This window comes from Streptomyces sp. NBC_01551 (genome assembly GCF_026339935.1).
GTDB lineage: Bacteria > Actinomycetota > Actinomycetes > Streptomycetales > Streptomycetaceae > Streptomyces.
Genome location: NZ_JAPEPX010000001.1, coordinates 6471427 through 6584631 on the forward strand (window position 1 = coordinate 6471427; position 113205 = coordinate 6584631).

The 113205-nt window shown below is 74.3% G+C and carries 97 protein-coding genes, 1 tRNA gene and 2 pseudogenes (2 of these 100 cut by a window edge); 55 read left to right on the plus strand and 45 right to left on the minus strand.

Annotated features, from left to right (window positions below):
* Positions 1 to 696, minus strand: partial view of a sigma-70 family RNA polymerase sigma factor gene (locus tag OG982_RS29135; protein ID WP_266781703.1) — the 5' portion only. Its footprint begins 996 nt before the window's first position; the window shows 696 of its 1692 coding nt (coding positions 1–696); its start codon is at positions 694 to 696; its stop codon lies off the left edge, out of view.
* 332 nt (positions 697 to 1028) lie between these two features.
* Here OG982_RS29135 and OG982_RS29140 point away from each other — a divergent pair, with 332 nt between their 5' ends.
* Positions 1029 to 3149: a tetratricopeptide repeat protein gene (locus OG982_RS29140; protein WP_266949767.1), complete on the plus strand. Its 2121-nt coding sequence runs from the start codon at positions 1029 to 1031 to the stop codon at positions 3147 to 3149.
* Here OG982_RS29140 and OG982_RS29145 read toward each other — a convergent pair.
* The gene (locus OG982_RS29145) at positions 3121 to 3903 is read right to left on the minus strand and encodes an IclR family transcriptional regulator (RefSeq protein ID WP_266949768.1); all 783 of its coding nucleotides are present in this window, start codon (positions 3901 to 3903) and stop codon (positions 3121 to 3123) included. The genes OG982_RS29140 and OG982_RS29145 overlap by 29 nt on opposite strands.
* Positions 3904 to 3993: 90 nt before the next feature.
* On the opposite strand from OG982_RS29145, the gene OG982_RS29150 reads away from it, so the two are divergent.
* A complete protein-coding gene (locus tag OG982_RS29150) occupies positions 3994 to 4638 on the plus strand; it encodes a bifunctional 4-hydroxy-2-oxoglutarate aldolase/2-dehydro-3-deoxy-phosphogluconate aldolase (RefSeq protein ID WP_266949769.1) in 645 nt (214 codons plus the stop codon).
* A gap of 122 nt (positions 4639 to 4760) precedes the next feature.
* On the plus strand, positions 4761 to 5963 hold the full coding sequence (locus OG982_RS29155) for a PfkB family carbohydrate kinase (RefSeq protein ID WP_266949770.1): 1203 nt from the start codon (positions 4761 to 4763) through the stop codon (positions 5961 to 5963).
* A 37-nt stretch (positions 5964 to 6000) separates the two neighbouring features.
* Here the strand turns inward: OG982_RS29155 and OG982_RS29160 are convergent, their stop codons facing one another.
* The 4 genes from OG982_RS29160 to OG982_RS29170 form a co-directional block, all read right to left on the minus strand.
* A complete protein-coding gene (locus OG982_RS29160; protein WP_266949772.1) occupies positions 6001 to 6885 on the minus strand; it encodes an aldo/keto reductase in 885 nt (294 codons plus the stop codon).
* The gene (locus OG982_RS31015; RefSeq protein WP_323139286.1) at positions 6882 to 7496 is read right to left on the minus strand and encodes a hypothetical protein; all 615 of its coding nucleotides are present in this window, start codon (positions 7494 to 7496) and stop codon (positions 6882 to 6884) included. Before OG982_RS31015 ends, OG982_RS29160 begins: the two co-directional genes overlap by 4 nt.
* Before the next feature lie 84 nt (positions 7497 to 7580).
* Positions 7581 to 8078 carry a serpin family protein gene (locus OG982_RS31020; RefSeq protein ID WP_323139287.1) on the minus strand — a complete coding sequence of 166 codons (498 nt, stop codon included), beginning with the start codon at positions 8076 to 8078 and terminating at the stop codon, positions 7581 to 7583.
* A gap of 88 nt (positions 8079 to 8166) precedes the next feature.
* A complete protein-coding gene (locus OG982_RS29170; protein WP_266781689.1) occupies positions 8167 to 9495 on the minus strand; it encodes a glycoside hydrolase family 18 protein in 1329 nt (442 codons plus the stop codon).
* A gap of 190 nt (positions 9496 to 9685) precedes the next feature.
* Here OG982_RS29170 and OG982_RS29175 point away from each other — a divergent pair, with 190 nt between their 5' ends.
* Entirely contained in the window at positions 9686 to 10765 is a 1080-nt protein-coding gene (locus tag OG982_RS29175; RefSeq protein ID WP_266781687.1) for a dihydrodipicolinate reductase, read from the plus strand.
* Entirely contained in the window at positions 10762 to 11241 is a 480-nt protein-coding gene (locus OG982_RS29180; RefSeq protein ID WP_266949774.1) for a carboxymuconolactone decarboxylase family protein, read from the plus strand. The genes OG982_RS29175 and OG982_RS29180 overlap by 4 nt, the downstream gene beginning before the upstream one ends.
* A gap of 92 nt (positions 11242 to 11333) precedes the next feature.
* Here the strand turns inward: OG982_RS29180 and OG982_RS29185 are convergent, their stop codons facing one another.
* Both OG982_RS29185 and OG982_RS29190 read right to left on the minus strand, forming a co-directional pair.
* On the minus strand, positions 11334 to 12977 hold the full coding sequence (locus OG982_RS29185; protein WP_266949775.1) for a GMC oxidoreductase: 1644 nt from the start codon (positions 12975 to 12977) through the stop codon (positions 11334 to 11336).
* Positions 12978 to 13160: 183 nt separating this feature from the next.
* The gene (locus tag OG982_RS29190) at positions 13161 to 13625 is read right to left on the minus strand and encodes a hypothetical protein (protein ID WP_266949777.1); all 465 of its coding nucleotides are present in this window, start codon (positions 13623 to 13625) and stop codon (positions 13161 to 13163) included.
* Positions 13626 to 13799: 174 nt separating this feature from the next.
* Between OG982_RS29190 and OG982_RS29195 the strand changes: the two genes are divergently transcribed.
* Positions 13800 to 13873: transfer RNA gene (locus tag OG982_RS29195), tRNA-Trp, on the plus strand.
* A 65-nt stretch (positions 13874 to 13938) separates the two neighbouring features.
* The gene (locus OG982_RS29200; protein ID WP_266949779.1) at positions 13939 to 14157 is read left to right on the plus strand and encodes a hypothetical protein; all 219 of its coding nucleotides are present in this window, start codon (positions 13939 to 13941) and stop codon (positions 14155 to 14157) included.
* Between the two features lie 64 nt (positions 14158 to 14221).
* Here OG982_RS29200 and OG982_RS29205 read toward each other — a convergent pair whose 3' ends face one another.
* Positions 14222 to 14620 carry a VOC family protein gene (locus OG982_RS29205; protein WP_266781677.1) on the minus strand — a complete coding sequence of 133 codons (399 nt, stop codon included), beginning with the start codon at positions 14618 to 14620 and terminating at the stop codon, positions 14222 to 14224.
* Between the two features lie 172 nt (positions 14621 to 14792).
* Positions 14793 to 16424, minus strand: coding sequence for a N,N-dimethylformamidase beta subunit family domain-containing protein (locus tag OG982_RS29210; protein WP_266949781.1), 1632 nt, complete (start codon positions 16422 to 16424; stop codon positions 14793 to 14795).
* A gap of 149 nt (positions 16425 to 16573) precedes the next feature.
* On the opposite strand from OG982_RS29210, the gene OG982_RS29215 reads away from it, so the two are divergent.
* On the plus strand, positions 16574 to 17482 hold the full coding sequence (locus OG982_RS29215) for a hypothetical protein (RefSeq protein WP_266949782.1): 909 nt from the start codon (positions 16574 to 16576) through the stop codon (positions 17480 to 17482).
* Positions 17483 to 17844: 362 nt separating this feature from the next.
* On the opposite strand, the gene OG982_RS29220 is transcribed toward OG982_RS29215, so the two are convergent.
* Positions 17845 to 18330, minus strand: coding sequence for a hypothetical protein (locus tag OG982_RS29220; RefSeq protein WP_266781672.1), 486 nt, complete (start codon positions 18328 to 18330; stop codon positions 17845 to 17847).
* An 85-nt stretch (positions 18331 to 18415) separates the two neighbouring features.
* On the opposite strand from OG982_RS29220, the gene OG982_RS29225 reads away from it, so the two are divergent.
* Positions 18416 to 19369 carry an aldo/keto reductase gene (locus tag OG982_RS29225; RefSeq protein ID WP_266781670.1) on the plus strand — a complete coding sequence of 318 codons (954 nt, stop codon included), beginning with the start codon at positions 18416 to 18418 and terminating at the stop codon, positions 19367 to 19369.
* Entirely contained in the window at positions 19366 to 20331 is a 966-nt protein-coding gene (locus OG982_RS29230) for a D-2-hydroxyacid dehydrogenase family protein (protein WP_266949783.1), read from the plus strand. Before OG982_RS29225 ends, OG982_RS29230 begins: the two co-directional genes overlap by 4 nt.
* Before the next feature lie 10 nt (positions 20332 to 20341).
* On the opposite strand, the gene OG982_RS29235 is transcribed toward OG982_RS29230, so the two are convergent.
* The 3 genes from OG982_RS29235 to OG982_RS29245 are packed head-to-tail and all read right to left on the minus strand — an operon-like array spanning position 20342 to position 24347.
* A complete protein-coding gene (locus OG982_RS29235) occupies positions 20342 to 20560 on the minus strand; it encodes a hypothetical protein (RefSeq protein WP_266781668.1) in 219 nt (72 codons plus the stop codon).
* A 56-nt stretch (positions 20561 to 20616) separates the two neighbouring features.
* A complete protein-coding gene (locus OG982_RS29240; protein WP_266949784.1) occupies positions 20617 to 21528 on the minus strand; it encodes an ABC transporter permease in 912 nt (303 codons plus the stop codon).
* On the minus strand, positions 21525 to 24347 hold the full coding sequence (locus OG982_RS29245; RefSeq protein ID WP_266949786.1) for an alpha/beta fold hydrolase: 2823 nt from the start codon (positions 24345 to 24347) through the stop codon (positions 21525 to 21527). Before OG982_RS29245 ends, OG982_RS29240 begins: the two co-directional genes overlap by 4 nt.
* Before the next feature lie 238 nt (positions 24348 to 24585).
* Between OG982_RS29245 and OG982_RS29250 the strand changes: the two genes are divergently transcribed.
* Positions 24586 to 26136, plus strand: coding sequence for an ATP-dependent DNA ligase (locus OG982_RS29250; protein ID WP_266949788.1), 1551 nt, complete (start codon positions 24586 to 24588; stop codon positions 26134 to 26136).
* Between the two features lie 33 nt (positions 26137 to 26169).
* On the opposite strand, the gene OG982_RS29255 is transcribed toward OG982_RS29250, so the two are convergent.
* Complete coding sequence (locus tag OG982_RS29255; protein WP_266949789.1) at positions 26170 to 27162, minus strand: CorA family divalent cation transporter; 993 nt, start codon at positions 27160 to 27162, stop codon at positions 26170 to 26172.
* A 189-nt stretch (positions 27163 to 27351) separates the two neighbouring features.
* Between OG982_RS29255 and OG982_RS29260 the strand changes: the two genes are divergently transcribed.
* Together OG982_RS29260 and OG982_RS31025 are read left to right on the plus strand one after the other, a co-directional pair.
* A complete protein-coding gene (locus tag OG982_RS29260; protein WP_266949790.1) occupies positions 27352 to 28005 on the plus strand; it encodes a helix-turn-helix domain-containing protein in 654 nt (217 codons plus the stop codon).
* 8 nt (positions 28006 to 28013) lie between these two features.
* Positions 28014 to 28253, plus strand: a complete 240-nt coding sequence (locus OG982_RS31025) for a DUF6126 family protein (protein ID WP_323139288.1) — start codon at positions 28014 to 28016, stop codon at positions 28251 to 28253.
* On the opposite strand, the gene OG982_RS29270 is transcribed toward OG982_RS31025, so the two are convergent.
* Together OG982_RS29270 and OG982_RS29275 are read right to left on the minus strand one after the other, a co-directional pair.
* Complete coding sequence (locus OG982_RS29270) at positions 28217 to 28912, minus strand: DUF6629 family protein (protein WP_266949792.1); 696 nt, start codon at positions 28910 to 28912, stop codon at positions 28217 to 28219. The two genes, OG982_RS31025 and OG982_RS29270, sit on opposite strands and share 37 nt — an antisense overlap.
* Complete coding sequence (locus OG982_RS29275) at positions 28909 to 30390, minus strand: MFS transporter (RefSeq protein ID WP_266781660.1); 1482 nt, start codon at positions 30388 to 30390, stop codon at positions 28909 to 28911. The genes OG982_RS29270 and OG982_RS29275 overlap by 4 nt, the downstream gene beginning before the upstream one ends.
* Before the next feature lie 221 nt (positions 30391 to 30611).
* On the opposite strand from OG982_RS29275, the gene OG982_RS29280 reads away from it, so the two are divergent.
* From OG982_RS29280 to OG982_RS29305, 6 genes are all read left to right on the plus strand, one after another.
* Positions 30612 to 34190: a S8 family serine peptidase gene (locus tag OG982_RS29280; RefSeq protein ID WP_266949794.1), complete on the plus strand. Its 3579-nt coding sequence runs from the start codon at positions 30612 to 30614 to the stop codon at positions 34188 to 34190.
* A gap of 159 nt (positions 34191 to 34349) precedes the next feature.
* Positions 34350 to 35180, plus strand: a complete 831-nt coding sequence (locus OG982_RS29285; protein WP_266949796.1) for a hypothetical protein — start codon at positions 34350 to 34352, stop codon at positions 35178 to 35180.
* Positions 35181 to 35185: 5 nt separating this feature from the next.
* On the plus strand, positions 35186 to 35701 hold the full coding sequence (locus OG982_RS29290) for a dual specificity protein phosphatase family protein (RefSeq protein ID WP_266949798.1): 516 nt from the start codon (positions 35186 to 35188) through the stop codon (positions 35699 to 35701).
* Positions 35702 to 35868: 167 nt separating this feature from the next.
* Complete coding sequence (locus OG982_RS29295) at positions 35869 to 37158, plus strand: cytochrome P450 (RefSeq protein ID WP_266781652.1); 1290 nt, start codon at positions 35869 to 35871, stop codon at positions 37156 to 37158.
* A gap of 17 nt (positions 37159 to 37175) precedes the next feature.
* A complete protein-coding gene (locus tag OG982_RS29300) occupies positions 37176 to 37898 on the plus strand; it encodes a hypothetical protein (RefSeq protein WP_266781650.1) in 723 nt (240 codons plus the stop codon).
* 50 nt (positions 37899 to 37948) lie between these two features.
* On the plus strand, positions 37949 to 38224 hold the full coding sequence (locus OG982_RS29305; RefSeq protein WP_266949799.1) for a hypothetical protein: 276 nt from the start codon (positions 37949 to 37951) through the stop codon (positions 38222 to 38224).
* 14 nt (positions 38225 to 38238) lie between these two features.
* Here the strand turns inward: OG982_RS29305 and OG982_RS29310 are convergent, their stop codons facing one another.
* Together OG982_RS29310 and OG982_RS29315 are read right to left on the minus strand one after the other, a co-directional pair.
* Positions 38239 to 39636 (minus strand): gluconate:H+ symporter, encoded by a 1398-nt coding sequence (locus OG982_RS29310; protein WP_266949801.1) that lies wholly within the window; start codon positions 39634 to 39636, stop codon positions 38239 to 38241.
* Between the two features lie 12 nt (positions 39637 to 39648).
* Positions 39649 to 40170, minus strand: a complete 522-nt coding sequence (locus OG982_RS29315) for a gluconokinase (protein ID WP_266791636.1) — start codon at positions 40168 to 40170, stop codon at positions 39649 to 39651.
* 148 nt (positions 40171 to 40318) lie between these two features.
* On the opposite strand from OG982_RS29315, the gene OG982_RS29320 reads away from it, so the two are divergent.
* The 8 genes and pseudogenes from OG982_RS29320 to OG982_RS29355 all read left to right on the plus strand — a co-directional run bounded on the left by OG982_RS29320 (position 40319) and on the right by OG982_RS29355 (position 51279).
* A complete protein-coding gene (locus OG982_RS29320; protein WP_266949803.1) occupies positions 40319 to 41059 on the plus strand; it encodes a FadR/GntR family transcriptional regulator in 741 nt (246 codons plus the stop codon).
* Positions 41060 to 41134: 75 nt separating this feature from the next.
* Positions 41135 to 41554 carry a helix-turn-helix domain-containing protein gene (locus OG982_RS29325; protein ID WP_266781643.1) on the plus strand — a complete coding sequence of 140 codons (420 nt, stop codon included), beginning with the start codon at positions 41135 to 41137 and terminating at the stop codon, positions 41552 to 41554.
* A 10-nt stretch (positions 41555 to 41564) separates the two neighbouring features.
* Positions 41565 to 41978 carry a VOC family protein gene (locus tag OG982_RS29330; protein ID WP_266781642.1) on the plus strand — a complete coding sequence of 138 codons (414 nt, stop codon included), beginning with the start codon at positions 41565 to 41567 and terminating at the stop codon, positions 41976 to 41978.
* 18 nt (positions 41979 to 41996) lie between these two features.
* Positions 41997 to 44369 (plus strand): annotated as a pseudogene (locus tag OG982_RS29335) (ATP-binding cassette domain-containing protein); the annotation flags it as partial.
* A gap of 339 nt (positions 44370 to 44708) precedes the next feature.
* Positions 44709 to 45854, plus strand: coding sequence for a hypothetical protein (locus OG982_RS29340; RefSeq protein WP_266949805.1), 1146 nt, complete (start codon positions 44709 to 44711; stop codon positions 45852 to 45854).
* Between the two features lie 13 nt (positions 45855 to 45867).
* On the plus strand, positions 45868 to 46560 hold the full coding sequence (locus OG982_RS29345) for a hypothetical protein (protein ID WP_266949807.1): 693 nt from the start codon (positions 45868 to 45870) through the stop codon (positions 46558 to 46560).
* 3 nt (positions 46561 to 46563) lie between these two features.
* Positions 46564 to 47217, plus strand: coding sequence for an RES family NAD+ phosphorylase (locus tag OG982_RS29350; protein WP_266949808.1), 654 nt, complete (start codon positions 46564 to 46566; stop codon positions 47215 to 47217).
* A 15-nt stretch (positions 47218 to 47232) separates the two neighbouring features.
* Complete coding sequence (locus OG982_RS29355) at positions 47233 to 51279, plus strand: CHAT domain-containing protein (RefSeq protein ID WP_266949809.1); 4047 nt, start codon at positions 47233 to 47235, stop codon at positions 51277 to 51279.
* Between the two features lie 21 nt (positions 51280 to 51300).
* On the opposite strand, the gene OG982_RS29360 is transcribed toward OG982_RS29355, so the two are convergent.
* Entirely contained in the window at positions 51301 to 53190 is a 1890-nt protein-coding gene (locus tag OG982_RS29360) for a caspase family protein (RefSeq protein WP_266949810.1), read from the minus strand.
* A gap of 158 nt (positions 53191 to 53348) precedes the next feature.
* Here OG982_RS29360 and OG982_RS29365 point away from each other — a divergent pair, with 158 nt between their 5' ends.
* The 6 genes from OG982_RS29365 to nadE all read left to right on the plus strand — a co-directional run bounded on the left by OG982_RS29365 (position 53349) and on the right by nadE (position 58906).
* On the plus strand, positions 53349 to 53843 hold the full coding sequence (locus OG982_RS29365) for a hypothetical protein (protein ID WP_266781630.1): 495 nt from the start codon (positions 53349 to 53351) through the stop codon (positions 53841 to 53843).
* Positions 53840 to 55615 carry a hypothetical protein gene (locus OG982_RS29370; protein ID WP_266949811.1) on the plus strand — a complete coding sequence of 592 codons (1776 nt, stop codon included), beginning with the start codon at positions 53840 to 53842 and terminating at the stop codon, positions 55613 to 55615. The genes OG982_RS29365 and OG982_RS29370 overlap by 4 nt, the downstream gene beginning before the upstream one ends.
* Positions 55612 to 55797, plus strand: a complete 186-nt coding sequence (locus OG982_RS29375; RefSeq protein WP_266781626.1) for a hypothetical protein — start codon at positions 55612 to 55614, stop codon at positions 55795 to 55797. Before OG982_RS29370 ends, OG982_RS29375 begins: the two co-directional genes overlap by 4 nt.
* Positions 55731 to 56387 carry a hypothetical protein gene (locus OG982_RS29380; RefSeq protein ID WP_266781624.1) on the plus strand — a complete coding sequence of 219 codons (657 nt, stop codon included), beginning with the start codon at positions 55731 to 55733 and terminating at the stop codon, positions 56385 to 56387. Before OG982_RS29375 ends, OG982_RS29380 begins: the two co-directional genes overlap by 67 nt.
* 22 nt (positions 56388 to 56409) lie before the next feature.
* A complete protein-coding gene (locus OG982_RS29385) occupies positions 56410 to 57975 on the plus strand; it encodes an AAA family ATPase (protein WP_266781622.1) in 1566 nt (521 codons plus the stop codon).
* Between the two features lie 100 nt (positions 57976 to 58075).
* Positions 58076 to 58906, plus strand: a complete 831-nt coding sequence (gene nadE, locus OG982_RS29390) for an ammonia-dependent NAD(+) synthetase (protein WP_266949813.1) — start codon at positions 58076 to 58078, stop codon at positions 58904 to 58906.
* A gap of 45 nt (positions 58907 to 58951) precedes the next feature.
* Here the strand turns inward: nadE and OG982_RS29395 are convergent, their stop codons facing one another.
* Positions 58952 to 59323 carry a VOC family protein gene (locus OG982_RS29395; RefSeq protein ID WP_266781618.1) on the minus strand — a complete coding sequence of 124 codons (372 nt, stop codon included), beginning with the start codon at positions 59321 to 59323 and terminating at the stop codon, positions 58952 to 58954.
* A gap of 49 nt (positions 59324 to 59372) precedes the next feature.
* On the minus strand, positions 59373 to 61313 hold the full coding sequence (locus tag OG982_RS29400; RefSeq protein ID WP_266949814.1) for an ABC transporter ATP-binding protein: 1941 nt from the start codon (positions 61311 to 61313) through the stop codon (positions 59373 to 59375).
* 139 nt (positions 61314 to 61452) lie between these two features.
* Between OG982_RS29400 and OG982_RS29405 the strand changes: the two genes are divergently transcribed.
* Complete coding sequence (locus OG982_RS29405; protein WP_266949816.1) at positions 61453 to 63492, plus strand: AMP-binding protein; 2040 nt, start codon at positions 61453 to 61455, stop codon at positions 63490 to 63492.
* Here OG982_RS29405 and OG982_RS29410 read toward each other — a convergent pair.
* Complete coding sequence (locus OG982_RS29410; protein WP_266949817.1) at positions 63458 to 65284, minus strand: GNAT family N-acetyltransferase; 1827 nt, start codon at positions 65282 to 65284, stop codon at positions 63458 to 63460. The two genes, OG982_RS29405 and OG982_RS29410, sit on opposite strands and share 35 nt — an antisense overlap.
* A gap of 103 nt (positions 65285 to 65387) precedes the next feature.
* Here OG982_RS29410 and OG982_RS29415 point away from each other — a divergent pair, with 103 nt between their 5' ends.
* Entirely contained in the window at positions 65388 to 65810 is a 423-nt protein-coding gene (locus OG982_RS29415; RefSeq protein ID WP_266781609.1) for a DUF350 domain-containing protein, read from the plus strand.
* Positions 65811 to 65910: 100 nt separating this feature from the next.
* Here OG982_RS29415 and OG982_RS29420 read toward each other — a convergent pair whose 3' ends face one another.
* The 4 genes from OG982_RS29420 to OG982_RS29435 form a co-directional block, all read right to left on the minus strand.
* Positions 65911 to 67131, minus strand: a complete 1221-nt coding sequence (locus OG982_RS29420; RefSeq protein ID WP_266781607.1) for an acyltransferase — start codon at positions 67129 to 67131, stop codon at positions 65911 to 65913.
* Positions 67128 to 68171 carry an alpha/beta hydrolase gene (locus OG982_RS29425; protein ID WP_266781605.1) on the minus strand — a complete coding sequence of 348 codons (1044 nt, stop codon included), beginning with the start codon at positions 68169 to 68171 and terminating at the stop codon, positions 67128 to 67130. Before OG982_RS29425 ends, OG982_RS29420 begins: the two co-directional genes overlap by 4 nt.
* A 146-nt stretch (positions 68172 to 68317) precedes the next feature.
* Positions 68318 to 68998, minus strand: coding sequence for a response regulator transcription factor (locus OG982_RS29430; RefSeq protein ID WP_266781603.1), 681 nt, complete (start codon positions 68996 to 68998; stop codon positions 68318 to 68320).
* Positions 68995 to 70314 carry a sensor histidine kinase gene (locus OG982_RS29435; protein WP_266949818.1) on the minus strand — a complete coding sequence of 440 codons (1320 nt, stop codon included), beginning with the start codon at positions 70312 to 70314 and terminating at the stop codon, positions 68995 to 68997. Before OG982_RS29435 ends, OG982_RS29430 begins: the two co-directional genes overlap by 4 nt.
* Before the next feature lie 100 nt (positions 70315 to 70414).
* Between OG982_RS29435 and OG982_RS29440 the strand changes: the two genes are divergently transcribed.
* Genes OG982_RS29440 through OG982_RS29450 form a run of 3 tightly spaced genes read left to right on the plus strand, consistent with a single transcriptional unit; the run spans position 70415 to position 72406 of the window.
* On the plus strand, positions 70415 to 71362 hold the full coding sequence (locus OG982_RS29440) for an AEC family transporter (RefSeq protein WP_266949819.1): 948 nt from the start codon (positions 70415 to 70417) through the stop codon (positions 71360 to 71362).
* Positions 71359 to 71955 (plus strand): HXXEE domain-containing protein, encoded by a 597-nt coding sequence (locus tag OG982_RS29445; RefSeq protein ID WP_266949820.1) that lies wholly within the window; start codon positions 71359 to 71361, stop codon positions 71953 to 71955. Before OG982_RS29440 ends, OG982_RS29445 begins: the two co-directional genes overlap by 4 nt.
* Before the next feature lie 58 nt (positions 71956 to 72013).
* Positions 72014 to 72406, plus strand: a complete 393-nt coding sequence (locus OG982_RS29450) for a hypothetical protein (protein ID WP_266781597.1) — start codon at positions 72014 to 72016, stop codon at positions 72404 to 72406.
* Here the strand turns inward: OG982_RS29450 and OG982_RS29455 are convergent.
* From OG982_RS29455 to OG982_RS29470, 4 genes are all read right to left on the minus strand, one after another.
* Complete coding sequence (locus OG982_RS29455; RefSeq protein ID WP_266781595.1) at positions 72360 to 73352, minus strand: hypothetical protein; 993 nt, start codon at positions 73350 to 73352, stop codon at positions 72360 to 72362. The genes OG982_RS29450 and OG982_RS29455 overlap by 47 nt on opposite strands.
* Positions 73353 to 73425: 73 nt before the next feature.
* Positions 73426 to 75030: an FAD-binding oxidoreductase gene (locus tag OG982_RS29460; protein WP_266781593.1), complete on the minus strand. Its 1605-nt coding sequence runs from the start codon at positions 75028 to 75030 to the stop codon at positions 73426 to 73428.
* A gap of 132 nt (positions 75031 to 75162) precedes the next feature.
* Positions 75163 to 75819 carry a class I SAM-dependent methyltransferase gene (locus OG982_RS29465; protein WP_266781591.1) on the minus strand — a complete coding sequence of 219 codons (657 nt, stop codon included), beginning with the start codon at positions 75817 to 75819 and terminating at the stop codon, positions 75163 to 75165.
* A complete protein-coding gene (locus OG982_RS29470; protein WP_266791632.1) occupies positions 75816 to 77360 on the minus strand; it encodes an IucA/IucC family protein in 1545 nt (514 codons plus the stop codon). Before OG982_RS29470 ends, OG982_RS29465 begins: the two co-directional genes overlap by 4 nt.
* Positions 77361 to 77418: 58 nt before the next feature.
* Between OG982_RS29470 and OG982_RS29475 the strand changes: the two genes are divergently transcribed.
* The 6 genes from OG982_RS29475 to OG982_RS29500 all read left to right on the plus strand — a co-directional run bounded on the left by OG982_RS29475 (position 77419) and on the right by OG982_RS29500 (position 84612).
* On the plus strand, positions 77419 to 78975 hold the full coding sequence (locus OG982_RS29475; RefSeq protein ID WP_266781589.1) for an IucA/IucC family siderophore biosynthesis protein: 1557 nt from the start codon (positions 77419 to 77421) through the stop codon (positions 78973 to 78975).
* A 138-nt stretch (positions 78976 to 79113) separates the two neighbouring features.
* Complete coding sequence (locus OG982_RS29480; RefSeq protein WP_266781587.1) at positions 79114 to 79890, plus strand: GntR family transcriptional regulator; 777 nt, start codon at positions 79114 to 79116, stop codon at positions 79888 to 79890.
* Positions 79891 to 79962: 72 nt separating this feature from the next.
* The gene (locus OG982_RS29485; RefSeq protein ID WP_266781585.1) at positions 79963 to 80508 is read left to right on the plus strand and encodes a hypothetical protein; all 546 of its coding nucleotides are present in this window, start codon (positions 79963 to 79965) and stop codon (positions 80506 to 80508) included.
* A gap of 100 nt (positions 80509 to 80608) precedes the next feature.
* Entirely contained in the window at positions 80609 to 81580 is a 972-nt protein-coding gene (locus OG982_RS29490; RefSeq protein ID WP_266781583.1) for a SigB/SigF/SigG family RNA polymerase sigma factor, read from the plus strand.
* 177 nt (positions 81581 to 81757) lie between these two features.
* Complete coding sequence (locus tag OG982_RS29495; protein WP_266791630.1) at positions 81758 to 82819, plus strand: glycine betaine/L-proline ABC transporter ATP-binding protein; 1062 nt, start codon at positions 81758 to 81760, stop codon at positions 82817 to 82819.
* Positions 82819 to 84612: an ABC transporter permease/substrate binding protein gene (locus OG982_RS29500; RefSeq protein ID WP_266781581.1), complete on the plus strand. Its 1794-nt coding sequence runs from the start codon at positions 82819 to 82821 to the stop codon at positions 84610 to 84612. Before OG982_RS29495 ends, OG982_RS29500 begins: the two co-directional genes overlap by 1 nt.
* 96 nt (positions 84613 to 84708) lie before the next feature.
* On the opposite strand, the gene OG982_RS29505 is transcribed toward OG982_RS29500, so the two are convergent.
* A complete protein-coding gene (locus OG982_RS29505) occupies positions 84709 to 86907 on the minus strand; it encodes an MMPL family transporter (RefSeq protein WP_266949822.1) in 2199 nt (732 codons plus the stop codon).
* A 269-nt stretch (positions 86908 to 87176) separates the two neighbouring features.
* Between OG982_RS29505 and OG982_RS29510 the strand changes: the two genes are divergently transcribed.
* From OG982_RS29510 to OG982_RS29520, 3 genes are all read left to right on the plus strand, one after another.
* Positions 87177 to 88373 carry a sensor histidine kinase gene (locus OG982_RS29510; protein WP_266781577.1) on the plus strand — a complete coding sequence of 399 codons (1197 nt, stop codon included), beginning with the start codon at positions 87177 to 87179 and terminating at the stop codon, positions 88371 to 88373.
* Positions 88370 to 89038: a response regulator transcription factor gene (locus OG982_RS29515; protein ID WP_266781575.1), complete on the plus strand. Its 669-nt coding sequence runs from the start codon at positions 88370 to 88372 to the stop codon at positions 89036 to 89038. The genes OG982_RS29510 and OG982_RS29515 overlap by 4 nt, the downstream gene beginning before the upstream one ends.
* A gap of 142 nt (positions 89039 to 89180) precedes the next feature.
* Complete coding sequence (locus OG982_RS29520) at positions 89181 to 89420, plus strand: hypothetical protein (RefSeq protein ID WP_266781573.1); 240 nt, start codon at positions 89181 to 89183, stop codon at positions 89418 to 89420.
* A gap of 6 nt (positions 89421 to 89426) precedes the next feature.
* Here OG982_RS29520 and OG982_RS29525 read toward each other — a convergent pair whose 3' ends face one another.
* The 4 genes from OG982_RS29525 to OG982_RS29540 form a co-directional block, all read right to left on the minus strand.
* The gene (locus OG982_RS29525; protein WP_266781571.1) at positions 89427 to 90167 is read right to left on the minus strand and encodes a class I SAM-dependent methyltransferase; all 741 of its coding nucleotides are present in this window, start codon (positions 90165 to 90167) and stop codon (positions 89427 to 89429) included.
* A gap of 9 nt (positions 90168 to 90176) precedes the next feature.
* Entirely contained in the window at positions 90177 to 90326 is a 150-nt protein-coding gene (locus OG982_RS29530) for a hypothetical protein (RefSeq protein WP_266781569.1), read from the minus strand.
* Positions 90327 to 90422: 96 nt separating this feature from the next.
* A complete protein-coding gene (locus tag OG982_RS29535) occupies positions 90423 to 91412 on the minus strand; it encodes a hypothetical protein (protein ID WP_266781567.1) in 990 nt (329 codons plus the stop codon).
* A complete protein-coding gene (locus tag OG982_RS29540) occupies positions 91409 to 91993 on the minus strand; it encodes an RNA polymerase sigma factor (protein WP_266781565.1) in 585 nt (194 codons plus the stop codon). Before OG982_RS29540 ends, OG982_RS29535 begins: the two co-directional genes overlap by 4 nt.
* 747 nt (positions 91994 to 92740) lie before the next feature.
* Between OG982_RS29540 and OG982_RS29545 the strand changes: the two genes are divergently transcribed.
* The 4 genes from OG982_RS29545 to OG982_RS29560 all read left to right on the plus strand — a co-directional run bounded on the left by OG982_RS29545 (position 92741) and on the right by OG982_RS29560 (position 99720).
* Positions 92741 to 94237, plus strand: a complete 1497-nt coding sequence (locus OG982_RS29545; protein WP_266781563.1) for an APC family permease — start codon at positions 92741 to 92743, stop codon at positions 94235 to 94237.
* A gap of 20 nt (positions 94238 to 94257) precedes the next feature.
* Positions 94258 to 95226, plus strand: a complete 969-nt coding sequence (locus tag OG982_RS29550) for a hypothetical protein (protein WP_266781561.1) — start codon at positions 94258 to 94260, stop codon at positions 95224 to 95226.
* A gap of 162 nt (positions 95227 to 95388) precedes the next feature.
* Positions 95389 to 98616: a TIM-barrel domain-containing protein gene (locus OG982_RS29555; protein WP_266781559.1), complete on the plus strand. Its 3228-nt coding sequence runs from the start codon at positions 95389 to 95391 to the stop codon at positions 98614 to 98616.
* A 198-nt stretch (positions 98617 to 98814) separates the two neighbouring features.
* Positions 98815 to 99720, plus strand: coding sequence for a LysR family transcriptional regulator (locus OG982_RS29560; RefSeq protein WP_266781557.1), 906 nt, complete (start codon positions 98815 to 98817; stop codon positions 99718 to 99720).
* On the opposite strand, the gene OG982_RS29565 is transcribed toward OG982_RS29560, so the two are convergent.
* From OG982_RS29565 to OG982_RS29580, 4 genes are read right to left on the minus strand one after another with little or no spacing between them, the layout of a single operon-like run.
* Entirely contained in the window at positions 99604 to 100992 is a 1389-nt protein-coding gene (locus OG982_RS29565) for an MFS transporter (RefSeq protein ID WP_266791629.1), read from the minus strand. The genes OG982_RS29560 and OG982_RS29565 overlap by 117 nt on opposite strands.
* Positions 100993 to 101030: 38 nt before the next feature.
* Positions 101031 to 101651 carry a TetR/AcrR family transcriptional regulator gene (locus tag OG982_RS29570; protein ID WP_266781555.1) on the minus strand — a complete coding sequence of 207 codons (621 nt, stop codon included), beginning with the start codon at positions 101649 to 101651 and terminating at the stop codon, positions 101031 to 101033.
* A gap of 55 nt (positions 101652 to 101706) precedes the next feature.
* Positions 101707 to 102726 carry a hypothetical protein gene (locus OG982_RS29575; protein ID WP_266781553.1) on the minus strand — a complete coding sequence of 340 codons (1020 nt, stop codon included), beginning with the start codon at positions 102724 to 102726 and terminating at the stop codon, positions 101707 to 101709.
* 23 nt (positions 102727 to 102749) lie between these two features.
* Positions 102750 to 103850: a M20 family metallopeptidase gene (locus tag OG982_RS29580; protein ID WP_266781551.1), complete on the minus strand. Its 1101-nt coding sequence runs from the start codon at positions 103848 to 103850 to the stop codon at positions 102750 to 102752.
* A gap of 148 nt (positions 103851 to 103998) precedes the next feature.
* Between OG982_RS29580 and OG982_RS29585 the strand changes: the two genes are divergently transcribed.
* Positions 103999 to 104241 (plus strand): DUF6158 family protein, encoded by a 243-nt coding sequence (locus OG982_RS29585; protein WP_266781549.1) that lies wholly within the window; start codon positions 103999 to 104001, stop codon positions 104239 to 104241.
* Between the two features lie 29 nt (positions 104242 to 104270).
* On the opposite strand, the gene OG982_RS29590 is transcribed toward OG982_RS29585, so the two are convergent.
* Together OG982_RS29590 and OG982_RS29595 are read right to left on the minus strand one after the other, a co-directional pair.
* A complete protein-coding gene (locus OG982_RS29590) occupies positions 104271 to 104435 on the minus strand; it encodes a DUF6126 family protein (RefSeq protein ID WP_266781547.1) in 165 nt (54 codons plus the stop codon).
* Between the two features lie 129 nt (positions 104436 to 104564).
* On the minus strand, positions 104565 to 106193 hold the full coding sequence (locus tag OG982_RS29595) for a carboxylesterase/lipase family protein (protein ID WP_266949824.1): 1629 nt from the start codon (positions 106191 to 106193) through the stop codon (positions 104565 to 104567).
* Between the two features lie 326 nt (positions 106194 to 106519).
* Here OG982_RS29595 and helR point away from each other — a divergent pair, with 326 nt between their 5' ends.
* Complete coding sequence (gene helR / locus OG982_RS29600; protein WP_266781543.1) at positions 106520 to 108679, plus strand: RNA polymerase recycling motor ATPase HelR; 2160 nt, start codon at positions 106520 to 106522, stop codon at positions 108677 to 108679.
* Positions 108680 to 108699: 20 nt separating this feature from the next.
* Here the strand turns inward: helR and OG982_RS29605 are convergent, their stop codons facing one another.
* Positions 108700 to 109209, minus strand: a complete 510-nt coding sequence (locus OG982_RS29605) for a DinB family protein (protein ID WP_266949825.1) — start codon at positions 109207 to 109209, stop codon at positions 108700 to 108702.
* A 77-nt stretch (positions 109210 to 109286) separates the two neighbouring features.
* Here OG982_RS29605 and OG982_RS29610 point away from each other — a divergent pair, with 77 nt between their 5' ends.
* Positions 109287 to 110552, plus strand: coding sequence for an AI-2E family transporter (locus OG982_RS29610; protein WP_266949827.1), 1266 nt, complete (start codon positions 109287 to 109289; stop codon positions 110550 to 110552).
* 853 nt (positions 110553 to 111405) lie between these two features.
* Positions 111406 to 111774, plus strand: a complete 369-nt coding sequence (locus OG982_RS29615; RefSeq protein ID WP_266949829.1) for a hypothetical protein — start codon at positions 111406 to 111408, stop codon at positions 111772 to 111774.
* A 76-nt stretch (positions 111775 to 111850) separates the two neighbouring features.
* Here the strand turns inward: OG982_RS29615 and OG982_RS29620 are convergent, their stop codons facing one another.
* Together OG982_RS29620 and OG982_RS29625 are read right to left on the minus strand one after the other, a co-directional pair.
* Complete coding sequence (locus tag OG982_RS29620) at positions 111851 to 112876, minus strand: NAD(P)/FAD-dependent oxidoreductase (RefSeq protein WP_266781535.1); 1026 nt, start codon at positions 112874 to 112876, stop codon at positions 111851 to 111853.
* Positions 112877 to 113055: 179 nt separating this feature from the next.
* Positions 113056 to 113205: pseudogene (locus tag OG982_RS29625) on the minus strand (isoprenylcysteine carboxyl methyltransferase family protein) (its annotated part continues 348 nt past the right edge of the window); the annotation flags it as partial.

Genomic DNA, 113205 nt, shown 5'->3' on the forward strand with positions numbered 1-113205 from the left:
CAGACCCGAACAACGCACGCATTCCCGGGCGTGCCGGGCTATTCGCTTGCGCCACAGCGCCGAGGGCCGCCCGTCCCAGCTCGCCGTCACCGCGCCCAGCCCCTCGCACGGCGGCTGCGAGTCCAGCGCCCGCTCGACGACCCGGGCCGACTCCAGCTGGGCCTTCATCCGCTGCACGCGGACCGCGGTGTGCTGCGGCGACAGCTCCAGCGCAGCGGACATCTCCGCGCGCGTGACCTCCCCGGCGCACTCCAGCCACCACAGCGACAGCAGCGCCCGGTCGTCCGGCTCCAGCCAGCGCGTGGCGCGGGCCGTCTCACGCCGCTGACCGGCCAGGTTGAGCCGTACGACGGTCAGGTCGACGAAGTCGGCTCCCGGGTCGGCGAGGTCGCCCGCCTCGTCCAGAGCGCTCTCGCCGGGGCCGCTCTGGCGGGCCTGCCAGTACGCCCGGACGCGGTTCATCGTGATCGCCACCAGCCAGGAGCGGAAGCTGTCGTCCGCGCGCAGGCCACCCAACCCGTCGAGCGCGCGCAGCATCGTGTCCTGCACCACGTCGTCAACGTCGTGCGACCCGTTCAGGGCCCGCCCGACGATGTTGTAGACCAGCGGCAGGAACGCGCCGACCAGCTCGTCCTGCGCGCGGGGATCGCCCGCGCGGGCCGCTGCGACCAGTGCTGCCGTGTGCTGTGTACTCATGTGATGTTCCCTGTCCGTACCGGCGGTCGATGATGCCCAATACCTGGGAGACCGTCGAGAGGGGCCTCGATAACACTTATCCGGAAGACGGATCTTCCGCCTCCGGAGATTCTCCGGAAGAGCCGTGCCGCTGGCGCCGCAAGCATCGCATTCCCGGATGTCGCAGCCGCGCCCGGGTACGGGGCTCCCGCCGGGCCGGGCGCCGACCGGGCCCCGGCCGGGTGCTCCGGTCCGGTCACGGGTGAACTCCCGTTGTCCATCGCCACCTTGGGGTACCCGTACGCCCGCGCAGGGTGACAATGGGGGTGACCACGGGACGTGTTGGGGGCGGCATGTCGGCGTTGCTCTGGAGGGGAACGGGCCGGGCGAGAGGCTGGCTCGGCTATCTCGCGGCGGTCGGGCTGGGAGCGGGCGCACTGGCGCTGGCCTCCCTGTGGACCTCCGGTGCCTGGGCCACCGGCATCGGCGCGGCCGTGACCACGCTGTCCGGACTCGTCGCCGAGCGGCTGACACCGGGGGAGGCCTCCGGCGCGGCCGCCGCCGAGCTGCTGCGGACCCCCGCCGGCCGGATCCCGCGGCTGCGCCAGGTGGACCGGCCCGAACTGGCCGGAGCCCATCCCGCCGAAGCCCCGGGCGCGGCCCCCGCCTACATCGAGCGGGACGCCGAACCCCGGCTGCGCGAGGCGCTCGCCCGGGGCGGCTTCGTCCTGGTCGTGGGGGAGTCCACGGCGGGCAAGACCCGGCTCGCCTACGAGGTGGTCCGCTCCCGCCACCCCCGGCACGCCTTCGTCCGCCCGCTGTCGCGCGCCGCGCTGCCCGAGGCGGTACGGATCGCCGCGCGCCGACGTCGCGCCGTGCTGTGGCTGGACGACCTGGAGGACTACCTCGGGGCCGGTGGCCTCACCGCCGCCCAACTGGCCGGGCTGCCCCGGACCCTGGTGGTCGCGACCATGCGCGTCCAGGAGTACCGCCGCTACGACGCCCGCGAGGAGAGCCGGCTCACCGGCTCCGACCGGGACGCCTGGCGGGCCCAGCGCGATCTGCTCCAGCGGGCCGTGGTGCTGCGGCTGGCCCGGCACTGGTCCCCGCAGGAGCGCCGCAGGGCCGCCGCCCACCGGGACGACCCCCGGATCGGGGCCGCGCTGCGCGCCGGGGAGCGCTTCGGGATCGCGGAGGTCCTGGCCGCCGGGCCGGAGCTGCGCGGCTCCTGGGAGAACGCCTGGGCCCCGGGCGCCAATCCGCGCGGCGCGGCCGTCGTCGCCGCGGCGGTGGACTGCCGCCGGGCCGGGCTGCGGCGGCCCGTCAGCCGCGAGTGGCTGCGCGCGCTGCACGCCCCCTACCTGGCGGCGCGCGGCGGCGGCGACCTCCAGCCCGAGCCCTTCGCGGCGGCGATGGACTGGGCCTGCGCCTCCGCCTACGCGACGAGCGGGCTGCTGATCGGCAACTACACCCAGGGGTACACGGCCTTCGACTACCTGCTGAACGCACCGGGGCCGGAACCGGTTCCCGACCACCTGTGGCGGGGGCTGCTCGCCCGGGTGGAGCCCGTCGACGCCTACGACATGGGCCTGGTCGCCCACCAGGAGGGGCGGCTGCCCCGGGCAGTCGAGGCCCTCACCCGGGCCCGCCGGGGCGGCATCCCCGGCGCCGAACTGCCCCTGGCCATCGCCGTCGGGGACGCGGGACAGCCGCGCCGGGCCGCCGCCGACCTCGCCGGCATCGTCCGGCGCCGCCAGGACCGGCTCGGCCCGCGCCACCGCGACACCCTCGCCGCCCGGCACCAGCTGGCCTTCTTCACCGGGGAGGCCGGGGACGTCCGCGCCGCCGCGGCCCGCTTCGCCGAGCTGGCCTCCGACACCGAGGCGGTGCTCGGCCCCGACCACCCCGACACCTTGGCCACCCGCCACCAGCTGGCGTACTTCACCGGCGAGGCGGGCGACCCGCGCGCCGCCGCCGGCCAACTGGAGCGGCTGCTCGCCGACCGGCTGCGCGTCCAGGGCCCCGGGCACCCGCAGACGCTGGCCACCCGGCGCAGCCTGATCTGGTTCCGCGCCACCGAACCGGCCGGGGCCGAGCGGGAGCTGGCCGCGCTGCTGGCGGACGCCGAGGGCCTGCTCGGCCCCGACGACCCGCACACCCTCGCGATCCGGAGCAGCCTGGCGGCCCTCGCAGCCAGGGCCGGCCGACACGCCGAGGCCGCGGCCGCCTGGGCCGCCATCGCGGCCGACCGCACGCGGGTGCTCGGCGCGGAGCACCCGCACGCCGTGTACGCCCGGCTGGAGTGGGCCCGGGCGCTGATCGCCGAGGGGCGGCGGGAGGAGGCCGGCGCGCTGCTGGCCCGGGTGCTCGACGAGGCCGGAAGGGTCCTGGAGCCCGGGCACCGGCACCTACGGATCGCCCGCGAACTCGGCGCCGCCTCCGGGGTCACAGGAGCGGAGCCAGAGCCTGCGTAGCCGCCCGCAGGGCCGGTGCGTAGGCCTCGATCTGCTCGCGGGAGACCAGGAAGGTGACGGTGGTGACGGACACGCCGCCGACCGGCCGGCCCGTCGGGCCGAGGACCGGCGCGCCGACGCAGCGGATGGTGGGCTCGTTCTCCTCGTCGTCCACGGCGAACCCCCGGGCGCGGACGGCCTCCAGCTCGGCCCGCAGCGCTTCCGGGGTGGTCAGCGAGTGCGGTGTGCGGCCCGGCAGACCGGTGGCGGAGATCAGCTCCCGTACCTCCTCGGCGGGCAGGTGGGCCAGGATGCCCTTGCCGATCGCCGTCGTGTGCAGCGGCATGCGCATGCCGACGCGGGAGGCCGTCCGGAAGGGCTGGTCGCTCTCCAGCTTCCGGATGTACGTGATGGTCTCCCCGGTGTGCAGCGCCAGGTGCACCGTCTGCCCGGTGGCCTGCCGGAGCTCGTCGAGGATCCGCTCCACGTCCGCCGGCTCCCCGGCGGAGACCAGGGCGGACAGCCCGCGGAGCCGGGGGCCGACGCCGTACCGGCTGTCCGGTTCCGGCCGGACGAAGCCCTGCTCGATGAGGGAGGCGAGGATGCGGAACGTGCTGGACTTCGCCACCGCGGCCGCCGCCGTCACGTCGGTGAGCCGGTGCGGGCCGCCGGGGGCCGCGACGGCCTCCAGGATCCGCAGGGACTTCTCCAGCGCGGAGCCGGCCGCCGAGGTCCGGCCGGCGCGGGCGGCGGGGCTGTCTGCGTCCGTTGACATGTGATCTCCGCAGATGGGTATGGTCTACACCAGAGGTTCCGGGACACGATACAGCGTTCCACTACGTGGAACACCTGAAGGAGGGCCGACTTGTCCTGTCATCCCTACGAGGTGATAGCCGCCCAGCGTCTGCTGCCGGTGCTGCGCGACCCCGACGCGGACGACTCCGTACGCCGGACCACCGCCCTGCTGGCCGCGGGGTGCCGCGCGGTCGAACTGACCACCTCCACCCCCGGCTGGGCCGAGGCCGTCGTTCGCACGGCGCCGCTCGCCGACGCCGCGGGCCGCCCGGCCCTGATCGGCGTCGGCACCGTCACCACCGCCGCGCAGGCGCGGGCCGCGCTGGACGCGGGCGCGGCGTTCCTGATCTCCCCGTACCCGGCTCCCGAGGTCCGGGCGTACGCCGCCGAGCGCGGGGCCGTCTTCATCGAGGGCGGATTCACCCCCGGCGAGATCGCCGCCGCCGCGCGGGGCGCGGGCGCCGCGAAGGTCTTCCCCGCCCACGTCGGCGGCCCGGCGTTCCTCCGCTCCCTCAAGGCCGTCCTGCCCACCGCGCTGCTCATCCCGACCGGGGGCATCACACCCGCCGAAGTCCCCGCCTGGCTCGCCGCCGGGGCGGCCGCCGTCGGCATCGGCAGCGGCCTCCCGACCGCCCCGTCCGACCTCACCGCCGTCTTCGCGGACCTGGCCCTACCGTGCTGCCCGACATGCACGGCCGACACGGAGCCCCGATGACACCGCCGCCACCCGCGCCACCCGCGCCGCCAGGGCTGTCTGATTCCGCCGCGGCAGCGGCTTCCGCCACCTCGCCCGTTTCCGGCGCCTCCGCGACCTCGTTCACGTCGGCCGGCTCTGCCGTGTCGTCGGCGTCGGCTACCTCCGCCCCGTCTGCGGCGGCGGCCTCGGCCGCGTTCGCCATCCCCGCAGAGCCCCCGCTGCGGGGCGCCGCCGAAGGGACCGTCGCGCACGGCGCCTGCTCCGGGGACACGCTCAACGCGCCGCCCGCGCCGTGCGCATCCCGCGAGTCGGCGGCCGGGGCCTCAGCCGCCCCCGCCGCCTCCGTGGGCCCGTTCGCGGTAGCCGTCTCCGCGGCCCCGGTTCGGTACGACGTGCTCGTGCTCGGGGAGGTGCTCGTCGAGGTCCATGCCGAGGCTCCGTTGAGGGGCGCCGTCGACGGGACCGCCGCGCGGGTCTCCTACTCCGGGGACGCGCTCAACGCGGCGGCCGCCGCGGCTGCCGCCGGGGCGCGGACCGCGCTCCTCGCCGTCGTCGGAGACGACGAGCTGAGCGTGCCGCTGCTGCGCCGGGCCGCCGACCTCGGCATCGACGTCTCCCACGTGCGCCACGCCCCGCGCCCCAACGGCGCCTACCTGCTCGCCTCCGACCCCGAAGGCGACCGCGCGTTCGTCTACTGGCGCACCCACAGCGCCGGATCCACCCTCTCGACCCGGCACATCGCCTCCTGGCGCGAGCTGCTGACCGGCTCCACCGCCCTGATCACCAGCGGGATCACCGGCGCCCTGTCCCCGACCAGCCGTGACGCCGTGCTGGCCGCCGCCCGGGCCGTGCACGCGGCCGGCGGGCACCTCTCGTACGACCCCAACTTCCGCCCCCGGCTCGCCGGCCGGGCCGAGGCCCGGGAGCTGCTGGCCCGCATCGCCCCGCTGACCGGGCTGCTCAAGAGCTCCTGCCCGGCCGACGCGCGGGCCCTGGTCGACACCGGCGACCCCCGCACCGCCGCCGCCCGCTACCGCGCACTCGGCGCCCGCGCGGTCGCCGTCACCGCCGGCGCCGACCGGCTGTTGCTGGACGAGGGCGCGGGGGAGCCGGCGTACCACCCCGTACCGCCGAACCCCCACCCGGTCGACGCGACCGGCGCCGGGGACTGCTTCACCGGCACCGCCACCGCCCGGATCGCCCTGGGGGACACCCTCGCGGACGCCGTGGCCTACGGGACGGCCGCCGCCTCCCTCTCCGTGTCCGGGCGCGGCGGCACCGGCCGGATTCCCGCCTTCCACGAGACGGCGGCCCTGGCGGCGGCCCACCGGGGAGCCCGCTGACCGAGCCCGCTGACCGGCCCGCTGACCGGCCCGCCGACTACGCTGCTTCGAGCAGCGCGATCTCCTCGGCGGAGAGCCGCAGCGCGCCCGCGGCGATGTTCTCGGCCAGGTGGTCCGGGTTCCCGGTGCCCGGGATGGCCAGGACGTGAGTCCCCCGGTTCAGCGTCCAGGCCAGCCGCAGCTGCGCGGCCGACACCCCGCGCTCCTTGGCGAGGGACCGCACCCGCTCGGCTTCCTCCGAGACCACCCCCGCCTCCTTGCCGGAGCCCGCGATCGCGAAGAACGGCACGAAGGCCACGCCCTGTTCCCCGCACGCGTCCAGGAACGCGTGGTCCTCGGCCGGGGACCCGATCCCGTACGCGTTCTGCACGCACACCACGGGCGCGATGGCCAGCGCCTCCGCGAACTGGGCGGGGCTGACGTTGGAGATGCCCAGGTGCCGGATCAGCCCGGCGGCGCGCAGCTCGGCGAGCGCCCCGAAGTGCTCGGCGAGCGAACCGTCCGCCTGGCTGGGCGGGATGCGCAGGTTGACCACGTCCAGGTGGTCGCGGCCCAGCTGGCGCAGGTTCTCCTCGACCTGCCCGCGCAGCTGCCCGGGCGTGGCCCACCACCAGTCGCCGCCCGGGCCGCGGCCCGGCCCTACCTTGGTGGTGATGACGAGCTCGTCGCCGTACGGGGCGAGGGCGCTGTTGATCAGCTCGTTGGCGGAGCGCAGCGGGGAGAAGTAGAAGGCGGCGGTGTCGATGTGGTTGACCCCGAGCTCGACGGCCTTGCGCAGCACGCCGGTGACGCGGTCGCGGTCGCTGGGGGAGCCGTCGGCGAGGTGCGTGAGGCGCATCGCGCCGAAGCCCATGCGGTTGACGGTGAGGTCGCCGAGTCGCCAGGTGCCCGCGGCGCTCGCGGTGAGGGGGTTCAAGGTCATCCGGAGACCCTATCCGGGTCGGCATCAGGGTCGGCGACCCAGCCTGCGGCCAGGACCAGGCGGGACGTCCGGTGCACGGCCAGGAAACCGAACGGGCTGGTGAACGCGGCCTCGGCGTGACGGGCGCGATGGCCGGCGCGGGGCATACCGCCACGGGGCTGCGCGGCGATGGCGGTCACGGCGGCGGCCTCGAACCCCGTCGCGTGGAACCGGGCCATGGCGGCCTGACGTGCCGAGCCGATCACCAGCGGCAGCCGGCTCACGCCGGGGAAGTGGTCCCCCTCGGCCCCGCTCGCGCTCTCCAGCCCGAACAGGCCGGCGTGTTCCAGCAGATCGTGCTCCACGAGCAGCGAGAAGGCGGGCGTCCGCACCCTCAACACGGGTCGCGGGCTGTACGAGTCCACCGTGCGGATCGTCAGACCCGGCCCCGGAGTTCCCTCGGGCAGGGTGGTTCCGTCCGCGGCGGGCACGGCTCCCTCGACGGCCGCGATGCCGGTCGCCAGCACCTCGCCCGGCGGGGAGGCGGCCGGGCCGAGCACCAGGTGCACGTCCACCTCGTCCGCACCGGCCACCCTCAGCAGCGTGACCGGCCCCGACGCGCCGTCCGTCACCCGGACGTCCTCCAGCGCCGCGGTGGTGCGGTGCAGCCATCGCAGGGGCTTCCCGGCCCACGGGCCGTCGTACGCGGGCCCGGCTCACTCGGTGAAGGTGTCCGCCCACGTCAGCCGCAGCGCGAGCGCCGACGCCAGCACCAGCAGCGTCTCCTCGCCGAGCTCGACCGGCATCTTCTCGATCAGTCCGCCCGTCCGCTCCGACGCCCACGCGTCAAGGGACTTGGTGTCCGCCTCGGTGTCGCCCGACAGCTCGCCCCGCGCGCCCTGCGGGAGTTCCGCCAGCCAGCGCTCCTCCAGCGCGAGCCCGGCCTTGGCCCAGAGCCCCGTCGCGGCCTGGAGGCCCCGTACGCCGGCCAGCGCGCCCAGCAGCTCCCGCGCGGCCTTCGCCGCCGAGCCCGCGGGTATGCCCAGGGCTCCGGCCAGTTCCTCGCGCGCCGGGCCGCCCGCGCCGTCCGCGAGGAGGGCCAGCAGGGGCCAGACACCGGCCGCCGTGAGCACCGAGTCCCGCTCGCCCGTCACCGTCCGGCCGGCCCAGCGGGCGGTGAGCCGGTTGACCGCCCGTACCGTCGTGTTGTCCATGGCCGGAGCGTACGTGGTGGGCGCCGCCGGGCCGGAGCGGTCTTCGCGGCCCGGCGGCGCCGGTCAGAGGGGTCAGCGGCACGAGGGGTCAGCGGCCGCCCCGCAGGCCCTGGTCCACGGCCGTCATCAGCTCGCCGTCCGCCGTGTCGGCGTCCAGCGACCAGAACATGGCGCCGCCGAGGCCGTTCTCCCGTACGTACCGGCTCTTGGTGCGGAGCACCTGCGGGTCGTCGTACGTCCACAGGGTGCTGCCGTCGAACAGCCAGGCGTGGCCGCCGCGCCGGTCGCGGTAGACCTCGTACGCGCCCGAACCGGCCAGGGCCTTCAGCGCCTTGTAGTCCTCGTACCCCGCCGCCCAGGTGGCCGGCGCCGGGCCCGCGGCCGGCTGCCCCATGCCGTCGCCGCCCCCGCTGACCCCGGTCCAGCCCTGACCGTAGAACGGCATGCCCATCACCAGCTTGTGCGCGGGCGCCCCGCGCTCCCGCCAGGCCTCGACCGTGCCGTCGACGCTGAAGTCGCCCCGGGCGTACAGCGCCGACTGCTGGGCCGTCGTCCTCTCGCCGGAGACGTGGAAGTCGTAGCCCTGGAGGGTCACGAAGTCGAGGTCGCGCATGATCCGGCGGACGTCGAAGCCCGCGTCGATCTTCGCGGGGGCGGTGGGGACGAAGGCCGTCAGCTCGTACGTCGTCTTCCGCTTCTGGCCGCGCCCGTACGCGTCGAGCTGCGTACGGAACTCCTTGACCAGCTCCGCGAAGTTGCGCTTGTCCTCCGGCCGGAACTTCGTGTCGGTGTCACCGGCCGAGCCGGGCCACTCCCAGTCGAGGTCGATGCCGTCGAAGACGCCCGCCGCCGCGCCCGCGCCGCCCCGGGCGCCGTCCTGCGGCAGGTTCCCCTTGATGTAGAGGTCGATGCAGGACGCCACGAAGGCCTTGCGGGAGGCCGGGGTGAGCGCCGCGTCCGAGAAGTGCGTGGACCAGCTCCAGCCGCCGAGCGAGATCAGCACCTTGAGCTTCGGGTGCTTGGCCTTGAGCTCGCGCAGCTGGTTGAAGTTGCCGGCGAGGGGCTGCGCCGCGTCGTCGGCGACCCCGTCGACGGAGTTCGCGGCGTCCAGCGGGCGCACGTAGTCGGCCCACGCGTCGGCCTCGCCCGGGACGTTGCCCGTGAAGCACTTGCCGTCCGCGCTGACGTTGCCGAAGGCGTAGTTGATGTGGGTGAGCTTCGCGGCGGAGCCGTTCGCGTCTAGGTCCTGGACCTGGAAGTCCCGTCCGTAGACGCCCCATTGGGTGAAGTACCCGACCTTCTTGTACGCGCGGTCGTGGCCCGCGTCGCCGTGCGCGCCGGCGGCGGGCGCGAAGGCGGTCAGCAGGGAGAGGGAACAGGCGGCGACGGCCATCCTGCCGAGCATGCTGCGGCGCATGGGCTTCCTTTGCGGATGCGGGGAGTGGTGCTCCTGAGCCGTGCTGGTGCGGGTGCATCCCGGAAACTATTGGTCTGGACCATCTCGGTCAAGAGGGCGTTCGCCCCGGGTTCCGGGCCGGAGCCCGTCCGTCCGAAAATCATCGGTCACGGCACTGGGCTCCTCGGGGCCCGGTAGCTACCCTCCGCGCATGATTTCCACGGTGGTCTGGGGTACCGGGAATGTCGGCCGTGCGGCGATCCGTGCCGTCGAGGCCCACCCGGCACTCAAACTCACGGCAGTACTCGTCCACAACCCCGACAAGACCGGCCGCGACGCCGGCGAACTCGCCGGGCTCGACTACCCCCTGGGCGTCGCGGCGACCGACGCCGTCGACGCCGTGCTCGCGGCCCGCCCCGACGCCGTCGTCTACGCGGCCTCCGGCGACACCCGCCCAGACGACGCCCTCGCCGACATCGCCCGGGCGATCCGGGCCGGCGCGGTCGTCGTCAGCCCCGCCCTGTACCCGCTCTACGACCAGCGCAACGCCCCGCCGGAGTTCCGGGATCCGGTGATCGCCGCCATCGCGGAGGGCGGCGGCTCGCTGTTCGCCTCCGGTGTCGACCCGGGCTGGGGCAACGACGTACTGCCGCTGCTGATCAGCGGACTGGCCACGACCGTCGACGTGATCCGCTGCCAGGAGATCTTCGACTACTCCACCTACGACCAACCCGACTCGGTCCGCTACCTCGTCGGCATGGGCCAGCCCATGGACTTCGAGCCGATGATGCTGATGCCCTCGATCCCGACCATGGTGTGGGGCGGGCAGATACGGCTGATGGCCCGGGCCCTCGGCGTCGAACTCGACGAGATCCGCGAGACGTCCGAGCGGCGCGCGCTCGACGCGACCGTGACCACGCGGACGATGGGTGAGTTCGAGGCCGGCACCCAGGGCGCCATCCGCTTCGAGGTGCGGGGCATCGTCGAGGGCGAACCACGCATCGTCATCGAGCACGTCACCCGCATCCACCCGTCCTGCGCGCCGGACTGGCCCACACCGCCCGACGGGGCCGGGGCGCACCGAGTGATCATCGAGGGCCGCCCCCGTATCGAGGTCACGGTCGAGGCCACCGACGAGGGCGAGAACCGCTCCGCGGGCGGGAACGCCACCGCGGTCGGCCGCCTGGTGGGCGCCATCGACTGGCTGATGGAAGCGGAACCCGGAATCTACGACGCGCTGGACGTCCCGCTGCGTCCCGCGGTCGGCAAACTCGGAAGGAAGCAGCCATGAAGATCGACATTCCCGAGGGCCAGCACCCGATCGAATACGTCTGGGGCGACATGGTCCCCGGCATCGGGATGGCCGCCGCCAACTTCTCGCTGTCCGTCTACGCCCACACCACCCTGGGGCTGCGCGAGTTCGAGGCCGCGCGGCTGCGGGTCGCCCAGATCAACGGGTGCGTCTTCTGCCTGGACTGGCGCACCGAGCGCGACGGGGAGAAGGTCGAGGAGGAGTTCGCCGACGCCGTGACCGAGTGGCGCACCACCGACGCCTTCGACGACCGCACGCGGCTCGCCGCCGAGTACGCCGAGCGCTACACCCTCGATCACCACGGGCTCGACGACGAGTTCTGGGGCCGGATGACCGCCCGCTACAACCAGCTGGAGATCGTGGAGCTGACGATGAGCATCGGTTCCTGGCTGGCCTTCGGCCGGCTCAACCACGTGCTCGGCCTCGACAGCGTGTGCGTCCTGCCCGGGCACTGACGTGGTCCGGGGCCGCTCGGCTCGATGAGCGCGGTCGGCCCCGGTGTCGGTCGGTCCCGGTGTCGGGTCCCGGTGCGGCTCGGTCCGGGTTGCTACAGGTCGGTGGCGATGATCTTCTCGATGTTGCGTTCCGCGAGCGCGGTGATGGTGACGAACGGGTTCACGCTGGTGTTTCCGGGGACCAGCGCGCCGTCGATCACGTACAGACCGCTGTAGCCGTGCAGGCGCCCGTAGTTGTCGGTGGCCTTGTTCAGCACCGCGCCGCCGAGCGGGTGGTAGGTGAGGTGGTCGCCCCAGACCCTGCCGCCGCCGAAGAGGTCGCTGCGGTAGATCGTCCCCTCCTTCGAGTTGATCTTGTCGAAGATGGACTTGGCCATGTCGATGGCGGGCTGCTTCCACGCCCTCTGCCAGCTCAGGTCCACGGTCCCCGTCGCCGCGTTCCAGGAGAACTCGGCGCGGTTCGGGTTCTTGGTGATCGACAGGTACAGCGAGGCGTACGTCTCGATGCCGGTGGGCAGTGGGGCCACCTCGGCGAAGGCGCCGCCCGCGTCCCAGTTGTCGATGCCGGCCGTGGGCATGGACGCCTGGAGCTTCCCGGTCGCGTCCCACATGTGGTTGGCGCGGCCGCACATGACGTTGCCGTTGTCGCCCCAGCCCTTGCCGACCTCGCCGTTGAGGTTGGGCAGCAGACCGGTCGCCTTCAGCCTGACCAGCAGCTTGCTGGTGCCGACGCTGCCGGCGGCGAAGAACACCCGGTCGGCGGTGACGGTCTTGGTGGCCGTCGTGTCACCGGTGGTGTTGATCTGGTCGATGACGACCGTGTAGCCGCCGCCGGCCGCCGGAGCGACCGAAGTGACCTTGTGCAGTGGGGAGATGGTGACCCTGCCGGTGGCCTTGGCCTGGGCGAGGTAGGTCTTCTGGACGGACTTCTTGCCGTAGTTGTTGCCGTACAGGACCTCGCCGTCCAGCGAGGACTTGGGGACGGTGCCGGCCGCCTCCTTCTTCATGTAGTCCCAGTCGTACACGTTGGGCACGAAGACGAAGGGGAAGCCGGAGCGCTGGGCGTGCTTGCGGCCGACCCGGGCGTACTGGTAGCAGGGCGCCGTCTCCCACCAGGCCTGGTCGACGTTGCTGACCCCGAGCCCGGCGTTGGCGCGCGGGTAGTAGACGTCGTACATCTCGGTGGGGTCGACGGAGGGCAGGACGGCGCCGAACCGCTCGCGCTGCGGGGTGACCGCCATACCGCCGTTGACCAGCGAACCGCCGCCGACGCCGCGGCCCTGGTAGACCGTGATGCCGTTGAAGTCCTCGGCGTCCAGGATCCCGGTGTAGCGCGGGACGTCCTTGTCGATCGGGAAGCCCAGGAAGTTGCTGATGGGGGCCTTGGTCCTGGTGCGGAGCCAGAAGGAGCGGTAGTCCGGCTTGGTGGTGTTGGCGAAGATCTTGCCGTCCGAACCCGGGGTGTCCCAGGCCATGCCCATCTCGATCATGTGTACGTCGACGCCGGCCTGGGCGAGGCGGAGGGCGGCGACGGAGCCGCCGTAGCCGGTGCCGATGATCAGCGCCGGTACCTGCGCCCCGGTCTCGATCGGGGCGGCGGCGGTGGCCGCGCGGGCGGTGGCGGCGGTGGTGTGCCCGGCGAGGGCCACCGCTCCGAGAATGGAACTTGTTCTAGCGATGAATCCTCGTCGGGAGAAGCCTTTGGAGTCGTTGGGGGGTATGGAAGGATCACTCATGTGACGTCCCTCACTCGTGGCGGAATGAGAACGAGTTCTACTGCTGCGGGCATGCGAAGTCACTACATACGACTAGGTAACTTTCGGCAGGTTACGCAACAGATGCACCAGATCACGGGACGTGTCGTCGGCGTGTCGTTGGCATATACACACGCCGCGCGTTCTCGGCTGTCGCGGCTGTGCCTACGAGAGGCTCCACTGGCCGACGTCGTCGGCGAGGCCGCCGTTCAGTGCGAACTGCACCGCGGCGAGTCCGGCGTCCTTCGGGAGCCGGAAGGTGACGAAGCCGGTCGCCGTGCCGCCGGGTGCGAGGGTCACGGTCTCGGGAAAGCCCAGCCCGGCGGGAATCGTGGCGTTCAGGCCGTCGAACCGCTGCCCCGCGACGTCCAGCAGGTGCGCGCAGGACGCGGGGGAGTCCTTGTACACGGCGGACCCGGTGTTCTCCAGCCGCAGTTGTACGCCGACCAGCCGGCCGGAGTCGTCAGGCGCGGGGCTCGCGGGGTCGACCACCTGCACCAGGGTCACGTCGAGGCGCTCACCCGGCCGGTTGCCCGAGAGCGGGACGGTCTCGCCGGCGTCGCCGCGGATCGCGCCGAGCAGCAGGGGACCGAGGAGCGCGAGGGCGGCGAGGGAACGTGCGGCGCGCATGGCGGAACCTCCTGCCTCCCAGGCCCCCTTGTCCACGATCCTCCGCGCACCGCGCTCCCGCCACCGAAGCCCGGCTCCGGCCCCGCGGAGCACCGCCGCCGGGGAACTTCCACCCGGTTGAACCACAATCCGTTGGATCTTCCGGCCGAGCCGTGTCATGGTTGGTCTCGCCGAAGGGGTGTAGCTCAGCTGGCCAGAGCAACGGTCTCCAAAACCGTAGGTCGCAGGTTCGACTCCTGCCGCCCCTGCAAAACCGCTGCCGTACGCATGCGGAGAACGCCCAGGTGGAGCCAGTGCTCGCCTGGGCGTTCGCATGTCCGCGCGCGCCGTCGGCCTCTCGTGCCTCGGCGTCGTCGGGGTCGTCGTGCTCATCGGCGTCGTCGGCGCCGAACTCGGGGCCGCCGAAGACCAGATCGACACGGTCGAACTCGCGCCCGGCGAGAACGTCACCGGCAAGGGAACCTTCACGCCGAAGAGGGTGACGTACACGGACGGCCTGATCGGGAAGGGCGTCCGCACGGACGTGTCGTAGGAAACGGAACGACGCCCGCCCCGGGCGGTATCGAGGGCGGGCGTCGTGCGTTGGTTCCGGCGGGCTATCCGGCCGGGCTCTCCTGGTATCCGTACGGGCGGGTGATGATCTCCATCGCGTGGCCCGCCGGGTCCAAGAAGTAGACGCCCCGGCCGCCGTCGTTGTGGTTGATCTCGTTCGGCCGCTTCTGCTGCGGGTCGGCGAAGTACGCCACCCCCGCCGACCGGATCTGCTCGAACGCCGCGTCGAACTCCGCCTCGGAGATCAGGAACGCGTAGTGCTGGGGCGTGATGGACTCGGCCGGGATGGTGGCGAAGTCCAGGGTGACGCCGTTGGCCGTCTCGACCGGGATGAAGGGGCCCCATTCCGCCCCGAGTTCGAGGCCGAGGACGCGCGCCAGGAATTCGGCGGACTCCCGGTTGTCACGGGAGTGGATGATCGTGTGGTTCAGCTGTACTGACATGAGTGAATGCCTCCGCAAGGCACATCACGGGCGCCTCCATGCCTCACCCGGACGGTGACCGACACGCGATGCCGTACCCGTGATCCTATGCAGACCGCCCGGGGCGAGTCCATCGAAAGCGGGTTCCGGTCACGGGCGCAACCACGGCCTGGACGCGCGCCGCGGGTGCTGTCTACGAGCCCGAGCCCGCGTACACCGTCTTGACGTTGTCCCGCGCCGGATGCGTGCGCCCGGCCGGACCCGCCGCGAAGACGCGCAGCAGGTTCTCCGTCACGCGGGTGGTCAGCGCCCCCGACCGCGCGTCCAGGCCGTGGTTGCGCCCGCCGGAGCCGTCGCCCGTGGCGTCCAGCGCCTCCACCCACCGCATCGTCCCCGTCGCGAAGACGCCCGCCCCGCTCGGCGCCGAATAGTAGGCCGTGTCCTGATGGCTCGGGCGGCCTTCGCACACCACCGGGGAGTGCGCCAGGATCTCGATCGGCCGGGGCGTCGGGAAACCGGTGTTGACCTTGTCGTACTCCACACCCACCAGATGCGCGAAGCGGTCGCCCGCCTGCACGCCGGTGCCCTCGAACAGCCAGTGCCCCGGGTTGGTCACCACGTACGGGGCGTCGACCGGGTACCCGTCGTAGATCACGCCGAGCAGCGAGCTCTCCGGGTCGGCCCCGGGCGCGGAGCGGAAGTCGACCGTGGCCGGATGGCCCCGTTTGAACCCCGGGTCCTGCTCGTAGGAGGACTTGTAGCAGACCAGCGTCCGGTCCGGGCCGAGGTCGGAGGGCTCCAGCCGGATCCGGCGGAAGCAGCAGTTCGCGCCCAGGATCGCGATGTTGGTGCCGGCGTCCCGGGCGGCCGTGAAGTGCGCCCGCTGCTCCGGGGACCAGTACTCGTCGTGGCCGAGCGAGAGGACCGCCGCCGCGCCCTCCAGCAGCCGCTTCTCCCGGGCCACGTCGGTGGTCGTCGCGTACGCGAGGGGTATGCCGAGCCGTTCGGCGAGCGCGATCAGCGGGGCCTCGTAGGTGAGGAAGAGGCCCGCGCCGTCGTCGTACTCGTAGGGCCGGTCGAACGTCACCGCCAGCGAGCGCGAGGCGTACCCGCCGCTGGGGCCGTCGTAACTGCCGTAGCCGCCCCACCGGTTGTACGCCTGCCAGGTGGCCACCGCGTTCACCACGACGGTGCGGCCGGACGTCGACGCCGAGCGCACGGTGAGCGGCACGAACCGTTGGCCCTCGCCGCCCTGCGCGTCGAGCCGCAGCAGGTAGCTGCCCTCCGGCCAGTCCTTGGTCTCGACCGTGGCGGTACGGGCCCAGCGGGTGCGGACCGTACGCGTCCCCGGGTCCACCGTGGGCTCCGGCTGCCGGACCCCGGGCAGTGCCTCGGAACGCCACACCAGCCGGGCGCGGGCGCCGCCGTACCAGCCCATCCGGTAGGCGGAGACGGTGAACCGGGGCGCGGTGGTGGACACGTGCAGGCCGAACGACTCTCCGGGCAGGACGCTGACCTTGTCCGCGAAGCCCTCGATGGCGCGGGCCGGGCCCGCCTTGGTCACGGTCCAGTCGGCTTTCCCCGGCCGGGCGTTCTCGGCCTTGACGTCGAGCCCCCGGGGTCCCGCCTTGCCGGCGGCCGCCCCGGGCGCCGAGCCGCTCGGCGCCGGCCCCTTGCCGGGCCCCTTGAGCGGCCCCTCTGCGTCCCCGTCCGCGCATCCGCCGACCGCCCCGAGCCCAGCTGCCGTGGCCGCGCCCGTCGCGATCGCGAGAAACCGCCGCCTGCCCGCGCCGTCGGCGTCCCCGGGTATGTGCTCTTGATCCATGGGGGCACGTTATGTGACCCTTCGCGCCCCTCTTGGACCGGGTTCCGCCGCAGGCCCGCGCGACGGGCGCCGCACCGGACGCGGCGGCGACCCGTGACCTACGCTGGCCCCGTCCGGCACACCGTCAACTTCCCCTGGGGGCCCGCGAGATGACATTGAACACCGCGCACGGCGGCGACACCCCCGCGCCGGGCACCGTCCGGCAGCTGTGGCAGCTGCTCGAACCCGTCCACGCCATCGTCTACTACGCCCCCGAGTCGTACGAGGAGGCCGGCTCCCTCGGATACGCCACGGACGAGCGCTGGCCGCTGTACTTCGCCTTCCGTGCCGCCCCGCTCGGCGCGGCCGGACCGGAGCTGGTCACCGCCCTGTTCTACAGCTTCAACCCGCTCATGGTGGAGCGGTATGTCGCCGATGCCTGGGACACGGCCCCGCCGGCCCGTGTACTCGCGGCCCGGGCGGCCGCCACCGACCGGGCCCTGCGCGTCCTGCTCGGCGAGCGCGTCGCCTCGCCGGACCTCGCCGAGGCCGCGGGCCTGGCCCGCCGCGCCGCCGAGGCCGCGGTCACCGCCGGGCGTCCGCTGGCCGCCGCCAACTCGGCCCAGCCGTGGCCCGAGACCCCGCACGCCGTGCTGTGGCAGGCGGCCACGACCTTGCGCGAGCACCGGGGCGACGGCCACCTCGCCGCCCTCCAGGCCCACCACCTCGACCCGGTCGAGTCCCTCGTCCTGCACTGCGCCGTCGGAGCCGCCCCGGCGGAGGTCTTCGAGAGCCGCCAGTGGGCCCCGGCGGACTGGAGCGCCGCCCGCATCCGCCTGGCCTCCCGCGGCCTGCTGGCCGAGGACGGCATCGCCACCGAGGCGGGCCTCGCCCTGCGCACCTCCGCCGAGAAGCTCACCGACGAACTGGCCGCCGCCCCGTGGTCCGCCCTGACCCCGCAGGAGCTCGCCCGGCTCGCCGAACTGCTCCTCCCGCCGGTGCTCGACATCGTCGCCGCCGGCCTCCTCCCGGGCCAGAGCACCCTGGGCATCGGCATGAAGTACGACTACCAGAGCTGACCGCCGCGCGACCGGGGCACTGCGCGCGGCCGGCGGCCTGGTCGTGTGGGTACTGCCGGCCCATGAGCCGCCACCCAGGAACAAGCCGATGGCCTGCCGCGGGTTCACGTGGCAGGCCATCGGTTCAGGAAGTGTCAGAGCTCGTTGTAGAGGTCACACCAGGTCCAATCCTCGTCTGAGAAGTGGCTGGATATGGCGACCTGCTGGCCATTGTTGCCCGCAGACGCCGGGCCCGCACCCGCGATCAGCCCGCCCATGGCAAGCGCCAGGCCGGCCTCCGGATTTCGCGGGCCGTGGTGATCCGTCACGGGTGACTCGCACTGCTGGGTGCCGTGACTCCGGCCGCTGCGGACGCCGTTCGGCTACACCCCGGCCGTGCAGAAGACGCACCCCTCCCAGAGCGGCAGGGCGTCCAGCACGCGGTGGCGTACGCAGGAGGCCGTGGCGGGTTCGGGCAGGGTGCCCGGAGTGCCGGCGGCGGGCGGCGGGTCGAAGAGTTCGACCATGGCCCGGTACGTGCGCAGGTAGCCCTCGGCGCGCGGCGGGTCGTAGGTGAGCTCGTTCCAGCGGTGGCGGGTGAGGGCCAGGTCCACGACGCGGAGGAGGAACGTCTTCGACGCGGCACGGGCGGCGGGGGTGTCGCCCCAGTCGAGGTCCGCGAGGGCGAAGCCGACCACGCCGCGGCCCATCACGCTCTGGTCCTGGAGCGTGAGCAGCGCGGCGAAGCGGTAGTGCCAGGGCTCCTCGGCCAGGGTGGCGACGGCGAGCGTCAGCACGTCGACGAAGACCGCCGTGCCGCCGTTGGTCATCTCCAGGCAACGGCCGCCGCTGCCGCCAAAGATGTTCATGGACGTAGGGTAAGCAGGCAGGAGCTGCTGATCACTTGGCCGGCCGTCCGCCGGTCGACACCGATGAAAGCGGAGGACGAAACACATGCGCTATCTCCCCCTGGGCAGTTCGGGCCTCCAGGTCTCCGCCGTCGGCCTCGGCTGCAACAACTTCGGCGGCCGCCTCGACGCCCAGGCCACCCGCTCCGTCGTGGACGCCGCGCTCGACGCCGGGATCACGCTCCTCGACACCGCCGACATCTACGGCGACCGCGGCGGTTCCGAGAGCCACCTCGGGCAGGCCCTCAAGGGCCGCCGTGACCAGGTCGTGCTGGCCACCAAGTTCGGCTACGACGGCGTCGACATGGGCTACGGACCCGCCGCCGGAGCACGCGGCGGCCGCGCGTACATCCGCCGCGCCGTCGAGGAGTCGCTGCGCCGCCTGGTGACCGACCACATCGACCTCTACCAGCTGCACAGCCCCGACCCCACCGTCCCCATCGCCGAGACCCTGGCCGCGCTCACCGAGCTCGTCGCCGAGGGCAAGGTCCGCTACATCGGCCACTCCAACCTCAGCGGCTGGCAGCTCGCCGAGGCCGCGCACGTCGCCCGTGAGATCGGCGCAACCCCCTTCGTCTCGGCGCAGAACGAGTGGTCGCTGCTCCAGCGCTCCGCCGAGCGCGACCTGGTCCCGGCCGCCGAGCACTACGGCGTCGGCGTGCTCCCGTACTTCCCGCTGGCCAACGGCCTGCTCACCGGCAAGATCCGCCGCGGTACGCCCGTACCCGCCGGGTCCCGGCTCGAAGGGCGCGACGCGTACCTCACCGAGCGGCGCCTCGACGGCGTCGAGGCGCTGGCCGCGCTCGCCGACAAGTACGACCGCAGCGTGCTGGAGCTGGCCATCGGCTGGCTCCGCGCCCAGCCCGGCTGCGCCTCCGTCATCGCGGGCGCCACGTCCGCCGAGCAGGTGCGCGCCAATGCGGCCGTCGCCGACCGCCCGCTGGAGCCCGAACTGCTGGCCGAGATCGAGGGCATCGAGGCGATCGCGAGGCCCGCGTGACGCGGCCACCGCGCTGCGCCGTCCTGGACGACTTCCAGCAGGCGGCCACCACCCTGGCGGACTGGTCGCCGGTCGCGGACCGGGTGGAGGTGGTGAGCTTCTCCGACCACCTCACCGGGGAGGACGAACTCGCCGCCCGGCTCGCCGGCTTCGACATCGTCGTCACCCTGCGCGAGCGCGTGCCGTTCCCGGCCGGCCTGCTCGACCGGCTGCCCCGGCTCCGGCTGCTCGTCGCCAGCGGCATGCGCAACTCGGTCATCGACTACGCCGCCGCCCGGCGCAACGGCGTGACCGTGTGCGGCACCGGCAGCTCCGCCACCCCGCCCGTCGAGCTCACCTGGGCGCTGCTGCTGGGCCTCGCCCGGGGCATCGTCCCCGAGAGCACCGCCCTGCGCGCCCGAGGCCCCTGGCAGAGCACCGTCGGCGCCGACCTGCACGGCAGCCGGCTCGGCCTCCTGGGTCTCGGCAAGATCGGCGGCCGGGTCGCCCGCATCGGCCTCGCCTTCGGCATGGACGTGGTCGCCTGGAGCCGGAACCTGACGGACGAACGGTGCGCCGAGGTGGGCGTGACCCGCGCCGCGTCCAAGGAGGAACTCCTCGCCGGCAGCGACTTCGTCTCCGTGCACCTCGCCCTCGGCGAGCGCACCCGGGGCCTGGTCGGGGCCGCGGAACTGGAGCTGATGCGCCCCGGCGCGTACCTGGTCAACACCTCGCGCGCGGCCATCGTCGACCAGGAGGCCCTGCTCGACGCCCTGCGCGCGGGGCGCATCGCGGGGGCCGGCGTCGACGTCTTCGACATCGAGCCGCTGCCCGCCGATCACCCGATGCGCACCGCCCCGAGGCTGCTCGCCACACCCCACCTCGGATATGTGACACGGGACAACTACGCGACGTACTACGGCGAGGCCGTCGAGGACATCAAGGCGTTCCTCGACGGCGAACCGGTCCGCGTCCTGCCGTGAGGGCTCCGGCTCACGCGGGCGCGCCGGTCAGGACCGTCACCTCGCCCGTGTCCAGCGAGTAGTACGCGCCGACGACGGCCAGGGCGCCCTTCTTCACGAGGGGCCCCAGGTCGGCGTTGGCCCGCAGGTCGTCCGCCGTCACCTTGCTCTGCCGGCGGAGCATGGTGTCGACCGGATCGGGCCCGGGGTTCTTCACCGTCAGCCCGTACTCGACGGAACCGGTGACCACCGGCCCGATCGCCTGCCCACGACCCGCACCCCCGCGCCGCGGGCGGCGCGCCCGGCTCAGGACACGATGTCCTTGCGGGCGAACCCCCGGAACGCCAGGGCGAACAGCACCAGCGCGTACGACACGGACACCGCCGCGCCCTTGACCATCCCGCCCCACTCCAGCTGCGGCTGGAGCGCGTCCGCCCAGGCGAACTGCCAGTGCGCGGGCAGGAACTCCCGCCACGAGCCCAGCGCGGTCACCGCGTCCAGCACGTTCCCGACGATCGTCAGCCCGACCGCCCCGCCCACCGCGCCGAGCGGCGCGTCCGTGCGGGTCGACAGCCAGAACGCCAGCCCGGCCGTGACCAGCTGCGACACGAAGATGAACGCGACGACCAGGGCGAGGCGCGGCACGGTGTCCGAGGCCGCGAGCGAACCCCCGGCCGGCAGCTTCAGCGGTCCCCACCCGTAGGCGGCCGTACCCGCCGCCAGCGCCACCACCGGCAGCAGCACCATCGCCGCCAGGCTGAAGCCCAGCGCCACCACCAGCTTGCTCCACAGCAGCCGCGCCCTCGGCACCGGCGAGGCCAGCAGGTAGCGCAGCGAGGACCAGCTCGCCTCCGACGCCACCGTGTCCCCGCAGAACAGCGCCACCGGCACCACCAGCAGGAACCCGGCCGACACGAACAGGCACGTCGCCGCGAAGTTCGCGCCCGAGGCCGTCGCCGTGTCGATGAGGGTGATCCGGCCGTCCGAGCCGTTCGGACCGCCGCCGGGTCCGCCGCCCACCGCGAACGCGATCATCAGGATGAACGGCAGGGCGGCCAGCACCCCGCCCATCACCAGCGTCCGCCGCCGACGCCATTGCCGCAGGGCCTCCACGCGCAGCGGCAACGTCCGGCTCGCCCGGTAGCCGGCGGCGACCTCCGTCACGGCATTCACGTCCGTCACGTCGTTGACGTCGCTCACATCTGTCCCGGCGCTCATGCCGAACCTCCGATCAGGGTGAGGAACGCGTCCTCCAGCCGGCGGTGCGGCCCCACCGCGGACACCGGCACCTCCAGCCGTACGAGTTCGGCGATCAGGCCGTCGGCCGTCGCGCCCTCCAGCCGTACCAGCAGCCCGTCATCGGCCGCCGCCACGGAGCCCACGCCCTCCAGCGCCGCCACCTTCTCCATCGTCGTTGCGTCCACCGGCCGGGCCAGCGCCACCAGCAGGGTGTCCCCGCCGCCCGTGATCTCCGCGACCTCGCCCGCCTGCACCAGCCGCCCCCGGTCCATGACGACCAGGTGGGTGCAGGACTGCTCGACCTCCGACAGCAGGTGGCTGGAGACGATGACCGTCCGCCCGCCCGCCGCGTACCGGATCATCACGTCCCGCATCTCCCGGATCTGCGGCGGGTCCAGCCCGTTGGTCGGCTCGTCGAGGATCAGCAGGTCCGGCATCCCGAGCATGGCCTGCGCGATCGCGAGCCGCTGCCGCATGCCCTGCGAGTACGTGCGCACCGCGCGCTCCAGCGCGTCGCCGAGTCCGGCGATCTCCAGGGCCTCCGCCATGTGGGCGTCCTCGGCCGGGCGCCCGGTGGCCTGCCAGTACAGCTCCAGGTTGGCGCGGCCCGTCAGGTGCGGCAGGAACCCGGCGCCCTCGACGAACGCCCCGACCCGCGACAGCACCGGCGCGCCGGCCCGCACCGCGTGCCCGAACACCCGGATCTCGCCGGCGTCCGGGGAGATGAGCCCCATCAGCATCCGCAGCGTGGTGGTCTTGCCCGCGCCGTTCGGCCCGAGCAGGCCCAGCACCTGCCCCTTCTCCACCCGGAACGACAGGTCCCGTACCGCGTACCGGTCCTGGGCCTTCGCGTACTTCTTCGTCAGCCCGGTGATCTCCAGCGGTACGTCGGCCAGCGCCGGGTCCGGCGCGGGTACGCCGCTGCGCGCTCCCGCGCGGCCCCGCCCGGGCCGCCGGATCCCCAGCAGCGCCGCGGCGAGCGCCGCCGCGCCCAGCGGCAGCCCCCAGGTCCAGGCGGGCAGTGCGGCGGCGGCCGTCCGTACCCCGTCGGCGACGGGCACCGCGAGGGGGCCCTCCACCGAGACGGTGTACGCGGCGGGCGCGGCCGGGGAGGCGTAGCCGAGGTCCGTGGCGGCGACGACGAGGCGCAGCCGGTGCCCGGCCTCGACGGCGTGGTCGACGGCCGGGAGCCGCAGTTCGACGCGCGCGCCGTCGCGGGCGTTGTCCACCCGGACCGGGGCGACCAGCTGACTCGGCAGCACCTGCCGGCGTCCGTCGGGGCCGACGTCGTACACCTTGCCGAAGAGGACGGCCGAACCGTCCTCGGCCGTCGACCTCACCTTGAGGGTGACGGTCGGCGTCCCGGTGATCCGCAGGTCCGCGGGGAGCGGCTCCGACTCGAACCGGGCGTTCTGCCCCGGGAAGTCCAGCGAGAGCCCGGCGCCGAAGGCGGCGAGCTGCCCGCCGATGCCGGGGAGCGCGGACAGCGAGGGCGGGGTGCCGCCGGCCGGATTGGCGAAGGTCTGTTCCCGGCCGGTCAGCGCGATCGGGTGCGGGCCGGAGGCGAGCCCCGGGTACCGGTCGCCCGTCGCGCCGCGCAGCCGCACCTCGCCGTCGGTGGAGTCGATGCCTCCGGAGCGGGAGACCCGGAACGCCGGGCCGGTGTCGGCGCTCTCGTCCCCCTTGAGGTAGCGGTCGAACCAGGCCGTCACGCGGGCCTCGGTCCGGCCGGCCTCGCGCATGCCGCCGTCGTGTCCGCCGGCCGCCCAGTCCACGGCGACGGGCGCGCCGTTCGCCGCGATCGCGCGGGCCATGGCATCGGCCTGGCCGAGCGGGAAGAGGGAGTCGTCCTGGCCCTGCACGATCAGGGTGGGCACCTTGATCCGGTCGCCGACCGCCGACGGGCTGCGCTTCTCCAGCAGCTGCCGGGCCTCGGCGTCGGGCTTGCCGGCCACCGCGACCCGCTCGTACATGGCGCACAGGTCGGGCTCGAAGCGCCCGCAGCCGGTGGCCGCGGGGCCGTCGGAGCGCCGGGGGGCGCCGGTACCGGCCGGGCCGTCCGGAACGGCGGAGTCCGGGGCGGCCCTGTCCGGAGCTGTCGCGTCCGGAGGGCTCGTGTCCGGGGCGCTCGTGTCCGGGGCGGCGGCGGACTGCTGGAGGCCGCCCGCCGCGCCGGTCGTGAAGAAGATGCCGGTCCAGAGCTTCTTGAAGACGCCGTCCGGGAAGAGCGAGTCGGCGAGGTTCCAGTACGTGATCTGGGGGGCGATCGCGTCCACCCGCCGGTCGTACCCGGCGGCGAGCAGCGACACCGCGCCGCCGTACGACGCGCCGGACACGCCGACGAGCGGATCGCCGTCCGCGTCGAGCCGGATCCCGGGCTGCCGGGCGAGCCAGTCGATGAGCCGGGAGACGTCCTTGACCTCCCGCTCCGGATCGTTCAGCCCGATCCGGCCGCCGGAGCGGCCGAAGCCGCGGGCGGACCAGGTCAGGACGGCGTACCCGTCGCGGGCCAGCTGCTCGGCCTGCGGGCGGACGTCCTCCTTGCTCCCGCCGAAACCGTGTCCGAGGAGGACGGCGGGACGTTTCGCCCCGTCCTTGCCGTCCGCGCCGGCGGCGGTGAAGTACGAGGTGTCGATCGCGGCGCCGGGCATGTCGAGCACACGGTCCTGGCGGTGCACGGCCGGCGCGTCGTCGGCCGCGGCGGTGGCCGTCAGCGTGCCGGCCCCCGCGACGACGGCGAGGGCGGCCGCACCGGCGAGCAGGCGGCCGCGGCGGCGCCGGGGCAGTCGGAGCTTCATACGGGAACCCTAATCGCCGGGCCCGCGCCGCCCGAGCCTCCGCAGGCGGAAGTCCGCGACCTTCTCAGGGAGTACACCGCCCGCGCCGCGTACTGCGCCCGCGGTATACGGCGTACGGCTGTCCGGGTCGCCGACGTGCGGAGGCCGCCGACCTGCGGGGGCCGCCGACCTGCGGGGGCCGCCGACCTGCGGGGGCCGCCGACCTGCGGGGGCCGCCGCCTGGCGGGAGGATGGCCGCATGCTGCTCGCCGAGGTCGCGCGCGTGTCGGCGGAGGTCGCCGGGACCTCCGCCCGGTCCCGCAAGACCGCGCTGCTCGCGCAGCTGTTCGCGGCCGCGCCCGCCGACGAGGCCGGGCTGGTGATCGCATACCTTGCCGGGCGGCTCCCGCAGGGCCGACCGGGCATCGGCTGGCGCGCCCTCGCCCGGGAGGTCGAACCCGCCGCCGAACCGACGCTGGGCGTCGGCGCCGTCGACGCGGCCGTCACCGAGCTGGCCACCGTCGCCGGCCCGGGCGCGCAGGCCGAGCGGCGCCGGATCCTGGACGCCCTGCTGGGCGCGGCCACCGCACCCGAGCAGCGGTTCCTGCGCAGCCTGCTCTCCGGCGAGGTGCGCCAGGGCGCGCTGGACGCGGTGGCGCTGGAGGGCGTGGCGGCCGCCGCCGGGGTGCCGGCCGCGGAGCTGCGGCGGGCCGTGATGCTGGACGGCTCGTTGCCCCGGGTGGCGGCGGCCGTGCTCGCCGAGGGGGCGGCGGCGCTGCGGGAGGTCACGCTGCGGGTGGGGCGGCCCGTACAGCCGATGCTGGCGGGGACGGCCAAGTCGGTCGCCGAGGCGCTGGCCGCGCTCGGGCCGTGTGCGCTGGAGGAGAAGCTGGACGGCATCCGGGTGCAGGTGCACCGCGAGGGCGAGGACGTACGGGTGTACACGCGCTCCCTGGACGAGATCACCGACCGGCTGCCGGAGGTGGCCGACCTGGCGCGGACGCTGCCCGGCGACCGGTTCATCCTCGACGGCGAGGTGATCGGCCAGGGTGCGGACGGCCGGCCGGTGCCCTTCCAGGAGATCGCGAGCCGGGTCGGCTCCCGGGTGGACGTGGCGGCCGCCCGGCGGACGCTCCCGGTCGCCCCGTACTTCTTCGACGTGCTCGCCTCCGACGGCCGGGTCCTGCTCGACCTCCCGGTCCGCGAGCGGTACGCGGTCCTCGCCGCCCTCGTCCCCGAGGGGTCCCGGGTCCGCCGGCTGGTGGTGGAGGACCCGCCCGCGCAGACGGCCGAGGCCGAGCGGTTCTGGGCCGACGCCCTGGGCCGGGGCCACGAGGGCGTGATGGCCAAGGGCCTCGACTCCGCCTACGCGGCCGGGAGGCGCGGCAAACACTGGCTGAAGGTGAAACCGGTGCACACGCTGGACCTGGTGGTGCTGGCCGTCGAATGGGGCCACGGCCGCCGCACCGGCCTCCTGTCGAACCTGCACCTGGGCGCCCGGGCCGCCGACGGCACCTTCGCGATGCTGGGCAAGACCTTCAAGGGGCTCACCGACGAGATGCTGCGCTGGCAGACGGAGCGCCTGCGCGAGCTGGCCGTCGAGGACGACGGCTTCACGGTCCGGGTCCGCCCCGAACTGGTCGTGGAGATCGCCTACGACGGCCTCCAGCGCTCCCCGCGCTACCCGGCCGGGGTCGCCCTCCGCTTCGCCCGCGTCCTGCGCCACCGCCCGGACAAGTCGGCGGCCGAGGCCGACACGGTGGACACCGTCCTGGCGGGCGGGACCGGCCGGGGCCAGGCGCCACCTTGACGACAGGACCTGGCGCTGTGGCTCGATCCCGCCCTACTGGTCGTCGGGATCGCCCTCGTCCTCGCGCAGCCTGCGCCAGAGGCGGGTGCGGTGCAGCACGTAGAGCGCGATGACCACGAAGACCACCTGCAGACCCACGGCGAGCAGCCAGAAGACGACCCCGCTCTCCAGCTCGTCCGTCAGGTAGGCGAAGTTCATCCCGAAGAACCCCGTCAGGAAGGTCAGCGGCAGAAAGATCGTCGACACGACCACCAGGCGGTTGATCACGCCGTTCTGGTCGCCGGAGACCAGGGAGGAGTAGCTGGCGAAGGCCCGCCGGGCGGCCTCCTGGAGGGACTCGATGTCCGCGAGCACCAGGCCCGCGGTGCGCTGGTACTCGCGCACGCGCCGCCGGCGCGCCTCCTGGAAGCCGCGGTTCATCACCCGGCGCGTGACGGTCTCCTCCGCGACCCGGTGGTAGGGGAGGAGGGTGTGGTGCAGGAGGGCCGCGGTCCGTCGCAGCCGCGCCAGGCGGTAGAGCTGCTCGGGTTGCCGTCGGCGGAACATGGCGTCCTCCAGGTCCTCCACTTCCAGGAGCGCCCGGACGGCGGCCCGGCGATAGGTCTCCAGGGCCTCGTCCAGCAGCAGGAACAGCATGGCCACGGAGTCCGAAGGGCTCTCGTGCGAGAACCGGGTGGTGACGTCCCCGATCAGCGAGGCCGGTCCCCGGTGCACCGTGACGAGGTACCGCTCGGTCACCAGGGCGTGGACGTGGACGACCCGGCCCGCCTCGACCGCGGGCACGACGAACGCGGCGCAGTCCCCGAGGATCTCGGCCCGGGTGTCCTCCCCCTCCCGGCCGAGCCAGGCCAGGTCCTCGGCCTCCAGGCCGAGCAGGTGGGCGAGCGGCGGTTCGCCGGGTGCGGTCTGCTCGGGCAGCTCCACGTTCACGAGCAGGAAGCGGGACACGGCCAGCCGCTGACGTGCCTCCGACACGTCGACACGCGTGATGGTGCCCTCCGGCATGGACATCATCGACACGATCATCGTCCCTCGCCGTGGGTCAGCCGGTGCGGTGCCTCCCAGCCTCTACCGGGGCGGACCCCGTGCAACCGCGGTGACGCATTCGCCCGGCGACCCGCCCTCGAACAGGTGAGGGCGGAGCGTCCACCGACCGGTTTTGCCTCAGAGGCAAGGGAGATTGCCAGACAGGCAAGATTCTGGCTCAATCGGGGTATGACACCCGGATCTGACACCGGCCCCGAAGGCGCGGCCGGTACCGACGAACCGGTGGGGGAGCTGCCCACCGTGGCCCCGCGGTTGCGGGACCTGCGGCGCCGGGCCGGTCTCACGCTGGAGGCCGCCGCCGCGCGGGCCAGGCTCTCGCCCGCCCACCTGTCCCGGCTGGAGACCGGCCGGCGCCAGCCCTCGCTGCCGCTGCTGCTCGGACTCGCCCGCACCTACGGCACGACGGTCTCGGAACTGCTCGGCGAGACCCCGGCCGTGGCCGATCCCATCGTACGCGCCGGGGGGCCGGGGGCCCGCGAGGCCGACGGCTGGACGTACTGGCAGGCGGGCGGGTCCGGGCGCGGGATGCAAGCGCTGCGCGTGCACGTTCCGCACGGGCGCAGCCAGGGCGAGCTGGTGCGGGTCCATCCCGGCGAGGAGTGGCTGTACGTCCTCAAGGGGCGGCTGCGGCTGCACCTGGGGGATGCCGAGCACCTGCTGGAGCCCGGGGACAGCGCGCACTTCGACTCGCTCACCCCGCACCGGATCGGCGCGGCCACTGCCGGGGGAGCCGACCTGCTGTTCGTCCACACTCTGCTGCAGAGCAGCCTCGCCGGGCTGTGCCTCGGCGGCGCGACCACTTCACAGCACCACCACCTCTAGGAGAGAACATGCCCGTGGAGTCCGCCGAGACCGCCGAGACCGCCGAGACCGTCGAGGCCGTCGAGACCGTCGAATCCGCCGAGACCGCGCCCGCGCAGGCGCAGGCGCAGGCGCCCAGCGTGCGCAAGCGCATCGAGTCCAAGTTCCCTCGCGGGCTGGTCATCCGGCTGATCGCGTACCTGTTCGTCGGCCATCTCTTCGCCTTCTTCGTCTACCTGCTGTTCGTCCTGGGCGCCGAGAACCAGTAGCCCCGGAGCCCAGGGCGCTGCGGACCGCGCCGGACCCAGCCCAGCACCAGCACCGACGCCACCGCCGCGAACGCGCACCAGGTGGAGGCGAACTCCAGCCGCCACAGCGCCGCGCAGACCAGCGCCCCGGCGGCCAGCACCGCCCCCAGCAGCCGCAGGCGCCGGTCCCCGGCGAGCAGCAGCGCGCCCAGGGTGGCGAACAGGTAGCCCGCCAGCACCAGCGGAACGTACGGCACGCTCACGCCGTACCCGAGCGTGTGGCCCCGGATCCCGGCCGTCACCGGACGGGTGGCCAGGCAGTACGCGAGACCGGCGGCGGCCGCGAGACCCGCGGCCGCCGGCCCCCACAGCACGCGGCGGGCCTCCGGCGCGGCCGCGAGCAGCACCCCGAGCGGCACCCACACCGGCAGCACCGGGAGCGCGATCACCGCCCAGGCCGTGGTGGCCGGGCCGCAGCCGCCGCCCGTGTCCCAGACGGCGGCCTCCAGCAGCTGGTGCGCGCCCAGCAGCACCGGCAGCGCCGCGACGGGCAGGTCCCGGATCCGCCGGACCCGCAGAACGCACCCGATCCCGACGGCGGTGACGACCGTGCCCGCCGCCAGATCGGCCGTCGCTCCAGCACATGCGCCCGGACCCTTCCGCGCCGTCCCGGCCGTCACGCCCGGGCGGCGGGGGGTTCGAGCGGCGGGGCGGTCACGCCGCAGTGGGTGTGGCACAGCGGGTGGCAGCCCGCGACCACGGGTTTGCGTACGGTCGCCCACGCCACGACGGAGCCGAGCACCAGCACGCCCGCGCACCACAGCATGGCCCGCCCGAAGGCCGCGTCGAACTCCGCCGGCATGCGGTACGACTCCGGCCCCATCCCGGACAGCAGCGGCAGCGCCGCGACCGCGAGCAGCCCGGCGGCGCGCGCGGCGGCGTTGTTGATCCCGCTGGCCAGCCCCGCCCGGCCGGGGTCCACCGAGGCCAGTACGGCGGCCGTCAGCGGCGCCACCAGGGTCACCATGCCCATGCCCATCACCAGCAGGGCCGGCAGCACGTCCCGGACGTACGAGGCGTCGGGCCCCACGCGCAACATCAGCAGCATTCCGGCCGCGCACAGCAGCGGCCCCACGGTGAGGGGGATGCGCGGTCCGATGCGCTCCCCGATGTCGCCGGACCGGGCGGACAGCAGCAGCATCAGAGCGGTCGTCGGCAGCAGGGCGGCGCCGGCGGCCAGCGCCGAGTACCCGGCGACCACCTGGAGCTGGAGCACGCTCAGGAAGAAGAACCCGCCGAAGGCCGCGTACACGCACAGGGTGACCAGGTTGACGGCGGTGAACTGCCGGGACGAGAAGATGTCCGGCGGCACCATCGGATCGGCCCGCCTGTGCTCCACGTACACGAACACGCCGGCCAGCAGGACGCCGACGACGGCCGAGGCGATGATCAGCGGGGATCCGGAGCGGGCCTCGATCAGCGCGTAGGTGACCAGCGCGAGGGACGTCGCCCCCAGCAGTGCCCCTGCCACGTCGAAGCGCCCGTGTGCATTCGGGTCCCGCGATTCCGGTACGTGCCGCAGCGCCACCGGTACGCACACCGCGGCCAGGGGCACGTTCAGCAGGAACACCCAGCGCCAGCCGGGCCCGTCCACCAGCCAGCCGCCGAGGAACGGCCCGACGGCCGCGCCCACACCTCCGAGCCCCGACCACAGCCCGATCGCCCGGCCCCGGTCGTCGGGGTGGATCGAGCCCTGGATCAGCGCCAGCGAACCGGGCGTGAGCAGCGCCCCGCCGACGCCCTGGAGGGCGCGGGAGGCCACCAGCACCCCGGCGTTCGGGGCGATGCCGCACAGCAGCGAGCCCAGGGCGAACCACACGACGCCGATGACGAAGACCCGCCGCCGCCCGAACCGGTCGCCGAGCGCCCCGCCGACCAGGATCAGCCCGGCGAGGGTCAACAGGTAGGCGTTGGCCGTCCACTGGAGCACCGCGAGATCCGCGTCGAGGTCCTCGCCGATGCGGGGGAGCGCGACGTTGACGACGGTGGAGTCGAGCATCGCCATGCTCGACCCGAGCACCGTGGTGAACAGGATCCAACGGCCCCGGGCGGACGTGATCCGCACGGCGGGCCGGACGTCGGGCGCCGGCGTGGTCATGCCTTCAGCCTCGCCCGCCCACCCGGGAAAGGCCACCCGGAAGGGCGCCCCGGCCGGGCCCCGGGGCGGTCCGGTGTGCCTGGACGTGGCGGATTCCAGGTCGGCTCATTTGGCCCCCTTGTAATGAGCATGACGCCTCGAACACCATGACCCGCGCACGTCACGCATGCCCGTTCCGCCCGTTCCGCACAACCTGCACACGGCGTACGAGGAGACCACACGTGGCACAAAGCACCAGACGACGATCCTTACGAGCGGCCATCGCCGCCCTCAGTTCCGTCCTGCTCTTACCCCTCGGCGCGGGCGTCGCCGCGGCCGCGCCGGCGGCGGACCATCGCGCCGGCGGCCCCACCCCCAGCGCGGCCGAGCGCAAGATCGAGCCCAAGCTGCGCGCCCAGCTCGACGACTCCGCGAAGGCCGTCTTCTGGGTCTATCTCGACAGCGCCGCCGACCTCTCCGCCGCGGGCAGGCAGAAGACCCGCGCGGCGAAGGCGGAAACGGTTCTGCGCGCCAAGAAGGACCACGCCGCGCGCAGCCAGGCCGAGGTCGTCAAGGCCCTGGACGGCGCGAAGGCCGAGTACACCTCGTACTGGATCGTCAACGCGGTCCGCGTCGTCGGCAGCGAGAAGCTCGCCGGCACGCTGGCCCAGCGTCCCGAGGTCTCCCGGATCGACGCCGACGACAAGGTCACCCTCCCCAAGCCCGCCGAGGGCAAGCGGGAGAAGGCCGCCGCCGACGCCGTCGAATGGAACATCGACCGCATCAAGGCCCCCCAGGTGTGGGACCAGCTCGGTGTGCGCGGCGAGGGCATCGTCGTCGCCAACATCGACAGCGGCGTGGACTACACCCACCCGGCGGTGAACAACCAGTACCGGGGCAAGGGCGCCGACGGCTCCTACGACCACAACTACAACTGGTTCGACCCGGGCGGCGTCTGCGCCTCGGCAGCGCCCTGTGACAACAACGACCACGGCACCCACACCATGGGCACGATGGTCGGCGACGACGGCGGCGCCAACAAGATCGGTGTCGCACCCGGCGCCAAGTGGATCGCCGCCAAGGGCTGCGAGACCGGCTCCTGCTCCGAGGCCTCCCTCCTCGCCTCCGGGCAGTGGATCGTCGCCCCGACCGACCTGAACGGGCAGAACCCGCGCCCCGACCTCGCCCCCCACGTCGTGAACAACTCCTGGGGCAGCGCGGCGCACGACGACTGGTACCAGCAGATCGTCGACACCTGGCGCGCCGCCGGCATCTTCCCGGCCTTCTCCAACGGGAACTCCGGCCCGAGCTGCGCCACCAGCGGTTCGCCCGGCGACTACGCGAGCTCCTACAGCTCCGGCGCCTTCGACATCAACAACGCCATCGCCCCGTTCTCCTCGCGCGGCGCGGGCCCCGGCGGCATCGTCAAGCCGAACATCTCGGCGCCCGGCGTGAACGTCCGCTCCTCCGTCCCCGGCGGCGGGTACGAGGCCTTCTCCGGCACCTCGATGGCCTCCCCGCACACCGCGGCCACCGTGGCCCTGCTCTGGTCCGCCGCGCCCGCCCTCGAAGGCGACGTCGCGCAGACCGAGTCGCTGCTGGACGGCACCGCGCTGGACACCGACAGCAGCCAGTGCGGCGGCAACGCCGCCGACAACAACGTCTTCGGCGAGGGCCGCCTCGACGCGCTGGCCGCAGTGGGCGCCGCCCCGCGCGGGGCGATCGGCGCCCTCGGCGGCACCGTGCGCGCCGGCGGCGAGCCGGTCGCGGGCGTGAAGATCACCGCCGACGGCCCCATCGACCGTACGGTGACCACGGCCGCCGACGGCTCGTACCGCTTCGGCTCCCTGTCCGTCGGCGAGTACACGCTGACCGCCTCGAAGTTCGGCTACGGGCAGCAGACCTCGACGGCGACGGTGACCGAGAACGCCACCGCCACCGGCGACTTCACCCTCACCCAGGCCGCCTCCGGCAAGCTGACCGGCACGGTGTCCTCGGCCGCCGGACCCGCCGCGGGCGCCGTCGTCACCATCGCGGACACCCCGGTGACCGCGACCGCCGACGCGCAGGGCCGCTTCGAGGTCACGCTGCCGCACGGCTCGTACGACGTGAACGCGACCCACTCCTCCCGCTGCCTCACCGGCGGCACGGCGAAGGTCACCGTCGCCGGGGACGCCACGGTCGCGGTCAGCCTGCCCGAGCGCACCGACTCCTACGGCTACGCCTGTGCCATCGCGAGCGGCGGCCCGTACGCGGCCGGGGACCGGCAGCTCGCGCTGACCGGCGACAACACCACCGAGCGCGTGGCCCTGCCCTTCCCGCTGCCGCTGTACGGAAAGACGTACGGCCAGGCGTGGATCGGCACCAACGGCACCGTCAGCTTCGGCGGCAACAACACCGGTGACATCAACGGCGACCTCCCGAGCACGGCCACGCCCAACGCGGCCCTGTACCCGTTCTGGGACGACCTGGTCGTCGGCGCCGCGGGCAGCGGCTCGGGCGTCTTCACGGCCGTCACCGGCACCGCCCCGCACCGGCAGTACGTGATCGAGTGGCGCGACGTCGCGCACTGGTCGGCGCAGGCCGACAAGTTCTCCTTCTCGGCGGCCATCGGCGAGGACGGCACCGTCACCTACCACTACAAGGGCACCGGCGGCACCGGCATCAAGGGCGGCTCCACGGCCACCGTCGGCGTGGAGAACGCCACCGGCACCGACGCCTTCAAGTACTCCTTCAACACCCCGGTCATCACGGACGGCCTCTCCATCGGCTTCCGGACCACCAAGAGCGGCGTGGTCACCGGCCGGGTGCTCGACGCCAACGACGGCAAGGGCGTCGAAGGCGCCACGGTGACCGTCGGCACGGGCGACTCCGCGGTCTCCGCCACCACGGCCGCGGACGGCGCCTACGTCGTCCAGAGCCCGTCCGGCTCGCGGGCGCTCTCGCTGACCGCCGCCCAGTACGAGTCCGCCTCGGCCACGGTCGACATCAAGGCGGCCGACGTCACCTCGGTGACGCGCTCCCTGCGCACCGGCAAGGTCACCGCCGCGACGCAGGCGGTGGAGGTCGTCCTCCCCGCGGACCAGAAGCGGACCCGCACCCTCGACCTCACCAACCCGGGCCTCGGCACGGACTTCACGGTGACCGAGGACGCGGCCTGGCTGACGGCCACCCCGGGCACCGGCAGCCTGCCGACCGGCGGCAAGGCCGCCCTCGCCCTGGCCGTCGACACGACGGGCCTGGCCGCCGGGACCGTCCTGACGGCCGACCTGAAGATAACCTCGGCCAGCGGCCGCGCGCCGGTGCTCACGGTGCCGGTCAAGGTCGTGGTCCCGCGCTACCAGGTCGCCGTGGACGCGGGCTCCGACTACCCGGCCACGGACGCGCTCGGGGACAGCTGGTCCCCGGACCGCAAGTACAAGGCCGGCTCGTACGGCTACCAGGGGAACGCCTCGGTGCAGTCCACCGGTCGCACCATCGCCGGCACGGACGACCAGCGGCTGTTCCGCAACGCCCGTGAGGGCATGTACGAGTACCGCTTCGACAACGTCCCGAACGGCACCTACACGGTGGAGCTGGGCTTCGCGGAGCTCTCCTCCACCAAGCCGAACAAGCGCGTCTTCGACGTGATGGCCGAGGGCACGCAGGTGCTGCCGTCCCTGGACATCTCGCTGGAGGCGGGCACGTACAAGGCCCTGAACCGTACGTACACGGTCACGGTCACGGACGGGGTCCTCAACGTCCGCTTCGTCACGCACAGCGGGTTCGGCAAGCCCCTGCTGAACACCCTGCGGGTGACGGACCGGCCCGACAAGAGCTAGCCGGCCGCCGACCGCCGGTCAGCGGCACGGGGCGGGGCGTCTTTTGGCGCCCCGCCCCTTCGCCGTTCCACCGCCGGTACCGGCATCCGGGTGGCCGGGCCCGGACTCCGCCGCGACGTGCGCGGGCGGGGCCGTCCGGCGTGGTTAGCGTCGTTGACCATGACGCCTGACAGCGACGAGGCCCTGCACGCGAAGGTGAACGCCGCCGACCCGGGGGCCGTCTGGGCGCTCGGCGGACCCGACGGGGTCCTGGCCGGGTCCGGTAACGACCCGTACGGTATCGACCCGTCCGGTAACGCCCCGTCCGGCGACGGCTCGTGTGGCGACGGCCCGTGTGGCGACGGCTCGTCCGGCAACGGCCCCTCCGGCGACGGTCCCGGTGCCGAAGTCGTCCGCGACGTCGGGGCGCTCGCGCCCGTGGTGGCCGTGTGGCCCGTGCTCGGGAGTCTCGTGGCCCGGGGCGAGCTGTCCCTGCACACCCCGATCGAGGCCCACGGGCCCACCGCCCACCAGCTGCTCACCCGCGGGGCCGGCGAGGGCGTGCCCGCGCTGACGCGGCTCGTCGAGCAGCTCTGCGGCGGCCCGCTCGGCGACTGCGCCACCGAGCTGATCTGGCGCCCCCTGGGGATGACGCGCACCGGCCACGACCTCGACGGAACCCTGCGCGCGCCCCTCGCCGACCTCGGCCGGTTCCTGGCCCACCTGCTCTCCCCGGCGGACCACCCCGTCCCCCGGGCGTGGACCGCCGAGTCCCTGCGCATCCGCACCGGCGAGCTCACCCCCGCCCGGGGCCTGCTCTGGCACCCCGGCCCGTACGGCGTCTGGTCGTACGGCGAAGGCCCGGCCCTGTGGATCTCCCCCCGGCTGAGCCGCTGGGCCGTGCTGCTCCCGGCCGGCCCCGGCCCCGCGCCCGCCTCCCTCCGTACCGCCTTCCGCGAGGCCGTGTTCGCGTCAACCGCCGCTCAGGCGGGCGCTGTTGTGCGATCGTGACGCCCATGGAGAAGATCCGGGGCAAGGGGCGTGACGTACCCGAACCGCAGAGCCCGTGGGACGAGATCTCCCCGGGCCTGTGGATGGGCGGGCACGTGTGGACCGATCCCGCCGGGGAACTGCGGCCGGTCGTGGTGGCGGACGAGTTCGACCTGGTCATCAGCCTCTTCACCCGTTCCGGCCACGGCCCCGGCCCGGACGCCGAGCACCTGGTGGCGCTGATGCCCGACGCCGCCCTGACGGCCGGCCAGCTCCACACCGTGCGGCGGCTCGCGCGGGCCGCCTCGGGCGCCCTCGACGCGGGCCGCACGATCCTGGTGCGCTGCCACTCGGGCTACAACCGCTCCGGGCTCGTCGTCGCCCAGTGCCTGATGGAACGGGGCCTCGCCGCGGCCGACGCCATCGCCCTCGTCCGCCGCCGGCGCTCCCCGTGGGCCCTGCACAACGCGACGTTCACCGCCTATCTGGCCGCCGGGCTGGACGTGGCCGCCCGGCTCACGGAGCTCGACCCGCTCCCGTAGCGGGCGAAGCGGGCGGACACCCCCAGCGCCCCCGGGGCGCGGACCTCCCAAGATCGACGTACGGTGATCCCGTTGTCACCCACCGTTGATTTCCGGCTGCGCGGAGGTACAGGGATGCGTACGGTCCAGGAGGCCGCTCCCGAGGGCGCCGACAGGGTGGTCCCGGCATGACCGGGTCCGGTCCGGGGCGGGCGGTCGTCGCCCCGTACGCGCCGCGGGCCCGCGCCGGGCGGGCCGCGTCCGTGCGGGCGCTCGCCGCCCGGGCCCTGCCCGGGTTCGCCCGCCCGCGCGCGGCCGACACGTACGCCGCCGCCCTGCGCGAGCTGCGCGCCCGCCACGGCGGCGCACCCGTCCTCGTCCGCGGGCCGTCCGGTCCGGTCCTCGTCCTCCTCGACCCGCAGGACATGCGCCGGTTCTACGCCGAGCCCGCGAGCGCCCTCGCCCCGGACCCGTGCGAGGCCGCCGGGGAGCGGCGCCGGATCAACGCCGAGGTGCTGGCCGCCGACGCGCCCGTGCACCCGTCCTGCGGGCCGTTCCTCGCCGCCGTCGCCGAGGAGGCCCGGCTGCTGACGGCCTCCGACACCCTGCGCCTGGCCCGCGCCCGCCGCGCGGTCGCCCGCGCCGGACGCCGGATCGTGCTCGGGGAGGCGGCCGCCGGGGACGAGGAACTCACAGGCTGGCTGCGCCGGCTGCGGGGCGAGGGCGACGGGATGGGGCCGCGCCCCACCCGGGCCCGGGCCGAGCGCGCCGTCCAGGAGCGGGCCACCGCCCGGATCGCGCAGTACGCCGCCTACGCCGAGCCGCACACCCTCGTCGGACGGGCCCGCCGGAGCATGGCGGAGCCGGCCGGAGCGGTGCGGGCGGCCGCCGCGGCCGGTCCGGGTGAACTCGCCGCGCAGGCGCGCCGCTGGCTGCTCGCCATGGACACCCTCCCGGCGACGCTGCTGCGCACGCTGCTGCTCCTCGGCGCCCATCCCGGCGAACAGGACGCGGCCGCCGCCGAGGCCCGCGCGGGCAGTGGCGGACGGGGCGAACTGCCCCGGCTGCGGGCCTGCGTACGGGAATCCCTGAGGCTCTACCCGGTGGTGCCCGACCTGATCCGGGTCACCCGGGCCGCGACCGAATGGCGGGGTGTGCGCTACCCCGCCGGGACCTCCGTCCTGCTGCCCGCGCTCTTCCACCAGCGCGACCCCGAACACGTACCGGCCGCGCACGCGTTCGTGCCGTGCCGGTGGACCGACCGGGGAGCCGACCGGGACATCCGGATGGCCCCGTTCGGCCACGGCGCGGGCCGCTGCCCCGGCGATCAGCTCGGGCTGCTGGTCACCGCCGCGCTCTGCGCCGAGGTGCTGCGCGGCCACCGGGTCGCCGGGACCCGGCCGGTCCTCGACCCGTTGGGGCCCCTGCCCGCGACCCTGGACCCGCAGGGCATCCGGCTCATGCTCACCCGCCGCTGACGACCCGCGAGGAACCCATGCCCGACGCCGTGACGTCCCTCCCCACCGAACCGGACGTCGACCAGCTCGACGCCCTGTGCCGGGAGCTCGCCGAGGCCGCGGACGCGGTCGGCGAGGCGGCCCGGTACGCCTCCGAACTGGCCCTCGGGAGCCGTCTGCCGGTCTCGGCGCTGGGGTGGGGCGGCCGGGGCGGCCGCGGGAGCGGGCAACGGCTCGCCTGGCGGACCCTGCTGCGCACCCTCACCGACCCGGCGGGGCTGGGCTGGGCGTTGCGCGGGCGGGGCGTGGCCGGGGCCGGGCGGCTCGCCGGGGTCCTCGCGGGCCGGGAGAGCCTGGCGATCAGCATCGCCGTCTGCGGACTGAGGGCCAGGATCCGGGCGGCGCGCGCCGGGTTCCCCGGGCCGCCGGCGGACCCGGACGCCGCCGCGATCCTGGCGGCGGTCGGGGAGGGCCGGCAGGCGGACGCGGTCCGGACGTTCCGCGCGGTCATGCGCGAGCGGGGCGCCGAGCACGCGTTCGGGATGCTGACCCCGTCCTTCGCGGACATCCTGGCCTGGAACGCGCTGACCGACGGGAACCCGTTCAACGACCACGCCGGGTGGCAGGTGGCCACCGGCCGGGCGATGGCCGCCGAGCCGCTGCTCGGCCTCGGCGCCGCCTGCCGGGCCCTGTTCGACCGGGACCGCGGCGCCCGGGACCGCGGCGACCAGGACCTCGGCCGGGAGGTCTCCGCGCCGTGAACACCCCGCCCCGGCGGTCTCCGCCCGGCCCGTGCTCCCTGGAGGGGCCCGTGACCCACCTTCCCGAAGCCCCCCGCCGCCACCCGCACCCGCCCGGTCCGGCCGAGTGGCTGCGCGGGCACGCGACCGCCCTGCGCGCGCACGCCGCGCGGCTGCGGCTGGCCGCCGCCGAACTGGACTGGGAGGGACCGGAGGCGGAGGCCTTCCGCGCGGAAGTCTCCGCCCTGGCGCTGCGGTGTGCCACCGCGGCGGACGGCCTCCGCCTGACGGCGTCGCGGCTCGGGCCGGGAACCCGGCCGCACCGGCCGACGTACAAGAGGTTCTGAATCCGGCGCGGGCCCTACAGGACGAGGGAGAGCAGGAGCACGAAGCCCAGGCCGCACACGGAGATGATGGTCTCCATCACCGACCAGGTCTTCAGGGTCTGGCCCACGGTCATCCCGAAGTACTCCTTCACCAGCCAGAATCCGGCGTCGTTGACGTGGCTGAAGAACAGCGAGCCCGCCCCGACGGCGAGGACCAGCAAGGCGGTCTCGGTGGTCGACATGCCCGCCGCGAGCGGGGCCACCAGGCCGGCCGCCGAGATGGTGGCCACCGTCGCCGAGCCCGTGGCCAGCCGGATGGCCACGGCGATCAGCCAGGCCAGCAGCAGGGTCGGTATCGCCCAGCTCTGCGACAGCTCCAGGATCATCTGGCCGACACCGGCGTCGATCAGGGTCTGCTTGAAACCGCCGCCCGCGCCCACGATCAGCAGGATGCCGGCGATCGGCGCGAGGGACTTCTCCACCGTCACCGAGATCCGCTCCCGGGTGAAGCCGGCGGCCCGGCCCAGCGTGAACATGCCCACCAGCACCGCCGCGAGGAGCGCGATCAGCGGGGAGCCCGCGACGTCCGTGACCCGCTGCACCGCGTTGGCGGGGTCGTTGACCACGATGTCGACCAACGCCTTGACCAGCATCAGCGCCACCGGCAGCAGCACGGTGAAGACCGTCGCCCCGAACCGGGGGCGGTGCGCCGGCTCGGCCGACGGGCGCTGCGGCGCCATGTGTTCGGGGGCCGGGATGTCCACCCAGCGCGCCGCGTACCGGGAGAACAGCGGCCCCGCGATGATCACCGTGGGGAGGGCGACGAGCACGCCGAGGGCGAGGGTGACGCCCAGGTTCGCGTGCAGCGCGTCGATGGCGACGAGCGGGCCGGGGTGCGGCGGGATCAGGCCGTGCATCACCGAGAGGCCGGCGAGCGCGGGGATGCCGATCCGCATCAGGGAGTAGTTGCCGCGCTTGGCCACCAGCAGCACCACCGGGATCAGCAGCACGATGCCGACCTCGAAGAAGAGCGGCAGTCCGATCACGGAGGCGATCAGCACCATCGCCCACGGCATGGCGCGGCCCTTGGCCTTGGCCAGGATGGTGTCCACGATCTCGTCCGCGCCGCCGGAATCGGCGAGGAGCTTGCCGAGGATCGCACCGAGGGCGATGAGTACGCCCACGCCCGCGACGGTCGCGCCCAGCCCGGCGGTGAAGCTGGTGATGGTCTTGGCCAGTGGGGCGCCCGCGAACACGCCGAGGGCGAGCGAGCCGACGGTCAGGGCCAGGAAGGCGTGCAGCTTCAGCCGGCTGATGAGCAGGACGATGACGGCTATGCCGCCGAGGACGGCTATGCCCAGTTGCGCGTTGCCGGCCGAGGTGATCGGCTCGGTGGCGGCCGCTGCCAGAGTCTCGACGCTGAGACTGGTCACGGTGACGGTTCCTCAGTTCTGGGGGACGGGGAGCCGGCGGAGCGCGGCGAGCGCCCGTTCGGTGATCTCTTCGGGGGTTCCGGACACGTCGACGGCCACACCGAGTTCGTCCGGCGCGAGCGGTTCGAGGGTGGCGAACTGCGAGTCGAGCAGCGCGGCGGGCATGAAATGGCCCGTGCGGGCGGCCATGCGTTCCTCGATCAGCGGGCGCTCGCCGGTGAGGTGGACGAAGACCGCCCCGGGGGCGCAGGTGCGCAGCCGGTCGCGGTAGACGCGCTTGAGGGACGAGGCCGCGACCACGCCGCCCCCTCGGCCGGCCCGATCGCGGATCCACTCGCCGACGGCGTCGAGCCAGGGCCACCGGTCGGCGTCGTCGAGGGGGGTGCCCGCCGACATCTTGGCGACGTTGGCCGCCGGGTGGAAGGCGTCGCCCTCCGCGTACGGCAGGCCGAGCGCGTCCGCGAGCAGCCGGCCCACGGTCGTCTTGCCCGTGCCAGCCACGCCCATCACCACGATGACGCGCTGGGTGACCACGTCGTACCTCACTGTCCTGCTCGTCGCTGTCGTCGTTGACATCGGTCTGGTGTGGCACCACTGAAGCGCATTAAGTAGTACTTATTCATGAGTCGAAGGTAAAACATCACACCTTTAGTTGGGCTGGGCGTCACCGTACGCTTACGCCATGACCACCGAAGGCCTCCACATCCGTGTACTGGACACCCTCGGCCTCGCGATCACGGCGGGGGAGAACCCGCCCGGCAGCGTGCTGCGCACCGACGAGATCGCCGAGCGGTTCGGGGCCTCGCGGACCGTCGTGCGGGAAGTGGTCCGGGTGCTGGAATCGATGCAACTGGTCGAGTCGCGCCGCCGGGTCGGCGTCACCGTGCGCCCCGCCGAGGAGTGGAACGTCTACGACCCGCAGGTCATCCGGTGGCGGCTGGCCGGCGCCGACCGGCCGCGCCAGCTGCGCTCCCTGACGGTGCTGCGCTCGGCGATCGAGCCGGTCGCGGCCGGCCTCGCGGCCGCCCGGGCCACCGCCGAGCAGTGCGCCGAACTCACCGAGGCGGCCCTCGGCATGGTCCGCACCTCGCGCGGCCACCAGCTGGAGGGCTACCTGCGCCACGACATCGCCTTCCACCGCATCGTGCTGAACGCCTCCGGCAACGAGATGTTCGCCCGGCTCGGCGACGTCGTCGCCGAGGTCCTCACAGGCCGCACGCAGCACGCGGTGATGTTCGACGACCCCGACCCGGCCGCCGTCACCCTCCACGTCCGGGTCGCCGAGGCGATCCGCGAGGGCGACGCGGTGCGCGCGCAGGCCCTGACCGGCGAGATCGCGGCAGGCGCCCTCGACGAACTCGACGTCCTGGCCCCGACTGCCCAGACCGCCGCGACTGCCCATGGTGAACCGGCCGCGCCTTAGGTAGCCACGCGGGGGCCGGCGCCGGCTCGGGACTCCGCGAACCGGAGGTGGCCGGCGCTGTGGGATGGTGGTGCCATGACGTTGGAGGACCTCGTCCGGCTGCGCCGGGCACGGGATCGGATGGACCGCGAGTACGCCGAGCCGCTGGACGTGCCGGCGCTGGCGCGCTACGCGCTCATGTCACCGGGGCACTTCTCCCGCAGCTTCCGCGCCGCCTTCGGGGAGACGCCGTACAGCTACCTGATGACGCGCCGGATCGAGCGGGCCAAGGCGCTGCTGCGGCGGGGTGACCTGTCGGTGACCGAGGTCTGCTTCGCGGTGGGCTGTACCTCGCTCGGATCGTTCAGCTCGCGGTTCACCGAGCTGGTCGGTGAGAGTCCGAGCGCCTACCGGGCCCGCAGCCACGACGACGGCGCCGCAATCCCGGCCTGCGTCGCCAAGATCCACACGCGCCCGGTCAAGGGTGGGGAAGCGAAACCGGCCCCCCGCCCTTAGCGTGAAACGCATGGAAATCAACCTTTCCCAGTGCTTCATCGCCGTCGACGACCACGACAAGGCACTCGCCTTCTACCGCGACGTCCTCGGCCTGGAGGTGCGCAACGACGTCGGGTTCGAGGGCATGCGCTGGGTGACCGTCGGCGCCCCGGCGCAGCCGGACGTCGCGATCGTCCTCGAACCGCCCCTCGCCAACCCGAACGCCTCGCCCGCCGACAAGCAGGCGATGGCAGAGCTGCTGGCCAAGGGCATGCTGCGCGGAGTGATCTTCTCCACCGACGACGTCGACGCCGCCTTCGCGCGCATCCGCGACGCCGGCGGCGAAGTGCTCCAGGAACCGGTGGACCAGCCGTACGGCGTCCGCGACTGCGCGTTCCGCGATCCCTCCGGCAACATGCTGCGCTTCAACCAGGTACGCGCGTAACGACCGGTACGGAGAGCGATGAGCAGGACCACCAAGACCACGCCGTCGTCGCCCGCGCCGCACGACCTGATCCGGGTGCACGGCGCACGCGTGAACAACCTCAAGGACGTCAGCGTCGCGATCCCCAAGCGCAAGCTGACCGTGTTCACCGGTGTCTCCGGCTCCGGCAAGAGCTCGCTGGTCTTCGACACGATCGCCGCGGAGTCGCAGCGGCTGATCAACGAGACGTACAGCGCCTTCGTCCAGGGCTTCATGCCCACGCTGGCGCGCCCCGAGGTGGACGTACTCGAAGGGCTGACCACCGCGATCATCGTCGACCAGCAGCGGCTGGGCGCCGACCCCCGCTCCACGGTCGGCACCGCCACCGACGCCAACGCGATGCTCCGCATCCTCTTCAGCCGCCTCGGCACACCACACATCGGCCCGCCCAGCGCGTACGCCTTCAACGTCCCCTCGGTCAGGGCGAGCGGTGCGATCACCGTCGAGCGCGGCGCCGGGAAGACGGTCAAGGCGACCTTCAACCGCACCGGCGGCATGTGCGCCCGCTGCGAAGGCCGCGGCGCCGTCTCCGACATCGACCTCACCCAGCTCTACGACGCCTCCAAGTCGATCGCCGAGGGCGCCTTCACCATCCCCGGTTGGAAGTCGGACAACGTCTGGACCGTGGGGATCTACGCCGAGTCGGGCTTCCTCGACCCGAACAAGCCGATCGCCCGGTTCACCAAGAGGGAGATGCAGGACTTCCTCTACCGCGAACCCACCAAGGTGAAGGTCAACGGGGTCAACCTCACCTACGAGGGGCTGGTCCCGAAGATCCAGAAGTCGTTCCTGTCGAAGGACAAGGAGGCGATGCAGCCGCACATCCGGGCGTTCGTGGAGCGGGCGGTCACCTTCACCACCTGCCCCGAGTGCGACGGGACCCGGCTCGCCGAGGGCGCCCGGTCGTCGAAGATCAAGCGGATCAGCATCGCCGACGCCTGCGCCATGCAGATCAGCGACCTGGCCGAATGGGTCCGCGGCCTGCGGGAGCCCTCGGTGGCGCCGCTGCTCGCCGCGCTGCGCCAGACCCTCGACTCGTTCGTGGAGATCGGCCTCGGCTACCTCGCGCTCGACCGGCCGTCGGGCACGCTGTCGGGCGGCGAGGCGCAGCGCGTCAAGATGATCCGCCACCTCGGCTCCTCGCTCACCGACGTCACCTACGTCTTCGACGAGCCCACCATCGGCCTGCACCCCCACGACATCCAGCGGATGAACGACCTGCTGCTGCGGCTGCGCGACAAGGGCAACACGGTCCTCGTCGTGGAGCACAAGCCGGAGACCATCGCGATCGCCGACCACGTCGTCGACCTCGGCCCCGGCGCCGGCACCGGCGGCGGCACCGTCTGCTTCGAGGGCACCGTCGAGGGGCTGCGGGCCGGCGGCACCATCACCGGCCGCCACTTCGACGACCGGTCCGTCCTCAAGGACACGGTGCGCGAGCCCACCGGCACCCTGGAGATCCGCGGCGCGACGGCGAACAACCTGCGCGAGGTCGACGTCGACATCCCGCTCGGGGTGCTCGCCGTCGTCACCGGTGTCGCGGGCTCCGGCAAGAGCTCGCTCGTGCACGGGTCGATCCCGGCCGGGGAGGGCGTGGTGTCGATCGACCAGGGTGCGATCCGCGGGTCCAGGCGGAGCAACCCGGCGACGTACACGGGGCTGCTCGACCCGGTCCGCAAGGCGTTCGCCAAGGCCAACGGCGTCAAGCCGGCGCTGTTCAGCGCCAATTCCGAGGGCGCCTGCCCCACCTGCAACGGCGCCGGCGTCATCTACACCGACCTGGCGATGATGGCCGGCGTCGCCACCACCTGCGAGGACTGCGAGGGCAAGCGGTTCCAGGCGGCGGTACTGGACTACCACCTCGGCGGCCGCGACATCAGCGAGGTGCTGGCGATGCCGGTGACCGAGGCCGAGGAGTTCTTCGGCGCGGGCGAGGCGAGCACGCCGGCCGCGCACCGCATCCTCGGCCGGCTCGCCGACGTCGGGCTCGGCTACCTGAGCCTCGGCCAGCCGCTCACCACCCTGTCCGGCGGCGAGCGGCAGCGGCTCAAGCTGGCCACGCACATGGCCGAGAAGGGCGGGATCTACGTCCTCGACGAGCCGACCGCCGGCCTGCACCTCGCCGACGTCGAGCAGTTGCTCGGGCTGCTCGACCGGCTGGTGGACTCCGGCAAGTCGGTCATCGTCGTCGAGCACCACCAGGCGGTGATGGCGCACGCCGACTGGATCATCGACCTCGGCCCCGGCGCCGGGCACGACGGCGGCCGGGTCGTCTTCGAGGGCACGCCCGCCGATCTCGTCGCCGCCCGGGCCACGCTGACGGGGGAGCACCTCGCGGCGTACGTCGGCGCGCGGCCGGGGTCCCGGGCCGGGTCCCGGGCCAGGGGCTCCCGCAGGGGTCAGGCGTCCGGGAAGCCCGCGAAGTAGGCGGCGGCCGTCTTCGCCCGGAGACACGGGTTGTCCATGGCCCGCCGGCCCCAGCCCGGTCTCCCGCGGCCCGCGCAGCGTCCCGGCCCGGGCCTCTCGTCCGGCGGTGTCGTGGCGGCGACCGCCCCCCGCCCCGAACCCGCCCGGAATCCGACCGTCCTCGACCGCCCCGCGACCGGACTCCGACCCGTCGGCACCGGAGCATGGAGGAAGAGGGCCGGATCCGGCTTGTAGGGGTGACACGCGCGGTGCGATCCTTCCGCCATGTCGCTCACACAACTGCCCGATCACGGGGCGGTCCTCGCGGAGGTGAGGGAAGTGCGGCGGGCCGGGATCGTCCGACTGCGTGAGCTCAGGCTTCCTGTGCTCACCGGCATGTCGGTCGGTCCGGGGGAGGGGAGCCCCGGAGAGCCGCGCTTCCCCGCCGTCGAGCGGCTGCTGCGCACCGCCGTGGCCGCGATGGGCGGCGGGACCCTCCAGGAGGCCGCCGAGTACAGCCTCGGGCTGGCTCAGGGGACCCGGGACTGGCCGCCCGCCGACCGGCGCCGACGGGCCGCGCAGGTCTACGGCGTCAGCGTGGAGCGGTTCCGCAAGAACCAGGAGCTGATGGTGCTCGGCCAGGTCGCCGAGCAGCTCGTACGCCTCGCCTCCGGCGCCGCGGAGCAGACCGCGGCGGACCGCCCTACCGCCCCGGCCGGCGCCGAACCGTCCGTGCGGCCGCGCCCGCTCACCCCCAGCCACCACCGGATGCCCGTGCGCGCCGGAGGCCACGACCGCCAGGTCACCCTGCACGTGCACGCCGTGGACCTGCTGCGCGACATCGACGTGGTCGTCTCCCCGTCCAACACCCACCTCGCCCTGCCCGAGCCCTACAAGTCCTCCGTCGCCGCATCCCTGCGCCGCGCCGGCGCCGTCCGCGACCCGGCCGGGCGGCTCGTCGAGGACCGCGTCCGCGACGAACTCCGCGCCTGGACCGACCGGTTCACCGCGCCCGGACTGCCCGTCGCACCCGGCACCGTGGCCCCGACCGACGCCGGAGCCCTCGCCTGGCAGGGCATCCGCCGGATCTACCACGCCGCCGTGGCCGTGCCCCGCCCCGGCACCAACGACTACGACGTGCAGCCCGCCGACGTCACCCGGGCCGTCACCCGCGTGTTCGCCCTCCTCGCCGAGGAGAACGGCCGGTCCGCCGACGCCGGCCGGCCCCCGCTCAGGTCGCTCTGCCTGCCCCTGCTGGGAGCCGGACGCGGCGGGCTCACCGCGACCGAGAGCTTCGCCGCCGTCTGGGCCGCCGTCGAGGCCGAACTGGCGCGGGGCGGCGACTGGGACGTCCACTTCCTCGTCCGGCGGCCCGAACGGGCCCTGCTCGTGGCAGAGTTACTGGCTCCCACCGAGGAACACGGCCCGTGAACGGAAACCTGACGTGACCAACCCCGCCCATCACGCCGACCCGGCGGGCCCGGCGAACCCCTACGCGAGGCTCGCCGCCGCGGCCGCCGAATGGGACGAGCTGCACCCCCGGCTGGCCCCCGAGGCCCTGCGCCAACTCGCGCTGCTGCTCGCCGCGTTGCGGATCGCCGACCCGGAGGCGGCCGAGCGCGCCGCGCTGCTGGCCGCCCGGCTGCTGGGCGAGCAGCTGCCCGACCGGTTCCCCGGCGAGAGCCGCCTGACCGCGACCCCGGCGCCCACCGACGCCGTCACCGCCGGCCATCTCGGCTTCAGCGCCGAGGACCTGGCCGTCCTCGTCCTCGACGGCCACCGCATGGTCGGCCCGGTGCTCGGCGAGGTCCGCGAACGTCTGCTCGCCGCGCCCTCCCTCGGTGACGCCGAAGCCCTGGAGGGCGGATGCGACCCGTACGCCCCTGGTCTCATCCGGCTGCACGGCGCCGGCGGAGTCATCCGGCTCCCCGCCTTCCAGTTCGCCGCCGACGGCCGGGCCCGCCCGCTGGTCCGCGAGGTGAACGCCCTGTTGGACGCGGACCACGACCCCTGGGGCGCTGCGGACTGGTGGCTCTCCCCGAACGGCTGGCTGGACGGCGTACCGGCACGGCTGCTCGGCACCCCGCAGGAACAACGCCTCGTCTCCGCCGCAGAGTTACTGACCGAGGGGGAGTAGGACGTGCCCAACTACCGGCCGCCCGCCGAGCCGGGCGGGACCCCGGCCAAGGTGACCCTCGCCGCCGGCACCCCGCTGTACCGGGTGCACTCCTCCCGGCGCGGCGCGGACTCCTTCAACCCCGTGCCCTCCCACTGCCTCTACGGGGGCGGGCGGTTCGACTCCACCTCCTGCGACGTGTACGGGCACCTCTATGCCGGGCTCACCCCCGAAGCGGCGGTCAGCGAGACCGTGCTGCACTCGCTCCCCTTCGACCCGTCGGGCGGGGCGCGCCTCGTGCCCCGGGTGTCCGTCACGGGCCGCCGGCTGTCCGTGCTGCGGCTCACGGCCGCCGCGGACGTGGTCTCGCTCGTCACCGGGCAGGACCTGGCCGCCGTCCACCAGGACAGCTGGCTCGTGCAGGCGGAGGCCCGCGACTACCCGTACACCAGGGACTGGGCGCACTGGATCCGCCGCCACACCGACCCCTGGGCGCAGGGGTTCCTCTGGTCCTCGAAACGTGAGCCCGGCGAGCGGGCGCTGGTCCTGTTCGCCGACCGCTGCCCGCCCGGCCTGCTCGCCGAAACGGCAGACGCGCCCGTCGACTTCGCCACCCCCGAGGGGCGGCGCTGGCTCGACCAGGCCCTGCTTCCGTACCACGCGCGACTCGCGCCGTAAGGGGGACGACGACCAGTGGACCAGGGCCAGCCCGACCAGCCCGCCGCGTGGCGGGCCGACCGCGACGCCGTCATGGCCGGCCTCGCCGCCCTCCCGTCCGGTGATCCGCGCGCCCGCGAACTGTGCGGGCGGGCGGGGGACTTGAGCTATCTGCTGTACGGGGCGCACGGCGATCCGGAGGACCGGGAGCTCGCCGCCGAGGCCTTCGCACACGCCTTCCGGGGCGCCGGACCCCAGGACGGGCCCGACTGGCCGCTCCGGCGGGTCAGGTACGCCCACCTGCTCGGCCTGCGCCACGACGAACAGCCGGGCCCGGAGCTGCTGGAGCGCTTCCACGACCTGGCGGAGCGGGGCCTGGCCGGTCTGCCGGACGACCCGGACCTCGACGGCGCGGCCTCCGTCGCCCGCCGGCTGCTCGCCTTCGCCACCAAGACCCGCTACGAGGCGGCCGAGGACGACCGGGAACTCCTCGACGCGGCCCTGTACCGCAACCAGAACGCCCTCGACCATGCGGAGGCCGGCGACGCCGACCTCCACGCCGCCCTGGGCTACCTGTGGCTGCGCCACGGCGTGCTCGGCGGCGGCGCGCCCTCGTTCGCCAACTCGGTCCGGTACTACACCCTGGTCGTCGGGGCCCGGGACGGGGCGGCGACGGATCCCGCTCCGCTCCTGCGCCAGAGCAGGGCCATGGCGCTGGCCCTGCAGGGGTACCACACCATGGACCGGGCCATGCTGGAGGAGGCCCGCGAGGAAACGGCCGCCGCGCTGGCCGACGTACGCGCGCAGGGCGGCCCGCCGCCGCAGTGGGTGCGCGACGCGGACCTGCGGATCACCTTCATCCGCACGGTGATCGCCGTCAACTGGCAGGACGAGGCGCAGGGCGCCCTCGCCGAGGCGGACCTCGCGGCCCTCGTCGCGGGACCGCGGGACATGGACGGGCTGGCCGTGCTCCAGCTCGACACGTTCGGCCGGCTGCTCTGCGCGCGGGGCATGGTCCAGGACCGGCCGAACCTGCTGGACCGGGGCATCGAGATGCTCACCCGGGCGCTGGACCGGTGGCAGCCGGAACGGGACGGCAAGCCCACCCGGGCGGCGCTGGCTCTCGGCATCGGCCAGAGCCTGCGCCACGACAGCTCACCCGAGCCCGAGCGGCTTCGCGCCGCTGTCCGCGCGCTGCGCCTCGCCCTCCCGGACGAGGAACTCACCGCCCAGGAGCGTGACTACGCCCTCATGATCCTCATGGACGCGCAGATGCGGCTGCCGGAGGACGGGCCGCCCGACATCGCGCCGCAGGAGGTGAACCGCATATTCCGCCAGTTGCTGGACGGCGTCCAGAGCGGGACCGCCCTCGACTTCGGGTCCGACAACCTGATGCTGGCCGACACCCCGGAGGCCCGGCGGCGCTGGGAGAGCCGGATCGGCCCGTTCTACCGGAAGTGGCAGACACTCGAACCGGGGAGCCGGGAGCAGGCGGAGACCGCGGCCATGTTCCTCGGCGCCATCCACATGATCGACCCGCACGGCGACCGGTTCGGCGAGGACCGCGAGGCGGAGGTGACGCGGGTCGTCGAGGAATACGCCCGACAGCACCCCGAGTGGCGGGCGCGCGGGCACGCCCTCCTCGGCATGCGACGGCTCAGCCAGGGCATCTCCGGCGATCCGGGGCGCCTCGCCGAGGCGCAGGAGCATTTCGCGGCTGCCCGCGAGGCGGGCCTGGACGACCCCTGGATCGCCTACGCGCAGCAGACGGCGCTCGCCATGGGGGAGCAGTACAGCGGGGCCACCGGCGGGTTCGCCACCGCGGTGGACAACTGGGTGGGCATGACGGACGCCCTGGAACTGTCACCCCGGCTGCGCCTCCAGTGGAGGTGCCAGCAGGGCACCGCGCAGACCCTCATCGCCGCCAAACGCGGCGATCTCGGCGCCGCCGACCGGCATCTGGCCGAGGTCGCCGAGGCCGTCGCGGAGCTGCCGCGCGACGACCTGGCCTGGATCGAGGTCTGGGCCCAGTTCGAGACCGCCCGCGTCGCCCGGGAGGACCTGGCGCACCGGGCCGGCGCCCCGCGGACCAAGCCGCCCGCCGGTCGCCCGTCGGCCGCGGAACTGCGGGCCAAGGCCGCCACGTACCCGCGCCCGGTCCGCGCCAACCTGCTCGGTGACATCGGTACCGCGTGGATGCGCGACTTCCTCCAGCCCGCCGACCTCCCGCGACTGAGGGAAGCGCTGGCGCTCGTCGAGGAGGCGCGGGAACTGAGCAAGGAGGGCAGCGAATCCCGGGTGCGCTTCACCTCCACCGCGGGCACCCTCTACTGCACCCTGGCCATGGCCGCCCCGCAGGTCGCCGGCCGCATCGTCGACCGCCAGGCGCTCCGGGACCTGGAGCGGGCGATCGTGCTCCTCCAAGGCGCCGTCGACCTCATGGGCGGTCCCGAGCACCGGCTCTGGGCGTACACCGCCTTCCCCCTCGGCCGCGCCTACCGGGCGCGCCCCCACGCCTCCCGCGCCGACCGCGAGACCGGCCGCCGGCTCGGCATGGACTCCCTGCGCGGCTACGTGTGGGCCGCGCTGCTCCAGTCCGGTACGCACGACGCGGCCGACGCGGTCCGGCTGGCCGGCGAGAACTCCGAGGAAGTGGTCCGCTGGTGCCTGGCCGACGGCGCCCTGGAGGAGGCCGTCCAGGCCCTCGACGCCTGCCGGGGCCTGGTCCTGCACACGGCGACGACCAGCCGCTCCGTCCCCGACCTGCTCGCCGCGGCCGGCCGGGAGGACCTCGCCGGGGCGTGGCGGGGCGCGGGGGCCGAGGCGGACGCCGTCCCCACGGCCCTGCGCCGCGAAGTGCTGGCGGTCCTCGCCGCCGCGGCGGGCTCCCTGCTCGACCCGCCCGGCGCGGCCGAGATCGGCGAACGGCTGCGCTCCCTGCGCAAGGACGCCCTCGTCTACCTCGTCCCCGCCTCCTTCCTCGGTCCCGGCAGCGCCCTCGTCGTCACCGCCGGGGGCGACATCCACGCCGTGCCGCTGCCGAGGCTCACCGAGGACGCCGCACCGCTGCGCGACTACGTCCCCGGTACCCGCACCGGACGCGACCTGGGGCCGGTACCCGGCTGGGACGCCCCCGGCGCGGCCCAGGGCGCCGGGCCCGGGCGGCTCCCGCTGCGCGAGCAGCTCGACCGGCTGTGCTCCTGGGCCTGGTACGCCGCCGTCCGGCCGCTGTTCGACCTCTTCGCCGTGCCCGACCGGCCGGGCCGGGTGGCCCGGCTGGTCCTGCTGCCCATGGGCTCGCTCGGCCTGGTCCCCTGGCACGCCGCCTGGAGCGAGGACGGGAGCGGCCGCCGCCGGCACGCCATCGAGGAGGCGGAGATCTCGTACGCCCCCTCCGCGCGGCTGCTCTGCGAGGTCGCGGCACGCCCGCACCACCCGCACACCGAGACCGCCCTGATCGTCGGCAACCCGACGGGAGACCTGCACTACGCGGGCGAGGAGGCCGACGCCGTGCAGCGCGCCTTCTACCCCGGCGGCCGCCTCCTCGGCCTGAGCACCGGGGACGGCACCCCGCAGCAGGTGGCCGAATGGCTGCGGCGCGAGGGCGATGAAGGGGCCGTCCTGCACCTCGCCTGCCACGGCACGGTCGCCGAGAACCGGCCCCGCAGCTCCTACCTCTCCCTCAAGGGCGGCGAGTTGACCGCCGAGGAACTGGCCGACTCGCTCCCCGGCCGGCTCGGGCTCGTCGTCCTCGCCGCCTGCCGCAGCCAGGTCTCCGGGCGCGGGCACAACGAGGCGTACAGCCTGGCCTCGGCGTTCCTGGTGGCCGGCACCCGGTCCGTGATCGGCTCACTGTGGCCGGTGCCGGACGAGGCGACCTCCGTGCTGATGTTCATGACCCACCACTTCCTGCGCCGCGAACAGGAGCCGCCCGCCCGGGCGTTGCGGCGCGCGCAGCTGTGGGTGCTGGATCCGGACCGGGCCGTGCCGCCGGAGCTGCCACCGGTCCTCGCCGACCGGCTGGCGGACCTGGATCCCCGCGATCTCAGCGCCTGGGCGGGATTCACGCACCTGGGGCAGTGAGGGTCCCCCGCCCGGGGTTCCTCAGCCGGGGAACACCGTGCGCAGCGCCACCGTGCGCGTCGCCCACTGGCCCGGCCCACCCCCGTGCACCGGGCCCACGTCCCGGCCGCCCGTCGCACTCCCGGGCGGCGCGGTCAGCCGCAGCAGGCCGTCTGCCAAGTCGCCGCGCCGCCCCGCTTCCTCCGGCGTCCACGCGTCCGGATCCCAGGAGGCGAGGTGGAACGGCACGGTGTTCAACTCGTCCTCCGTCACGATGAGTTTCAGCCAGTCCCGGACACTGGCCCCCGGCCCGGTGCGCCGCGCCGCGGGCAGGCTCAGCTGCACGGGCGCCCCGTCGAGCGCGTACCCGGTGCCCCCCGGCCCGATGAACTGGCCGGGGAACAGCGAGGACCCGGCGCCGAACCGGTCGTTGAGGTCCAGCAGCACGCACCACAGCACCCGGTGCCCGGTGTTGCGCAGCCGTACGGACACCCACGGCTCGCGCGGGCCGTCGTACTCCCGGACGATCTCACCGTTCCCGTCCGGTACGAGCGGGCGCGCGCCCTCGTCGCCCCACGGCAGGATCTCCACCCGGACGTGCCCGCCCAGCGGCGAGAGCCCCGCGTCGAGGTCGCGGATCCGGTACCAGCGCGCCAGCCGGGTCAGGCAGTCCCCGAGGCGGGCCGCGTCCGCCGCCCCGGCCATCGGGAGCGGGGCCACGTACGGCGATCCGTCGCGCCGCAGTACGTGGGCCCGCGCGTCCCGCACCTCGACGCGCAGCAGCGGCGCCGCCCGCTCCGCCTCCGCGGAGGCCTCGGGCACCTCGCGCAGCAGCGGGGAGGCGGGCAGCGCCGCCCGCCCGCCGGAGAACACCACGGCCGCCGGGGGCAGGGCCAGGGCCGACAGCGCCACCGGGTACACCGCCTCAGGGTCCGGAGTCCAGCCGTCCGGCTCGACCAGGGTGCGGTCCGCGGCCACCTCCTGGGCCCGTACGAGGCCCGCCGGCGCGGTGAACTCCGTTCCGGCCCCGCCGGTCAGCCCGTGCGCCCGGCCGCAGTCCACCTCCCAGCCATCCGGGCCGTGCCTGAGCAGGTGGGGGCTCGGCGTGCGGGCCGCCCCGCCCAGCAGCGGCCGGTCCGCGAGCCCGCCGGGCTCGGCCGGGAAGAGCACCGGGTACTGGCCCTCCAGCCGCCGCCGCACCCGGGCGTGGGCCTCGGCGAGCAGTTCCCGGCCGGTCGCCGCGGGCCCGGCGCGGTACAGGGCGTCGACCAGGGCCCGGGAGAACACGCCGTGGACGCCCGGACCACCGGCGCCGCCGCCGTCCGGGGCCACCCCGGCTTCGGGGAACACGCACTCGTAGGAGACTTGCCCCAGCCGGCTCGCCGCCAGCAACAGGTGCGCCGGCCGGGTGTCGGGCCCGCTCGCGTCCCGCCCCGCCGGCGCCGGGCGCCAGTGGGGCGACGGGGGCAGGTACCGGGCGCGCGCCCCCTTCTCGCGGGTGGCGCCGCCGGAGAAGCAGCAGTCCAGAACCGCAACCACCTGTGCGCCGCCCGCCGCCGCCCCGTCGAGCAGCGGGCCCAGCCGCTTGTCCGGCAGCGGCCCGTCGGCGCAGACAAGCGCCTGGCAGCGCCCGGTCGGCTCGACCGCCAGCTCCTGCGCGGTCAGCGCCGCGTACTGCGTACCGTGCCCGGAGAACCAGAACAACGCGGTGTCACCGGGGCCGGCCTGCCCGAGGTGGGAGCGGATCGCCTCCTCCACCGCCGCGGCCGTGGCAGCGCCCTCCAGCAGGGTCCGCACCTCCAGCCGGCCGGGCGCCCGGCGCTCCAGGGCGGCGCGCGCCGCGGCCACGTCGTTCAGACAACCCCTCAGATCCGCCCGGTCGGTACCGCCGTACGCGTTGATGCCCACCAGCAGGGCGTAAACCTTCCCCATGGCACCAGTCTGCGGGCGCCCGGCCCGTCCCACTGGCCGAAAACCGGTCGGATCGCGGGCGCTTCCGGGTCACCATTGGCTCGAATCCGCTGAACGGTCGCATGATTGACTCAACGTCACTAGCCTGCGTGCTCCGCTCATGAAATCCGGGGGAGACCATGGGATACATCGAGCGTCCGCGCCGCGTCGTGCGACCGGCGCAGGACCTCCACACCACAGCCGGACCCGAGCCGGGGGTCAAAGGCGCCGCCGCTGCCCCCGGCCGCCTCGCCGACCGCCTGCGCAATCGGTCTCCGGAGCTGCTGGGGGCCATCTCCCGGCTCGACGCCGGCCTCGACGACACGGCCCGCCGGCAGCTCGCCGACTGGATCCGCGAGCACTACGAGGCCGAACACCACAGCGCCCCGGTCGGGTACGTCGCCAAGTGCTGGCTCGGCCCGCCGTACGTGGACCACGTCCTCGACCTCTTCGGCACCATCCTCACGCACTTCACCCCTGGTGATGTGATGCCCGCGCCGTACGGCGAGGCCAGGATGCTGGCGCGCAACGCCAGTTACGCCTGCGTCGAGGTCTACTCCGACGGGCTCGTGCTGCCCGTCCTGACGAACGGGTCGGTCGTACGGCCCAGCGGACGATCGGGGAACCAGCAGTGACGGAAACGGACTACGCCCTCCACAGAAAGGTCGCCGAGGTCAGCCGCCTCGTCGTCCAGGTCGCCGAACAGGTCGGCCACGTCTCCGGCCAGGTCACCGCCGTCGAGGCCGGGACCCAGCAGACCCGCACCGAACTCCAGCAACTGCGCGACGAGTTCCGGGCGTTCGTCGACCAGGCCAGGCTGACGGCGGCGCTGCAACGCGCGGAGACCAAGGTCGGCGTCATCCAGGACCAGCTCGACCACGAGTTCGGGCACCACAAGGTGGTCCGGCGCACCGCCGTGGGCATGCTCCAGGCCTTCGACATCGGCCTCGTTGCCGAGGACACCGTCCGCATGGTCGGCGACCAGCTGATGCTCCAGACCCCGCGCTACTGGCTCGCGCCGGCGCTCGTCGCACTCGCCGCCTGGTCCTCCGACGACCCCCAGCTGTGCGAACGCGCCGTACAGGAGTCCTTCCGCCGCTCCCCGGACCGGACCTCGCTCTTCTTCGCGCTCGTCCTGCGCCGCCAGGGGCGGCACGCCGAGTCGACCCGCTGGCTGCGCCACTACCTGATGGCGCAGGACCCGGCCGCCCTCGGCCGCGAGTTCGCCGTCATCCTGGAGTCGGTCGCCCAGGGCGCGTTCGGCGCGGCCGGCCGCGCCATGCTCCGGGACACCATGGACGAATGGCACGGGCTGCTCGCGGGCGACGAGGGTGCCCAGGACGCCCAGATCGAGCGGTGGCGCGCCGAGATCGGCACGCTCTGCCCGACCGTGACCGGCGACGAGTTCCCGTTCCTCCACCGGGTGTCACCGCAGTGGCCCCAGCTCGCCCAGGTACTCTCCGCGGCCCGCATGCAGCAGGCCGTCCTCGACAAGTACACGGCGATCACGGACGCCGAGCACCACCCGTCGAGCCGGATCGAGGACGCCGTCGACGACATCCTCGACCGGCTGGTCTCCGAGTACGACAACGAGGAACTGCCGCTGCGCCGCGACCTCGCCTACCAGGAGGCGGTCGTCGCCCACGACGGGGACACCACCCGGGCGCGGGCCGACGCGGACGCCGACTCCGCCTCGTACGACGTGACCCTCGACTACCTGACCGTACAGAGCACGGCCGCGCTCAACCCGTCCGCGATCGGCACGTCGCAGGCCACCCGGCGGCTCGCCGTCGCCGCCTGCCGGGACTGGTTCCACCACGCCCACCAGGCCATCTCCGCCGACTACCGGGCGGCCGTGCCGCAGGACGTGTGGGCCCGCTTCGACGCCACCTACCCGATCGGCTCGCAGAGCTTCACGCTGCCCCAGTGGGGCGGTTCCTTCCGCACCCCGCTGCCCGAGCTCCAGCAGGACCTCGGCGCCCACTGGGACAAGCACACCGCCCCGTTCATCGCCGCGCTCGGCTACCGGTACGCGGGCAAGGTGGCGGTGGCCGTACTCGTCGCCGTGCTCGGCCTGTTCATCGGCAACGCCGTCGGCAGCCCCGCCGCGGCGGTCGTGATCCCGCTGCTGGTCGCCGCCGTCGCCGCCCTCGTGATCAATCAGGGCGCGAGCAAGGCCCGCCAGGCGCAGAACAGCGCACGGGTGCTGCTCGGTGAGGCCAAACGGGACGCCCTGCACCAACTGGCCGGAGCCTCGGCCGATCTGACGACCTGGCAGAACGCCTACGCCGAGGCCGACGCCGTCGAGGGCCGGGTACGGGAGTTCATCGCCTCGCTGTCCACCGCGGCCGACGGCAACTCGCCGTTCGGCGGACGCACCGTACCCCGGGAAGGAAAGCCGGCATGACCACGCCCAGCCCCGAGCAGGGACCACCGTCGCGACGGCTGTGGGCCGCCGGCACCGGACCCGCCGAGGAACGCACCACATCCCGCCTGCGCCGCATCGTGGAGGGGCTGCCCGAATGGTCCCCGCTGCCCCCCGGCGAACAGCTCGTCCGGCGCCCCGGCGCCAACCGGAGGCAATCCTGAACACGCTCTGGGGCCACGGCGGTGACTACCAGACCTGGACCGACCACCTGCGCCGCTGGGCCGAGGAAGGGGCGGCGGGCACCGGGGACGCCGCCGCCCGGCTGCCGCGGCTGCGGCCCGAGGACTTCCACCACGAGACCTGGGTCCGGCTCGTCAACCAGCTCACCGAGGCCGTCAGCCGCCGCCTCCAGGCCTGCGCGGACAGCCTCACCGGCGCACTCGCCGAAGCGGCCGACGAGTTCGCCGCGGGCCGGGCCCTGGTCCAGTCCCGCCCCGGCTTCGACGCCGTCCGGGCACTGGCCTCGCACCCCTCGCTGCCCGAGGACGTGCGTACGCGGCTGCGCAAGCTGGTCGACGACCAGATCGAGGGCCTCCAGCGGCAGTTGGAGGAACAGCTGGAGCGCGCCGTACGCCGGGGAACCGACCGGACGTGGGCCGAGGAGCGCCGCCGCACCCTGCGCGACAATCCGCTGACCACGGCGTCCGCCGCCGCCGGGGCGGGCGCCACCGCCCCGGCCGCCGCGCCCGCCCCGGGCGGCTGGTCGTACGACCCGGCCACGCCGACCCGCCGCCGCGTCATCACCGACTGAGTCATCGGAGACCCGTACACCCATGCCCAACTACGCCGAATGCCACCGAGACCTGGACAGCTACATCTCCGCCCGGGTGCCGGTCATCTGCATGCGCACCATCGAGCAGCAGCGCGCCCTGCGGCTGGTGCGCACGGCCGCCACCCACGCGCGCCGCGGCAACATGCCGTTCTGGATATACACCCGGGCCACCGGACTGCGGGACCTGCGCACCAACAGCCCGCTGATGGACGACCGTTCGCTCACCGGGGCCATGGAGTACGCGGCCACCCAGTTCACCGCCCGCCCCAACGCCACCCTCATCCTCGTCGAGCCCGACGAGCTCGACGCCGACACCCCGCTGACCCGGCACATCGCCGAACTGGCCCGCCTCGCCGACACCAACATGGGCAGCATCATCCTGATCACCGACAGCCCGGTGTGGAGCGGCCTCCAGCGCCTGGGCATGAGCCTCCAGCTCGAACCGCCGGACGCCGACGAGATGTACGCGACGCTCTCGGCCTTCCTCGACGACCACCGGGGCCACATCCCGATCGCCTGGGACGAACAGGACATCCGCCGCGCGTCCGAGTTCCTCGTCGGCGTGACCGAGGGCGAGGCCATCAACCTGATGGCGACCGTCGCCGCCAAGGGGTCGGTGGAGGAGGGGGACGTCCTCGTCCTCGCCCAGTCCAAGGACCGCATCTTCAACGACCTGACCGGCCTGCAGAAGGTGCCGCTCAAGCCCGCCGACTACACGGTCGGCGGCCTGTCCAACCTCCGCGACTGGCTGCGGAGGCGCGGCCGGCTGCTCCAGGCCGACCTGCGCGCCACCGACCTGCGGCCACCGCGCGGGGTGCTGCTGGTCGGCGTCCCCGGCTGTGGCAAGTCGCTGTCCGCGAAGGCCATCGCCGCGCAGTGGCAACTTCCCCTGTACCGGCTGGACATGGGCTCCATCCACGGTAAGTACCTCGGCGAGTCCGAGGGCCGCTTCCGGGAGGCCCTGGAGACGGCCGACCGGGTCGCGCCGTGCGTGCTGTGGATCGACGAGATCGAGAAGGGCCTCGCCGGGGCCGGCGACGGCACGGGCGTCCCGCAGCGGATCATCGGGCAGTTCCTGTTCTGGCTCCAGGAGTCCCAGTCCCGCTCCTTCGTCGTGGCCACCGCCAACGACGTCCGCAGCCTGCCGCCGGAGTTGCTGCGCAAGGGCCGTTTCGACGAGCTGTTCTTCGTGGACCTGCCCGACGCCGAGGACCGCGCGGAGATCATCGGGATCTACTACCGGCGCTACCTGAAGACCGACCCCGACCCGGACCAGCTGGCCCGTCTCGTCGACCTGTCCGAGGGGTTCGCCGGCTCCGACATCGAGGCGGCCCTGCACGACGTCGGGGCCGAGGTCTACCTCGGGGGCGGTACGGAGAACCTCAAGCCCGCCTTCGTCCTGGACACCTTCGCCAACACGGTCCCGCTCAGCCGGAACAACCCCGAGCAGATCGAGGAGATCCGAGCCTGGGGCCGCGAGCGCGCGGTTCCGGCCGGCCGCGTGACGGCCGCCACCAGCCAGGGCCCCGCGGGCCCGGCCCGCCGGATCGTGTTCCTGGACGACTAGGGCGCCGGGGCGGTCAGGGCGCCGGACGACTAGGGGGTGTCCGGGGGCTTCGACTAGGGTCGGCGGGAGCACACACGACCATCGACCACGAGGAGCAGCCGTGAGCCGGCCGGCGTCCACCGTTCTGCAGCAGGAGATCGCCCGGGAACTCGAGGTGTCGGAGGCCTTCGACGCCCAGCGGGAGATCGAGCGCCGGGTGGCCTTCCTGACGGAACGGCTCACCTCCACCGGCCTGCGCTCCCTGGTGCTCGGGATCAGCGGGGGAGTGGACTCCACCACGGCGGGACGGCTCTGCCAGCTCGCCGTGGAACGGGCCCGCGAGGCCGGCCACGAGGCGACCTTCTACGCGATGCGGCTGCCCTACGGCGTCCAGGCCGACGAGCGCGACGCCCAGCTCGCCCTGGGCTTCATCCAGGCGGACCGGGTACTGACCGTGGACGTCAAGCCCGCCAGCGACGCCGCGCTGGAGGCCGCGCTCGCAGGCGGCACCGTCTTCCGGGACGCCCACCACCAGGACTTCGTCCAGGGCAACATCAAGGCCCGCCAGCGCATGATCGCCCAGTACGCGGTGGCCGGCGCCCACGACGGCCTGGTCGTCGGCACCGACCACGCGGCCGAGGCGGTCTCCGGCTTCTTCACGAAGTTCGGCGACGGCGCGGCCGACCTGGTCCCCCTCACCGGTCTGACCAAGCGCCGGGTCCGCGCCGTGGCCGACCTCCTGGGAGCCCCGGCCGAACTGGTCTGGAAGACCCCGACGGCCGACCTGGAGACCCTGGCCCCGGGCAAGGCCGACGAAGACGCCCTCGGCGTCACCTACGACGACATCGACGACTTCCTGGAGGGCAAGCCGGTCGACGAGCGCGCCTTCGACACGATCGTCCGCCGCTACCACCTCACGGAGCACAAGCGCCGGCTCCCGATCGCCCCGTAAGGCGGCCCGACGCCGGAGGGCGTGGGCGGTGGCCGGCCGCGGGAGCTAGCTCCCGCGGGGCTTGGTCTGCTGGACCGCCCAGCCGTTGCCGTCCGGGTCGGAGAAGTAGACGAACGAGCCCCAGGGCATGTCGATGATCTCGGTGACCTCGATGCCCCGCCCCTTGAGGTCGGCGTACGCCTCCTCGATGTCCGTGACCACGACCTGCATGTTGTCCAGGGAGCCCGGGGTCATCCGGGTGAGGCCCTTGCCGAGGGCGATCGAGCAGGCCGACCCGGGCGGGGTCAGCTGGACGAAGCGGACGTCCTCGCTCACCGTCACGTCGTGATCGGCATTGAAGCCGACCCGTTCGTAGAAGGCCTTTGCCCGGTCGACATCGGTGACCGGGACGGCTACCAGCTCCAGCTTGATGTCCATCGCCCACTCCAAGATCGTCAGGGGCCCGAGGGGACGGGCCCGTCGGCCATCATGCTCCCGTTGCCCGGGTCGCGCCGCCCGGCGCGGCGGCCTCGGCGGCTTTGGCGGCTTCGGCGCTGTCGGCCCCGTCCGCCGCCGCGAACTGGGTCCGGTACAGCTCCTCGTACCGGCCGCCCGCCGCCAGCAGCTCCGGGTGCGTGCCCCGCTCCACGATCCGGCCGTCCTCGACCACCAGGATCAGATCCGCCGCCTGTACGGTCGACAGCCGGTGCGCGATCACCACGGCCGTCCGGCCGGAGAGCGCCTCGGCCAGCGCCTCCTGCACCGCCGCCTCGGAGGTGGAGTCCAGGTGGGCGGTGGCCTCGTCGAGGATCACCACCCGCTGCCGGGCCAGCAGCAGCCGGGCGATCGTCAGGCGCTGCCGCTCCCCGCCCGACAGCCGGTACCCGCGCTCGCCGACCACCGTGTCCAGCCCGTCCGGCAGCGAGGCCACGAGGCCGTCCAGCCGGGACCGGCGCAGGGCCTCCCAGATCTCGGCCTCGTCCGCCCCGGGCCGGGCCAGCAGCAGGTTCGCCCGTACCGACTCGTGGAACAGGTGCCCGTCCTGCGTCACCATGCCCAGCGTCTCCCGGATGGATTCCGCCGTCAGGTCCCGTACGTCGATCCCGCCCAGCCGGACCGCGCCCGCGTCCGCGTCGTACAGCCTCGGCAGCAGCTGGGCGATCGTGGACTTGCCGGCCCCGGACGAGCCGACCAGGGCGATCATCTGCCCGGGCTCGGCGCGGAACGAGACGTCGTGCAGCACCGGCGTCCCGCCCCGCGTGTCCAGCGTGGCGACCTCCTCCAGCGAGGCCAGCGAGACCTTGTCGGCGGACGGGTAGCCGAAGGAGACCCCGTCGAACTCCACCGTCACCGGCCCGTCCGGCACCCGCCGCGCGTCGGGCTTCTGGGCGATCAGCGGCTTCAGGTCGAGGACCTCGAAGACCCGCTCGAAGCTCACCAGCGCGCTCATCATCTCCACCCGCGCGCCGGCCAGCGCCGTCAGCGGCGCGTAAAGCCGGGTCAGCAGCAGGGCGAGCGCGACGACGGCCCCGGCGTCCAGGGAGCCGCGCAGGGCGAAGTACCCGCCCAGGCCGTAGACGAGGGCCAGGGCCAGGGCGGAGACCAGGGTGAGCGCGGTGATGAAGGCCGACTGGGCCATCGCCGTGCGGATCCCGATGTCCCGCACCCGGGCCGCCCGGGCCGCGAACTCGGCGGACTCGTCGGCCGGCCGCCCGAACAGCTTGACCAAGGTGGCGCCCGGCGCCGAGAACCGCTCCGTCATCTGGGTCCCCATCGCGGAGTTCAGCGCCGCCGCCTCGCGCTGCATCGCGGCCATCCGCACGCCCATCCGCCGGGCCGGAAGGACGAAGACCGGCAGCAGGACGAGGGCCAGCACCGTGATCTGCCAGGAGATGCTCAGCATCACGGCGAGCGTCAGCAGCAGCGTCACCGTGTTGGCGACCACCCCCGACAGGGTGTTGCTGAAGGCCCGCTGCGCGCCGATGACGTCGTTGTTGAGGCGGCTGACCAGCGCCCCGGTCCGGGTCCGGGTGAAGAACGCCACCGGCATCCGCTGCACGTGGTCGAAGACGGCCGTCCGCAGATCCAGGATCAGACCCTCACCGAGGGTGGCGGACAGCCTGCGGGCCACCAGGCCGATCCCCGCCTCGGCGACCGCGATCACCGCGATCAGCAGCGCGAGCCGGGTCACCGTACCGGTCTCCCGGCCGTCGACGATCGCGGTGACGACCCGGCTGGCCAGCACCGGGGTGGCCACCGCCAGGAGCGCGGTCACCACGCTGAGCAGCAGGAAGAGGGCGAGGCCGCGGCGGTGCGGCCGGGCGAAGGCGGCGACCCGGCGCAGGCTCGCCCGGGAGAGCGGGTGCGGGCCCTGCCGGGCGTTGATCGCGTTGTGGAGCGAGGTCCACGCGGTGACTTCCATGTCCATGGCCCGCACGCTATGACCTCAACCAAACCTGAGGTCAAGGGTTCGCCCGAACGGGAACCTCCGGGACCTCCAACTCCCGCTCGTACGAGCGATGTTCGATGCCTCCTCCATTGTCGGTGCCCGGTGGCATCATCGGTCCATGACGCAGGGATCAGAGTCCACCCGCTCCGGCTCACGCACCACCGACAGCGTCCTCGACCGGTTCGAGCGGCTGGCCCGGGACGCCCCGGAGGCCTACGCGCTCATCGCCGGCCCCGCCAGCCTCACCTACGGGCAACTCGACGCGCGCGCAAACCAGTTGGCCCACCATCTGCTCGCCGCCGGACTGCCGCCCGGCGGCCTCGTCGCCCTCGGCACGGCCCGGCAGAGCGAACTCGTCGTCGCCCTCCTCGGCATCCTCAAGGCCGGCGGCCACGGCGCGGTCGTCGACGTCGAATCCGGCGTGGGCCAGCGGCAACTCGCCCACCTGGAGCCCTTCGCCGTGCTCACGCACGCCGCGCACCACCCCCGGCTGGACGACGGCCGCGGCCTGCGCTTCATCCGCCTCGACGCGGAAGCCGCCGCCATCGCCGCCCACCCGGCCGACCCGCCCGCCCGCGAGCCCGGGCTGCTCGCGCTGCGCACGCTCACCGGCGGCCCCGAACCCCGCTCCGTCGCCCTCACCCACGACACACTGCTCGACGCCTTCGAAGGCTGGTCCGAGGTGGCGCGGCTGACCCCGGCCGACCGCCACCTGATCACCGCCGGGCCGGACGCCACCGCCTTCGCCACCGGCTGGACCCGGGCCCTGTGCTCCGGTGGCGCCCTCGTGCTGCCCGAGCGCGGGCCCTGGACGGCCGGCGCGATCCGCCGCGCCGTCGAGACCGAGCAGGTCACCGTCGTCCACACCGATCCCGGCGGCGCCACCCAGCTGCTCGCCCGCGACGCCGGGGCGGTCGCCGCGCGTGAACTGCGCAAGCCCGACGCGGCCCTGAGACACCTGCGGCTGGTCACCGTCACCGGCGACCGCCTCTTCCTCGACGAGCAGGCCGACCTCCAGTCCCGGCTCCGGGCCGGAGCCCGCGTGCTGGGCGTCTACGGACTCGCCGAAACCGCCGGCACCGGCACCTGGTTCGACCTGGCGCAACTGCCCGCCCCGCAGGACGACCCCGAGCGGCGCGCGCTCATCGGTACCCCCTTCCCGGGCTTCCGCGCGGACCTCCGCGACGGCCAGATATGCCTGACCCCGCCCGGCGCCAAGGACGCGATCCCCACCGGGGACCTCGGCGTGCTCCGCCCGGACGGGCTCCTGGAGTTCGCGGGCCGCCGGCGCGACCGGCTCACCCTCGACACCGGCGAGTCCTTCGACCCGCACCCCGTCGAAGCGATGATCCGCACCCACCCGGGCATCGGCGGCGCCGTTCTGCGCATGGTCCGCGTCCCCGGCACCACGCGGGCGTCACGGCTGATCGCCTACGTCGCCCCACCGCCCGGCGCGCCGTCCCGCGTCCCCGCCCCGGACCCGGCGGACTCGCTGCCCGAGCTCGACGGGCTGCGCGAACACCTGAAGGGGAGGCTGCCCGGCCAGTGGGTCCCGCGCGAACTGATCCGGATGCGCTCCCTGCCCCGCAACCGGGCCGGCCAGGAGAACCGCAACGCCATGCCGCTGCCGCCGCGGCTCACCGACCCGGTGGACGTCGCCCGCGGCCGGGGCAAGGGTGCGGGCAAGTACACGAGCCCGCCCGCCGACCCCACGGTCCTCGTGCTGATCGGGATCTTCTGGGGCGCCGTCGCGGCCGTCGCGGCCGGATTCCTCTTCTTCATCCTCTCGAAGATCTTCTGGCCCGGCGCGACCGACCTCGCCGGCGTGCCGAGCCCCTGGGCGTTCCTGTTCTTCGTGCTCTACCTGTTCGAGGGGGCCGCCTTCGCCGCCGGAATCGCGTTCCTCGTGTGGGGCCGCGCCCCGATGCGGCGCCAGGGCCGCCCCCCAGGGGCCACGACGGCCGCGCACCTGGCGGCGGTCTACCTGCTCGTCGCCTGGTGGCCGCAGGACAACTTCTACCGGCTCGCCGCCAAACAGGACTGGCCGGTCCAGGCCGCCCTCGTCTACACCTTCAACATCCCCCTGATGATCGCGGGAGCCGTCGTGGCCTACTACCTCACCCTCAAGCCGGTCTCCCCGTTCGACTTCGACGACTGAGCCACCGCCGGGCGGGCGGCTCCGGCCGCTCCGGCCACCGCTCCCGCGCGAACCCCGCCACGGCCCCGAGGGCCCCTGCCCGTACCAGTGCCTCGGCCGCGTCCAGCGCTTCCACGCCGCGCGCGGCCACCAGCACGCCCAGCCAGGGCTCCGGTGCGAAGGCCGCCGTCGGGATCGCCGGCACGAACACCGCCCCGAGCGCGGCGCAGCGTCCGGCCAGGTCCGAGCACAGCTCCTCCAGCTGCGCCTCGGGCAGCCTGGCCCCCAGCTCCACCCGGTCCACCGTCCGTACGAAGTGCCCCGCGCCCCGCAGCGCGTCCAGCCGGGCCGCCACCATGAACGCGACGGACGGCCCGGTCAGGCGCAGGTTCGTCTCGGTCGGCGCGAGCCGCCCCGCCGCGTCGGCCACGAAGTCCACGTCGAACCAGCCCCGGTAGCCGCCGGCCGCCAGCTCCCGGCCCACCGCCTCTCCGAACGCCAGGAGCGACTTCTCCGCCCACCCGGGCACCACCCCGGGGCCCACCGTCGCGCCCCGGTACCCGGCCCCGGCCACCTCCATCACCGCCCCGCCGACCTCGTGGACGCGGCCCGCCCCGTCCACGAACCCGTCGTACGTCAGGTCCCGCGGCGCGTCCGACCCCGCCGGGCCCGCCACGTACTCCTCCACCAGCAGCGGCCCGCGCGGGAAGGCGCGCAGCACCGCCCGGGCCCCTCCCGCCTCCCGGACCCGCTCGGGCGTCACCACCGCGGTCCCCGAACCCCCGACGCCGTGGCGCGACTTCAACACCGTGCTCTGCCCGGCCCGCGCCCGCGCGGCCAGCAGCCGCACCGCCGCCCGCCGGGTGTCGGCCCGCCACTGCGCGGGGAGGACGATCCCCGGGTGCCCGCCGCCGTCGAGGATCCGGCCGAACAGGGCGTGCGCCGCGGACTTGGACTCGTAGCGCAGGTCACGCGGCCGCCAGGGCAGGCCCGCCAGCCGCGCGAACGGCTCGGTGCGCCCCCACGGTACGAGGGGCAGCCCGGCCCCCGTCACCTGCGCGGCCAGCGCCGGCCGGGCCCGGACGGCGTCCGACAACGCGCGGCCGCCCTCCGCCAGCCCGTCGTAGACCTCGGGCCCCTCCCACTCCAGTGCCCGCCCCACCCGCCGGACCCAGCTGTCCGGCACCACCCCGGGCAGTACGAGGACAGCCGGTTCGGGGCTGTAGAACGCGGCCAGGCAGGCGTAGTGGTGCGCGGCCCGCTGCTCCCGGTCCAGCGAGGCGTCCGCGAACTGGGCGTTGAACTCCGCGACGTTGCCCACGTGCACGGCGCGGCCGCCACCGGTCCACGCCCGCGCCCAGCCGGCCAGCGGGACGGGCGCCACCTCGAACCGGACGAGGTCGCTCCCGGTGGCCTCGGCCGACGGCACCGCGCCCATCGCCCGGTAGAACCCGGCCGCGTGCGGATCCGAGTCGACGACCAGCTCGCGGAAGCCCAGTTCCGCCGCCCGGCGCACCGCGTCCCGGTACAGGAGCCGCCCTACGCCCCGGCCGATCGCCGCCGGTTCCACGAACAGCAGCCCGAGCTCGCCCCGGGGCGCGCGGCCCTCCAGGGACGCGAGGCCGAGCACCGCCCCGTCCGCGTCCTCGGCCACCACGATCCGCCGGGCCGTCACCTCGGCGGCCCGGATCCGCAACTCCTGCGCGCAAGCGGCCAGGAACTCCGCGCCGTACCCCCAGTACGCCTTGGAGCGCCTCACGAGCCCGGTCAAGGCCTCCGCCTCGTCGGGTCGCGCGGCTCTGACCTTTGCCATGTCCTGACCTCCCCATGGTCCGCCGCAAGGCTGTGCGATAGATTCGGCCAGCCTCACAGCAGCACCTCACGTACGTCCACCCCCGCGGAGACAGGCTTCCCCCATGAGCGACATCATCAACGGACTCGGCCGCACCAGCGCGTTCGGCGCCCTCGGCCTGGTCCTGCTGATCCTCGGCATCGTCCTGGTGGACGTGCTGACGCCCGGGAAACTGCCGAAGCAGATTTGGGAGGACCGCAACCGCAACGCGGCCACCCTGCTCAGCTCCGCGCTCCTCGGCATCGGCGGCATCGTCTTCACCTCGATCTGGACGACGTACGACGACTTCGGCAAGGGCCTGCTGTCCACGGCGGCGTTCGGGCTGCTCGGCCTGATCCTGATGGCGGTGGCCTTCCTGGTGCTGGACTGGGTGACCCCCGGCAAGCTGGGCGCCATCGTGGTGGACCCGGAGCCGCACCCGGCGGTCTGGGTCTCCGCCGCCTGCAACCTGGCCGTCGCCGCCATCGTCGCGGCCTCGATCGCCTGACGACGCGCGCGCGTTCCACCGCGCCCGCACCACGAGAGCGCCGCTCCCCCGGGGAGCGGCGCTCTCGTCTCGTATCACCGCTCCTCGAAGCCGCCCGCCGCTACGCCAGACCCAGCGCGAACACCGCGAACCCCGCCGCCAGCAGCCCCGCCAGGGTCCGCCGCACCGCCGGGCTCCCGCGCCCCGCCGCCGGCGCGCTCTCGAACCGGCGCGCGTACCGGGCGATGCCCACCAGCAGCGCCGCGAACACCGGCAGCCACGCCAGCCGCACCGCGATCCAGCCCAGGCTGTCCGGGGCCGCCGTCAGCCCCGCCACCTCACCCACGAACGAGCCGGGAACCGCGGCCGCCAGCAGCGCCGTCTGGTGCCAGCACAGGATCGTCATGGCGCACAGGTTGACCACGACCACCGGCGCCCACAGCGCCGGCCGGGCCAGCAGCGCCGCCAGCCGGTCCCGCAGCAGGACCGCCGCCCCCGACTGCGCCGCCGCCAGCGCCAGGACCAGCAGCGACGGCGGGTGCGAGTTCGTGCGCACCTCACCCGGCACGCCCACCATCGACGCCGGGTAGTGGAACACCAGCAGCAGTACCGCGAACAGCGCCGCCCCGCCCGCCAGCAGCAGCCAGGCCCCGCGCCGCCCCATCCGCCGCTCGCCCCACGCAACGCCCAGCTGGTACGCGAACAGCCACCCCGGCAGCACGTTCACCACGGCCAGCCAGCCCGGCACCGAGTCGGCGAACGGCCCGTAGCGCAGGAAGTCCACCACGGCGACCGCCCCCAGCAGCGGGGCCGCCGCCCAGCCGCCCAGCCGGCGTGCCGCCCGTACGCAGTACGGGGTCAGCGCCGTGACCACCACGTACACCCCGACGAACCACAGCGGCTGGACCACCAGCTTCGCCCCGGTCCGCAGCGTGACCTCCGGCACCCCGGCCGCGTGCAGCACCGGCGCCGCCAGCGCCCACACCGCCGTGACCCCGAGCACCGGCCGCCCCAACCGGACGATCCGGCCCTTCAGCCAGGCCCCGGCGGAACCCGTACGCCGGTGGTAGGAGCCCACCGACGCGTATCCGCCCACGAGGAAGAAGACGCCTAGCATCTGGAGCAGCCAACTGGCCGGCGCCAGGCCCCCGAACGAGGACAGCGGGCTGGCGTTGTGCAAGGCGCCCTCGGAGTCCAGGGTGAACCCGCCGAGCAGCCAGTGCCCGGTCGGCACGGCCAGCAGCGCGAGGGCGCGCAGACCGTCGACCGCCCGGTCGCGGTGGGCGGGGGTCTGCCGCTCGATCCGCTCCGCGGTCGCCTTGAGCAGCGTCATCGTGCTCATCGGGCCGCCCCCTTCGCGATCTCGGCGAAGGCCGCCAGGGACTGGGTGCCGGGCGTGAAGTAGCCGGTGTGCCCCTGCACGTCGGCGGCGGGCACCCGGCGCGCCCCGAAGGCGGCGGAGACCGGGTCGGCGCCGTGTCCGAGCCCGGCGAACTCCACGTTCGGTATGTCGGAGATCCAGTCGGACGGCCCCCGGGCCGCCCACACCCGGGCCCCCGTGCCGAGATCCGCGACGTCGTCGGCGCGCATCCCGGGGGAGCCGAACACGACGATGTCCGAGGCGTCGGTGTGCCGGACCGCGAGCCCGCCGACCACCGAGCCGTAGCTGTGGCAGAACAGCACCGGGTCGGGCGCCCCGACCGCGTCGAGCCCGTCGGTGAACCGGGCCAGCCGCTTCGCACCGGCCGCCGCGAGCCGCCCGCCGGCCGCGTCCAGGCCGACGCCGACCGGGGTGGTGTAGCCGGTCCACGCCACCACCGCGGTGTCCCCGCCGGCCGCGGCGCGCAGCGACCGGGCCATCCCGGCCGGGCCGGTGTAGGGGGCGCGCTCCGCGTCGTACGTGGTGGCGTCGCTGTCCGAACCCGGAACGACCACCGAGACGTGCGCCGCCCGCTCCAGGTCCCCGAACACCTCGGCGACCTGGCCCCGGCCGCGCGGGTCGAACGCCAGGATCTGCCGGCCCCCGGCGGCGAGGGAGGCGTACCGCGCGTCACCGCTCGCGGCGACGGCGATCCGGTTCGCCTCGTACCGCAGGGTGAGCGGCGCCCCGTCCAGATTGCCCACCACCATCGGGTGGCGGCGCAGGAGTTCCCGGCGCTCCGTCTCGTCCAGACCGGCGAAGAACCGGGCGACCTCGTGCGGCGTCGCGCGCGCCGGATCGGGCAGCGGCCGCCCGGACACCGTGTCGGCCTGCCAGGCCGCGGTGCCCGGCGGGGGCCCGGTGACCGCCTGCTGGCTGTTCCCGGAGGCCCAGCCCGCGGTCCCCGCCACCACCGTCACCGCCAGTGCGGCCGTGACCAGCGTCCTTGCGAAGCGGCCCATGCCCCTTCTCCTCTCCTCGTGACGGGGGAGAAGGTAGGAAGGAGGTACCCGGCCGTACGTCGGACCGGGGAGCCAAGTCGGATGTCATACCCGGGTAGGGGGTGGAGGAGGCCGCCGGGGATTCAGGCAGCGGGCCGGACGGTGCGTCAGGCGCTGTCGCCCGGCCGCACCAGCCCCGCCTCGTACGCGAAGATCACCGCCTGCGCCCGGTCCCGCAGGTCCAGCTTGGCCAGCACCCGCCCGATGTGCGTCTTGACCGTCTGCTCCGCGACCACGAGGTGTCCGGCGATCTCCTGGTTCGACAGCCCGCGCGCGATCAGCTCCAGCACCTCGGTCTCCCGAGGGGTGAGCCCGTTCAGGCGCAGCGCCGGGTCCTTGCGCGGCGCCGGCCGCTGCTGGACGAAGTCCGCGATCAGCCGCCGGGTCACCGAGGGTGCCAGCAGCGCCTCGCCCGAGGCGACCACCCGGACCGCCGCGATCAGGTCGGCCGGCGGGGCGTCCTTGAGGAGGAATCCGGAGGCACCGGCGCGCAGCGCCTCGTACACGTAGTCGTCGATGTCGAAGGTGGTGAGCATCAGCACCTTCGGCCGGTGCACCACGCCCGGCGGGGGATCGAGGATCTCCCGCGCCGCCGTGAGGCCGTCCATCTCGGGCATCCGTACGTCCATCAGCACCACGTCCGGGTGCACGGTGCGGGAGACCTGCACGCCCTGCCGGCCGTCGGGGGCCTCGCCCACCACGTCGATGTCGGCCTGCGCGGACAGCAGCGCGGCGAACCCCGCGCGCACCATGGCCTGGTCGTCGACGATGATCACGCGGATGGTCAACTGGCGTCCTTGGGCTCGGTCAGCGGCTCGGTCAGCGGCAGGCGGGCGGCGACCCGGAAGCCGCCGTCGGGCAGCGGGCCGGTGTCCAGCGTCCCGCCCGTCAACCGTACGCGCTCCCGCATCCCCACGAGCCCGTGCCCCGTACCCGAACCCTCCAGCGCCACCACCGCGTCCCGGGCCGGGCCGTTGACCACGAGGACGAGTACCTCCGCCGCGTCGTACGTCACCGAGACCCGGGTCTCGGCACCCGGAGCGTGCCGCACCACATTGGCCAGCGCCTCCTGCACGATCCGGAACGCCGACAGGTCCACGGCGGGAGGCGCCGCCTCGGACACCCCGGCCGCCAGCGACAACTCCACCGGCTGCCCGGCCCGTACGGTCGCCTCCACCAGCTGCTGGAGCCGGTCGAGCCCCGGCTGCGGGGCCCGCTCGCCGCCCGGCCCCTGCGACCCGTCGCCGCGCAGGACCGTCAGCAGCCGCCTCATCTCGCCCAGCGACTCCCGGGCGCTCGCCGCGATCGCCGCGAACTCCTCCCGCACCGGCTCCGGCATGCCGGGCAGCCGGTACGGCGCGGAGTCCGCCTGCACGGTGATCACCGACATGTGGTGCGCCACCACGTCGTGCAACTCCCGCGCGATCCGGGCCCGTTCCTCCAGCAGCGTGCGCCGGGACCGCTCGGCCTCGCTGATGCTCTCCTGCTCGGCGATCCGCTGCTGGGCGTCACCGAGCCCGCGCAGCGCGCCCGTCAGCGCCAGCACGACCCCGCTCAGCACGAACAGCAGCGCCACGGTGGTCATCACGCCCTCGGGCTGGGAGAACCCCAGCACCGTCCCGACCGCGCCGGTCACCAGCCACACCCCGACCAGCGTCCGGATCGACTCGCGCAGCCCGAGGCACGCCATCAGCGCCAGGTACCCGACGATGACCATCGGCGTCCACGGCCAGGCGTGCCCGGCCACCTGATCGGCGCGGATCAGCAGCATCGCCCCGAGCGTGTCCGCCACCAGGATCAGGCCCCACGCCGCCAGCGGCCGCGTCACCGCCAGCAGCAGCGGTACCGTCTGGGCCACGCCCAGCGCGCCGGCCCAGCCGCCGCCCGCCTTGTAGTCGTTGGTCAGCACCGCGATGGTCGTGGGCAGCAGCGAGACGACGAAGAGCCCCATCACCACGTACGGCAGCCCCCGCTGCCACGCCTTGGGCGCCCGCGCGAACAGCGGCTCCGCCGCCCGCGCGGGCGTACGCAGCACCACCGACAGCCGGGGCATCGCGCGCGGCTCCCGCGCGGAGGGGGCGGGGGTACGGGCTCGATCGCTCATGATCGGTCCAGCCTAAGCGGGACCGGACCCCGGGGGAGGGCGGCGGGGTGTACGGATAGGCTGCGCGCATCGGGGCGATCACGGGGGAGAGCCGGAACACATGGGCGGGGCGGCCGCACTCGAGAAACTGGTGCCGGTACTGCTGGCCTTCGGCGGCGGGGCGCTGCTCGCGCGCCGCAAGGCCGTCCCGGCCGAGGCCTCCAAGGCCTTCGCCGACTACGCCTTCCTCTTCGCCGTCCCCTGCTACCTCTTCGGCAACATCTACACCAGCGACCTCGGCGCCCTCTTCGACTGGCGGGCGATCGGCGGCTACGCGGCCACCGCCGCCCTCGCGGTGCTCGCGGTCGCCGTGGCCGCGACCGCCGGCGGGATACGGGAGCCGCGCGCCGTGGCGCTGCGCGTGATGGCCTCGGTCCAGGTGAACACCGCCTACTTCGCCGTCCCCGTGTTCATCACCGTGTTCGGGACGGCCGCCCCGATCTTCCCGGTGCTGCTCTTCCAGGTCTGCGTGCTGTCCCTGGTCGTCATCTCCATCATGGAACTCGGCCGCGCGGGTCCCGCCGCCGGCGGCCCCGGCGCCCGGCTCGCGCGGGCCGTCGGAGCCTCCCTGGCCACGCCGCTGGTCCTCGCCTGCAACGCCGGGATCCTGCTCAACCTGCTGTCGGTGCGGGTCCCGGCGGTCGTGCTGGACGGGGCGGCGTTCGTCGGCGACAGCGCCTCCCCGGTCGCCCTGTTCGCCCTCGGTCTCCACCTGGGCGGGCAGGGCCTGGACATCCGGGGCACCTCGCGGGAGGAGATGGCCCTGATCACCTTCAAGTGCCTGGGCTTTCCGCTGCTGGCCTGGGTGGTGTGCGGGGCGCTGTTCGACGTACCGGGGCAGTGGCTCGCGTACCTCGTGCTGATCGCGGCGATGCCGACGCCGCAGAACCTGTTCGTCTTCGCACAGCGCTACGACGTGGGCGTGGACCTCTCCGCCTCGATCGTGATCAAGTCCTCAGTGGTTTCCCTGGTGTTGCTGCCCCTCTGGCTGCATACGGTGGCCTCATGAGCGATTCGAACTGGGCGCCGGCCACCCTCGCCCCCGCCACACTGGGCCTGCTGGCCGCCTGGGCCGTGCACGACCTGGAGGAGGTGGTCGCCGTGCCGAGCTGGTCCCGCACCCGGGTACCCGTGCTGCGCGAGCGCCACCCCCGCGTTCCCGACCGGGTCTGGCGGCGCCTCGAAGACATCGACGCCCGCGAGTTCGCCACCGCAGTCGCCGTCATGGGCGTCGTGGTCGCGGCGGCCGCCGCCGACGGGTACCGCACCGGGGGCCGTTCGGCCTTCTACCAGAGCGCCCTCAACGGGTTCGGCCTGCACGGCGTCGTCCACCTCGCACAGGCCGCCGCGACCCGCGGCTACACTCCGGGCGTGGCCACCTCGCCGCTGATCGTCGTCCCGTTCACCCTCTGGGCCCGCGGCCGGCTGCGGCGCGCCGGGGTGCTGCGGCCGACGCGCGCCCGGGACCTGGCGCGGGGTCTCGGGCTGGCCGGCGCGGCCACCGTGGCCGCGCATGCCGCGGCCCGGCGGATCCGGCGCGGCCCGTGCGGCCGGGGCGGTCAGGACGGCCGGGTCGGTCAGGTCGGCCCGGTCGGTCCGTAGGCGTACAGAGAACGAGGCGCCTGCCGCTTCCCCGGCGGGTTCCGCTCGTTGACCGGGCATGGAGCTGCCGACCATCGCGGCGCCCGGCGTCGGTGAACGGGCCGACGCCGCGGCCGATGCCGCCTGCCACCTCTACGACGCCGTCGCGCCCTGGCGCGCCCGCGAGCCCGGCGGCTGGAGCCGGACCGCCGCCGAGGACGCCGCCGAGGCCATCGAGACCACCGCCCACGCCCTCGCGCACGTCCACCCGCGCGCCGAGGTCATCCTGGCGCCCGTCCACGTCGCCCTCGCCGACCTGCGCCGCCAGCTCGCGCTGCCGCCGCCGGACGCGCTGACCGCCGAGGGGCTTCCCGCGACCCCGCGTACGGTCGGCAACCCGCGCCGGACCCGGTGGGTGCGGGTGGTCACGCTCCCCGAGCCCCGGCAACAGCGCTCTCGTACAACCTCCTGACCTCCTGGCCGAAGTAGGAGCTGTACGAGGTGTCGGGCGTGGTCCCGCCGGTCTTCCAGCCGCCGATGACCCCGACCACCTCGCCGGTCTCGGTCTGCGGGTCGTAGTGCGCCAGGAAGGGGCCGCCGCTGGTCCCGCCGGGGTACCCGGTGCAGTCGATCCGGAGAAACGATCCGGGGCTGCCGGGGTCGGTGCTGGTGAACTTGGTCGTCCGGTTCTGGCAGCGGCGCGGGCGCGCGGCCGTCGCCGGGTAGCCGATCAGCTCGACCCGCGCGTGCGTGTAAGTGGCCCCGGTGACGAGCCGGTTCGCGCCGACCACGTCCTCCACCCGCCAGCCCTCGGCGTCCGGGCCGACCTGGGCGAACGCCACGTCCAAGGTGGCCGCCCGGTCCGGCCCCTCGCGGGGGTAGCGCGGGTCGATCCACACCTTCGGGCGCCCGTTCGCACCCCGCAGGACCGGGAACATCCCGTACGGCTGCGGGTTCGCGCGCGTGTACAGCGGTACGAAGGCCACCTGGCGGGAGTCGGGGCCGAGCAGGCAGTGCGCCGCGCTCAGCACCATGTCGTGGCCGGGGGAGGCGACCACGCTCGCCGTGCAGAAGTAGGCGCCGGCGCCCTTCATGACGAACATCCGGCCGACGACCGGGATGCCGTCGAAGTTCTCGCCGACCCCGGCCTTGGGTCCGGGGGTCTCGGGCAGCCCGGGGTTGACGGGCTCGGCGGCCGCCATCCGCTCGGGCGTCCAGAACGCCTCGGCCTCCCGCGCGGACCACGCCGTGGCGGCGGCCTGTACGGTCCCGGCGGCCCGCGCGGCGGCGGCCGTCTGCGGGGGCGCGACGGCCCGCGCCGTGCCGGCGCCGCCGGTTCCGGCCCCGGCCACCGGCAGCGGCCCGCCGACCAGCATCAGCGCGGCCGTGGCCAGCGCCACCGTCAACGTGCGTCGCATTCGTGGTGCTCCATTCGTCTTCGTCGCGGACGTGGCTGGTGCCGTGGCCGGAAGGGTCCACCGGGTCACGGCACTAGATGGCCTGGGGGAACCGGAACAGCCGGTCGGGGTCGTAGACGCGCCGGACCTGTTCCAGCCGGGGCAGGTTCGGCCCGTGGTACGCCTCGCGCCAGCCGTCGAGCTTCGGGTCGGCGTAGTTCTGGTACGCGCGGCCGCTCGCCCAGGGGCGCAGGTCGCGCCAGAGCCCGTCGAGCCAGTCCTGGTGCCGGGCGACCTCGGCGGCCGGCGCGGACTCGGGCCAGTAGACGAGGTACTGGGCCAGGAAGGCGCTGCCCCGGTGCGCGAACGCCGTCGCGGCGACCGGCACCCGGTTCAGGGCGCCCCCGCAGACCCCGTCGAACTGGACGACCCCGATCCCGCCCCGTGGCACGGCCCGCGGATAGCGCCGGACGGCGTCCAGGACGGCCTCGACGGCCGCCGGCGGGAGCCCGTCGCCGGTCCAGAAGTCGGAGCGGGCCGCGTAGGAGTCCCGGCCGAGCCGGCCCTGCGGGTCGCGGCCGGGCAGGGTCCCGGGGAGGCGGCACTGCGCGGCGCTCCGGTCCAGGCAGCCGGACAGGGCCCGCATGGTGTCCCCGTACCCGCGCACGTCGATCCGGCTGTCCCGGGGCGCCCGGCCGACCAGGTCGGACAGCCGGGTCAGCCGCGCCTCCAGCTCGCGGCGCCCGCCGTCCAGGCAGACCACGCGGACCGCGGGCACGGCCGGCCCGGACTCCGGACCGCCCTCGACGACGAACTCCACCTGGCTCCAGAACGGGTCCGGCAGCCCGGCCAGCCAGCGCTGCCAGCCGGCGAGCACGGCCGCGGAATCGCCCCCGGGCCAGTGCAGTTCGGCGACGGCGCAGTCCCCGACCCGGTGCGTAAGGAAGCGGAATTCGCTCACCACGCCGAAGTTCCCGCCGCCCGCCCCGCGCAGGGCCCAGAACAGCTCCGGATCGCGGTCGGCGTCCGCCTCGCGGACGACCCCGTCGGGGGTCACCACCAGGGCGCCCGTGAGCCGGTCGGCGGTCGCGCCGTACGCCCGCGCGGACAGCCCGAGCCCGCCGCCCAGCGTCAGCCCGGCGATGCCGACGGAGGGGCACAGTCCGGTCGGGATGGCCAGTCCGCGCCCGGCGAGGGCCGCGTTGACGTCGCCGAGGCGGGCCCCCGCCCCGATCCGTACGCCGGACCCCTCGACCGTGACGGCGGCCATGACCCCGGTGTCGACGACCAGCCCGGCGGCGCGGGTGGACCAGCCGGCGTAGCTGTGCCCACCGCCGCGCGGCACCACCGGGACGGTCGAGCGGCGGGCGAATCGCAGACAGACGGCCACGTCCCCGGCGTGCGCGGGGTAGACCACCGCCCCGGGCGCGACCGAGTCGTAGCGGGGCTGGAACAACTGCCGCGCCTCGGCGTACTCGCGCTCACCGGGCAGCACCACCCGCCCGTCGATGTCCCGCCCCAACGCGGAGAAGTCCGTCCCGCGCCGGCAGCCCCGCACCGGGCCGCCCCGCCCAGGGCCACCACCGCCCGGATCGGCGCCCCCGCTCCGCCCGCCGGCCCCGCCCGGCGCGGCCGCCCCGATGGTGGCGAGGACGGTCCCGGCGGCGCGTGCGAGGACCTGGCGGCGGTGGAGGCTCATCCCCCTTTCCTGCCACCGCCCGCGCCGATCGCCGCGAAGGCGGGCCCACACGCCCCGGCTTGCCCCCCGAACGGCCCACCCCGCGCGGCTCCCGCCGAGCCCCGGCCCGTCCGACGGGCGACGGGGTCCGGGCTAGCCGACCGGCTTGCGGGCCAGGAGGAACGCCTGAGGGCATTTCTCCTCGCCGACGGGTTCGCGGACCAGGCGGGCCACCTCCGCCAGGCCCGCTTCGTGGAGCTCGGCGGCGATCAGGGCGGGTGGGGTCACGTACACGTCGAGGTCGACCCGGTGTCCGTACGCGTGTTCCAGGCGGATCCGCCCGTCACCCGCCTCGAAGGCGACCAGGGCGTGGCCGCCCGGCGCCAGTACCCGGGCGAACTCCTCGAACAGCGACGGCAGTTCCCCCGGCGGGGTGTGGACGGTGGAGTACCAGGCGAGGAGCCCGCCCAGCACCCCGTCCGCGACGTCCAGCGCGGCCATCGAGCCCACCTCGAAGCGCAGCCCCGGATGGCTCCGGCGGGCCACCGCCACCATCGCCGGGGAGAGGTCGACGCCGAAGGCCCTTACCCCGAGCGCGTCCAGGTGCGCCGTCAGCAGGCCCGGACCGCAGCCCAGGTCCGCCACGGCTCTGCCCCCGCCGGCGGCGCCGCGCACGGCCTCGGCGAAAGCGGCCAGCATCGCCCGCTCCAGCGGCTTGCGGGCCAGGTCGCCGTTCGCGAGCCGGGCGTAGTCGACGGCGACGGCGTCGTAGGACGCCCGTACGGCATGCAGGTACGAGGTCTCGGTCATCCCCTCGACAGTAGCCCGCCGTCCAGCGGATTGGGCAGCTCCGTCCACTGATCGCCCGGAACACCGGGGCTCAGCCGCATCAGCGTCAGCGCCTTCGTCGGCAGCGCCCCGGTCAGCAGCGCCTCGGTGTCGGCGGTCGGCGCGAGACCCGCGACCGCTGCGCCGAGGTCCTCGGCCAGCGCCGCCGCCGAGCCCGCCGTCGCCCCGAGCGCCCCGGCCACCAGCGACCCGAACAGCTTGCGGCGCAGCACCGTCACGTCGTCCGTGACCAGCCGCCCGGACACCGGCGGCACCGGCAGCCCGTGCCGGGCGAGGCGGGCCGGGCTGATCCGGATGTCCGCGAGGTCGCGGTAGACCAGCCGGAGCGGGGCGCCGTCGGCGGAGAGCACCACGAGCAGGTTCTGGCCGTGTGCCTCCAGGGCCACGCCGAGGTCCAGCACCCGCAGGCACACGGCGAGCGCGAGACGGGCGAACCCGGCCCGCCACGCGGCCGATCGCGCGAGATCGGTACCGGCCAGCGCCGCCACCGGTACGACGCGCTCGCCCGCCCCCGCGTCGGCGTACAGCTCAGGCGGCTCGCGCAGCACGGCGGCCAGATCCGGGCTGTGCGCGGTGGCGGCGCCCAGGGTACGAGTGATGTGCAACCGCCCGTCGAGCCGCCCGGCCAGCGCCTCCGCGAAGGCGGAGACCGCGGCCGCCGTCTCGACCGAATACACGGAGATGTCCCGCACGGAGGAGGTCAGCCGGGTGCTCAGCGCCGTCTTCACGTGCGCGCCGCCCGCCACCGGCGCCAGGGTCCGCAGCGACATCAGCGGATGCGCCGCCACGGTGGCCCGCTGGAGCCCCTCGCCCTTGAGCACGTGCGCCGCCTGCCACGGGTGCACCGGGATCAGGATCCGCCCGTCGGCCCGCAGCTGCGCCGGCCAGCCGTCCGTCACCAGGCACTCCTCGGGCCGTACGGCGACCAGCCCGAGCTCCACGACCGGCCGGTGCTCCGGCGCGTACGCGAGCTGCTCGGCCACCGAGAATCCGGGCCGGGAACGGCAGTTGGGGTGGTACGGGTGCCCGTCGACGACCCGCTGCTCCCACTCCCGGGTGCTGCGCGCGGGCGTGTCGCCCGCCCCCGGCTGCCCGGCCCGCGACAGCGCGAGGGAGGCCGTACTGTCGTCCAGCTCGGCGGCGAACCCGTCGCCGTGCGCCACTCTCAGCGCCGTCAGCAGCCGCGCGGCCTGCCGGTACGGCCGACCGTCGAGCCGCACCTCACCGACCTGGGCCCCGGTCGCGTACGGGTCCGCGAGCGGGCCCTCCAGCCGGCCGCCCCCGGCCAGCCGCAGCGCCAGGGCGCCGGATCCGCGCTCGCGGCCGGCCACCCAGGGCAGAGGTTCGAAGGCCAGCGCCCGCCACAGCCGGGTCAGTACGGCCGCCCGCGCCCCGGGCAGGGCGGCGTCGTACGCGGATCCGAGCCCGGGCCGTACGCCGGCCAGCGCGGCGGCGACGGCTTCCTCGGCCGGGGAAGCGGGGACGTGCGTGCTGCGGTCCAGGGTCCTGGTCCTCTCACTCTCATCATTGCCTTACCCGATGATCGATGATGATCACCGAATGGATCGAACGGATCGAATGGAACCAGTGGACCTCAACGCCGCCGCCGACGCGTACGCCGCCGCCCCGCTGCTCAACTGCCTGCTCAGGGAGGCGGCCGAGCCGTCCGGTGAGCCCGGTGCGCACCGGCTGCGCGGCAGCGGCCGGATGCTCCGGGTGAGTGGCGGGCGCCGGCCCGCGCACCCCGAACTGCTCACGGCGGGCGGTTGGCGCCCGCTCGGCCCGGCCGAACTGGTCAAGGTCGTCTCCGACGAACTGCTGCTGTACACGGGCGCCTCCAACGACGAGCTGCCGTCGGAGATCGCCGACAGCCGCGACGCCCTCGCCGCGCTGCTGGCCGCCCGGGCGGAGGCGGAACCGCCCGCGGACCCGTACCTGCTCTCGGAGCAGTCGCTCGTGATGGGGCACCCGCACCACCCCGCCCCCAAGGCGCGGGGCGGGGCGCCCGCCGCGAGCTGGCTCCCGTACGCCCCGGAGGCCTTCGCCCGGTTCCCGCTGGTCTTCCTCGGGCTGCGCGAGGACCGGCTCGCCGAGGAGGGCGGCCCGGCCGCCGCCGAGGCCGTCGACTCCCTCGCCGCCGCCCTCGACGGGCCGCGCGCGCCCGCCGGTTACCGGCTGTTGCCCGCGCACCCCTGGCAGCTGGAGCTGGTCGGCGCCCGGCGTGAGGTGCGCGAGGCCTTCGCCGACGGGCGGCTGCTGCGGCTCGGCCCGACCCGGCTCCCGGCCTGGCCCACCGCCTCGATCCGGACCCTGTACGTCCCCGACCCGGCGGCCGACCTGTTCGTCAAGTTCAGCCTCGACGTCCGCATCACCAACGACGTGCGCCGGCTGTGGCGGCACGACCTGCTGAAACTCCGCCGCACCGACGCCGCCGTCGAGGCGGGCTTCGCCGAGCTGCGCCGCGCGGGCTCGAACGCGGTGTGGCTCGCCGACCGGGGGTACCGCACCGCGGACTTCGCCTTCGAGGAACTCGCCGTCCTGGTGCGCGACGGGCTGCGCGCGTGGGTCGAGCCCGGGGCCACGGCGCTGCTGGCCGCCGCGCTCGCGGAGGGGTTCGCGGGCAGCCCCGTGGACCGCACCGCCGACCCGGCCGCCTGGTGGCGGGCGTACCTGCGCCATGTCGTGCCCCCTGTGCTGGAACTCTTCGCCCGGCACGGCATCGTCTTGGAGGCGCACCTCCAGAACACCCTGGTCGCGGTCGACGCCGGGGGCATGCCGGTGCAGGCCCTCTTCCGCGATGCGGAGGGGGTGAAACTCCCGGCGGACCTGTCGCGCGCGGCGGCCTGGCAGCGGCTGGTGTACTGCCTGGTCGTCAACAACCTGGCGGAGGTGGGCGCGGCCCTCGCCGAGCGGAATCCGGACATGGTGGCGCGGGTGTGGCCCGCCGTCCGCGAGGAGTTCCTGCGCTACGACGCCGAGCGCGGCGGGCTCCCCGAGATCGCGCAACTGCTCGCCGGCCCCACCCTTCCGGCCAAGACGAACCTGCTGCTGCGATGGACCCGGGCGGACGGCGCGGACGCCCGCTACCTGCCGCTCCCGAACCCGCTGCGGGGGTAGGGGGCAGCCGTCCCGACCGGGAGGGATCCGGCCAACGTGCGCCGGGATCCCCGGCCGTCGGCTGCCGAAAGGTATAGACCAATGTTAGGTTGGTCGGGCAGACCGCGCATTCCTTGACCGCCCGTCAGAGGAGAAGCCATGCCCGCCCCTTCGCGGAACGGCGGCCCGGCCGCCATGCCCAAGTACCAGCGGATCGCCGCAGCGCTGCGCCACGATCTCGACCGCGCCGCGCACACCCCCGGCGGCAGACTGCCCTCCGAACGCACGCTGGCGGCACGCTACGAGGTCAACCGGCAGACCATCCGGGCCGCCCTCCAACAGCTCCGGGAGGACGGCCTGGTCGTCACCGGCCGCCGGGGCACCCGCCCGTCGGCGACGCTCCTCCCGGTCCCGTCCCGGGCCCTCGCCTCCCCGGTCGTCGGCCCGGCCGCCGGGGTCGTGGCGCAGAGCCGGCTGAACCTCGTCACGGTGCCGCCCTCGCTCGCCGCCCTGCTCCACATGCGGGGCGGGGAGCGCACCCTGGTCCACCACCGCCGCGAACGCGGCCCGGCGGGGGAGACCCTCCAGCACGCGGTCACCTACCTCTGCCCGCAGTTGGTCGCCCGGACCCCCGAACTGGCGGGATTGCGCGACCGGACGGCGACGGCCGCCCTCGCCGACGAGGGCCTCGCACCGCTGCACCGCTGGCTGGAGCGGGCCGCGGCGGGCGCCCGGGTCGCCGAGACCGTCACGATGACCCGCACCAGCGACCCGTACGCGGCCGCCCCCACCTGTGGACTCACCGTCCGGCGGACCCTGCACGACGGCGCCGGGCGGCTGATCGCCGTCACCGACCTGGCGTTCCCCACCTGGGACCGGCTCACCATCCACCGCGACCGCGCCGCCACCGGGTTCCGCGTCACGCAGGACTCCTGACGCGGCCGCCCCCGCGAGGCCCTTGGGTAGGGTGACGCGACGGTTTTCCGGAAGCGGACGAGGGTGAAGAGGATGACGAAGACCACGCGACGGTTCCCGGTGCGCGCGGCCGCACTGCTCTGCCTGGCGGGCGCCCTGGTCACGGGCTGCAGCGGCGGCGCGGACGGCGGCGGCGGCGACGGCAGACCGGACGCGGCCGGCCAAGCCGCGCTCGCCGCCGACGCCGTCCCCGACAAGGTGCGGATCGCGGAGAACGTGAAGTCCGCCCTGGAGGTGCGGATCTCCACGGGCGAGGGCCGGTTCGGCAGCGGCACCAACTCCCCGTGCGCGACCTCCTCGCCCCGTGTGTTCACCGAGGAGTGCGGGGAGGCGGCCGACTACACCCGGGAGGCCGCCCGCTTCGCCCTGGACGAGATCGACGGCCGCTCGGGCTTCGCCACGCTCGGCAACGCCGCCCGCAAACTGGACAAGGCGGCCGCCGCCTACCGCGACCTCGGCTGCGCGAAGGCGCCGTCCGCCGCGGCCGCCCGCAAGGCCTGCCTGGACCCGGCGGCCGTCGTCGCCCAGGGCTTCCCCGACCTCCGGAGCGGCGCCAACAAGGGCCTCGCCGGAAAGTAGCGTAAATCACACGTTCTTTGACGTATAAGACGAAAGGGTCCACCATCTACGGCAGTCAAGGTCCCGCGCCGCAAGCCGACAAGCCCAAGGAGCGAACCCCATGCCGGCCCCTGCCTCTTCTTCCCGTACCGCCGACCCCGTCCATACCGCCGACCCCGTCCATACCGCTCCCGCGAGCCTGCCCCGCCCCCGCCGCCCGCACACCGAGGCCGCCCGGATCGCGGGCCTGCCCCGCATCGACGAGCCCCGCGAGGTGGCCCCCGCGGACGCGAGGGAACTGTCGAGGGTCTTCTTCCGGCGGCTCCGCGAGCTGACCGAGGGCACGGCGGAGCACAAGTACGTCCGCGACACCCTCATTGAGATGAACGCCTCACTCGTCCAGTACGCGGTGCGCCGCTTCCGGGCCCGTGGTGACGGAGGCGACATCGAGGACATCGTCCAGGTCGGCACGATCGGCCTGATCAAGGCGATCGACCGGTTCGACCCGGCCTTGGAGAACGAGTTCTCCACCCTCGCCATGCCGTACATCACAGGCGAGATCAAACGGCACTTCCGCGACACCTCCTGGGCCGTCCGCGTCCCGCGCCGCCTCCAGGAGCTCCGCATCGACATCGCGAAGGCGAAGGAAGAGCTGACCGTCCTGCTCGACCGCTCACCGACGGTCGCCGACCTCGGCGAGCGCCTCGGCCTGGCGGACGAGGAGGTCATAGAGGGTCTCGTCGCCGCCAACGGCCACACCAGCGGGTCCCTCGACGCCCCGCACGCCGAGTACGGCGACGCCCGCGGCCTCGCCGAGGGGCGCACCCTCGCCGACGTCATGGGCGAGGAGGAGCCCGCACTGGAGCTGGTCGAGGACGTCCAGACGCTGGCCCCGCTGCTGGAGCAGCTCAGCGACCGCGAGCGCAGCATGCTGCGGATGCGGTTCGGCGAGGAGCTGACCCAGGCCCAGATCGGCGCCGCCCTCGGCATCTCCCAGATGCAGGTGTCCCGCCTGCTGGCCCGGATCCTGGCCCACCTGCGCGCCTCGCTGCTGGCGGAGCCCGCCCCCGACCCGGTCGACCCGTCGGCGTGAGGTGGATCACTTAACCGTTTGCGGAGGTTAAGACCGGGCAGTCGGGCCCATGGAGCGGACCTCGCCCTGGCCACGAAACGGCCGGCGCGGGGGCGGGCGGATCCCGCGCCGCTCCACGGGCCGCCCGGCCACCGAGGCCGGGCGCGCGCCGTATCCGGTACGACCCGCGAGGTGTATGTGTCCACGCTCCAGGCCGAGCACGTGTACAAGGTGTTCGGCAGACACCCCGACGAGACGGCGGCCGCCGTCCGCACGCTCCAGAACGGCGCGAGCCGCGAGGAGCTGCGCGCCGAGGGAACCACGGCCGCCGTCATCGACGCCTCCTTCAACGTCGAGCCCGGCCAGATCTTCGTCGTCATGGGTCTGTCCGGATCCGGCAAGTCCACCCTGCTGCGCATGCTCAACGGACTGCTGGAGCCCACCTCGGGGCGCATCCTCTTCGACGGCCAGGACCTCACCGCGCTCAGCCCGCGTGAACTGCGCCACGTCCGCTCCACCAAGATCAGCATGGTGTTCCAGCACTTCGCGCTGTTCCCGCACCGCGACGTCCTGGACAACGCCGCCTACGGACTGGAGGTCCAGGGTGTCCCCCGGGCCGAGCGCGAACGGCGCGCCGCCGAGGCGCTGGCGCTGTGCGGGCTCGGCGGCTGGGAGAAGTCCTGGCCCGACGAGCTCTCCGGCGGCATGCAGCAGCGCGTCGGCCTCGCCCGCGCGCTGGCCACCGACGCCGACCTCCTCCTGATGGACGAGTCCTTCAGCGCCCTCGACCCGCTGATCCGCCGCGACATGCAGGACCAGCTGCTCGAACTCCAGCGGCGCCTGAAGAAGACCATCGTCTTCATCACCCACGACCTCAACGAGGCCATGCGCCTCGGCGACGGCATCGCCGTCATGCGCGACGGCCGCATCGTCCAGCAGGGCACCGCCGAGGACATCCTCATCCGCCCCGCCGACGACTACGTCGCCTCCTTCATCCAGGACGTCGACCGCTCCCGGGTCCTGACGGCCGACGCCGTCATGGAGGAGCCGGAACCGGCCGCGGACGCCTGCGACTGCCCCACCGTGAGCGCCGACACCCCGCTCGCCGACCTGTGCGCGGTCAGCGCCCGCGTCCCGCACGCCGTGGCCGTCACCGGAGCCGACGGCTCCGTCATCGGCTCCGTGCCGCAGGACCGCCTCATCGCCTTCATCGGTGACGAACAACGGCCCCCGATGTACTGCGCGGAGGTGGCCGCCTGATGCCCCGCCTGAACCTCGGCTCCTGGGTCGACAGCGGAGTCGACTTCCTCCAGCGCCACCTGTCCTGGCTGTTCGACGCCGTCAGCGCGGTCGTGACCGGCCTCTACGACGGCATCGACGCCGTGCTGTCCGCCCCCGCCCCGCTGCTGCTCGCCGGCATCCTCGCCGTCGCCGCCTGGTGGCTGCGCGGACTCCTGGCCGCCCTCCTCGCCTTCGCCGGGTTCGCCCTCGTGGACTCCGTCGGCCTGTGGGGCGAGGCCATGTCCACGCTGTCCCTGGTGCTCGTCGCGACCCTGATCACCCTGGTGTTCGCGGTCCCGCTGGGCATCTGGGCGTCCCGCTCCGACCGGGTCAGCGCCGTACTGCGGCCCGTCCTGGACTTCATGCAGACCATGCCGGCCATGGTCTACCTGATCCCCGGCATCATCTTCTTCGGGGTGGGCGTGGTGCCCGGCATCATCGCGACCATCATCTTCTCGCTGCCGCCGGGCGTACGGATGACCGAGCTCGGCATCCGCCAGGTCGACGCGGAACTCGTCGAGGCCGCCGACGCCTTCGGTACGACCCCGCGCGACACCCTGGTCCGCGTCCAGCTCCCGCTGGCCCTGCCCACGATCATGGCGGGCGTCAACCAGGTCATCATGCTCGGCCTGTCCATGGTCGTCATCGCCGGCATGGTCGGCGGCGGCGGTCTCGGCGGCGCCGTCTACAAGGCCATCGGCAACGTGGACATCGGCCTCGGCTTCGAGGCGGGCATCTCCATCGTCATCCTCGCCATGTACCTGGACCGGATGACCGGCGCGCTCGGCCGCCAGGTCTCCCCGCTCGGCCGCCGCGCCCTCGCCAAGGCGCGGGCCGGCGCGAGCGGCGCCGCCAAGCTGTGGAACCACCGCCCCCAGCCGGCCTACGCCATCGCCGGAGCCCTCGTCCTCGCCCTCGTCGCGGGCGGCCTGAACACCTTCGGCCCCGGCCCCGCCGAGACCAAGGCCGGCGGGCTCGACAACGTCGGCAAGGGCCGCGAGATCAGCCTCGGCTACATCCCCTGGGACGAGGGCATCGCCTCCACCTTCCTGTGGAAGGAGCTCCTGGAGCGCCGCGGCTTCGAGGTCGAGGCCCGCCAGCTGGAGCTCGGCGCGCTCTTCACCGGCCTCGCGGGCGGCCAGGTCGACTTCCAGACCGACGCCTGGCTGCCGGTCACCCAGGCCCAGTACTGGGAGAAGTACGGGAACAAGCTGGACGACCTCGGCTCCTGGTACGGCCCCACCTCCCTGGAGCTGTCCGTCCCCTCGTACATGAAGGACGTGAAGTCCCTCGCCGACCTCAAGGGCAAGGGCGCGCAGTTCAAGGGGCGGATCATCGGCATCGAGCCCAGCGCCGGCGCGATGGGCCTCCTGAAGGACAAGGTGCTGCCCGCCTACGGGCTCGACGGCGAGTACAAGGTCGTCGACGGTTCGACCCCCGGCATGCTCGCCGAACTCAAGCGGGCCTACGACAAGCAGGAGCCGGTCGCGGTCGTGCTGTGGTCCCCGCACTGGGCGTACGCCTCGTACGACCTGCGCAAGCTCGAAGACCCCCAGGGCGTCTGGGGCAAGGGCGACGGCATCCACACCCTCGCCCGCAAGGGCTTCGCCGACGACGAGCCCGAAGTGGCCCGGTGGCTGCGCTCGTTCAAGCTGACCGAGGCCCAGCTGACCGGCCTGGAGGCGAAGATCCAGGAGACCGGCAAGGGCAAGGAGCAGCAGGCGGTCCGCGCCTGGCTCGCCGAGCATCCCGAGGTCGCCGAGATGGCGTGAGCGGGTGCGGGCGAACGCACCGGCGCCGGCGCGCGGCAGGGCCTGTACGGTCCTGCGCGCGCCGGCGCCTTCGCGTTCCCGGCGCCCGGCGGCCGCTCAGCCCACCGGCACGGGCCGCTCCTCCTCGGCGCGGTGAGCCGTGCGGTCCGCACGGCGGGGCCGCACCGGCCACCAGATCGACCGGCCCAGCAGCGCCGCCAGCGCCGGCACCAGCACGATCGACAGGACGAACGCGGACAGCGTGATCCCCAGCGCCGTGGCGAAGCCGATCTCCTGGGTGCCCGGGGCCGGGTTGACGGCCAGGCTCCCGAACGAGGCGGCCAGCACCAGGCCCGCCGTCGCGATCGCCGGAGCGGTGTGCCGTACCGCCCGGGCCACGGCCGCCCGGGCCGGACCGGGCTTCTCCATCTCCTCCCGTATCCGGTCGCTGATCAGGATGTTGTAGTCGGTGCCCAGCGCGACCACGAACAGGAACAGCACCAGCGGCAGCATGAAGTTCACCCCCGGCCGGTCCAGCAGGTTCTGCGAGACCAGCGCCGACGCGCCGAGGGTCGCCGCGAAGCCCAGACCGACGGAGACCATCAGGACCAGCGGCGCGAGCAGGCTGCGCAGCAGCAGGAGCAGGATCAGCGAGATCAGCCCCGCGGCCACCGGGAAGACCACCAGCAGGTCGCCGGAGACGGCGGAGGAGATGTCGGCGAAGAGCGCGGCCGTGCCTCCCACGTGCGCCTCGGTCCCCTCGGGCCGGTGCGCGGACACCGCGTCCCGGACCGGTCCGGACACCAGGTCGCGGGCCTGCTGCCCCTGCGGATCGGCGGTCAGGAACAGGTCGATCCGCGCCGCCCGGCCGTCCTCGCTGGGCACGGCCGGGGCGACCTGGCCGACACCGCCGACCGCCGCCAGCGCCTCGGACAGACCGCCCAGCCCCTTGGAGTCGAGGCTGCCGCCGTCGGAGGCGGTGACGAACACCGTGGTGGGGTCGGACACCCCGGCCGGCAGGGCGCGTGAGATCTCGGCCGCCGTGCGCGCCGCCGCCGTACCCGTGTCGCCCGAGCCGCCCTGGCCGTAGTCCGTGTGCATCCCGGACAGGCCCGCCGCCAGCGCGCCGAGCAGCGCCAGCGAGGCGAGCACCATCGTCACCGGACGCTTCGCCACCCGGCGGCCCATCCGCCCGGCCAGCCCCTCCGGGGGCTCGCGGCGCAGGGCGCGGGAGGGCCAGAACATCTTCCGCCCGGTGACGGCCAGCAGCGCCGGCATCAGCGTGAGACTGCCCAGCAGCATCACCAGTACGGACACGGCGATCGCCGGGCCGAGCACCCGGAACTGGCCGAAGCTCGCGACCCCGAGGGTGGAGAACGCGGCGACGATCGTCAGTGCCGCGGAGGTGACCGCCGTACCCACCCGGCCGGCGACCTCGGCCGCCGCGGCGCGCCCGGTCTGATCGGGCCGGGCGCGCAGCTGCTCACGGAAGCGGAACAGCAGGAAGAGGAAGTAGTCGATGCCGATCCCGATCAGCACCACGCTGATCAACTGCGGGGTGGAGGCGTCGAGTCGCACGCCGGTGAGCAGGGAGGCGCCGACGACCACTCCGGCGGCCGCGCCGCCGATCACCGACACCACGAGCAGCGGCAGCAGCGCCGCGAGGAGGCTGCGGAAGACCAGGACGTGCAGCAGCACGATCACCGCGAGCATGGCGATGCCGACGATCTTCGAACGGGTCTTCTCGGCATCGGCGGTGTCCACGCTGTCCGCGAGCCCGGCCGTGAACCCGGTCCGCAGCCCGGCCTCGGCGAACTCGGCCCGGGCGTGGTCCCGGAAGGCCCGGTACAGGTCCTGCATCCCGGGATCCATGGGATTGCCGGTCAGTTCGACCGACAGCAGCCGGAAGGTCCGGTCCGGCGCCGTCATCGCCGGGCTGACCCGGGGGACCTGCGAATGGTCCTCGGTGAAGGGCGGCGTCTCCTGCGTCTTCGGCATCGCCACCTCGCGCCGGGCGAGCTTCGCGGCCTCGGCGTCGATCCGCCGCTCGTCGGCGTCGGACAGCTTCGCCCCGTCCGCCCGGGCCACCAGCACGGTGAGCGGGTTGGCGTCGGGCTTGACGCCGAAATGCTCCTCGGCGACCTTCAGCGCGGCAGCCGAATCGTAGGTGGCGGGCAGGAACTCGCCCGCACTGGGCTGGGTGGCGCGGAAGACGAAGGCCTGGCCGAGGATGGTCATGGCGATGCCCAGTACCGCCCACAGGGCGATGACCTTCCAGGGACTTCGGGTGGCGAAGCCGGTCAGGGCGCGGATCACGGGGTCCTCCGTAACTCGATCGACCGGGGGTTCCCGGACGTTGTCCAGCTCATCAGCGGCCGCGCCCCGAAACGTCGTGGCGGAGGAGGAACCCGCACCCGGGACCGGGGTCCGGCGCACCCCCCTGACCAGGACCGCGGTCCTGGTCAGGGCTCCACCTGCGGGCCCCGCGCCCGCTCCGTCGCCGCTGCGAGAATGGTTCTCGTACGCGCACCGCGGCGCCCCGGGTACGGATCCGGCGGGCCGGTGACGGAGGGGGACCGGCGGACATGCCGATACACAGCGGGAGCCGGGCCGGGGTGAAGGAGCGCCGGCCGGCCTTCGACTGGACCCGCAACGACGCACTCGTGGCCATCGGGGCCGCCGTGACCGACCTGATCGGCTATTCGCTCGGCGCCGCGGACGACGGTCGGCCCCTCACCGTGACGGCCCTCGTCCTCGTGGTCCTGGTCGCGCCCTGCCTGCTGGCCCGCAGGGTCTGGCCGGTGACCGTGCTCTGCGCCGTCCTCGCCCTCGGCGCGGCGCTGAACCTGACCACGCCCCAGGGCCCGCACTTCTCCGCCGGGTACATGGTCGCGCTGTACACCGTGACCCGCCTGCGCGGCCGGTCGGTCACGGCGGCCGCCGCCCTCGCGACCGTGACGGTGACGGTGATCGGCCGAGGCTACGGCGAACCGGCCGTTCTCACCGGCCTGCTCGGCAACACGGTCGCGGTCGTCCTCGTCGTCGGCACCGGACTGGTGGTCCAGCGCTGGCAGCAGGAGGCCGAGGCGAAGCGGACCCTGCTGGCCGACCGGGCGGTGGCGGAGGAACGCCGCCGGATCGCCCGCGAGCTGCACGACATCGTGGCCCACCACATCACCACCATGCAGTTGATGGCCGGCGGCGCCCGGGCCAACCTGGCGCACGACCCGGGAGCGGCCCGCGAGGCCCTGGTCACCCTGGAGGACTCCGGGCGGATGGCGCTGCGCGAGATGCGCCAACTCCTGGACGTCCTGCGGGCCGGGGAGGAGCCGGAGCAGGTCCCGCCGGCGCCGCAGCCCGGCACCGGGGACCTCGGCCGGATCATCACCGAGTCCCGGCTGGCCGGCACGCCCACCGAGTTCACCGTCCGGGGCACGGCCCGCCCGCTGCCGCCGACCGTCGGTCTGACGGTGTTCCGGATCGTCCAGGAGGCGCTGACCAACGCCCGCAAGCACGCCGGCGGCGCGCGGGCCCGGGTGTGGCTGACGTACCGTCCGGACGGCGTCGACGTGGAGGTACGGGACGACGGAGCGGGCGCCCGCCCGGCGCCTTCGCGGCCGGCCGCCGGCAGCGGGTACGGTCTGATCGGAATGCGGGAACGCGTCGCCCTGCAAGGCGGCACTCTGGAGGCCGGCGCGTGCGACGGCGGCGGGTTCAGGGTGTCGGCCCGGCTCCCGGCGGGCGGGGACCCGGGGGGAGAGCGAGAGGACCGCCGCGGATGATCCGTGTACTCATAGCCGACGACCAGCCGCTGGTACGGCGGGGCCTGGCCCTGATCCTGGCGCCCGACCCGGCGTTCGAGGTGGTGGGCGAGGCCGAGGACGGCGCCCGGGCCGTCGCCCTGGCCCACGAGCTGCGGCCCGACGTGGTCGTCATGGACATCCGGATGCCGGTCCTCGACGGGGTCAAGGCCACCGAGGAACTGGCGCGGACGCTGCCCGCGTCCCGGGTGCTCGCCCTCAGCACCTTCGACATGGACGAGTACGTGGTCGCCGCTCTGCGCGCCGGCGCGTACGGCTTCCTCCCCAAGGACATCTCCCCGGAGGAACTCATCGCCGCGGTCCACACCGTCCACACCGGCGAGGCGGCCGTCGCACCCCGGCTGCTCACCCGGCTGATCTCCACCTACGTACGGGCCTCCGCCGCCCGGCCGCGCCCGCCGGCCGAGGCTCCGGCCGGCCTCACGCCGCGCGAGCTGGAGATCTGGCAGCTGCTGGCGACCGGGTTCGACAACGCCGAGATCGCCGGGAACCTGGACATCAGCGTCTCCACGGTCAAGAACCACATCACCGGCATCTTCGCCAAACTGGGCGTCCGCGACCGCGCCCAGGCGGTCATCGCCGCGTACGAATCGGGCCTGGTGGCCGCCGGCCGCGGGAGCGGTTGATCACCAAGTGCCCGCAGAGGACCGGAATCCCCCTGGTGACCCTACCTCTGACCAGCCGGAACACTGGACGATTCGCCCGTGCGCGGCGGGGGCCGTCCATGGCACAGTCTCAGCAGCACCACCGCCGGACCAGGGAGCACCGATGCGCGATCCGCACCCCACGCCGAGGCTGACGGCCGCCCCGGAGTACGCGCCCGAGCACGCCCCGGAGCATCCGCCGGAGCCGGGCCCGCTGCCCCGCTGCCCGGTCTGCGCCCACCTGCCGGAACGTATCTCCTGGCGCCAGCGACCGGGCCGGCCCGTCCTCCTGGTCTTCGACCCCTGCGGCCACCGCCACACCTCCCCGGCCCCACCGCTCCTCGCGGTCACCCCGCCGCGCTAGCCCGGCTCACGCCCGGCGCGCCACCGCCAGGTCGACCACGTACCGCTCCTCGATCCACCCGTCGGGGAACAGGCCGGCCAGCCGGCGCCGCTCGGCGGCGAGGAAGGCGTCCGTGCCGGGTTCGCCGATCAGGAACAGGGAGTGCGTGGACAGCTTGGCCAGGTGACGCTCCACGGTGACCCGGCGCGACCACGGCAGCAGCCGGTTCCCGAACTCCAGGCCGCCCCGCGAGCGCGGCCGCTCGTTGATGTACCAGCCGGGACCGAAACGCTCCTCGATCCGCGCGTGCTGGTCGGCGATCCACCCGACGCGCAGGTCCGGGTCGTTCGACCAGACGGCCAGCGCGCCACCGGGCCGCAGCACCCGCAGGGCCTCGGGCACCGAGCGGCCGGGGTCCGTCCAGTGCCACGACTGGGCGTACGTGAGCAGGTCGAGCGAACCCGTCGCGAGCGGCAGCCGGTTGCCGTCCCCGCGTACGAGGGGGACGCGCGGGTTGCGGCGCCGGAACTCGGCGGCCATCCCCTCACCCGGCTCCACGGCGACCACCCGGGCCCCGCGGGCGGCCAGCGGCGCGGTCGCGATCCCGGTGCCCGCCCCGACGTCCGCGACCCGGGCGCCGCGCACCTCCAGCCCCGCGAGCTCCGCCAGCGCATCGAACAGCGCCGGCGGGTATGCGGGCCGGTGCTCGCCGTAGCGGGCGGCCGCTGAACTGAACGAGCGGGCCCGGTCGTCAGGCGTGACGTCCATGGCGGCCCGTCAGTCGCCCGCCGGGGTCACGACCTTGATGACCTCGACCTTCTTGTCCCCACCGGCGGCTGCCCGCGGCCCGGAGGCGGAGCCCAGCCCCACGACGGCGGCGAGCGCGACGGTGGCGATGGCGGCGGCTGCCACCCGCTGTCGGTCCATGGTCCCCCCAGATGCTCCGGCCGGTACGTCCCGGCAGGCTCTCAGCCCGCCACCCTTTCCCGCAACAGGTCCGGGGAACTTCCGGGAGCCCTCGCGTCACGCATCGGCCGGCACCGCGGTCGTGTGGGGGTCGGACGCGACGACGAGCACACCCGGTCCGTCGTGCGTGGGCGTCGAGGCACGCCGAATGCGCTCCTCCCATTCCGCGGGCCAGACCGTCGCGGCATCCCAGCGGACCCCTTCGAGAGGGACGCCGTTGAGGTTGGCGTGGCGCAGGTCCTCGCCGACGAAGTCGCTGCTGATCCTCTCGACCCTCGCCACGGCCCGCGCCAGGGCCTGGGCCCTGCCGTACGCCTGCTCCAGGTCATCGGCCAGATCCTGGGCGACGATGTCCGCGCCGAGGGACCGGTCGGCCGCCACCGCGTCGTCGGACGGGGTGAGCAGGGGTAGCAGCTCGTCGTCGAGCAGGTGCCGGGCGTTGTGGGCGACGTGCAGCAACTGCTCGGCATGGCATTCCAGCACCACCTCGACCGCGGCGAGGTAGTCCGATCCGAGGGGCACCGCCGGCCGCTGACGGGGCTCGGGCAGCAGGACGACCTCTGCCAGCAGCCGGGTCAGCCGCGTGGCGGCGCCGTGCCCGAGCGCGTCGGTCGTCCTGTCCTCCAGAAGGGCGCCGAGTTCCGCCAACACCTGAAGGGCGGTGCGCATGCACTGCACCAGGTCCCGCGGCCAGTAGCTCCGGGCGATCCGCAAGGCCTCTCCCCGGTACTTCAGCCGCACGGACGCCAGTCGGCCCGCCAGCGGATGATCCGCCGCGGACTCCGTCCCGCCGGCGTACTGCCGGTTCTCCCCCTCGGTCCGGGCCGGCTCGTCCAGGCGCCCGCCGACCGCGACGCCGACCGCTCGATGTGCGGCGGCGAGCATCCTGTCGAGCGCCAGGTCGGAGTCGCACAACTCCGGCGGGCCGCCGCCGGCCATGACCCGGTCGTGCACGGCGATGCCGAGCTGCTGGTGCGCAGACGCCAGCAGGACGTTCAGGAGGGCTGCCCCGTTCTCGTGTGCGCCGGGCGGGAAGTGGCCGTTCACGTACTCGCTCCCTTCCGGCCGTCCACCGTGCCTTCGGCTTCCAGGCTCAGCCCCGCTTTCAGAGCGGCCCTGGCCCGGGCCAGGTTCTGGCGTACGGCAGCTTGTGTGGTGCCCATGGCGCGGGCGCTCTCCTCCGTCGTGAACCCATCGAGGTTCCATGCCAGGGCGGCCCGCTGCTTGGCCGGCAGCCTCAGCAGCAGGGCGATCACCTGCCGTTGCTGTTCGCCGATCTCCGCGGCCTGCGCGGGCGTCTGCCAGCGGAGGGTCGTACGGGGTTCGGGCAGATCCGCACACGCCTCTTCGGGGCGGACCTGCTGGCGGACCCAGGAGCGCCACGCCACGGTGCGCAGCCAGGCGCGCGGGTAGGCGATGCACAGGCCCGGCGCGCACATCTGGGTGAAGGCGTCCTGTGCGGCGTCCTGTGCCTCGGGCCATGACGCGCCGTTGAGGAGCAGGAACCGGACGAGCGCCGGGTACTGGGCGTGGTGCAGGGCCTCGGCCAATTGCCTGCCGGGGAGGGCGAGGGGGGCGGCTCCGGGTGGCTCCGCCAGGCTGAGTTCAGTGCCGGACGCATCCTCCATCGCACCCACCCCCGCCCGGGTGCGCTTCCGGAGCGGACCACACGTGCCGGCCTTCCGCCGTCTCCCGCAGGACCGCACGTCCGGCGCTCCAGCGCAGCCTCTCGGTGCGCCCCTCGTCCGCGATGCGCGCGAGTTCGACTTCCTTGCTCATCCACCGCTGAGCGATCTTCACGGCTCCGCTCAGCGAACTGATCAGAACGGTGACCACCGCTCCAGTCACGACAGGATCCACTCGGGCCGTCCCTCCCATCACGTACTCGTCTTCCACGACCGGACAGGCAAGAGAGCGCCGGAGTAGCGCTGTTGTGACATCCGGCAGGTCAGCGGCCTCGCCGACCCACGGCGGCCCGTGGGCGGGGCGACACCGGCCGCGGTGGTGTGCCCGGGAATCCTCGGCACATTGATGAAAGTTGCATTGAATCGAATATCAATGTCCGCTCTGACGGCCAGGTTCTTCACCAGGGCTCTTGCGCTTCCCGCGCGGCTTCGGCAGGATCTGGCACCTGCCTCTCCACCCGGACGCGTGATCCGCCGCCGGGTCGGCTCTGCAAGGGCCCGGAACGCCACCGCGATGCCGCCCAGTTGCCGGTCCATCCCCCACCTCCACCCAGCCGCGCCACGGCCGAGCAGCGCAGCGTCCGTGCCGCGCGCCGGCCGGGATCACAACCGTCCGCCGCACCGTCGCCCTTTCCGCGGGCGGCCGGCCGCGACGTGGGAGCGCCGGCGTCCCCAGGAAAGGCGTCACCGTTGAGCAAGCACCTTGGTGCCGGGGGAGGCCTACGGGCCGACGCCCTCGGTACGTTCGACTCCGTCGTGATGGCCATCGCGGGATGTGGCCCCGCCTACACCATCGCCGTCACCCTCCCGGTGCTCATAGCCGCCGTCGGCGTCGCCGGCCCCGCCGTGCTCCTGTACTGCGCGATCCCCATGGTGGGCATCGCCCTCGCCTTCCGCCACCTCGGCCGCCTCGACCCCAACGCCGGCGCCGCCTACGCCTGGGTGGGCAGGTCGCTGCACCCCTTCCTCGGCTTCCTCGGCGGCTGGGCGGTCGTCGTCTCCACCACCGTCTTCATGGCGTCCAGCGCCCTGCCCGCGGGCAGCGCGACCCTCGCCCTCCTCGGCCTCGACGCGGGCGGCTCCACCGCCCTGGCCACGGCCGTGGGAGCGGTCTGGTTCCTGCTCGTGGCCTGCGTGGTCATGTTCGGGGCCCGGATCAGCGCTCACGCCCAGACCCTCATCACCGGCACCCAGCTGGTGCTGCTCGTCGTCTTCGCCGTCGCCGCCATGTCCAAGGACGGCAACGCGGCCGACTTCTCCCTCTCCTGGTTCGGCTTCGGCCACTTCGGCCAGTCCGGCGGTGAGGGCGGCTTCGTCACCGGCGCCCTGATCGCCGTCTTCGCCTACTGGGGCTGGGACGTGACGAGCAACCTCGGCGAGGAGACCCGGGGCGGCCGCCGCGGCTCCGGCTTCGGCGGCGTGATCGGCGTACTGACGGTCTTCGCCCTGTTCACCGTGTTCACCATCGCCGTCAACATCCTCATCGGCACCGAGGCCGTACGCCGCAGCCCCGGTGACTTCCTCACCGTCCTCGGCGACGCGATCTGGCCCGGCTGGGGCGGCCGCCTGCTGGTGCTCGCCGTGCTGCTCTCCACCGTCGCCACCCTGGAGACCTCGCTCATCCAGGCCACCCGGACCCTCTTCGCCATGGGCCGCGACCGTACCCTGCCCCCGGCGTTCGGCCGGCTCCACCCTCGCCGTCAGGCGCCCTGGACCGCCACCGCCGTCGTCGCGGCCGTCGCCCTGGTCCTCACCGCCGCCGTCAACCTCGGCTCCGGCGCGCGCCTCCTCGCCGACGCCCTCAGCGGCATCGGCCTCCAGATCGCGTTCTACTACAGCCTCACCGCGTTCTCCGCCGTCGTGGTCCACCGCAAGACGCTGTTCACCTCCGCGGGCAACCTGCTCCTCATCGGAGTGTGGCCGCTGTGCGGAGGACTGTTCATGCTGTGGATCCTGGCCCGGTCGGTGACCGAACTGAGCGCCGCCGCGCTGACCATCGGCCTGGGTACCCTCGCCCTGGGCATCGTGCCCATGCTGAGGTCCTGGTTCCGCGGCCGGTCCTACTTCCGGCCGAGCCCCCTCGACCCCCAGCGGGCCCAGGACGTCGACGATTCCTACGGCGTCCCGGGCCACGGGCCCGCCCGCGCCGCCTCCGGCCGACCGGACGAACTGCTCACCGACTTCTGACCAGAGGAAGGTCCCGTCCCATGGCCTGGAAGCGACGCCGCTCCGCGGCGGCACCACAGTACGACCCGGCATTCACCGACCGCGCCCTCTCCGAGGCGTGCCAGGACATCGCCGCCGGCCGTTGGCAGGGCCCCCGCGATCTCCTGGCCGCCGGCCCCGCCCGCGACTGGGACCGGCGCACCCACCGGATCCGGCTGCTCGCCAACGCCGCCGCCGACAAACGGGTCGTGGAGGCCTGGCAGGCCTCCGAGCCCCACAGCCTCGACGCCGTCGTCCTGCGCGCCGACACCGAGGTGATGCGGATGTTCGCCGTCGCCCGCGACGGCACGATGCCGGCCCGGGACAGCCTGGACCGCACGGCCCGGACCTGCCTGCGCGCCGCCGAGGGCGCGCCGGAGGACCCCCACCCCTGGCTGTCGCTGATCACCCTGGCCCGGCTGTACGAGGGCGGGCACGCCTCCATGGGCCGCTGGTGGCAGGAGCTCCGCGCCCGCGACCCGTACCACCGGGAGGGCCACCACCAGGGGCTGCGCTACATGAGCGCCCGCTGGCACGGCTCGCACGGCCAGGCGTACAACTTCGCGCGGGACTCCGCGGCCGCCGCCCCGCCCGGCTCCGCCCTCGCGGTCCTCCCGCAGGCGGCCCGGGCCGAGCAGTACCGCCACCGGGTGGAGACGGAGGGCAGGAACAGCCTCGACCTCCTCCACCACTGGAGCGGGGACGCCGCCCGCTGGGACCTGCGCACGACGATGGAACGGTGGCTCGCGGCCCGCACCGTCCCGGCGGCCCAGGACGTGGCAGACCTCAACTACCTCGCCCACGGCCTCGTCCACGCGAACATGCTCGACGAGGCGGCCCACGCCTTCGCTCTGCTCGACGGCCGTGCCACGCGCGTGCCGTGGTCGTACACGGGCGACGCGCAGGAGCAGTACGTCCGCTGGCGCGAGCGGTCCGCCGCCGCGGCGGCCCGCACCCCCGGGGGTCGTTGAGCGGGCGTCGTTGAGCGGCCCGCTCTCTGACGCATGCTCAAAGCTGCGTGATTCCGGACTACTTCGAGCAGCTTTCTTCAAAGGATCTCGGCGGCCCGCTATGTTGCCAGGCGCATGCCACATCGGTGTGTCCGCAACCCGGACCGCACGAGGAGCTGCCCCATGAGACTCACCCGCGTCAGCACCGGCACCGGCAACCCGGCCGACCACCACCCCCCACGCCGACGGCGGCGCACCCCCGTGGCCGCGCTGCTCGCCGCCGCCCTCACCGTGGCCGGGCTCGCCGCCGCCGGCCCGGCCGCCTCAGGGGCCGCCGCCGCACCCCGGGCGGCGGCGGCCACCGCCGGTGACGTCACCGGATTCACCCAGTCCGGGAACACCTTCACCGTCACCGCGTCCAGCGGTGCCAAGGCCCGCGTGGTCGTCGCCCGCTCCGACATCTTCCGGCTCTGGCTCTCGCCCGACGGCACCTTCACCAACGACCCGGCCGGCCGCGACCTCGCCCCCACCACCGACTTCGGCTCCGTGGACACGGCCTTCACCGACGCTGGGACGTACTACCGCATCACCACCGGTGCCCTGAACATACGCGTCAACAAATCACCGCTCCGCTTCTCCGTCTACCGGGCCGACAACACCACCCCGGTCTGGCAGGAGAGCCGGCCCACCAGCTGGACCGGCACCCAGACCACCCAGTACCTGGAGCGCGGCGCCGACGAGCAGTTCTACGGCACCGGCCTGCGCCTGGGGGAGTGGGCCCTGCGCGGCAAGACCGTCCCCGTCGCCGTCGACAACAAGTGGCGCGAGAACGACAACGCCAGCCCGGCCCCCTTCTACATGTCCACCAACGGCTACGGCGTCATGCGCAACACCTGGGCACCCGGCTCGTACGGATTCAACGCCCCCACCACCCTCACCCACGACGAAAGCCGCTTCGACGGCTGGTACTTCACCGGCGACTCCCTCAAATCCGTCCTCGACGCCTACACCGACGTCAGCGGAAAACCCTTCCTGGCCCCGATGTGGGGCTTCGAACTCGGCAACGCCGACTGCTTCAACGCCTCCAACCCCGACTACCAGGGCGACCACGACCGCCCGCGCCACCAGAGCACCCCCGACGTGGCCGGCTACGCCGTCGACGCCCGCGCCGCCGACATGCCCTCGGGCTGGTTCCTCCCCAACGACGGCTACGGCTGCGGCTACACCGCGCCGCTCAAATCCACCGTCGACGCCCTGAAGGCCAAGGGCTTCCAGACCGGACTGTGGACCTCCACCGGCCTCGGCTCCATCGCCGACGAGGTCGCCGTGGCCGGCACCCGGGGCGTGAAGACCGACGTCGCCTGGATCGGCAGCGGGTACAAGTACGCCTTCAACGGGGTCCAGCAGGCCGTGGACGGCATCGAGAAGAACTCCGACGCCCGCCGCTACGTCTGGACCGTCGACGGCTGGGCCGGCACCCAGCGCAACGCCGTAGTCTGGACCGGCGACACCCACGGCACCTGGGACGACATGCGCTGGCACGTACCCGCCATCACCGGCGCCGGCCTCTCCGCCCTCAACTACGCCGCCGGCGACATCGACGGCATCTTCGGCGGCAGCCCCAAGACGTACACCCGCGACCTGCAGTGGAAGGCCTTCACCCCCGCCTTCATGACCATGTCCGGCTGGGGCGCCACCAACCCGCAGGCCGGCTACCAGGACAAACAGCCCTGGCGCTTCGCCGAGCCGTACCTGTCCGTCAACCGCAAGTACCTCCAGCTCAAGATGCGCCTGATGCCGTACCTCTACACGATGAGCCGCGTCGCCCACGAGAGCGGCGTCCCCAGCACCCGGGCGATGGTCCTCGAATACCCCGACGACCCGGTGGCCCGCGGCAACCTCACCAGCGGCCAGTTCATGGCCGGCGACTCCTTCCTCGTCGCGCCCGTGGTCTCCGACACCGCCGTCCGCGACGGCATCTACCTCCCCGCCGGCACCTGGACGGACTACTGGACGGGCCGGACGTACGCCGGTCCGGGCTGGCTGAACAACTACCAGGCCCCCCTCGACACCCTGCCCCTGTTCGTCAAGGGCGGCGCCATCGTGCCGATGTGGCCCCAGATGAACCACTCCGGCGAGAAGCCCGTCTCCACCCTCACCTACGACATCCACCCGCGCGGCGCCACCTCCTTCAGCCTCTACGAGGACGACGGCCTCACCCGCGCCCACCAGTCCGGCGCGTTCGCCCGCCAGCAGGTGAACGTCAGCGCCCCCGCCACCGGTTCCGGCACGGTCACCGTCTCCGTCGGCGCCCCGACCGGCAGCTACGCCGGCAAACCGGCCTCCCGGGGCTACGAGTTCTCCCTCCACGTGGCCTCCGCGCCCGGCTCGGTCACCGCGGACGGCGCCGCGCTCACCCGGCTCACCTCCAAGAGCGCCTACGACGCGGCCGCGTCCGGCTGGTTCTTCGACCCGGCCGACCGAGCGGGCGTCCTGTGGGTCAAGACCGGTACGAAGTCGGGCGCCTTCACCGTCTCCGCCACCGGGACCGCCGTCCCCGCGGCCGAGCCGGTCCCCGCCGGCTCCGCCGCCATCCCGCAGTCGGCCTGGACCCTCGTCTCCGCCGACAGCCAGGAGAGCGCCGGCGAGAACGGCGCCGCCGGCAACGCCTTCGACGGCAACACCGCCACCATCTGGCACACCGCCTGGTCCGGGGGCACCCCCGCCCCGCTCCCGCACGAGATCCGGATCGACCTCGGCGCCCGCTACACGGTCGACGGCCTCGGCTACCTGCCCCGCCAGGACGGCGGCGTCAACGGCCGCGTCGGCGGCTACGAGGTCTACGTCTCCGACACCACCACCGACTGGGGGTCCCCCGTGGCGAGCGGCACCCTCGCCGACACCGCGGCCGCCAAGCGCATCTCCCTGTCCGCCAAGACCGGTCGCTACCTGCGGTTCAAGGCCCTGACCGAGGCCGGCGGCCGCGGCCCCTGGACCAGCGCCGCCGAGCTCACCCTCACGGGGCGCGCAGCCCCGTTGCCCGCCGGCGCCACCCTTGTCCAGGCCGCCTCCGGGCGCTGCCTGGACCTCCCGTACAGCGCGACCACACCCGGCACCGAACCGACGCTCTACTCCTGCCACGGCGGCCCCAACCAGCGCTGGAGCCTCCAGGCCGACGGCCGTGTCACCGGGCTCGGGGGAGTCTGCCTCGACGCCGCGAACGCCTCGAAGGTCACCGTCCAGACCTGCGGCGGCGCCACCGGCCAGACCTGGCAGCCCGGCCCGGACGGCAGTCTCCGTACGGCCGGCCAGTGCCTCGCCCCGGTCGGCGCGGGCACCGCCAACGGCACCAAGGTCACCAGGACCGCCTGCGACGGCAGTGCGGCCCAGCGCTGGACCTTCACCCCGTGAGCGCGAACGGCTGACCTCGGGGCGGGTCGGCACCCGGCACCGCCTCCGCCTGACGTCCGGACCGCGGCGAAGGCGGGGCCGGGTTGCCGCCCTGGGCCCTGAGTCGATCTTCGATGAGCCGCACACCCAAGTCAATCCACTGATTTCCTATCAAGACCCAAGGCAGAGCTTGGAGGTGAGGGCGGATAGCGTGACCGCATGACCCTCGACGACCTCCGCGTCTTCGTCGCCGTCTGCCGCGCCGGCAGCCTCAGCGCCGTGGCCCGCGACCTCGGCCGCACCCAGTCGGCCGTCAGCCAGCACATCCGCCGCCTGGAGAAGGAGACCGGCGCCGGACTGCTGGAACGCCACGCCCGCGGCGTCGTCCCCACCGAGGCCGGCCGCATCCTCCAGGCGGCCGCCGCCGACGGGATCGCCGGCCTCGACGGGGCCGTGCGCCGCCTGGGCGACCTCGTCCGCGGCGACGGCGGCTCGGTCCGCGTCACCACCGGGGCCACGACCGTGCGGCACTTCATGTCCGAGGCCGTCGTCACCTTCCGCCGCCGCCACCCCCGGGTCAGCCTGGAGTTCCAGACCGAGAACTCCAGCCGCAGCTGCTTCGACGCGCTCGCCGCCGACGACCTCGACCTCGCCTGGATCACCATCGGCCGCCCCGTGCGCGGCATCGAGCAGCGCCCCGTGCTGGACCTGCCCTGGGTGCTCGCCGTCGGCGCCGACGACCCGCTGGCCGCCCGCGCCCGCATCGAACCCGCCGACCTCTGCGGCATCCGGCACATCCGGCTCCCCGAGAACTCCGCCTCCCGCGCCCATCTCGACGCCGCCTTCGCCGACCTCGGCATCCTGATCAGCTCCGACACCAGCGTGGCCGACTGGGACACCGCCCTGCTCCTCGCCGAACTGGGCCTGGGCCACGCCGTCGTCCCCGCGCTGCCCGGCTGGCGGGTCCCCGGCTCGGACGGTCCGCTGCGGCTGGTCCCGATCCCCGGCCTACCGCCGCTCGCGGTCGGCTGGGCCGTGCGCCGCTGGAGCGCCCTCACCCCGCTGGCCCGCGTCTTCGCCGACGAGGTCGCCCGCAGCTGCACCGCGCGCGCCGCCGGGCAGTAGGGACGCCGGCAGCAGTCCTACGGCGGCCAGCGCGGCCAGCGTCAACAGCGCCGGGCCCGCCGCACCCGCGGCCCCGGCTCCCGCCCCCGTCCCGGCGCCGGCCCCCGCGCCCGCCGCCAGCGCGATCCCGAGGGTCGGCCCCACGTTCATCGCCGTCTGCTTGAGCCCGCTGACCACCCCCGCGTACCCGGCCGGGGCATCGCCCACCACGGTCCCGGTGGCGGTCACCATCACCGCGGCGAACCCGGCGCCGAGCACCGCGAACCCGGCCTCCGTCAGCGCCGGGGCGGCCAGGGCCGCGATCCCGCACGCCACCAGCCCCGTCCCCACCAGCGCGGTCCGCCGCGCGCCGAACCGGCGCAGCGCCACCCCCGCCACGGGCGCCCCCGCGACCATCACGGCGGTCAGCGGCAGCACCCGCAGCCCGGTGCCGAGCGCATCGAGCCCCCGGACGTCCTGGAGCAGGAACGTGGCCGCGAACAGCGCCCCGAACATCCCGGCCGACACGGCCAGCAGCAGCGCCATCGACGCCGTCACCGCCGCCGACCGCGCCACGGCGGGCGGTACCAGGGGATGCGCGGCGCGCCGCTCCCGCCGTACGAGCAGTGCCGCGAGCAACGCCGCGCCCCCGAGCCCGAGAAGGGTCCGCGGCGCGGTCCAGCCGTACGCCGGTACGCCGGCCAGCGCGTGCACGAGCACCGCGAGGGCGGCGGCGAGCAGGGCCGCACCGCCGAGTTCCGGGCGCCCGGCCTCGGTGCGCGGCGGCGCGGGTATCCGTAGGGCCAGGGTCAGCGCGGCGATCACGAGGGCGACGGGCACGTTGACCACGAACACGGCGCGCCACCCCAGCCGCGCCACCAGCAGCCCCCCGAGCAGCGGCCCGGCCGCCGCGGCCACGCCGATCGCGCTGGTACGGATCGCGACGGGCCTGCCGAGCCGGTCGGGCGGATACGCGAGCCGCAGCAGGGCCAGCGTCGCCGGTTGCAGCAGCGCGCCGAAGACGCCCTGCGCGGCCCGCAGGGCGATCACCCAGCCGACGCCGGGCGCGAGAGCGATCCCCGCCGAGGCCGCGGCGAAGCCGAGTACGCCGATGAGCAGCAGCCGGGGATGCCCGTACCGGTCGCCGAGCCGCCCGGCGATGACCAGGAAGGCGGCGACCGTGAGCAGGTAGGCGGTGCTGGTCCACTGGACCTGCGCCACGCTGGCCCCGAGGTCGCGCCGCAGGCTGGGCTGCGCCACGACCAGCACGGTCCCGTCCAGGGCGACGATCATGGCTCCGGCGACGGAGGCGAGGAGCGCGAGCCGGGGCCTCACCGGGGGGCCGGGCCGAGGTGCGCGTCGAGGGCGGCGGTGACGAGCAGGTCGAGCTGGGCGGGCTCGTGGCGGCCCTGGACCAGGGGCAGACTTCCCCAGCCCCACAACTGGGCCACGCCGTGCAGGTTAGCCCACAGCGCGGCGGCGGTCACGGCCGCGGGCGGCGCCTGGCCGTCCTCCGTCCGGCAGCGGGCGACGAGGCCGGCGAACAGCTCGAACAGCGGGAGCGTGGACTCGCGCAGCCGCGGTTGGTCCGGGGCGGGGGCGCCGCCTTGCCGTTCGCTGTCGAGCAGGTCGTGGCGGAACATCAGCTCGAACATCCCGCGGTGCTCCAGCGCGTAGCCGACGTACGCCCGTCCCAGGGCCTCGATCCGCTCGCGCGGGGTGGCCGCCCCGGCGGCGGAGGAGGTGAACCGGGCGGCGAGGTCCGCGAAGCCGCGCCGGGCGATGGCCGACAGCAGGGCGTGGTGGGTGGGGAAGTACCGGCGGGGCGCGCCGTGCGAGACCCCGGCCCGGCGGGCGATCTCGCGCAGCCCGAGGGAGCCGGTGCCTTCCGTCATGACGAGGTCCACGCCGACGTCGATCAGCCGCTCGCGAAGGGAGTTCTCCTGTTCCATGGACACTGTCTACCAAGTCTGAGTAGACAGTGTCTACCCAGCATCTGCCCGGCATCTATCCCGCGTGCTCGTCGAGCGCCTCGTGAGTGAGGTGGAGCCCCGCGCGCAGGACCGCGCCGTGGCGGGTGGGGTGGGCGGCCCGGTGCTCGGCGTCCAGCGCGCGGGCTCGGCGCAGCGAGGCGGAACAGTCCGCTCCGCGCAGCGCCTCGTCGAGGGCGCGGGACGTGGCCCGCACGAGGGGGACCAGGTCGCGCACGGCCGCGTCCGGCACGGTCGCGCCGCGGGCCCGGTCGGTCAGTTCGCCGGTGAAGAACTGCAGGGTGAGCGCGGTGCGCGCCGCCAGGGCCAGCCGGGGCCGCAGGCCCGCCAGGCGCGCGGCGTCGGCCCGCCTCAGTGGTACGAAGCGCAGGCGCGCGAGGCTCCCGTCAAGAGAGGCGGCGAGCGCGTGCGGGCGCTGCCAGAACGCGACGGTGCCCGGCTCGGCCGGGGCCGGCTGCCCGAGGGCGGCCCGGGCGGCGATGCCGTCGAGGAGGGCGCTCAGATCGGTCCGGTAGCCGTCCAGGCCGCCCCGCGCCGCGCGGAAGGGGTCCGGCGGCCACAGCAGCGGCCCGAGCAGTGCCACGACGGCGATGCCGACCGCGCTCTCCTCCAGCCTGGCCAGCGGGTATCCCGGGGTCGGGGTGGCGTAGATCATCAGTGCGGAGATCAGGACCTGCTGGTTGGGGGCGCCGCTGCCGCCCGGCAGGCAGCCGCCGAGCAGGTACATGCCCGCGCAGCCGCAGGCGAGCAGGAGCAGGAACGAGGCGGTGGAGATCGGCAGCCAGTGCAGGACGGCCACGCCGACGAGCACGCCCGCCATGACGCCCGCCATCCGCTCCAGGGCCAGCCGGGGCGCGGCGAAGACGTCCTCGCGCAGGATCAGGACGGCCGGCAGGGCGGCCGGCACCGGGGCCGAGCTGGTGCCGAGCCAGACGCACAGGCCCCAGGGGACGGCGGCGCACACCACCAGACGGGCGGCCGGCCCCAGCCGCGCCGCGAACCGGCGCCCTCCCGCAGAAACCGATTCCGGTGGCATGCAGGACAGCGTAGGAGGCCGGACTACGCGTTCCGGATCGCCTCCACGAGTCCCGCGACAAGGAGCGCCCGTTCGGCCATGGCATCGATCACCAGGTACTCGTGGTCGGCGTGGGCGCCGCCCCCGACCGCCCCGAGGCCGTCGAGCGTCGCCACCCCGAGAGCGGCCGTGAAGTTGCCGTCGCTGCCGCCGCCGACCGCCTTGCCCTCGATGCCGGGCAGCAGCCGCCGCGCCACCGCGAAGAGCTCGGCCGAGGCCGATTCGGGCATCGGGGGCCGGCCGACGGCGCCCTGGACCGAGATCTCCGCCTCGTCGAGGTGCGGGGTCAGCGCCGCGAACGCGGATTCGACGCGTTCCTTCTCGTCGGCCGACTCGACGCGGACGTCCACGATGACCGTGGCCTCGGCGGGCACCACGTTGTCCAGGGTTCCCGCCGACGCGACGGTCGGGGTGACCGTCGTGCCGATCTCCGGCCGGCCCAGCGCCGCGATGTCCAGCACCTGGTGCGCCGCCTCGATCAGGGCGTTGACCCCGGCCGCGGGCTCCAGCCCCGCGTGCGAGGCCCGGCCCGCGATGGAGACCTGGAACGTGCCGCAGCCCTTGCGGCCGGTCTTCAGGGCCCCGCCGTCGGCGGCGCCCTCCAGCACCAGCGCGGCGCCGCACGCGAGGGCGCGCTCCTCGATGAGGGCCCGGGAGGAGTGGGAGCCGACCTCTTCGTCCGCGGTCACCAGGATCTCGACGCCCGAACGGTCGTCGAGGGAGGCCACCCCGTGCACGGCCTGCACCAGGCCGCCCAGCATGTCGAAGACGCCGGGGCCGGTCGCGTGCCCGTCCTCGACCCGGAACGGGCGGCGCTCCAGGGTGCCGAGGGGGAAGACCGTGTCGTGGTGACCGAGGATCAGCACCTTGGGCTCGCCGCCGGCCGACCAGTGGACGTGCGGGCCGGCTTCGCTCTCCACGAGGGCGGCGTGCCCGCCGAGGCGGCTCTCGATGACACCCGCGACCACTTTGGCCGATGCCGCCAAGGCGTCGATGTCGCGCGAGGGAGACTCGGTTTCCACGAGTGTCCGGAGGTCCTCGATCATCGCGTCAACGTTCACATCGACGGTCTTGTGCATCGTCATGCGGCCAGGGTATCCGGCGGGCGGTGACGGCGGGCGACGCCCCGATCCGGCCGGATTCGCGCGGCGGAGCCATGATGGAGGGACCGGGGACGGCCACTCCTCGGCGGATCCTTGGCGGATCCTCGGCGGAGAAGGAGGCGCACCTGCCATGACGGAGCACGAGCGCGGGCCGTCGGCGCAAAACCTGGAGGAAGGCCGGCTGCTCAAGGAGCTGGAGGCGATCCACCGCACGCGCCACGAGACCCTGCTGCACGGGTCCAACGACGCCCTCGTCACGCACACGGAGCGGATGAACGAGCTGGAGCGCGAGTACGTACGCCGTCACCCCCAACGCGCCCAGACGCCCGGCCGCACCCGCGAGGGCGCCCGCGCCCGCACCGGCGGCGAGTGATCTGATCACCGCCGCGGGGGCGGCTGGGGCTACTTCTGCGCGTGCTGGCCCAGATAGAAGAGCAGCCAGACGAATCCGGCGAACACGTGGGTCCCGAAGATGTAGAAGAACGCGCGCAGGGCCACGCCGTTCTCCTTCCACTTCTCGTGCCTGGCCGCCGCCTCCGCGGCCGCCCCGCCCGTCTCCTCAGCCACGCCCGCCATCCCCTCCGGCCCCGCCGTCCGGGGGCCGGGTCCGCCCCGCAGTCTAACGACCGCCCCCCGCCCGGCGGCCCGACAGACCGTCCCCGCGCGCCAACGGGACCTCGCGCGCGCCGCCGCCCGTCACGAGTCCACCGTCGCCCACAGGTCGCAGTGGTGCTCGGCCCGTACGTCGACCGGCGTGACCCCGCCGGCTCCGGGCGCCAGCGACAGCACGGCCGGCGAGGCGGTCCGCAGCCGCGGCCAGTCGGGACCGCCGGGCGCGTTCGGCGAGCCCGTCCGGGCGAACCGCGTCCAGTAGCCGGTCATCAGGCCGGACAGCTCGCGCTGCGGCCCGCTCAGCGCCGCCCCCGTCCTGAACAGGTACGGCAGTTCGAGGCCGTGCGCCGCCCCGTACGGGAAGCCCGGCACCGTCGGCAGCCCGATGAAGTCCGGAGCGTCGGGGTCGCTGAACCGGTAGCCGTACGTCGGCACGTGCCGCGCCAGCGCACCGCTGTCCCGCAGCGCCGGACAGGTGAAGGAGGCGTCGGAGGTCACCGCCGCCCAGGCCAGCGCGGGCGTCGGGTACCGCGCCGCCGGATACGCGGCCTCGACGGCCGCGGCCGAGGCCCCGAAGGACCGCGTCAGCCGGGCCCGGTAGGCGGCTTCGTCCGGGATCGGGAACGCCGCCAGCGTCGGCCCGATGAAGATCCGCATCTCGTCCCGGTTGGACCCCTGGATCACCGGCACCCGGTGGAAGCGCCCGGTCTCCAGGGCGCGGCGCGGCTCCCGGGGCAGCATCCGGTTGCCGTAGGAGACCAGGGAGAACTGCCGCATCAGCGCCGGGGTCGCCAGCGTGGCGGCGTCCAGCCCGCGCAGACAGGCCAGTACCTCGGGTCCGGTGGGCCGGTCGCAGCCGAGCGCGGCGGCCGCCGCCACCCCCTGGTCCAGCGTGCGCCGCTCGGGAACGAACGGCTTGTACGCGTCCAGCGCGGGCAGTACGGCGCCCGCCGGCATGCCCGTCGAGCAGGACCCGCTCTGCACGATCGCCCGGTGGAACAGGCCGGCGGAGGCGGGCGAGGTCAGGTGGGCGCAGACGCTGAGGCCGCCCGCCGATTCGCCGAACACCGTGACGCTGTCCGGGTCGCCGCCGAACCGGGCGGCGTTCGCCCGCACCCAGCGCAGCGCCGCCTGCTGGTCGGCGATGCTGAGGTTCGGGGCCCCGCCGAGCGCCGGGTGCCCGAACAGGCCGAAGACGCCCAGCCGGTAGTTGACGGTGACGACCACGGTGTTCCCGCGCACGGCGAGCCCGTCGGGCAGGTACGCGTCGCCGGATCCGTTGAGGAACCCGCCGCCGTGGAACCAGACCATGACGGGCCGGGGCCGCGGATGGGGCCGCAGGCTGCCGTCCGCGCCCGACGGCGTGGTGACGTTGAGGTAGAGGCAGTCCTCCGACCCGGTCGGCCCGCCCGGCTCCAGCACCGGAAGCTGCACGCAGTGCGGACCGGGCGCCCCCGCGTCGCGGACGCCGCTCCAGCGCGGGGCGGGCTCCGGAGTGCTCCAGCGCAGGGCGCCGGTCGGCGGCGCGGCGTAGGGGATGCCCTCGAAGGTGCGGTACGCCCCGTGCGCGCGGCCGCGCACCGCCCCGTGGTCGGTCTCGACGACGGGCCGGTCCGGCTCGGGCGCGGCGGCGGTGTGCCCGGCCCCGCAGGCGAGCAACACGAGCACGCCCAGCGCGGCGCTGAGGGAACGGACGAGACCTGCGTTCGCCACGGCTGACGCCCTTTCCACCGGACCGCGCGGCGGCGCGGTCCTGTTTCCCGGTCTCCGCGACCCTAAGGCTTGTCCGACGGCCCGTCAGGAAGGCGGCGCGGCATTCCCCCGGGAGAGCGCACGATCGGCCCTGGCCGTGGCGGGCCGGTGCCGTGCGGGGAGGGTGTGCGTGGTGTCCGTAGAAGCCGGACGATCAAGGGAAAGGGGAGTACCCACTCCTTTCCACTCTCAAGTTATAACGCACAGGGGGTCTTGCGGCAAGGCCCCGGTGATACCGCAGAATCCCTCCTCGAGGCCACAACCTGCGGAAATCGGAGATTCACCAAGTGCGTTTGACTGCCAGTGCGTTTGACCTTCCCGACCGTCTCGCCCCCAAGGCCGACCCGGCGCTGATCGCCGGCGACGAGCGGCACTTCTCGGCCGTGTCGGAGAGTCTCGAACAGTCGATCGCCGAGCTGTCCGACCGCCTCGACGACCTGCGCAGGGCGCCCGGCGGCCTGGGACGGGAGGCGATGGAGCGGGACGCGGAGATCCACCGCCTGACCTCCCGGCTGCGCGCCCTGCGGCGCTTCGGGCTGGACCTGTGCCTCGGACGCATCGTCAGCGCGGACGACCCCGAGCCCGTGTACATCGGACGGCTCGGCCTCACCGACGGCGAGGGGCGCCGGCTGCTGATCGACTGGCGTTCCCCCGCGGCCGAGCCGTTCTTCGCCGCGACCCACGCCAACCCGATGGGTCTGGAGAGCCGCCGCCGCTACCGCTGGACCCGCGGCCGGATCGGCGACTACTGGGACGAGGTGTTCCATGCCGACGGGTTCGAGGGACACGCCGCGCTCGACGACCAGTCCGCGTTCATCGCCAGCCTCGGCGGCAACCGGTCGGCCCGGATGCGCGACGTGCTCGGGACCATCCAGGCCGACCAGGACGCCATCGTCCGCGCGGGTTCCCGCGGCGCCCTCGTCGTCGACGGCGGCCCGGGTACGGGCAAGACCGTCGTCGCCCTGCACCGCACCGCCCACCTCCTCTACTCCGACCCGCGCCTCGGTCACCGGCGCGGCGGTGTGCTGTTCGTCGGCCCGCACCAGCCCTACCTCGCCTACGTCGCCGACGTCCTGCCCAGCCTCGGCGAGGAGGGCGTGCAGACCTGCACGGTGCGGGACCTCGTCGCCGAGGGAGCCGCGGCGCCGAACGAGAGCGACCCCGAGGTGGCCCGTCTGAAGTCGTCCGCGGACATGGTCAAGGCGATCGAGAAGGCCGTGCGCATCTACGAGGAGCCGCCCACCAAGGGCATGACGGTCACCACCCCCTGGTCCGACGTCCGGCTGACCGCCGACGACTGGGCCGAGGCGTTCGACGCGGCGTCGGGCACTCCGCACAACGAGGCGCGCGAGCAGATCTGGGAGGAACTGGTCTCGATCCTGCTGGACAAGCACGACGACGACATCTCGCCCGCCCAGTTCCGCAAGGCGCTGCTGCACGACGAGGAGCTGGTCGGCGCCCTCAACGGCGCGTGGCCGCTGCTCGAAGCGGCCGACCTCGTCGGAGACCTCTGGTCGGTACCCGCCTACCTGCGGCTGTGCGCCCCCTGGCTCGGCCGCGACGAGGTCGCGAGGCTGCGGCGCGAGGACGCCCACGCCTGGACCGTGTCCGACCTGCCGCTCCTGGACGCGGCACGCCGGCGCCTCGGCGACCCGGAGGCGGCGCGACGAGAGCGCCGGCGCAAGGCCGCCGTCGCCGCCGAACGCGAGCGCATGGCCGGCGTCATCGACGACATCCTCGCGGCCGCCGACTTCAACTCGGCCGGCGACGACAGCGAAGGCGCGGTGCGGATGCTGCGCGGGAAGGACCTCCAGGACAGCCTGATCGACGAGGGCGCCCTGCCGGGCGTCGACCCGGACCTGCTCGCCGGGCCGTTCGCGCACATCGTCGTCGACGAGGCGCAGGAACTGACCGACGCGGAGTGGCAGATGCTGCTGCTGCGCTGCCCGTCCCGCAGCTTCACCATCGTCGGGGACCGCGCCCAGTCCCGGCAGGGGTTCACGGAGTCCTGGCGGGAGCGGCTGGAGCGGGTCGGGCTCGACCGGATCAACGTGGCCTCCCTGAGCATCAACTACCGCACGCCCGAAGAGGTCATGACGCAGGCCGAGCCGGTGATCAGGGCGGTGCTCCCCGACGCCAACGTGCCGACCTCCATCCGCAGCGGCGGCGTCCCCGTCGTCCACGGCTCGGTCCGGGACCTGGACACGATCCTCGACACCTGGCTCGCCGAGCACGCCGAGGGGATCGCCTGCGTCATCGGCGACCCGTCGTTCCGGGAGACGTCCCGGGTCCGTTCGCTGACGCCGTCACTGTCGAAGGGGCTGGAGTTCGACCTGGTCGTCCTCGTCGACCCCGAGGCGTTCGGCGAGGGCGTCGAGGGGGCGGTCGACCGCTACGTCGCGATGACCCGGGCGACCCGGCAGCTCGTCGTCCTCACGAGCTCCTGACGGCGGCCCCGGTGCACGACCTAGCGGTGCTTCAGCAGCCCGCGCACGTACGCCGCCTGGCCCGCGTGCTGGAGGTCGTCGGAGATCACGCTGATCAGGCGCACCCCCAGGGTGACCGGCGGGTCCCAGCGGGTGTCGATCACCCGGTCCAGGTCGGCGGCGGCCAGGCCCCGCAGGAACCGCAGGGTCTGCTCGTGGACCGCGTCGTGGTACTCCAGCAGCGGCCCGGCCGAGTCGACCCGGACCGTTGCCACCTGCTTGGCGGTGTGTCCGTAGCCCGTGTCTGCGGCCGGCAGCGACAGGCCCAGGCGCTCCATCCAGTTCGCGGCGTGCCACACCTGTCGCTGCCCCGAGGCGTCGGCCACGTGGTCGTCCTGGACCCGGGTGAGGTGCCAGACCAGCCAGGCGATCGAGTTCGCCCGCGGATCGACCCGGGCGTTGAGTTCCTCGGCCGTCAGGCCCTCGACGGTTTCGTGCACGACCTCCCGGACGCGTCCGTAGGCGTCGGCCAGTACCTCCGTACCCTTCATGCCACCACTATGCGAGCGACCGCCCCGGACGGCATCAGGGGATGCCGGAGGGCGCGGGATGGCCCAGGCTGGACGGCATGTCCGGGGTACAGGGTTGGCTCGACCGTCTGAGGGGGCGCGCGGCAGCGCTCCGGGAGCACGGCGCGCGGGCTCGGGCGCGGCGGGAGGCGGAGTACGCCGCCGAGGACGCGCGGGAGTCCGAGACGCCGACGGAGGTGGCCGGTCCGCAGGATGCGGCGGCCGCCCCGCGCAACCCGGCCGCCTCCGTGCCCTGGGGGGTCCGGGTGGCCGCCGAGGCCGGCTGGCGCTTCCTGGTGCTCGCGGCCACGCTGTGGGTGCTGATGCGGGTGATCGGGGCCGTGCGCCTGGTCGTCCTCGCCTTCGTCGTCGCGCTCCTGGTCACCGCGCTGCTCCAGCCGACTGTGGCCCGCCTGCACCGCCGCGGGCTGTCCCGGGGCCTGGCCACGGCGCTGACCGCGATCTGCGGGTTCGTCGTGCTCGGGCTCGTCGGCTGGTTCGTGGTGTGGCAGGTATCCGACAACCTCGGCGACCTGTCCGAACGGGTCCAGGAGGGCATCGAAGAGCTCAAACGGTGGCTGCTGAACAGCCCGTTCCATGTCACCGAGGAGCAGATCAACGACATCGCGAAGAACCTCAGCGACTCCATCGGCACGAGCACCAGCGAGATCACCTCCAGCGGCCTGAAGGGGGTGACCGTGCTGGTGGAGGCCATCACCGGACTGCTGCTGGCGATGTTCTCGACGCTCTTCCTGCTCTACGACGGCCGGCGCATCTGGCAGTGGACCCTGCGGCTCGTTCCCGCCGCCGCCCGGCCCGGCGTGGCCGGAGCCGGACCGCGCGCCTGGCGCACCCTGACCGCGTACGTGCGCGGCACGTTGATCGTCGCCATGATCGACGCCGTCTTCATCGGCGTGGGCATCTACTTCCTCGGCGTCCCGCTGGCCGTCCCGATCGCCGTGGTGATCTTCCTGTCCTCCTTCGTGCCGCTGGTCGGCGCCGTCGTCTCGGGCGCGCTCGCGGTCGTCGTCGCGCTCGTCACCCAGGGGGTGTTCACCGCGCTGATGGCGCTCCTGGTGGTGTTGCTGGTGCAGCAGATCGAGGGGCACATCCTCCAGCCGTTCATCCTGGGGCGTGCCGTACGGATCCATCCGCTGGGCGTCGTCCTCGCCGTCGCCACCGGCGGGATCATCGCGGGGATCGGCGGGGCGGTCGTCGCGGTGCCGCTCGTGGCGGTCGCCAACACCGTGATCGGGTATCTGCGCACCCACGCGGCGGTGACGCGTGCCGCGGCCCCCGACCCCGGCGACGGAGGCGCGCCGTAACCCCCATTTGCCCGCCCCGAATGGCGCAGCACGCACAAGTGCCGGTGAATGTGACAGAGCGTGCGATTCCCATGACGCACGATGACCGGCGCGCACTGTGTAGACCCGCGCGTCGGCGAACGGAGCTTTCCATGAATGACCCCATCACCTTCGCGGCCCCGGAACACGACGACCGCGACGCAGCCCCCGACACGACCGCCCGCAGCGAGGAGTCCGACGGCTCCGGGCATCCGGCCCCGGCGCCCGCGCCGGCCCGCGCACCCAGCCCCCAGGAACCCCCGCCCGCGCCCGGCGCCGCACCCCTGCGGACGCTGCTGGAGACGGCGGCCACCTGCCGCCCCGTCGAGGAGGTCACCGCACTGGTCAGCCTCCTCAAGGAGAACGGCCAGCGGCCCCAGCACGGACACGACGCGCTGCGCGCGGCAGCAGTCGCCCGGCCGGTCCACGAAGTCCGGCACATGGTCGCCCTCTTGGGCGAGCACCCCCAGGAGGAGGCCGAGGCCGACATCACCCTGCGCGCCGCGGCCGTCGGCCGGCCCATCGAGGACGTGGCCCTGCTGGTCAGCATCCTCGGCACCGAGGAACCCGACAGATCCGACGGGGCCGACGGGGCCGACGCGGCCGAGGGGAACGCACCCGGACGCCCCGTCAGGGCGGCGGGCCCGCACGAGGATCCGCCCGAGGGCGCGGCCCCCGCCGGCCTCGCCGTCCCCGCCGTCCCCGCCTTCCCCGGCGGCGCCGGGGGCCCGCGGCCCCGGCCATCCCTGCGGTCCCGGCCCGGCCGGCCGCCGCGCCGGTCGCGCCCGCGCACCCGCCCGGATCCCGCGCGCTGCGCCACGTACTGCGCTGGCCGGTGGCGGCCGCGCTGCTGCTCTGCGGGGTCCTGCACCTGCCCGCCGACGCGGCCGCCCTCCCGCGGATGGGCCCGGGCGACTACCTGCCGCTCGTCGTCGCCGGACTGTGCCTCGGGCTCGGGGCGCTGCTGGTGGTACGGGACACCCCGGTGGTGTGGCGCTCGGCGGCCGTGGCCGCACTCGGCGTCGTCACCCTGCACGTGCTGGGCGGTGTGACCCTCTTCGACCCCCTGGAGGGGGCGGTCGGCGGCCCGTACGCCTGGGCGGGGATCGCCGCGGTGCTGGGCGCCGGCGCGGGCTCCGTGCTCGCCGGGGTGGCGCTGACGCGCCGGCCGGCGCCGGAGGGCGAGGCGCGCGACCGGGCCTGACACCGAGGGCCGGAGGGGTCCCGGCGGCCGGCCCGGCCGCTCGGACCCCTTCGGCACGTCCGGCGTGCTCCCCGCGCTACGCCAGCAGGTTCACCGCCCGTGTGAACACCCCCGGGAGCCGCTGGGCCAGCGGCACGATCCGCCGGGCCAGCCGGGGCCGCCCACGGGCCCAGAGCAGGGACCCGGTCAGCGTGCGATAGCCGCGCGAGAGGTCCCGCCAGGCCCCCTCGTACGCCTGCGGGCGCTCCTGCCGTACGCAGCGCACGAGTTCACCCGCCGCGGTCAGGGCCAGGGTGAGGCCCTCGCCGGTCAGCGCGTCGACGTACCCGGCGGCGTCCCCGACGAACAGCACCCGCCCCGCCACCCGGGTCCGCGCCCGCTGCCGCAGCGGCCCGGCCCCGCGCACCGCGCCGGCGGGGGCGTCCCGCAGCCGCTCGGCCAGCAGGGGGAACCGGGCCAGCTGGACGTCGTACGGAGCCTGCTCGGAGGTCAGTACGGCCACGCCGATGCGGCCGGCCGTCAGCGGAGTCACGTACGCCTCGCAGCGCGCCGACCAGTGCACCTCGACGAGGTCGCTCCACGCCTGCGCGTCGTAGTGGCGGCGCAGTCCGTAGCGCGCGGGCCGCCCCGGGACGGGCGGCGCCGACAGGCCGAGTCCGCGCCGAACGGGGGAGTGCAGGCCGTCCGCCGCGACCAGGTACCGGGCGGTCAGCCCGGCGGCCCAGACCCGGTGTCCGTCCTGGCGGACCTCCTCGACCCGGCGCGGGAGCACCCGTACGCCCAGCGCGGCGGCGCGCGCCGCGAGGGCGCCCTGGAGGTCGGTGCGCCGGATCCCGAGGCCGGGCTCCGCGCGGAAGAGGCCCTCCGCGTGCCGGCCGGTGGCGCCGTCGAGGTAGCGGATGCCGCGGAAGGGCCGGCCGGGCACGGTCACGCCGAGCTCGGCGAGCCTGCGTACGCCGCCCGGCATCAGGCCTTCGCCGCAGGCCTTGTCGATGGGGGTGGGGCGCGGCTCCAGGACCACGGCCTCCAGGCCGGCCAGCGCGCCGTGGATGGCGGTCGCCAGCCCGGCGGGGCCACCGCCGACGATCAGCAGGTCGATCACGACGCGGAACCGCCCCAAGGCCCGGCCCCTGATCCGGCGGAAGGCCCGGCAGCGGGTCCGGCCACGGGACCGGGCACGGATCCGGCGGCGGGCGCGCCGACTTCGCGCGCCGGGGCGCCCAGCCCGGCCGCGCCCAGCCCGGCCGTGTCCACGCCGGCCGCGCCCACCCCGGCCGCGTCCGCCAGGGCCGCGTCCTCGCAGCGGACGCGCACGCTCAGCAGGACCGCGTTGAGCGCGGTGAAGCCGGCCGCGGTCACCCACGCCGAGTGCACCAGCGGCAGCGCGGCCCCCTCCACCACGACCGCCACGTAGTTGGGGTGGCGCAGGAT

Excerpts from the sequence above, each read along its gene's own strand:
- OG982_RS29560 (WP_266781557.1), top strand. The coding sequence starts at position 98,815 with ATGACCCTCGACGACCTCCGCGTCTTCGTCGCCGTCTGCCGCGCCGGC.
- OG982_RS29530 (WP_266781569.1), bottom strand. The coding sequence starts at position 90,326 with ATGGACCGACAGCGGGTGGCAGCCGCCGCCATCGCCACCGTCGCGCTC.
- OG982_RS29400 (WP_266949814.1), bottom strand. The coding sequence starts at position 61,313 with ATGGACATGGAAGTCACCGCGTGGACCTCGCTCCACAACGCGATCAAC.
- OG982_RS29255 (WP_266949789.1), bottom strand. The coding sequence starts at position 27,162 with ATGATCGTGTCGATGATGTCCATGCCGGAGGGCACCATCACGCGTGTC.
- OG982_RS29175 (WP_266781687.1), top strand. The coding sequence starts at position 9,686 with ATGATTTCCACGGTGGTCTGGGGTACCGGGAATGTCGGCCGTGCGGCG.
- OG982_RS29340 (WP_266949805.1), top strand. The coding sequence starts at position 44,709 with ATGTCGCTCACACAACTGCCCGATCACGGGGCGGTCCTCGCGGAGGTG.
- OG982_RS29490 (WP_266781583.1), top strand. The coding sequence starts at position 80,609 with ATGCCGGCCCCTGCCTCTTCTTCCCGTACCGCCGACCCCGTCCATACC.
- OG982_RS29215 (WP_266949782.1), top strand. The coding sequence starts at position 16,574 with ATGACATTGAACACCGCGCACGGCGGCGACACCCCCGCGCCGGGCACC.
- OG982_RS29555 (WP_266781559.1), top strand. The coding sequence starts at position 95,389 with ATGAGACTCACCCGCGTCAGCACCGGCACCGGCAACCCGGCCGACCAC.
- OG982_RS29170 (WP_266781689.1), bottom strand. The coding sequence starts at position 9,495 with ATGCGCCGCAGCATGCTCGGCAGGATGGCCGTCGCCGCCTGTTCCCTC.
- OG982_RS29565 (WP_266791629.1), bottom strand. The coding sequence starts at position 100,992 with ATGATCGTCGCCCTGGACGGGACCGTGCTGGTCGTGGCGCAGCCCAGC.
- OG982_RS29585 (WP_266781549.1), top strand. The coding sequence starts at position 103,999 with ATGACGGAGCACGAGCGCGGGCCGTCGGCGCAAAACCTGGAGGAAGGC.
- OG982_RS29415 (WP_266781609.1), top strand. The coding sequence starts at position 65,388 with ATGAGCGACATCATCAACGGACTCGGCCGCACCAGCGCGTTCGGCGCC.
- OG982_RS29320 (WP_266949803.1), top strand. The coding sequence starts at position 40,319 with ATGACCACCGAAGGCCTCCACATCCGTGTACTGGACACCCTCGGCCTC.
- OG982_RS29550 (WP_266781561.1), top strand. The coding sequence starts at position 94,258 with ATGGCCTGGAAGCGACGCCGCTCCGCGGCGGCACCACAGTACGACCCG.
- OG982_RS29405 (WP_266949816.1), top strand. The coding sequence starts at position 61,453 with ATGACGCAGGGATCAGAGTCCACCCGCTCCGGCTCACGCACCACCGAC.
- OG982_RS29385 (WP_266781622.1), top strand. The coding sequence starts at position 56,410 with ATGCCCAACTACGCCGAATGCCACCGAGACCTGGACAGCTACATCTCC.
- OG982_RS29610 (WP_266949827.1), top strand. The coding sequence starts at position 109,287 with ATGTCCGGGGTACAGGGTTGGCTCGACCGTCTGAGGGGGCGCGCGGCA.
- OG982_RS29440 (WP_266949819.1), top strand. The coding sequence starts at position 70,415 with ATGGGCGGGGCGGCCGCACTCGAGAAACTGGTGCCGGTACTGCTGGCC.
- OG982_RS29325 (WP_266781643.1), top strand. The coding sequence starts at position 41,135 with ATGACGTTGGAGGACCTCGTCCGGCTGCGCCGGGCACGGGATCGGATG.
- OG982_RS29250 (WP_266949788.1), top strand. The coding sequence starts at position 24,586 with ATGCTGCTCGCCGAGGTCGCGCGCGTGTCGGCGGAGGTCGCCGGGACC.
- OG982_RS31020 (WP_323139287.1), bottom strand. The coding sequence starts at position 8,078 with ATGGACAACACGACGGTACGGGCGGTCAACCGGCTCACCGCCCGCTGG.
- OG982_RS29515 (WP_266781575.1), top strand. The coding sequence starts at position 88,370 with ATGATCCGTGTACTCATAGCCGACGACCAGCCGCTGGTACGGCGGGGC.
- OG982_RS29205 (WP_266781677.1), bottom strand. The coding sequence starts at position 14,620 with ATGTCAGTACAGCTGAACCACACGATCATCCACTCCCGTGACAACCGG.
- OG982_RS29520 (WP_266781573.1), top strand. The coding sequence starts at position 89,181 with ATGCGCGATCCGCACCCCACGCCGAGGCTGACGGCCGCCCCGGAGTAC.
- OG982_RS29480 (WP_266781587.1), top strand. The coding sequence starts at position 79,114 with ATGCCCGCCCCTTCGCGGAACGGCGGCCCGGCCGCCATGCCCAAGTAC.
- OG982_RS29425 (WP_266781605.1), bottom strand. The coding sequence starts at position 68,171 with ATGGGCCGCTTCGCAAGGACGCTGGTCACGGCCGCACTGGCGGTGACG.
- OG982_RS31025 (WP_323139288.1), top strand. The coding sequence starts at position 28,014 with ATGCCCGTGGAGTCCGCCGAGACCGCCGAGACCGCCGAGACCGTCGAG.
- OG982_RS29395 (WP_266781618.1), bottom strand. The coding sequence starts at position 59,323 with ATGGACATCAAGCTGGAGCTGGTAGCCGTCCCGGTCACCGATGTCGAC.
- OG982_RS29475 (WP_266781589.1), top strand. The coding sequence starts at position 77,419 with ATGGATCGAACGGATCGAATGGAACCAGTGGACCTCAACGCCGCCGCC.
- OG982_RS29575 (WP_266781553.1), bottom strand. The coding sequence starts at position 102,726 with ATGCCACCGGAATCGGTTTCTGCGGGAGGGCGCCGGTTCGCGGCGCGG.
- OG982_RS29380 (WP_266781624.1), top strand. The coding sequence starts at position 55,731 with ATGGTCCCCGCTGCCCCCCGGCGAACAGCTCGTCCGGCGCCCCGGCGC.
- OG982_RS29580 (WP_266781551.1), bottom strand. The coding sequence starts at position 103,850 with ATGACGATGCACAAGACCGTCGATGTGAACGTTGACGCGATGATCGAG.
- OG982_RS29225 (WP_266781670.1), top strand. The coding sequence starts at position 18,416 with ATGCGCTATCTCCCCCTGGGCAGTTCGGGCCTCCAGGTCTCCGCCGTC.
- OG982_RS29360 (WP_266949810.1), bottom strand. The coding sequence starts at position 53,190 with ATGGGGAAGGTTTACGCCCTGCTGGTGGGCATCAACGCGTACGGCGGT.
- OG982_RS29605 (WP_266949825.1), bottom strand. The coding sequence starts at position 109,209 with ATGAAGGGTACGGAGGTACTGGCCGACGCCTACGGACGCGTCCGGGAG.
- OG982_RS29410 (WP_266949817.1), bottom strand. The coding sequence starts at position 65,284 with ATGGCAAAGGTCAGAGCCGCGCGACCCGACGAGGCGGAGGCCTTGACC.
- OG982_RS29485 (WP_266781585.1), top strand. The coding sequence starts at position 79,963 with ATGACGAAGACCACGCGACGGTTCCCGGTGCGCGCGGCCGCACTGCTC.
- OG982_RS29460 (WP_266781593.1), bottom strand. The coding sequence starts at position 75,030 with ATGAGCCTCCACCGCCGCCAGGTCCTCGCACGCGCCGCCGGGACCGTC.
- OG982_RS29245 (WP_266949786.1), bottom strand. The coding sequence starts at position 24,347 with ATGAAGCTCCGACTGCCCCGGCGCCGCCGCGGCCGCCTGCTCGCCGGT.
- OG982_RS29185 (WP_266949775.1), bottom strand. The coding sequence starts at position 12,977 with ATGAGTGATCCTTCCATACCCCCCAACGACTCCAAAGGCTTCTCCCGA.
- OG982_RS29210 (WP_266949781.1), bottom strand. The coding sequence starts at position 16,424 with ATGGATCAAGAGCACATACCCGGGGACGCCGACGGCGCGGGCAGGCGG.
- OG982_RS29455 (WP_266781595.1), bottom strand. The coding sequence starts at position 73,352 with ATGCGACGCACGTTGACGGTGGCGCTGGCCACGGCCGCGCTGATGCTG.
- OG982_RS29445 (WP_266949820.1), top strand. The coding sequence starts at position 71,359 with ATGAGCGATTCGAACTGGGCGCCGGCCACCCTCGCCCCCGCCACACTG.
- OG982_RS29365 (WP_266781630.1), top strand. The coding sequence starts at position 53,349 with ATGGGATACATCGAGCGTCCGCGCCGCGTCGTGCGACCGGCGCAGGAC.
- OG982_RS29420 (WP_266781607.1), bottom strand. The coding sequence starts at position 67,131 with ATGAGCACGATGACGCTGCTCAAGGCGACCGCGGAGCGGATCGAGCGG.
- OG982_RS29525 (WP_266781571.1), bottom strand. The coding sequence starts at position 90,167 with ATGGACGTCACGCCTGACGACCGGGCCCGCTCGTTCAGTTCAGCGGCC.
- OG982_RS29160 (WP_266949772.1), bottom strand. The coding sequence starts at position 6,885 with ATGACCTTGAACCCCCTCACCGCGAGCGCCGCGGGCACCTGGCGACTC.
- OG982_RS29240 (WP_266949784.1), bottom strand. The coding sequence starts at position 21,528 with ATGAGCGCCGGGACAGATGTGAGCGACGTCAACGACGTGACGGACGTG.
- OG982_RS29500 (WP_266781581.1), top strand. The coding sequence starts at position 82,819 with ATGCCCCGCCTGAACCTCGGCTCCTGGGTCGACAGCGGAGTCGACTTC.
- OG982_RS29570 (WP_266781555.1), bottom strand. The coding sequence starts at position 101,651 with ATGGAACAGGAGAACTCCCTTCGCGAGCGGCTGATCGACGTCGGCGTG.
- OG982_RS29260 (WP_266949790.1), top strand. The coding sequence starts at position 27,352 with ATGACACCCGGATCTGACACCGGCCCCGAAGGCGCGGCCGGTACCGAC.
- OG982_RS29375 (WP_266781626.1), top strand. The coding sequence starts at position 55,612 with ATGACCACGCCCAGCCCCGAGCAGGGACCACCGTCGCGACGGCTGTGG.
- OG982_RS29295 (WP_266781652.1), top strand. The coding sequence starts at position 35,869 with ATGACCGGGTCCGGTCCGGGGCGGGCGGTCGTCGCCCCGTACGCGCCG.
- OG982_RS29510 (WP_266781577.1), top strand. The coding sequence starts at position 87,177 with ATGCCGATACACAGCGGGAGCCGGGCCGGGGTGAAGGAGCGCCGGCCG.
- OG982_RS29465 (WP_266781591.1), bottom strand. The coding sequence starts at position 75,819 with ATGACCGAGACCTCGTACCTGCATGCCGTACGGGCGTCCTACGACGCC.
- OG982_RS29540 (WP_266781565.1), bottom strand. The coding sequence starts at position 91,993 with ATGGAGGATGCGTCCGGCACTGAACTCAGCCTGGCGGAGCCACCCGGA.
- OG982_RS29435 (WP_266949818.1), bottom strand. The coding sequence starts at position 70,314 with ATGAGCGATCGAGCCCGTACCCCCGCCCCCTCCGCGCGGGAGCCGCGC.
- OG982_RS29140 (WP_266949767.1), top strand. The coding sequence starts at position 1,029 with ATGTCGGCGTTGCTCTGGAGGGGAACGGGCCGGGCGAGAGGCTGGCTC.
- OG982_RS29220 (WP_266781672.1), bottom strand. The coding sequence starts at position 18,330 with ATGAACATCTTTGGCGGCAGCGGCGGCCGTTGCCTGGAGATGACCAAC.
- OG982_RS29180 (WP_266949774.1), top strand. The coding sequence starts at position 10,762 with ATGAAGATCGACATTCCCGAGGGCCAGCACCCGATCGAATACGTCTGG.
- OG982_RS29190 (WP_266949777.1), bottom strand. The coding sequence starts at position 13,625 with ATGCGCGCCGCACGTTCCCTCGCCGCCCTCGCGCTCCTCGGTCCCCTG.
- OG982_RS29285 (WP_266949796.1), top strand. The coding sequence starts at position 34,350 with ATGACGCCTGACAGCGACGAGGCCCTGCACGCGAAGGTGAACGCCGCC.
- OG982_RS29330 (WP_266781642.1), top strand. The coding sequence starts at position 41,565 with ATGGAAATCAACCTTTCCCAGTGCTTCATCGCCGTCGACGACCACGAC.
- OG982_RS29145 (WP_266949768.1), bottom strand. The coding sequence starts at position 3,903 with ATGTCAACGGACGCAGACAGCCCCGCCGCCCGCGCCGGCCGGACCTCG.
- OG982_RS29200 (WP_266949779.1), top strand. The coding sequence starts at position 13,939 with ATGTCCGCGCGCGCCGTCGGCCTCTCGTGCCTCGGCGTCGTCGGGGTC.
- OG982_RS29450 (WP_266781597.1), top strand. The coding sequence starts at position 72,014 with ATGGAGCTGCCGACCATCGCGGCGCCCGGCGTCGGTGAACGGGCCGAC.
- OG982_RS29275 (WP_266781660.1), bottom strand. The coding sequence starts at position 30,390 with ATGACCACGCCGGCGCCCGACGTCCGGCCCGCCGTGCGGATCACGTCC.
- OG982_RS29300 (WP_266781650.1), top strand. The coding sequence starts at position 37,176 with ATGCCCGACGCCGTGACGTCCCTCCCCACCGAACCGGACGTCGACCAG.
- OG982_RS29290 (WP_266949798.1), top strand. The coding sequence starts at position 35,186 with ATGGAGAAGATCCGGGGCAAGGGGCGTGACGTACCCGAACCGCAGAGC.